Source organism: Brevibacillus dissolubilis (assembly GCF_006170445.1).
Classification (GTDB): domain Bacteria; phylum Bacillota; class Bacilli; order Brevibacillales; family Brevibacillaceae; genus Brevibacillus_B; species Brevibacillus_B dissolubilis.
The window spans coordinates 1-114,137 of the sequence record NZ_VCNA01000017.1; the positions used below are offsets into that span (position 1 = coordinate 1).

Genomic DNA, 114,137 nt, shown 5'->3' on the forward strand with positions numbered 1-114,137 from the left:
CTCATAGACGATGAGGTTGATAGGCTCGGTGTGGAAGCGCGGTAACGCGTGGAGCTGACGAGTACTAATCGGTCGAGGACTTATCCACAAACCATTGCCTAATGTATTGCATACCCAGTTTTGAAGGCGCAACGTCTTCAATAGAATGGAGCTGTGGTGAAGTTGGAGTTCACGCCGGTCTGTCACACCGGAGGTCGCGGGTTCGAGTCCCGTCAGCTCCGCCATTCTTTTCAATTACATAGATGATGGCTCGGTAGCTCAGTCGGTAGAGCAGAGGACTGAAAATCCTCGTGTCGGCGGTTCGATTCCGTCCCGAGCCACCTTATGGGAGCCATTAGCTCAGTTGGTAGAGCATCTGACTTTTAATCAGAGGGTCGAAGGTTCGAGTCCTTCATGGCTCACCATTTTGCGGACGTAGCTCAATTGGTAGAGCGTCGCCTTGCCAAGGCGAAGGTCGAGGGTTCGAGACCCTTCGTCCGCTCCATTCTTTCTATATCGAATGTATATCACACCATCTGCAAAAGCAGGTGGTGTTTCCTGCTTTATAGGGTGGAACGCTTTTTAACTGTGTATAACCTTGTGAGAATAGGGTCAATTTGATACGATACTTAGGGAATAGCTCCAAACGAGTGTGGAGGTAGTATGAAAAACAGTGAAGAACGAACTAGGAAGAATATCGTGAACTTTACACGCGATGCCAACTTCTTTGCGGATTGGGGAGTACGTCTGTTAAACCGATTCGACTACGAGAAGGCACTGAAATGTTTTCAACGCGCGGCTGAACTGGACCCGTCCAATGTGGGACATCTCTATCAAAAAGCCAGCATCTTGGCTGAGATGGGCAAGTATGAAGACTCTAACGATATCTTGTATAAGATTGTGGATGAGATGGACTCTAATTTGGTCGATGCTTACTTCTTTTTGGCGAATAACTTTGCAAACATGGAAGATTTCGAGATGGCTGAAGAAAATGCACTTCGTTATCTCCAGACGGAAGCAACCGGAATGTATGCGGAGGAAGCAGAGGATCTGCTGAATTATATTTATTTTGAGTTGGATATGCCACCGCGTCATCCGATTGGAATGCCGACTGACTCTGTTTACCTGAAGCATGAAAATGCGCGGAGAAGCTTGGAAGAGGGGCGTTTTTTGGAGGCCGTGGAGCATCTGCGTGAGATTGTAGAGACGCATCCTGATTTCATCCCGGCTTGGAATAACCTGGCCTTGGCTTATTATTATGTCGGTGATTTTGACAGAGCGGTTCAGACGATTGATGAGGCATTGGAAAAGGAGCCTGGCAATCTGCACGCACTTTGTAACATGGCCGTGCTGTTGTCTCATCATAATCGGCATACCGAACTGTTGCCGTTATTGAATCAATTGAAAAAAGTGGTGCCATACCACCAAGAGCATATGTACAAGCTGGCCACCACGATGGGCGTGCTGGGGCAGCATGAGGAAGCGTACCAGATGTATCAGCGGATTATGCGTTCGTCCCCACAGCAAGATCCAGCGGTCTATCACTATGCGGCGACAGCTGCTTATCTGACAGACCGGATGGAGCAAGCGGTTCGCTGGTGGCAAAAGACCAAGAAGCTCGATCCGACGGCAGGGATCGCGGAGTATTATCTGCAAAAGGTGGAGGACATCCAAAGCGGCAAGGAGCCCAAAGAAGTCATCCCTTACCATTATCACCATCCGATGCGGGACATTAAGCTGGAGAACATGAAGAACTTCAATAAAGAGGACTTCAAAAGCAATCCGATGGTGCGTGCTTCCCTGTTATGGGCGTTGCAGCACGGCAAGGAAGATGCAAAGCCGACCGTAATCAAAACGCTGCTGATGATCGGTGATGAAGAAGCAGAGTCTGCTCTGCGCCAGTTTTGCCTGACTACGACCGATCCTGACTTGCAGAAGCTGACGCTGTTGGCTCTTCATGAGCTGGGTTCTGAGTTGCCCGTACTCGTGCAGGGCGATGGAGGAAACGTGGGCACACTGATCTATCCAGACGCGGCAGAGACGGACGACTTGGCGGCTGAGGCGAGCGATTCCGTCACGAGCCTCATCCAGCACTATCTCTACAGCGAAGACGAAGCATGCGGGCGCTATGCCGAGAACATCTGGCAGCGCTATCTGGAACAGTCCGGTAAGCCGCTTCAGGTACGTAAGCCACAAGCCTGGGTGGCAGCACTGGAGTATCTGTATGCCAAGCAGAACAGCCGCAAGCTGGCCCAGAGCCACCTAGCCGACAAGTACGAAATCTCCCCATCCACCTTGGCAAAATGCATAAAGGCCCTCTCCCATATTGAAATAAATCAATTCTAAGATTATAATAAGTATAATCTAGAATACGGTTAACAATAGGAGGGGCTCCATATGACTGAACAAAAAGTGTATGACGTGATTATCGCCGGTGCCGGCCCTGCAGGTATGACGGCTGCTGTTTATACATCCCGTGCCAACATGTCCACCCTGATGCTCGAACGCGGCATCCCAGGCGGCCAGATGGCGAACACAGAAGAGATCGAGAACTACCCTGGCTTCGCAAGCATTCTTGGTCCGGACCTGTCTACCAAAATGTTCGAGCACGCGCAACAATTCGGTGCTGAATATGCATACGGAGAGATCAAGGAAATCCGCGATGCTGACCCGTATAAGGTCGTCGTCACTTCTGACAATAAAGAATACCTTGCCAAATCCGTCATCGTAGCGACAGGTGCTGAGCATCGTCTGCTCGGTGCAGCAGGTGAAAAAGAACTCTCCGGCCGCGGTGTATCTTACTGCGCGGTATGTGATGGTGCATTTTTCCGCAACAAAGAGCTCGTAGTAGTGGGCGGCGGTGACTCTGCGGTAGAAGAGGCTGTATTCCTCACCCGTTTTGCCACCAAGGTAACCATCATCCACCGTCGTGACGAGTTCCGCGCGCAAAAGATTTTGCAAAAACGCGCGTTTGAAAACGAAAAGATCAATGTGATCTGGAACACCGTGGTCAAAGAAATCCGTGGTGAAAACGTCGTACAAAGCGTATTGCTCGAAGATGTCAACACAGGCGAACAGCGCGAATTCCCAACCAATGGTGTCTTCATCTACGTTGGTATGGACCCGCTCTCCTCTGCTGTGTCCAACCTCGGCATCACCAACGAGTCCGGCTACGTGCTGACCGATGAAAAAATGCAGACCAGCGTACCAGGTATTTTTGCTGCAGGCGATATCCGCGACAAAATGCTTCGTCAAGTGGTAACCGCGACAGGTGACGGTTCCATCGCTGCTCAGGCTGCTCAGCATTATGTCGAGAATTTGAACGAACGGCTGAAAGAAGCCAATGTCACAATCTCTTAATCCAGTTGTAACATTCCTGAAACATACGCGGGGTATTATACATGTAACGATGAATTTATGAATTACCCCCTTTTTCTATACGATATATCTCATGCGTGGTCGTTAATCGGCCACGCCCTTTTTTTGGTGTAATCAAAAAGCTACGAAACACCGTAGTGATGTGATATTCTTATGATAGGATGGAGGCGAAGAACGATGATGGAAAAGGGTAAAGAGAGAGCTGTTAACCTGCTCATTATCACAGGGATGTCTGGTGCTGGGAAGACCACAGCCGTACAAAGCTTAGAGGACCTCGGGTTCTTTTGTGTAGACAATTTGCCGCCGATCCTGATCCCGAAATTTGCCGAGTTGATTATCCAATCCGGTGGTGGGATTGAACGAGTCGCGCTGGTGATTGACCTGCGTGGGCGTGAGTTTTTTGACAGTTTGTCAGAAGCGATTGACGATTTATCCAACCGGGAAGGAATTTCGTTCCACATCCTCTATTTAGATGCCAGTGATCAGACACTGGTGACCCGCTATAAGGAGACGCGCCGCCGTCATCCACTGTCACCGAATGGATCACCACTCGAGGGCATTCATGCCGAGCGCGAGCTGTTGAGCGAGCTGAAAGGCCATGCCAGCCAGATCATTGATACCAGTATGATGAAACCACTTCAACTGCGTGAAAAGCTGATCAGCCAGTTTTCGCAGAGAAGTTCAGAATTGACCGTCAATGTGCAATCCTTTGGCTTTAAATACGGGATCCCGATTGATGCTGACTTGGTATTTGACGTTCGATTTTTACCGAATCCACATTATATTGATGAATTGCGTCCGAAGACCGGTTGTGACAGCGAGGTGTCTGACTACGTGATGCAATGGCCAGAGACTCAGGAGTTCGTCTCGAAGCTGAAGGATTTCCTCAGCTATACGCTTCCGCATTATCAGCGTGAAGGCAAAAGCCAGCTGATTATCGGGATTGGCTGCACAGGGGGAAAACACCGCTCCGTAACGATTGCGAGACATTTGGGCGAATATTATGAAAAAGATTTTCAGGTTCGTGTAACCCACAGAGACATGGAAAAGAACAAATAGTCATACATTGATAAAGAACCAAATGTCGCTGGGACGAACAGGCACCTGAGACTCCACGAGGAGAAAACGAGGTGGCATATGGCAACAGGAAGAAGGAGAAAGCAGGAATCAGAGCAGATACCTAAGCTGGTCGTCATCGGCGGAGGGACTGGTCTTTCCGTGCTGTTGCGGGGACTAAAGCAGGAGCCTGTCCATATCACGGCGATTGTAACGGTCGCCGATGATGGTGGCAGCTCAGGTCGTTTGCGGGAAGAAATGGATATGCTTCCACCCGGCGACATCCGCAACGTACTGACAGCTTTAGCGGATACGGAACCGCTTATGGAAAAAATCATGCAGTATCGTTTTACCAATGGAAGGGGATTAGCCGGGCATAATTTGGGAAATCTACTCATTGCAGCCATGAATGACATTACAGGCGATTTTGTCACCGCGGTGAAGCAATTGAGTGAGGTTTTGGCGGTACGCGGGGATGTGTTGCCTGCGGCCAACGAGTCCATCCTGCTCAAGGCAGAGATGGTCGACGGCTCTATCGTCTCGGGCGAGTCCCAAATTCCGCGTGCCGGCAAGAAGATCAAGCGGGTCTTTCTTGAACCGGCAGATGTCGTACCGCTCGATGAAGCCGTACGAGCTATCAGAGAGGCGGATGCGATTCTGATTGGGCCGGGCAGCCTGTATACCAGCATTTTGCCGAATCTGCTGGTAGGAGGCTTGTTTGATGAGATCAAGGCATCTTCTGTACCGAAGATTTATATTTGCAACGTGATGACCCAGCCAGGCGAGACAGACAGTTTTACGGCATCCGATCACGTGATTGCGATGTATGACCACCTGGGCGGGCCGTTTTTGGATACGATCATCGTCAACACGGCCGAGATTGCGCCGTTTGTGTTGGAAAAATATGAGGAGCAAGGTGCCGCTCCCGTGCTATGCGACATGGACAACTTGGAACGGCTTAATTTGGAAGTGGTGGCAGAGCCTCTGATCATGTTCAACGGGGGCGTATTGCGCCATGATGCCAAAGCGGTCAGCAAAAAGGTAATCTCGATTATTAAGCAGTGAAGGAGTGAGGACGTATGTCGTTCGCCGCACATACCAAAAAGGAATTGACCATGCTGGAGAACTCCGTCTGTTGTGATCGGGCCGAACTGGCGGCTCTGATTCGAATGAACGGAAGCATTCAGTTTGGCTCAGGGAAATTCGTCCTTGATATCTCTACAGAAAATGCGGCGATCGCCAGACGGATCTACACGCTTATCAAGAAAATTTTCCAGGCTCACGCCGAACTGCTTGTCCGCAAAAAAATGCGGCTGAAGAAAAACAACGTATACATCGTTCGTGTACCGCATCAAGCGACCGAAATCCTGGAGAATCTGCGGATCATGGACAACACCCTGCAGTTCTATCCGGGGATCTCCAAGGATCTGGTCGGCAAATCCTGCTGTAAAAAAGCGTATCTGCGTGGAGCCTTCCTCGCAGGGGGATCGGTCAACCATCCGGAGGCATCCAGTTATCATCTGGAGATTTTTTCGGCGTATCAGGATTTCTGTGAGGCGCTCACAGAGCTTGCGAACTATTACCATCTCAACGCGAAGTGTATTGAGCGGAAAAAAGGCTATGTCATGTACATCAAAGAGGGCGAAAAAATCACCGACTTCCTCAGCCTGATCGGTGCTCACCAATCGCTTTTGTACTTCGAGGATGTGCGCATCGTCAAAGACATGCGCAACTCGGTGAACCGTCTGCACAACTGCGAGATCGCCAATATCAACAAAACCGTTAATGCCGCAACCCGTCAGATGGAGAACATCCAGCTGATCGAGCGTGAGATGGGACTGGAGAATTTGCCGCCCCGCCTGCGTGAAGTGGCAGAGATGCGCTTGCTGCACCCAGACATGAACCTGAAGGAATTAGGGGAACTGTTGCCTGGTGGAGTGGTCAGCAAATCAGGGATCAATCACCGCCTTCGTAAAATTAACGAAATTGCAGACAAATTACGAGAAAAACAAAATATATTGATTCCATAACATGGTATAATGGGTGTAGATTTTTACTCGTTGAGGAGGTTTCCACATGGTTCAACAGCGTGTACTCGTGAAATTAAAAACCGGCTTGCAAGCGCGTCCAGCGGCATTCTTCGTGCAAGAAGCAAACCGCTTTGTATCGGACGTATATGTAGAGAAGGACAACAAAAAAGTCAACGCCAAAAGCATTATGGGTATCATGAGCCTGGCGATCAGCTCCGGCACAGAGATCACGATCTCTGCTGAAGGTTCCGATGCTTCCCAAGCAGTGGCAAGCCTCGCAACACTGGTGGGTAAGGAAGATTAATCGTAACATCCGATAAGCCACACAAAAAAGCACACACGAGAGTTGGAACGTAGGTTCCAGACCGTGTGTGCTTTTTTCTATTCAGTTGATGCGGCCGATTAACGGCGGTTGCTGAGGATGGAGCCGCCGTATTGCTGGGCGCTGAGTGCTTGGGAAGTAGGAACACCTGCAACGAGGGAGACATCCTGCTGCATTTGTGCAGTAGCTTGGGCAACTTGTTGAAGCTGTTGCAGAGCGATGGAGTGGCCTTGGAGCGCTTGTTGGATGGTTTGTACGGCGATGCGCTCGCGTTGAGCCAATTGTTCGAGGATTTGAGCGTTTTGTTGCTCTTGTTGGAGCATTTGTTCATACAAAGCAGAAGCTTGTGTGGTTTGTTGAATCAATTGTTGGATTACTTGCTGGGTTTGGACGATTTGCTGTTGTACGTTTGTGTAAGGCATGCGGGAACTCCTCCTTGGTGGTGGGAATGATTTTTCACAGGGTTATTATGCTTGCGGTCGGTTTAAAGTATGTAAGACTTTTTTATTCCTGTGCATACATGGAAATGGCCTTCTTAGGGAATGGCTAAACTATCCACAATTTGAACAGGAGGTTGGTTATGAGTAAAGAACATGGTATGACCAATGGAATGGGCGATTCATTGAATGAAAGCCGTGATACCGCTTTTATGGATATCGACCGCATGACCAATGAGGGCTTGGCAGGTGGATATGTGAGTGACCAGAACGGCTTGATCGAGGAGACCACGGTCGATTCGATGGACGGGCTGGAAACCACCAATGAGCAAGCCCGCCAGCAAGAATTCACCCAAAACCAATAAGGAGGAGACAACTATGGATTTTTCCCGCGTACAGCAAATCATGAAATCCGAGCAAAAAATTGATGTTGAGTATCAAGGTACACCGGTGTGGATTGATGCGGTGGAAGAACAAAGCCAAAGCGTCCGCATCCATGAAGAAGGTCAGCCAGATGCAAGACATATCGTGAAGCCGCAGGATCTGGTGGAACGCGGTTAGGTGACCCGATCATTGTATCGGGTTTTTTTATGGCTGATTGGATGTACGGCTCGTGGATCCACCGCGTAATGCCTCGATGATACGCTGAATGTCATAGCCCATGTGGAAATCGACCAGCTTGGCTGGCTGCTGACCATGGAGGGCTGTTACCAGCTGGTCGATCAGTGTGAGAGCGGCTGGACGGGAGGTGACCTCACAGGCCGTGAGCGGCTGGCCGGCTGGTGCTGTCTTGAGGATCGACCAGTTTTCCAGCGAGATGGTTCCTGACGTGCCGTACGCCGTGACAGCGACCTTCTCCATAGCTGCCATATCGCTGAGTCCGTTGACGAGGACAGGCACACCGCTCTCAAGACGCATGGTGGCGATCACACTCGTCTCACAGCGGGTTGGCTCCGCAGGGTATTCCACATCACTATGAACCTTTGTAATCGGTCCGAAAAGTTGGAGGATGGCTTGGACGAGATGAGGGGCTACCTCGCGGATGTAGCCGCCTTGCTCGCGACCGCCGACCCAGTTGTTCTGTTGCCAGTGACGCGGCCATTGCGGGAAGTGCATGATCATCTCGACACGGCGAAGCTCGCCCAGAAAGCCAGCCTCCACCAGACGGGTGAATTCATCCAGTTGTCCTTGGTAAGGGAGAGGAAAGTTGATGGCGTGTACGACACCTGCGCTTTGAGCGGCTGTGAGCATGTCATGAGCCTCTTCGATGGAGTTAGCCAAGGGCTTTTCGCAAAAGACATGCTTTTGCCGTGAGAAAGCTGCCAGGGCGATCTCACGGTGGTAGGCTGGCGGGACAGCGATATATACGAGTTCGACGCCCCCGTCCGCCAACAAAGCATGATAGCCCGTATAATCGTTGCAGCCGTCGATCGTTGTTGCGGTTTCGTGAGCCAATTCGGGCGATACGTCACATACCGCTCTGACCTGTGTCATCGGGTGTTGCTTGAATGCTTCTAAGACTCGACGGCCGATGGCACCTAGACCGATAATTCCGACACCGATAGGTTGATTGCTTTTCATGAGGGACGACCACCTTTCCAATATGTTGGAGGAGTGATAATGACTGTTGCAAAATTATTATTGGCATCAGGATAACGCTCTGCATCAGGAACGGTCAAATGAATGTTGACCCTGATCCATACCGCCGCAAATAAAAAAACAAACGTGAGGAAACTCGTTTTCACGATTCCAACCGTTTGTTTTTTCACATTCATATGGAATTACTTCGCAGCCGTACCGCCGCCCATAGGAGTAGACGTGATTACTTCGTCGATCAGGCCGTACTCTTTTGCATCTTGTGCGGACAAGAAGTTGTCGCGGTCTGTATCTCGTGCGATTCGCTCGATTGGTTGACCGGTGCGCTCCGCGTAGATTTGGTTCAGGTGTTCACGCATACGGATGATGCGCTTCGCTGCGATTTCGATGTCGCTCGCCTGACCTTGTGCTCCGCCAAGCGGTTGGTGGATCATGACCTCACTGTTTGGCAGCGCGAAACGCTTGCCTTTTGCACCCGCACACAGTAAGAAGGAACCCATAGAAGCAGCCATACCGATACAGATGGTGGATACATCAGGCTTGATGAATTGCATCGTATCGTAAATCGCCATCCCCGACGTGATCGAACCACCTGGGCTGTTAATGTAGAGATGGATGTCCTTGTCAGGATCTTCTGCCGCCAAGAAGAGAAGCTGGGCCACGACGCTGTTGGCCACCACATCGTTGATTGGCGTTCCAAGGAAAATGATACGATCCTTTAAAAGACGGGAGTAGATATCGTACGCGCGCTCCCCGCGATTAGTCTGTTCAATGACAGTAGGGATTAAGTTCATATTTATCCTCATTCCTCCTCTCTAATAAGACTATCATACACAATTGGTCAACAAAGGTCAAACGATTCGAGAGCCTTCATTGATTATTCTGCCTAAAAAGGAAAAAAGATAAACCTGACGAGGTCTATCTTATCCAGTATGCGCTATATCGCAGGCATATGACGGTTGCTGTCACGGATCAGACCTGTGATGGCTCCGAGGAACAGCATGCCGACACCGATATGGAAGAAGATGCCGAGCAGGGGAATACTGAACAGCAGGAACAGTCCGATAATCCCTGCTAATTCAGCGAACAGCGGGTGCAGCCGCCAGCCGAACTGATCTGCGAGACGATGTCCCAGCCAGGTTCCTACGAAGATTTTGGCGGCGTACATAAGCAGGCACATCGCCACCACAAGCACAATCGCTATCGGAATCCCGATCACGGTAACGAGCAGCAGGATCGACAGAATCGGTACCGCCAAAAAGGTAAGGATTCCAATTCCAAGCGAGCTTCCCCAACCAGACTGAAGCTTGTGTCTGACCTGATAAATCGCCGACGGGAATAAATAACGGATCAACAGCCACAGAACCAGAGTGCTGAGGAATGACATGACCAGCAGAAGAGAGGGGAAGGTCAGGGGAGATTCCGATTCGGATGGTTTGATCGGGGGAGCGCTGTAGAGCTCTTTTCCCTTGATGACAGCTCCTTGCTGGATGGTGGCTCGTTCCGGGCTGGTATAGGTGAGATTACCACCGATCACGGCAGTGGAATCCAGGCGCAAATGATCCGTATGCAAAAGGGATATGCCTTCCCCGACCAACCCGGTGATCCGGTACGTATCGGCAAAACCGTTCGCTTCCCGTCCCACTTTGCCCAACAGATCAGTCGCAGTAGAGAAGGTGAACAGACTTCCATGAATCTGACCTTCTTTTGTCAGGGTAAACGTGGTGGAAGCAGACATGACGTTATGTCCGACATCACCAGTGATCCTGAGATGATGGGAAAAGGTACGGACGTCTCCTTCCACTTGACCGTCAATCACGGTCTCGTCGGTAAAGGAGTGAATATCGCCCTTCACCGTTCCCGTCACCTGTACATTCTCTGCAAACAGATACAGGTCACCGTCGACCGTACCTTCGATCACGGCTTGGCGCGCATTAATCATCAGGTCGCCATGATGCACTTCATTACGGGTCAGTACATAGGTTTCTTTATTCATGGTTCCAATCGCATGTACGGCAGCACCCAGTGGCAAGAGGGTGAACAGACAGGCAAACAACAGACACAGCCATGCTCTCATCGGTCAGACCTTCTCTCATACAGACGTGAGCCGGAGATGCGGCGGGCATTGAGCAGGATAAGCCCTCCCAGCAGACAGGTGAACAGAAACAGGAACCAATAAAAGTTGCCAAGCGATAAAGCCAAAAGATCCGATGCATTATGCTTGAGCCAGAAGGCAGAGGACCAGATAACATGATGCGTCCAGTAGGTAGAGAGGTTGGACAGCCAGGTGTTCGCCCCGTTTGCGTAGAGGGAGAAGAGAAGCAGGACAACCGTCAGGCTGAGTGCAAGCCAGAGAATCACACGGCGAAACACAGCCTTATGATGATGCTCGTGCAAGGCAGCGATCGCTTCAATCTGAGACACGGTCTGCTGCTTGAGCGAACAACTCAACTCTTCTGTTGCAGCTTGGACGAACGACTCCTGAAAGAATGCCTGATCAGCTTGCCAGAGAGCGTATATCTGCTGACAGGACGGGCACTCCCCGAGATGGGCTGTCACACGCTGATGCTCCTCGGGTAACAGTTCGTGGTCGACGTACATCATCATCGTAAGCTCATCAATATGTGGCATGTGTAGCCCTCCTTTCACGAAGTTGTTCGTCCCACAAGCTTTTCAGCTGCTTACGGGCCCGGAATAACCGGGTGCCGACAGTATTTTTGCTCATCCCGACAATCTCGCCGATCTGATCATAGCTCAGCTCTTCACTGAAGCGCAGGGTCATGATCAGGCGATCCACTTCGTCGAGATGGGACAGCATTTCCCTCAGATCATTCTGGGATTCTTTTTTCAAGAACAGCGTCTCAGGTGTATCCGAATGAGGGGGTGCTTTTTGCAATTGGTAGTGGAGCTGGTCATCTTCCATGGTGATTTCCCTCTTTTTCCTCAAGAAATCAATACAGGTGTTGGAAGTCAGCCGATACAGCCAGGCATGAAAGGGAAGGGATTGGTCAAACTTGTGCAAATTCTGTGCGACCTTAAGCCAGGCTTCGTTGACTACGTCCTCGGCATCGTGATGGGAGGGGATCATCTTATGCACCAGCCGGTCGATCCGTTGTGAGAACAAGTCGACAAGGGAGTGAAAGGCTTCTGAATCACCCCGTAAAAAGCCTTGGATATACCGTAAGGCTTCCCGGTTACATGCATATATCTCTTCGCGTGTCTGCTCTTCCATCGGTTCCCTCCTTCCCGCCTATCAATACGATGGAACCAATCGGGAAATTTCAGCAGGTGGGGCAGAATGAAAATAAACTTATTATAACGGTTATTCAATATAATTGAAAACGGGTTGAGGACAAATGATCCTCAACCCGTTTTTATGGATGTCGCTTATGTACCGATTAGCAGTTGCAGTTCAGTGCGATTGGACCGCGGCAGATGGAACCGTAGTAGTAGTCAACGTCTTTCACGTATTGACCTTTTGCGTTGGTACCACAAGCGGAGTTGTAGTCACAGTAGATAACTTGCTTGGTAAGAGTGCAACGAGTGTAATCAGCTGGTACTGGGCTAATAGAAGACATGATTTTGTCGAACATATTTATGCTCCCCTTATCGATTAATGAGTTATTTTTGGGGTGGCCACCACCATATACAAATACTATCATTTTTTAAATAAATTGTAAATCAATATTTTTAGTATTGTGGAAAAATTTACTCATTTCTTATCGAATGATGAATTGATAGCGGTTTCAAAAAGAGGATGGGGGAGCTAGTCCCACCATCCTCTTTTTGATAGGAAGCAATCAGATTAGCAGCTGCAGTTGAGAGCGATTGGGCCGCGGCAGATCTCAGCAGAATACTGGCAGTCAACATCCTTTACCCATTGGCCTTTTGCGTTGGTGCCACAGGCGGAGTTACTAGCGCAATAGATGACCTGGCGGGTACAGCTGCAGATAACATAATCAGGACTAGTAGTGCTCAAGAAAGACATCAATTTGTTCATGTAAAACTTCCCCTTCCGAATTGAATTTTTGTAATAGAGTTAAAATAACTCTTAGCACAATATTACTCATTTTACATATGTTTGTAAATAATGATAAAGTAATGTGAAAAAGTTCCTATTTTTTAAGTGATTTTGAATTGGTTTGCGTGTTTTTGGGGAAAGAAGCGGATTGAGGAACATTGCCTCAACCCGCTTGAATGTAGATTCATAGATGTAGGGGTTAGCAGTTGCAGTTCAGAGCAATCGGGCCACGACAGGTTACATTAATAAATTCGCAGTCTACATCTTTTACGTACTCGCCTCGTTGATCAATACCACAAGCTGTGTTGGTAGCGCAGTAGATCATCTGAACTTTACAGCTGCAATAAGCATATTCGGGAGAACCACTCAACATAGACATCAATTTGTTCATTGTAACCTTCCCCTTCCACAATGAAATATTTTGGTAGGTATGGCCATTACCTGTGTAATATTTTGCCATATAACTAAACATTTGTAAATAAATATTAAAAAATTAGGAAACTTTACCCAACTCCTGAACGAGAAGCGCCCACAGACCGTTGGCATCTTTGAGGGAAGCCTGATTTTCCAATTTACCTTCCTGATCGATCAGCATGGCATGCGGTACCTTAGTTACAAAGTAGGTTTCCATCACACTAGGGGAACGAAGATAGTGGACTCCTGACGGCAACAGGGCTGTTATGGCACTGTCATCGCCTGCATTATCACCGTTGATGATGACGACATGCAGGTTGTACTGGGCAATCACTTGACTAATCGACGGGAGTATCGATTTACAGGTCGGGCAGCTGCTGTTGACGAACATCAGCAGTACTTTTTTCGTTTGGAACAGTTCACGCAATGTCACTTTTTGTTTGTCAGGTGTCATTTCGCGGAACAGCGGGACTATTTCGCCAATTTCGAATCCACCTACCTGAATCCCTTTGATCCCTCTGATTTCGGCTGTAAACTGTGCTACATAACGGGCCAGCATGTAGATAAGCGCAAGCTGACCGATACAGATCAAGAGAGTAATAATCACAATGGTTTCCATCATAGTGAGTGACCTCCTTATACCATCCATTTGCGAAGTCTGGACATTCTTGCCTGGACCTCGTTAATTTTTTGATAGGCTGCATAGACCATGACGAGTGCGACAGATGTCAGACCGAGCATGACCTTTGAGAGCAGGGGAAGAGCTGTGACGGATTCGAGCTGGAGCAGATAGGTGCTGATTGCAGCCACGATCAAAAGGGTGTTACGCAGGACGAGGCCCCAGTGAAGGCGGTTGTTGCCCTCCATGATCCCACCGCAGCCACAGGAGATGTCCCTGTGACCTCGGATCAGGTTGATCGTGATCGCCATGGTATAGATGCCTAGCAATCCACAGACGGCAAGGGTGTGATAAGGCGTCATACCCAGCACGGGAAGAGAGAGACATACCCCGATCTCCCACACGGTAAAAAGGGCGAACAGGGGACGGATCAAGCCTTCGGGCGTTAATTGATAGGCTCTGATGCTCTGGATATGCTTATCGGCGTGAGACACCTTGTCCCAAGCGGTGCTCACGAACATCAGACTAAACAGCATCGATAACAAAAAAGCTAAACCGGCAAACATTCTTCCACCTCTTTCTCACGGGTATACCATTTGGCTTGTGCCTGATAAAGTCGGCTGTATTCGCCATTCACTGCAAGCAATTGATCATGGGTGCCTTGCTCGACGATTCTGCCTGCCTTCATGACGATGATGTGGTCAGCGAGGCAAGCCGCTCCCAATCGATGGGTGATAAACAGGATGGCTTTTTCATTGGAGTGCGTAAACAGGCTCTCGATAATCTCCACTTCTGACTTAGGGTCCAAAGCAGAGGTAGGCTCGTCGAGAATAATCACATCGCTGTCCCGGTATAGAGCACGGGAGAGGGCGATCTTTTGCCATTGACCGCCGGATAATTCGTTCCCACCATCAAATTGGCGGCCAAGCAGGGATTGATACTGATCCGGCAGAGACATGATATACGAGTCGATTCCGGTCTTGGCAGCGGCCTTTTGAACGCCTGTCAGGTTATCATATTCGTCGATTTTACCGAAGCCGATATTTTCCTGTACGGAGAATTCGTAACGGATAAAATCTTGGAACAAAACCGAAATCTTATCTTGATAGGATTGTGATTCGATCTGGTTCAAGGGGACCCCGTTAACCGTCAGCATGTCATCCTCTACTTGATACAGGTTGGTGATGCATTTGATCAGAGACGTCTTCCCTGAACCGTTCTCCCCGACGATGGCCACCTTCATCCCTTTTTGGATCTGGAAGGAGATGTCCTGGATCGCTGGTTCTGGCTGGTTCGGATAGCGGAATGAGAGTTGATTGATACTGATCGTGTTAATTTCAGAGATGTTGGTTTGGTTCGGCAGCATTTTGATTTCGTCTGTCTGCATGAACGAGTGCAGATCTTCTATGTACAGGCTGGATTCATAGAGGCGGGAGGTGGTGTAGGTGATATTTTTCAGCCCGGATTGCAGACTGCCGATGGATTGAAGGACGGCTACGAACTCACCGACCTTGACCTTGGCTGTCGACACGAGATACAGAATAAACAAGCCGGAGAAGCAATACGTCAACGTAAGAAACAGTTCGCCCAGTCCCTGCCACTTGGTCTGCTCCTTCAACAGCCGCAAGCGTTCTTCTGAGTTCAACAGGAAGAACTTCGACCATTGGGAGATGAGATGGTCACCAAGCCGGAACAGGCGGATTTCCTTCAAGGATTCACGGGTGTTTAACAGACCGGCGACATAGGATTCTTTGCGGTTATATGGAGTCAGGTACCGCATCAGGCTGTAACGCTTGTCCCCAAACCGGATCTCGATGTACATGATGGGGATGGAGCAGAGAGCGAAAATGACGATCAGCAGCCAGTGGATATAGAACAGGTAGCCGATGATGGAGACCATAGCAATGACAGAGCTGATCACGGCAGACAAGTCCCTGAGAATCGACAGCAGTTGAGCTTGGCTTAAAGAAATTCGCTGATACTGATCGTAAAACAGCGGATTCTCCAGGGTGACATAGGGGAGCCGGTTAACCTTTTGCAGGATTTGCTCTTTGAGTCTCATGGATACTGAATATTCCATCTTTTGAGTCAAGATTTGAAAAGCCATCTGCATAAGACTTCCGGCCAAAGCGATCGCCATCTGCATACAGATGAAGAGCCCAGCCATCTTGAAGCTTGCTGGATCAGTCAAGCCCGCGGCAACATAGTTCACCATCCGGCTCATCAGCCAGATATTGGTCAGCGGGAGCAAGCCCATGATGCCAGTGATCAAAGCAGAGAGAAAGAAATAGGATCTGTTTACATTCCAAATGAACTGAATGGAGTATTTTACCGAAAACAGCACCTTTTGCATGGGCATAATATTCTCCTGTTGGATGTTATGTTTTTATTGACATTAAATGTAACTTGATAATATCATAATTTTACAATGATAGTAAATAGTTTCTCAATGCTTAAAAAAAGAGGGAGGGACGACCTATGCTATTCATCCTAATGTGGTTGCTGATTGTTCTGGCGGTGGTCGGATCGATCTTGGTCTATCGCCAATTATCCGGTCTGATCAGAAAAAGGGCGGTGAGGGGAAAGGGAGGAGAATATGGCTATCCGCTGATGGGACAGAAGGCTCCTGATTTCATTTTGCCAAGCTATGATGGAAAGCGTTATGCTTTATCCGAGCTGAGCAGACAATATGGCCTGCTGCTGATTTTTGTGGATACAGGCTGCCGTCATTGCACACCTTCTTTGGAGACTTTTTTTCAGGAGCTGAAAAAGCTGCCCGGATTGCCCTACGCCATTCTGGTGAACAGTGAGGACCCGGAGAGCAATCCGGAACTATATCAGGAACTGTATGGTGATGACGGTTTGCTGCTCATTTCGAACCGTGAAGTTCATGAAGCTTTTCAGGCAGAGGGATTCCCGTTCTACCTATATATCCATCCAGATCAATCCATCATCTATGCCGGACATAGTTCGTTGGGACTGTTTAACAGCGGTATGTTTGTAGCTTCCTGATTTTTCGTACATAAAAAACCCGCCCATCCAAAGAGTCGGATCGGGCGGGTTTTTGCGATAAGAAACAAGTAGGTCTATGAGCCGGGTTCATCCTCAGCCTCAGTCAGATCAACAGCGACACGCAGGGCGGCCTGCATCTTTCGTCCCTTGATAATCGTATAGTCGGAGACTTGGTCGCGTTCTAGTCGGTTGAGCGCTTCGGCCAAATCCTGCTCCTCGTCATAGGGCTTGATCGTCAGCAGACACTCATCTTCACTGGCTTCCTGATAGATGAGATAATACCGTTCTTTTGATTCCTTCGCCATGCTTCCACAACCTTTATCCATATTATCCACAGAGTTATCAACAAGTTGTGCACAAAAACATTCGTTCGTAGTACAGTTTTTTTATTTTATTAAATTTTTGCCGATATCACTGGGTTTATGCCTGTGGATAAAGGATGTGAAGAGTGGGAATATCCACAACTTATTGTACGACAATCTCTCCGGTCTGCGGGTCGAGGATGACGTTGAACTCTTGGATTACTTCTGGTTTGGCATCTGGCTTGGAGAGGTCTTGGCTCAAGACTTGGAACGTCCCGTCTGCCGTCAGCTTGCCTGTCAATTCGACTTGAAGCAGATCGGATTTATAGAAGCTGAAGTTGGCCAGCTCGGTGTTTTTCAACTCTTGTGCGACCAGCTTCCCGTCTCCGGAAAACATCGCTTGGCGCAGGTCGGCAGAGGCTTCATATTTTTGCTGGAGGTAGGTCTGTAATTGCTGGGCCACTTCGGATTGGGCCAGCTGTTTGCCTGCTTCCACAACCTGTTTGCCCGCTTCCACTGCTTGCTGGGCATCTTGAACCGTCTGATTGACCTCGGAGCAGCCTGTCAAAAGAGCAGTAGCGAGAACTACAGGGATCATATATTTCATAGGAATGTTCCTCCTTTAGGGGTGTGGTACTTGCGATTGTATGCACACTTCTTTATACGGTCAAAAGGGGGGATGGGTTGCAGGTTTTTCACATGAAAAAAGGAGACTCACAAAGAGCCTCCTTTTTCATCATGGGATCAAGCTTATTTCAGGGCGTTCACAGCGTTGATCAGACCGTGGCCGTATTGACCATCGTAACCGTTTTTGCCCAGGTCAGTCGCGGACGTTTGGATGATGTGTTTTACTTGGGATGGGGAGAGTACGTCTTTACCATGGTTCGCGATGATGACACCTGCGAGTGCAGCTGTTTTTGGAGCTGCCATGGAAGTACCCATGTACCATGCATAACCACCTGGAACAGTGGAGAGGGCACGTTTGTTCAGGTCACGCAGGTTGCGGTCGCCAGTAGCGAGCCAAGCTGTACCATAGTCACCGCCTGGAGCAGCTACGTCGATTTTACCTACGCCATAGTTGGAGTAGTAAGTCAGGTTCAGCTCTTGACCGCTTGCAGAAGTACGGATCAGGAGTTGGCTGGATGGGCTGCGGTGGGTAGCACCGTTGGAATCGTCAAAACCACCAGGGCTTGTGATGTCAGCGCCTGCGTTACCAGAGGAACCAACTACGGTCACACCTTTTTTCACCGCATACGTGATCGCACGGTTGAAGAGGCGTACGTCAGCTACTACGTCTTTGGTCGCATAAGCTGGATCTTGGAACCAGTCATAGCCGCCAAGGGACATGTTCACTACGTCTACGTTGTCATCAGCAGCAGTCATGAGAGCCGCAGCGATGTCGGACGTGTAAGCGGAAGCGCCTGGAGCGAATACGCGGTAGGAAGCTACTTTCAGTTGTGGACCTACGCCGAGTACGCGGCCGTTACCTGCGATAGAACCGGCAACGTGTGTACCGTGACCGTCACCGTCGCCTGGATCGGTGATGCCTTGTACGAAGGATTTACCGTATGCGTAGTTTGCTTTGATGTCTGGGTGGTTGTAGTCGATACCAGTGTCAACTACAGCGACAACGATGTCTTTGCCGTCTACGGATTTACCAGTACCACCTGGCAGGTTCCAAGAAGCACCGTTATCAGTTACTTGTTTGATATCCCATTGGTATTTGTTATAGAGGTCGTTTTGTACGCCAGCAGCAAAATCACCGGTGAAAGCTTCTCTTTCTACTGGTGCTTCTGGCTCCACTACATGCTCAACACCTACGTCTTGTACGAGGCCGGATGCTTCGATTTCAGCGAGGAAGTTAGGGTTGCTGGAGGTTACGCTTACCGCACCGAGTTGTTTAAGGGAGCGTTTTACTTTACCGCCTGCTTTTTCGATTACGTTTTGGTAATCAACTGGAAGGTTGGTTTCTTGTTTGAAAACGAGAAGGTAGCCTTTCTCAGCGGATTCAGCATGACCTTGTCCGATATTAGCACCAAACACTGCAGTCAGACCAAGGGTTACTGCCAAGAGAGCGGAAGCTTGTTTTTTCATTCTCATACTCCTCCTTAACGAAACATTTATAAAAAAGTTATTACTAATATAATAATAAATATTTTTTTCTTGGCAAGTCCTAATTTTACGAACATTCGGGTATTTAGAATTGTTAACCTTTTGTTTTATATATAAAAAAACCGCCTCCAAGTGGAGACGGTTCTCGTCGAGTCCTTCACATGAGGTACTACCGATCGGCATTTTGGACGCATCTACCTCCATTATAGAGTGCAAGACGCTGCTTACGGTTATCACCATGTCGACGTTGTCAGGCGTCGTCAGGTGGTCTCTACATCATCCACGGCACATCGCCTCCATGATTCAGGTTGTATCCCTACAACGCTGATGGAATGCTTGCTGTTCGTGTTCGACTGATTGACCACTCGGACTCGACAAGAAGTATTATGTGCAGTTATCGAGCTTTTATGCAGAGACGGGGGTAATCAGTGAAATGATGGGGATTCGGGTGAAAGTATTGGTTTCTCACAAGCGGTCATGTACAATTAGACTGATAAGCAAATAGACTGGGGGAGACCAGAGATGTCTACATCTGTAATTGTCATTACTGTCATCATCTGCGGGATCATTATCGGCAGTTCCATCTGGGCGATCAATAAGGGATATTCCACCAAAGAAAAAATCGATGATATAGATGAATTGTAAGATTAGGCAGGCACGGAAGTCGGACATACTATGCCAGCGAAATCATCCAGTTACATGGAAAGGACGGTGGCATGCGCATGTCTAACAACCGCAATACCCAAAACAGCAACCAACAAGGCAAAGACAAGGAAGCACGCGAGTCCCGCCAGCAAAAAAGTGAGCGCGACCAAAACTTGAATAAGCAGGATCAGCAGTAGGTACAAGCGGTAAGTCCAAAAGCCCTTCCAACGAGTTGCGTCGCTGTGGAAGGGCTTTTTTGCGTGGTTGTTGTTACCTGATGCATTCATCGCTATTGCAATGCTCGCAATCATAGTCACCATACAACGTTCCGAATAATCGACATCTCTCACAGTGATAACAGCACCAAGTGCCAGACGGATTGTTCTGGTTCAGTTCTTCACATTCTCTTCTGATCCGTTGATCCAGATCGAGCAGATAATTCTGTTCCTGGTACGGATAATAATAACGGACCAAACGTGCGCTTACCTTCTTGGAGTGCTTGGATTTTCTCCTTTTCAAGGAAGACCCCCCTTTCCTGGCGAACTAATACAGGATATGGCGGGGAGTTTTGTATGGATTGGACAGATTTCTCCATAGATAAAAAGAGAAGGGTACATATTTGTTGGGGGGGAAAACATGAATTACACTGATTTGATGAATCTGAAACATGTATATTTTTTAGGAGTAACGGAGCCTGAGGAAAATTCACTAAGGCTCTTTTTCGGCAGAACCAAATCCATTCCAGAGCCATTGGTGATCGGAGACAAGCGTTATGAAGATGCCCATTCCATCATTATTGATGAAGATCTACCCGTGATCCAAATCGATTTTGAAACTTATATTGGTTATTCGGTATTAAACGAATCGTATACCACATGGGATGATGCAGAAGAATTTGAAGGCAAGGTATTTCGGATTTATAGTAAGTCAAAATACCTTGATTTTATTAAGGTGGGGACGTTTGCGTCTGAAGATTATCCGGGGCCGTTTAAGCATTATGGAATGTGCTGCCTTAATCATATCGTCGATGTAGTTTCAACGTCAGAGCCGGTTGTTAGAGAGGCCGATTGAGTTACTGACACGGTGAATGGCGTATCATTTTACGCTTTTTCTTTATGAAAATAAAAAACCTCCGTATCATCTACGGAGGTTCACGCTTACTATAATGGGTTGACGCACACGGTTCATACGCACGATTTCGGAAGTGTGTTCGCGGGGTCTTATCGGTCATCGACCGTTCTAGATCAAGGATAAATCCCCGTCAAATCAACATTTATTATAAAAAATGGTGCACCCGGTAGGAATCGAACCTACGCACATGGTTCCGGAGACCATTGCTCTATCCACTGAGCTACGGGTGCATACGAATTTGAAAACTGTATCATTTATACTATCATAAAAAGTCCAGATAGGCAATTCTTTTAGTGATAGCACAATTGAAATTCAGACAGGAGTGTCACATACATGAAATACATCGACATGGAAAATTGGCCGAGAAAAAATCACTTTCATTTTTTCTCGGAGTTAGATTATCCGCATTTTAATCTCTGCGCCAATGTGGACATTACCCACTTCTTACCTTATATAAAGGAGAGGAATATCCCGTTTTTCCGAGGATTTCTCTATGCAGCGGTGAAGACGGCCAATGACATCAAAGAATTCCGCTATCGCATCCGCGAGGGTAGAGTGGTGGAGCATGAGCTTGTCCATCCTTCATTTACGATCATGACGACGGAGGATGTGTTTAGTTTTTGCCATGTGAGCTACACGCCTGACATGGACCACTTCATTCGGGATGTGACTGAGAAGATCGAGAAGAGCAAGGATCAGGTCGTACTTGAGGATGAGCCGGGCCGTGACGATTATCTGTTCATCACCAGCATACCATGGGTGACCTTCACCAGCGTGACACATCCGATTCATATGAATCCAACGGACAGTGTTCCACGGATTGCGTGGGGCAAGTTTTTTGAGGAGAACGGCAAGTGGAAGATACCTGTGTCGATCCAAGCTCATCATGCGGTGGTGGATGGGGCCCATGTCGGGGAATATTTTATCAAGCTCCAGGAATTCTTGGATCATCCGCAAAACTAAGATATGCTCTCTTGCTTTCTGGATCAGAAGCGAGAGAGCATTTTTTTATGTGATGATATGGAAAAAGTGGATTGGCAGGAAATTTGCATGCCCTATATAATAATACATATATAAATAAATATGAAGAACCGGAAAACACGTACGTTGGCATAGATACGGAATAGAAGATAGAGCACCGTTAACTGGGCAAGGGGGGAATCTTACGGATGAATATGGGGTTTGGACTGTATCAAGAGCAGAGCCTAAAGCTGGTCATGACACCTGAGCTGCGGCAAGCGATCACGATTCTGCAATTTTCGGCTGTGGATCTGATGAATTACTTGCAGGAGCAGGCATTGGAGAATCCGGTGATCGATCTGCAGGAGATCAGCGCGGCGGCAGAGCCGATCAGCAAGAAGCCGGAGACATCAGGAGCCGAGCTGGACTGGAAGGAAATTGTTGGAAACCGAGCGACAGGTGAATATGGCGCAGGCCAGAGTGAAAACGCATACAATCCCGCAGATCATGCGCGTGATGTTTCCTACACATTATATGATCATCTGGGGGAACAACTGGGCTATGTGAAGGGGCTGTCTGCCTCACAGCGTAGAATCGCGATGTATCTGATCGGCAATCTGGATGAGCGCGGCTATCTGGAGATTCCGACAGAAGAGGTAAGTACCAGGCTTGGTGTCAGTCTGACAGAGGTGGAGGATGCGCTCTGCGTGATCCAGCATCTGGACCCGGCGGGAGTAGGTGCGCGCAATCTGGAGGAGTGTCTGCTGCTGCAATTGGAGCATGAGGGACTGGATGAGGAAAAAGTCGTTCGGGTCATCCGCGAGCATCTGCAGGATCTGGCCAACAACCGCTTCGCCCGGATTGCCGACCAGCTGGGGATCGAGATTCAAGAGGTGCAGGCGATTGCCGATCTGGTACGCTCGCTCAATCCACGTCCTGGGGCACGATATCATACAGGGGAGACGCGTTTTGTGACTCCTGATGTGACCGTGGAAAAGGTGCTGGATGAATACATCGTCTTAGTCAACGATTCTTCTACGCCGCGCCTGACCATCAACAGCTTCTATGAACGGATGCTCAAGGAAAAGCAAGGGCAGGAGGATGCCCAGCAGTTTATTCACGAGAAGCTGAACGCCGCTCTGTGGATCGCCAAAAGCTTGGAGCAGCGCCGATTGACTCTGATGAAGGTGACACAGGCGATTGTGGAGCTGCAACGCGACTTTTTCGAGCACGGTATTCATTATCTCAAGCCGATGACGCAAAAAGAGATCGCCGACCGTGTCAGCCTGCACGAATCCACCATCAGCCGCGCGACGAGCAATAAATACGTACAGACACCGCGCGGGGTGTTTGAGCTGAAGTACTTTTTCACCTCTGCACTGGCGACAGCCAATGGGGATATGACCTCATCTGAGAGCGTGAAAAAGCGGCTGAAGGCTCTCATCGACGGAGAAGATCGCAAACGCCCGTATTCTGATCAAAAGCTCGCGGAGTTACTTATGGAAGAGGGAATTGAAATCTCCCGCCGTACCGTCGCCAAATACCGTGAAGAAATGATGATCCCGTCCTCAGCCAAGCGAAAACGTTTTTGATCAGGTCCCGGTTCCAGACGATACGAAAGAGGTAGTAATAAATGAAGCAGATCAACCGCCCCCCTTTTCAAATAACCCTGTATTCCCGTCAAGGCTGCCATCTGTGTGATGATGTGGAGCAGGCGATTCGCAGCATTTCCCACGACATTCCGCTCGAGCTGACAGTCGTGCCGATCAACAGTGATCTGGCACTCGAAGAAAAATATATGTTTACCATTCCGGTCGTGCATATCGATGGCGAAGAAGTCTTTGTCTCCGTTACGTCTGTGGTGACTGAAGAAGAGCTGCGTGAAGAATTAGGCAGAAGAATTTAGCTTGTCTGTGCCTTGTCAGAGGATGGCAGACTATGCTAAAGTAAAAATAAGCAAAGTTGCTTTGCTTATTTTTTTAGTTAAAGTGGGACATAAAATGTATATACAGGGACATTTTTAGTCCCTCATTAACACGAAGAGGAAGAGAACCATGCGCAACATGATTGAAGTGCAACAAAAACTGTTGCCAGACCTCATCGATGTCCTGCGAAAACGCTATATGCTGTTGCAATCGATCTCGCATCTGCAGCCGATTGGACGGCGTGCACTGGCGCAGGCGCTTCAGACTACGGAGCGGATTCTGCGTGCAGAGGTAGATTTGCTCAAAGAGTCGGGATTGATACATGTCTCCCCGATTGGCATGAGCACTACTGAGGAAGGGGCACGCATCCTAGAGGAGATGGAGTCGATAGCAGGTGAGCTGTTTGGCCTGACAGATCTGGCCCGACAGCTGGAACAGGCATTACACATCCAAGAGGTAATCGTCGTTCCCGGTGATGCTGATGAGGCAGACTGGGTGAAGCAGGAGCTGGGTGCTGTAGGTGCAAGGCTTTTACGCCAGCACGTACAGGACAACGACGTGATCGCAGTAACAGGCGGCTCGACCGTAGCCAGTGTGGCGGATCATCTGACTCCATCCCCATTGTTTCGTACCGTGCAATTCGTACCTGCACGAGGCGGGCTGGGGGAAAAGGTGGAGCTGCAAGCCAACACGTTGGCTTCGTCGATGGCAGCACGCACAGGCGGGACGTACCGGCTGCTTCATGTGCCGGACCGTTTAAGCCCTGATGCATTCCAGTCATTGATCGCTGAACCCCAGATTGCTGAGGTACTGTCGATTGTCTCACGCGCGCGAATCGTCGTACACGGGATCGGTGACGCACTGACCATGGCTGCCCGGCGCAAGTACAGTGAGGGCGAACTGGCTCAGCTGAACGAGGACGGTGCCGTATCAGAGGCATTTGGCTACTACTTCGATGCCCAGGGTGAGATCGTCCACCGCATGCCGACGATCGGTTTACAGCTCGATGATGTGAAAAAAGCAGATGTTGTCTTCTCCATAGCCGGAGGTACAAGCAAAGCCAAAGCGATCATTTCCTTTGCCAAACAAACGTGCCAAAATGTACTTATCACTGATGAAGGAGCCGCTCGGGCGATCTTGTCAGAAATCCGGTAACAGGAAGGAAGTACGGCACGAATGACACTTCGGGGTTATGTACCAATAACGGCGTTGATGGTAGGCATTGCGGTCTGTCTGCTGATGGGATGGCAGATTTCCATAGGCTTGGCTTTTGCGTTGATCGTCACCTTGATCACGGTCAGCACGATGGGGATCCGTGTCCGCGAGCAGATAGAGTTTGGCTGGCAGGGTGTCAGGCAGACGAAGCCGGTATTGCTGATATTGTTTTTGGTGGGGCTGTTGATTCCTCTGTTGATGATGGGCGGGACGATCCCGGCGATCATATACTATGGTCTGTCGGTCGTGCACGTCGATTATCTGATGGTGATCGGGTTTTTGCTCACCTCGGCCGTGTCGTATTTGTTGGGAACCTCTGTGGGAACACTAAGCACGATAGGCTTGGCACTCATGGGAATCGCGCATGCCGCTCAAGTGCCGCTCGGCATGATGGCGGGAGCTCTCATATCGGGAGCGATGGTCGGCGAGAGATTTTCTCCGATCTCCAGTGCACGGCTGCTGGTACTCAGCAGTCTGGACGGAGATGAGCGGATTACCCGCTTTTCCTATCCGACAGGTCTGGTGGCACTCGGGATGTGTATCCTGATGTTTTTCGGACTGGATCTGTGGATGGAGAACGCAACGGCTGGTGAGACAATCGCCACGAATCAACAGCTTCTTTCTCAATATTTTTCGATATCATGGATTCAATTGATTCCGCTGATGGTCTTGATCGGATCATTTGCTCTGCGCATCAAAGCGATTCATGCGCTTGGATTGGGTGTAGGTATGGCCGGGGTGATGTTTTTCCTCACCCATCAGATGGAGTGGGGCGATTTTGTCCATTCGATGCTGTACGGCTATGACTTAGGCTCAGGGACCAAGCTGGATGAACTGGTGCATGGCGGCGGGATGATGTCGATTCTGAAAGTATTATTGCTGATCAGTTTAGCTGGTTTTATGAATGGCATACTAGATAAAGCTAATTTGCTCAAACCGATTGTGGACCGGTTGCTTGGACAGACGAAGAGCAACACGAGTCTGGTAATCAAGGCAGTATTTTTGTCCTTGTTCGTCGTCATCATCAGCTGCAACCAGACCATTCCGATTCTCGTGATTGCGGCTACCCTGCGGACACGGTTTGAAGAATGGACGGGTGGGCAGGAGCTGTTGGGACGGACGATGCTGGATGCTACGCTGATGATGCCGGTGCTCGTACCGTGGAACGGACTGGCGATGGTGATGAGCGTCACGCTTGGTGTACCGACACTAGAAATCCTTCCATACGTCTGGTATCCGCTGCTGCTCCCGTGCCTGACCGTGCTGTTCACGCTCAGGAGCCGTGGAGGCAAGAGCACGGTGCCGTCATCTAATCCACAACACAAGCAACATGCAGGGTGATGCTTTCCGCTTTTTATCCGTAAAGAGCGGTTGCGATATATAGATTCCATACTGAACAGAGAATGATTAGGAGGAAATTATTATGGTAAAAGTTGGTATTAACGGTTTTGGTCGTATCGGACGTAACGTATTCCGCGCAGCACTCAGCAATCCTAACGTAGAGATCGTCGCAGTGAATGACCTCACAGATGCACATACACTTGCACACCTGCTTCAATATGACTCCGTACATGGCGTACTGGATGCAAAAATCGAAGCGACTGAAAACAGCATCATCTTCAATGGCCGCGAAATCAAAGTTCTTGCTGAGCGCGACCCGGCTGCTCTGCCATGGGGCGAATACGGTGTAGAGATCGTAGTTGAATCCACCGGTCGTTTCACAAAACGTGACGATGCAGCAAAACACCTCGAAGGCGGCGCGAAAAAAGTAATCATCTCCGCTCCGGCTACTAACGAAGACATCACCGTGGTTATGGGTGTAAACGAAGATAAATACGATCCAGCAGCACACACGGTTATCTCCAACGCATCTTGCACAACCAACTGTCTCGCGCCATTCGCGAAAGTGTTGAACGATAAATTCGGTGTGGTAAAAGGTCTCATGACCACTGTTCACTCCTACACCAATGACCAGCAAATCCTCGACCTGCCGCACAAAGACCTCCGTCGTGCGCGTGCAGCAGCAGAAAACATCATCCCTACCTCTACTGGTGCGGCGAAAGCAGTTTCTCTCGTACTCCCAGAACTCAAAGGCAAGCTGAACGGTTTCGCTATGCGTGTACCTACTCCTAACGTATCCGTTGTTGACCTGACTGTTGAGCTCAAAGTATCCACCACTGCGGAAGAAATCAACGCAGCGCTGAAAGAAGCAGCAGAAGGCCCACTGAAAGGTATTCTCGAATACTCCGAAAAACCACTCGTATCCTCTGACTACAACGGAAACCCACACTCCTCTTCCATCGACGCTCTGTCCACGATGGTCATCGATGGCAACATGGCAAAAGTGGTTTCCTGGTACGATAATGAGTGGGGTTATTCCAATCGTGTCGTAGACTTGTGCCAATTTGTTGCAGAAAAAGGTCTGTAAAAGTTAAAATAAGATCGTTATAGAGATATAAAAGGGGGAGTTCACTCTCCCTTTTCACTATGAGAACGATTCATGAGGAGGACCTGTCCGTGAACAAAAAGTCAATTCGCGATGTTGAGTTGTCCGGCAAGCGCGTCTTTTGCCGTGTGGACTTCAACGTACCGATGCAAGACGGCGTCATCACCGACGACACCCGCATCCGTGCAGCACTGCCTACGATTCAGTATCTGACTGAGCAAAAGGCGAAAGTGATCTTAGCAAGCCACTTCGGCCGTCCAAAGGGTCAAGTGGTAGAGGATATGCGTCTGACTGCTATCGGTGAGCATCTTTCTGTCCTGCTCGGCAAGCCGGTGAAAAAGCTGGATGAAAGCATCGGGCAAGAGGTAGAAGCAGCCGTATCAGCGATGCAGGAAGGCGATGTGATCCTGCTTGAGAACGTCCGCTTCCACGCTGGCGAAGAAAAGAATGACCCGGCTCTGGCTGAGAGCTTTGCCAAGCTGGCTGACCTTTTTGTCAATGATGCCTTCGGGGCGGCTCACCGTGCCCATGCCTCAACAGCGGGAATTGCTTCCTACATACCAGCCGTTGCAGGTCTGCTCATGGAAAAAGAGATTCAATTCTTAGGCGGAGCCCTGTCCAAGCCAGAGCGTCCATTCACCGCAATCGTTGGTGGAGCGAAGGTAAAAGACAAGATCGCAGTCATCGAGAATCTGCTGACCAAAGTAGACACCCTGATCATCGGCGGAGGAATGGCGAATACCTTCATCAAGGCGCTCGGTCACAATGTCGGTGCTTCCCTGCATGAAGAAGACAAACTCGACCTGGCCCGTACCCTCATGGAACAAGCCAAAGAACGCAAAGTAAACATGCTGCTCCCAACCGATGTCGTCATCGCGGACAAATTCGCAGCAGATGCCAACACCCAAGTGGTAGAGATCAACGCGATTCCAGACGGCTGGATGGCGCTTGATATCGGTCCGAACTCGCTTGCCAACTTTACCGATGCCGTCATTCCATCCAAAACCGTGGTATGGAACGGACCGATGGGCGTATTTGAGATGGATGCTTTTGCAAAAGGCACAATCGGTGTCGCTGAAGCCCTCACCAAATGCGAAGGAACGACCATCATCGGCGGCGGTGACTCTGTTGCAGCTGTTGAAAAAGCAGGCACAGCCGAGCAAATGACACACATCTCCACAGGCGGCGGCGCTTCCCTCGAATTCATGGAAGGCAAAGACCTCCCAGGCGTCACCGTGCTTCAAGATAAATAATCTTTTTCATCTGAACGGATCGGAGGAGAGAAACATGAGAACCCCTATTATTGCTGGGAACTGGAAAATGTTCAAAACCATTGCGGAAGCAACCGCCTTCGCCAATGCACTCCCAAAAGACGGTATTGCATCGGTGGAGCAGGTGATTTGCGCTCCGTTCACCGCCCTTCCTGCACTCGCAGAAGCATTGCGCGGTACCGCCTACAAGCTGGGCGCACAAAACATGCACTTCGAAGAGCAAGGTGCCTTCACCGGCGAAATCAGCCCGCTGATGCTCAAAGAGCTGGGCGTAACCTATGTGATCCTCGGTCACTCTGAGCGCCGTCAGTATTTTGCTGAGACCGATGAGACAGTCAATAAAAAGACCAAAGCGGCTCTGGCGCATGGTCTGTTGCCAATCGTCTGCGTAGGGGAGTCCCTCGAAGAGCATGAAGCAGGCAAAACAGAAGAGGTTGTCCGTACACAAACCCAAGCCGCTCTGGAAGGTCTGACTGCTGAGCAGGCGAGCCAAGTAGTGGTTGCATATGAACCAATCTGGGCAATCGGTACAGGCAAGTCTTCCACTGCAGAGGATGCTAATGCTACGATTGCTTATATCCGCAGTGTGATCGCTGGACAATTTGACCAAGGCACAGCTGACCAAGTCCGCATCCAATACGGCGGCAGTGTGAAGCCGGAGACCGTAGCAGGCTATCTCGGCCAATCCGACATCGACGGCGCACTGGTTGGTGGCGCAAGCTTGACCACAGAGGGCTACCTCGGCCTGGTGAATGGCGCTGCTGCAGCACGATAGGGAGGGTACAACCACATGGTGAATCGACCAAAGCCAGTCGCCCTGATCATCTTAGACGGCTTCGCTCTGCGTGAAGAGACATACGGCAATGCCGTGGCGCAAGCGAGCAAGCCGAATTTTGACCGCTATTGGAACCAGTTCCCGCATGCTTCCTTGACGGCAAGCGGCCTCGCTGTAGGTCTGCCAGAGGGTCAGATGGGTAACTCCGAAGTGGGTCATCTCAATATCGGTGCAGGCCGTGTCGTCTACCAAGACCTGACCCGGATCACCAAAGAGATCAAAGAAGGCGCATTCTTCGAAAACGAGACGCTGATCAATGCGATCGAGCACGCAAAACAACACAACAAGAAGCTGCACCTGTTCGGACTTCTCTCCGACGGCGGCGTACATAGCCATATTCACCACCTGTTCGCTCTGCTTGATCTGGCGAAGCGTCAGGGGCTGACACAGGTCTTGATCCACTGCTTCCTAGACGGCCGCGATGTAGCGCCAGACAGTGCAGTCGGCTATATCGAAGACCTGCAGAACAAAATCAAAGAAGTCGGCGTCGGTCAGATTGCAACCGTCCAAGGCCGCTACTACGCGATGGACCGCGACAAGCGCTGGGAACGCGTCGAAAAAGCTTACCGCGCAATGGTCTACGGCGATGCCCCACACTACACCGATCCTCTGCAGGCGGTTAAAGAATCCTATGAAAAATCGATCATGGATGAATTCGTCATGCCAACCGTGATCGTCGATGCCAACGACAAGCCGGTAGGAACGATTGAAGATGAGGATGCCGTCATTTTCTTCAACTTCCGTCCAGACCGTGCGATCCAGACCTCACAGGCCTTTACCAATGAGGACTTCCGTGGCTTCGACCGTGGTGAGGCTTATCCGAAAAACCTGCATTTTGTCTGCCTGACTCATTTCTCTGAGACCGTCAACGGCTACGTGGCCTACAAGCCATCCAACCTCGACAACACACTCGGTGAAGTGGTCTCCCAGCAGGGGTTAAAGCAGCTCCGCATTGCCGAGACTGAAAAATATCCGCATGTGACGTTCTTCTTCAGCGGTGGCCGTGAGCAGGAGTTCCCGGGCGAGACCCGCATCCTGATCCCGTCACCAAAAGTAGCGACCTATGATCTCCAACCAGAGATGAGCGCCTACGAGCTGACCGAGACCCTTGTCAAAGAGATCGAGGCAGACAACTTCGACGTGATCATCCTCAACTTCGCCAACTGCGACATGGTGGGGCACTCCGGTCTGATGGAACCAACCATCAAAGCCGTAGAGACCACTGATGAATGCCTTGGCAAAGTGGTAGACGCGATCCTCGCTAAAGGCGGCTCTGCCATCATCACTGCCGACCACGGCAACGCAGACCTGATGCTCGACCCGAATGGCCGTCCGATCACTTCTCACAGCACGTTCCCAGTCCCTGTGATCGTCGTCAAGGAAGGTGTAGAGCTGCGTACAGACGGCATCCTCGCCGATCTGTCACCGACCGTGCTCGACCTCTTGGGTGTCACCCAACCTGCTGAAATGACAGGGAAATCCCTGATTCAGAAATAACTGTTTTTTACCATCCCAATACCTCATATGAAAAAAGGAGCTGGCTCTTCATGTCTACAATGATCACTGATATCTACGCTCGCGAAATTCTCGATTCCCGTGGTAACCCAACCCTGGAAGTAGAAGTATACCTCGAAAACGGCGGTTTTGGCCGTGCAGCAGTACCATCCGGTGCTTCTACCGGTGCTTACGAAGCAGTTGAGCTTCGTGATGGCGACAAAGACCGTTACCTCGGCAAAGGTGTACAAAAAGCGGTAGACAACGTAAACGAACACATCGCACCAGAGTTGATCGGCATGGATGCTCTTGACCAAGTAGGCATCGACATGAGCATGATCGCCCTTGACGGCACGGAGAACAAAGGCAAATTCGGTGCTAACGCGATCCTCGGCGTATCTATGGCAGTAGCTCGTGCAGCAGCAGACGCACTCGGTCTCTCCCTGTACAACTACCTCGGCGGCTTCAACTCCCGCACCTTGCCAGTTCCAATGATGAACATCCTCAACGGTGGTAAGCACGCAGACAACACCGTAGACATTCAAGAATTCATGGTTATGCCAGTCAACGCTCCATCTTTCAAAGAAGCGCTCCGCACCGGTGCTGAGATCTTCCACTCCCTGAAAAAAGTACTTGGCAGCAAAGGCCTCAACACCGCTGTAGGTGACGAGGGCGGCTTCGCTCCTAACCTCAAATCCAACGAGGAAGCACTCCAAGTGATCCTCGAAGCGATCAAAGCAGCAGGCTATGAGCCAGGCAAAGACGTATTCCTCGCGCTCGACGTAGCAGCTACCGAAATGTACAAAGACGGCAAATACGAATTCGAAGGCGAAGGCGTAACCAAAACCACTGAAGAAATGATCTCCTTCTACGAAGATCTGGTAAGCAAATACCCGATCATCTCCATCGAAGACGGTCTCTCCGAAGACGACTGGGATGGCTGGAAAGCTCTCACCGACCGCCTCGGCTCCAAAGTTCAGCTCGTGGGTGACGACCTGTTCGTAACCAACACCGAGCGTCTTGCACGCGGGATCGAGACCGGCACAGGTAACTCTATCCTCGTAAAAGTAAACCAAATCGGTACCCTCACCGAGACCTTCGAAGCGATCGAAATGGCAAAACGCGCAGGCTACACCGCTGTCATCTCCCACCGCTCCGGTGAAACCGAAGACTCCACGATCGCTGACATCGCAGTAGCGACCAACGCGGGTCAAATCAAGACAGGTGCACCATCCCGTACCGACCGCGTAGCGAAATACAACCAGCTTCTCCGTATCGAAGACGAACTGGGCGACACTGCAAAATACGGCGGCCGTGCAGCATTCTATAACTTGAAGAAGTAAAAAAGTAAGCGTTTGGATCACGGACTGATACTGCTCCTTTTATGAGGGGCAGTATTTTTTTGTATGTATCGTTCACAAATTATATATTTGAAATAAATATATTCATGCTGATATGATGAATTTGGAAACTATTTCTAACTTTAGGGGATGGAAACATGAAGAGAAAAACCTTATCGTATGCCACAAAAGCTTTGCTTGCCACTGCCATGTTTAGCAGCGGAAGCTTGTTTGCTATCCAAGAAGCGCAAGCGTGCGCCGTTCCTGTCGCAGCTGCCATCACAGCGGGAATCGATAGTTCCTACTACATGAAATCCGACGGCACCGTATATTCGTGGGGGGCCAATGCATACGGACAGTTGGGGAACACCACTTTTACAGAAAGCAGTGCGCCTGTCGGACCCGTATTAACCGATGTAATGGCTTTTGACTCTGGTGGGGTTAACGTCTCTGCGGTCAGACATGACGGTACAGCTTGGTTCTGGGGGATAGAGCCAGCCACTAATGCAAAAGTGAATGTTCCTAAACAACTCTCCATTGAGAATGTGAAGGATCTTACCATTCATAGCAGTGCAGGGGCTTTGCTCAAACAAGACGGAACCGTTTGGACATTTGGAATGAATTCCTTCGGACAATTGGGAGTGAGTGGTGCCCCGAATACAACCACACCGATTCAAGTTACCAGCTTAACCGATGTAAAAGGCATCGAAGCGGGTGACGGACATATCGTCGCGCTTAAGAATGACGGAACTGTCTGGTCATGGGGGAAAAACGATCTCGGTCAGCTTGGGATTGGTGGAAGAATCAATCAGAAAGTACCTGTCCAAGTACCGAGCCTCAGTGGTGTAGTCCAAGTCTCCGCAATTGAGTTTTTCTCGATGGCTCTCAAATCAGATGGAACGGTCTGGGCATGGGGGGAAAATTCATACGGTCAGCTTGGCGATGAAACCCAAGTAACCAAGGACGTTCCAACGCAAGTGAAAAACCTGACCAATGTTAAGATGATTGCAGCAGGCCGCTACAATGGGATGGCGTTAAAAGAAGACGGAACCGTCTGGGCTTGGGGTTACAACGGGTTCGGACAACTTGGAATCGGAACGACAGGAGGATGGAAGTTGGCGCCGATTCAAGTGCAAGGACTGACTGATGTTATCGCTATTGAAGCAGGTTACCATCATAACCTTGCTATTAAAAAAGATGGAACCGTCTGGGCTTGGGGTTACAACAATCATGGACAAGTAGGACAAGATCCGGTCAATACCCGCTATGCGCTCCCAACTCAAGTTATCATTCCGTAGAAAGGTAGCCTATTGCTAAAGAAAAAGAGTTACTTTCCCAATTTTACGGAAAGTAACTCTTTTTTCTATTTATCAGTCACTGTGTCTGCTTTGCATACAAAAAGCCGCAGACTCCCGATGAGCCTGCGGCATTCTTGTATGTAGCTTACTTTTTCTCAGAAAGCCACTTCGCTACAGCTGCGATTTCTTTTGGATCTTGGAGAAGACCCGGTGGCATGGAGCCTTTACCGTTCTTGATTGTTTCGGAGATTGCTTTCTCATCGAGTTTGCTACCGATGTTGGCGAGAGCCGGACCGACCATACCTTCGAGGTTTTGGCCATGGCAGGACGTACAGTTAGCTTTGACGATTTCTTCTGCGTTGATGTTAGCAGCTGCACCGCCGCCGCCACCTGCACCGCCTTCTGCCTCATGCTTCGGTGGGTAAACGATAGAAGCTACGAGGAAGAAAAGGAATACAAGGAACAGAACACCAAAGGAGACGAAAAACCCCTTAGCGGAGTCGATAACGTCATTTTGATTCATGTCTTTTTTGAAGTTCGAACCAGCCATGAGAAAGAGACCTCCTACAGGAATTAATAAAAACGTTCAATAGCAATTTTACGGCAAAAACGTGGCAGTTGCAAGGCACGCCACAAACCGACAAAGAAAGTACACATTTCTGTCTTACTAGAAGGATGCACCAAAACATGTTAAAATAGTAGGTATAAACCATTGGATGGTGAGTGAAGATGAAATACCATATTCTACAGACGGTTACGATCGTTGATATGAACAACGAAATCATTAGGGAAGCGGCTTTTGACCACGGTCAGTATGAGTTTCCTGCTTTGCCGGGAGATTGTGCCGTATTGACTCACAAGCTTGGACTTAAAGGCTTCGACGTCGTCTATGACAAGCGTGAAGAGCAGAGCGTCCGTTACAAGATTCAGGAGACAGAGATTGATCTGACCAATGCCAATCAGGTGATTCGTGTCTATCTCGAACCGATCACGCTGATTCTGGGACAGCACGACGTAGGAGAGATCTAATTTCTTGCTGTCCATCCTCTATTGTGTTACAATTGTAATAATGCTCATTCCATATTGTGACGGAAGATTCATTTGAGGTGGATAACATGGTACTAGCTACAAAAATTCTTTTGGTTATCGCTTGTATTGGCCTGATTGCTGTTGTTCTTCTCCAGTCCGGTAAGAGTGCAGGTTTGGGCTCCATCGGCGGTGGTGCTGAACAAATGATCGGCAAGACGAAGGCACGTGGAATTGATGCCGTCCTCGGTAAAATCACCGTTGTATTTGCGGTATTGTTCTTGGTTGCGACTATCTTGCTCGGCTTCTTTTTAAATGCGTAATCCTGTAAGACCCTGAGACAGCAAGTTTTTCTTGCTGTCTTTTTCTCTATTCCTGACTTTCCTTGAGCCGATACGCTCATACTAACACAAACATATAATTTAAAAACGCAGTAAAGGAGAAATTCGATGACTGAACAAGACATCCTTGCGTTTATGCGTGAGCAGGCTTATCATCCGATGACCGTCCAAGAGCTCGAAGAAGCATTTAAGCTGGAGGGCGGAGACGCCTTTAAGACATTAGTCATCACTCTGAACCAACTGGAAGAACGCGGTGAAATCATCCGCACCCGCACCAACCGCTACGGCGTTCCTGAAAAAATGAACCTCGTGCGCGGCCGACTCCAGACCCACCAAAAAGGCTTCGGCTTCGTCATCACGGAAACCGCTGGTGAGCCGGACATCTATATCCATGCCAATGATATGGATTCTGCGATGCACGGAGACACCGTACTGGCGCGTGTCGAAAAAGAAACAGACGGCAATCGCTTGGAAGGCCGCATCGTCCGCATTGTGGAACGCGGCACGACCACGATTGTAGGTACGTTCCAGGACGAAGTCAATTACGGCTTCGTGCTCCCGGATGAGAAGCGGATTGGCAAAGACATCTTCATTCCAAAAGGCGCCTACAACGGTGCGGTAGACGGCCACAAAGTCGTCGTAAAGATCACCCGTTATCCAGAAGGACGTGCCAATGCAGAAGGGGAAGTCATCGAGGTACTGGGTCACAAAAACGATCCAGGTGTCGACATCCTCTCCATCATCCGCAAATTCGGCCTGCCGGAATCCTTCCCACAAGAAGTACTGGCAGAAGCAGAAGCGGCTCCAGACGAGATCTCCGAAGAAGAGCTCAAAGGCCGCCGCGACCTGCGTGACCGCATGATGGTCACCATCGACGGCGCAGACGCCAAAGACCTCGATGACGCCGTATCCCTCGAGCAGCTGCCGAATGGCAACCTGCGCCTCGGCGTACACATCGCTGACGTCAGCTACTATGTAAAAGAAAACTCCGCCTTGGATCAAGAAGCATTCAAGCGCGGTACATCCGTCTATCTCGTTGACCGCGTAATCCCGATGCTGCCACATCGCCTCTCCAACGGGATCTGCTCGCTGAATCCGAAGGTCGACCGTCTGACCATCACCTGCGACATGGAATTCGACCCGAACGCAGATATCGTCCGGCATGAGATCTACCTCAGTGTGATTAAGACCAACGAGCGTATGACCTACGCTGACGTGCGCAGCATCCTCGAAGAACGCAACGAAGAACTAATCACCAAATACAAAGACCTCGTACCGATGTTTGAAAACATGGAGAAGCTCTGCCTCAAATTGCGCAAGAGACGCATGAAGCGCGGAGCGATTGACTTTGACTTCCGCGAAGCCAAAATCCATGTCAACGAAGAAGGTGTACCGGTCGATATCGGCTTCCGCACCCGCTCGATTGCGGAGCAGATCATCGAGGAATTCATGCTGGCTGCCAACGAAACGGTCGCTGAGCATTTCCACTGGATGAAGCGTCCGTTCATGTACCGTGTCCACGAAGACCCGAAGGAAGAGAAGCTCCAAGCCTTCATGGAGTTCGTCACCAACTTCGGCTACCAAGTGCGCGGTAAAGGCAACAGCGTCCATCCTCGCGCCCTCCAGCAGCTTTTGGAGGAGGCAAAAGGAACACCGGAAGAAATCGTCATCAGCACGGTTCTGCTCCGTTCGATGAAGCAGGCGCGCTATGATGCGGAGAGCCTCGGGCACTTCGGTCTGGCGACAGACTTCTATACACACTTCACCTCTCCAATCCGCCGCTACCCAGACCTGATCGTTCACCGTCTGATCCGCGAGTGGGTGGAAAAGGGCAATATGGCTCCAGAGCGCGAAGCATACCTCGCTGCTGAGATGCCAAATATCGCCGAGCATGCCTCCCAGCGTGAGCGTCTCGCGGTAGATGCCGAGCGTGAGACAGACGACCTGAAAAAAGCCGAGTACATGGCCCAGCACATCGGCGAAGAATTCGAAGGCGTCATCTCCAGCGTCACTTCCTTCGGTCTGTTCATCGAGCTGCCTAACACCATTGAAGGTCTTGTCCACGTCAGCTACCTGACCGACGACTACTACCACTACAATGAGAAAATGTTTGCCCTCAAAGGCGAACGCACCGGGAAAGAATTCCGCATCGGTGACGTGGTGCAGATCCGCGTCTCCAATGTCAATATCGACGAGCGTTCCATCGACTTCGAGATTGTCGGCATGAAAAAGACCAACCGCTTCAACAACGGCGGTGGCAACCGCAAGCCGAAGGTCATCAGCGGCAACGCACGCGCCGGCAAAAATCCAAAGCAACAGCGTGAACGCGACCGCAACAAGCCAAAAGAAAATGCACCGGCAGCCTTCAAGCGCCGCCGTAAAAAAGACCGCCCAACCCTAGGCCGTGAGCAGCAGCTGGCCAACGTGGAAGCAGGCATCATGGAAGACACGGACGGTGTAGGCGATAAACCGCGTCAAAAGCAGTTCTGGGAAGACTTCGTCGCAGGCAAGCCGAAAAAACGCGGTCCAGTAGCCGGAGCAGCCAAACGAAAAAAGAGATAACCTCTTGATTCTTTGACAATTCTTTGCTAAACTAACTTTTACCATTCTTGTGCAGCCAACTGAGGTGATCGAAGTGAGTAAGACGAAGACCGGAACAAAACCCGTGGCCTCCAACCGCAAGGCGAGACACGATTATCATATTGAAGAAGTATATGAGACGGGCATCGAGCTTACCGGCACGGAGATCAAATCAGTGCGCGCAGGAAAGGTGCAGCTGAAGGACTCATTCGCCCGCATCGAAAACGGCGAAATGATGCTCCACAACGTCCACATCAGTCCGTATGAGCAGGGCAACCGGTTTAATCATGAGCCAGAGCGCAAGCGACGCCTCCTGATGCGCCGATTGGAGATCCTCAAGCTCAACCAACAGGTACGCGAAAAAGGTCTTTCCCTGGTCCCTCTGAGCATGTATCTCAAAGGTGGCTGGTGCAAGGTTGAGCTCGCCCTCGTCCGTGGTAAGAAGAACTACGACAAGCGCGATGACCTTAAGAAGAAAGAAGCTGCACGCGAAGTGGAACGTGCACTTCGGGATCGTCAGAAGTATTGATTGGTTAGACGGAGCAGTTTCTATGGCCCAGCGGTTCGGATTGGCAGTTCTGCCAGTAACCTCACATTGTAGTGATGCGAATCGATGTGCTATATTATTGATGTAGCCGATGAGGTCAGCACGCGAGCATGACCCGCCATCGTTGCTACTGAAGCTAACCAAGAGCTTCACATTGACAATCTTTATGCATGATCTTAGTTCACAGATAACCATTGTGTCTTGGGCGGCGGAAGTCTTAGAACCGCTTCCGCTGTCCAGACATTTTAGCTTCTTTTAGAGCATATGCTCACTTTTATCCTGGGGGCGTTCTGGATTCGACGGGGATGGTAGAGCATGAGAAGCGAGCCGGGGGGTTGCGGACCTCGTCACCAACGCAAACGCCATTAACTGGCAACAAACAACTTTCTCTCGCTGCTTAATAACCAGTGAGGCGCTACCACTCCATCGCCCATGTGGCGTGACTAGCGCTCAACTTTAGTGGGATACGCCGGAGGCTTCCGTCTGGAGCCGAAGGAAGAAGATCAATCAGGCTAGGTGCTGGGTCAGCGCGTCACTCCGCGAATCCATCACCGAAATTTAAATGAGTGACTGCGCTCGGAGATGCTCATGTATCGCTGTTTTCGGACGGGGGTTCGAATCCCCCCGCCTCCACCAAATACATAAATGATAAGCCACCTGATGAGGGTGGCTTTTTTGTTGGTTTAGTTATATTCTTGAAAAATAAAGAGAGTTGTATGTGCTGAGAGGATTGATTTAAGATTGGCATTAGATTTAAGTATAGATAATAGTGAGCTTAACATCCTAACCCTGAAATTTGGTATATGGATTATTCTTATGATCATAGCTTTGGTTTTTGTTGAAACAAAAGTACCGAGAATTCTTACCGGGATTTGTAGAGCTGGTGTGACTTTAGGTGGAATTTATTTGTTTGCCATGTGGATTAGTTAGATTTGAAACGAGGGATCAGTTTGAAGCAATGCACGTTATACGTCTCTATCAAGCAACATCAAATAGTGACGGAAGCTATCCAAGAAGCATTTCGTGGCAAGACGATCAAAGCGTCACCAGACGGCCGCGGATTAACCGTCATAGAAGGTCTATTTGACCCAAGCACCGTAACATTCAACACCGTGCGAGAGGATACCGACTCCGAAGCCTTCAGCCAGATGAAGCGTGGCATGTACGTCTTCTTCTACCAGATCGAAACCCCTCACAACCAGGTAAAAGAAAAACTGCTCATGCAAATCTCAGCTCTCAATATGGCGGTAGGTATCGTGTCGAGTAAGGAATTTGATGAAGAGACATTCCTCAACATCCTGAAGATTGCCAATGATGTGCATGGTATCGTGTTTCTCCCTACCGGTGAGGTGATCGATCCACAAGGCCGGCTGATCATGAATCCGGCTGGGGAATCGGAGTTGGAGGATTTGCCTATAATCGTAAGTAGTGGTAGAGGTGTTGATAGAGATGGGCATGTGGAGAAACTTGAACATCAGACTCGATCTCAATCGGCTGAAGCGCGAAAAGAGAGAAGCATGGAGCTTTTGCGTGCGCAGGGCATCCCCGTGATTGATCATCTCCCTGTCATCGCAGGGGACGAAGAGGCTGTAATCCGCAGCAAAAATGAGATCGTGCAACGTGCCATTGCTTTGTGCCTGATCGCCGTCTATGCGGGGAATCTGGCGGAGGATGGGAAGATCCAAGAAGGTCGGAAGGTTATTCAAGCGATTATTCAACAATATTGGGCAGAAGGATTTTTCACTGAAAAAGAAGAAGAATTCTTTACTGACGATCATCTCGAACAGACGGGTATCATCCAGATGGCGTGGATGTACGAATGCTACTGGGTGCTGCTGTGGGCGCTCGGGTTTGTGGAGGAGCTTAATTTCCCGGGACAGATTTGTGATGTGCAGGCAGCGGTTAACACGTTGCGCCACGCGGGTAACTATGATGGCTTCTATCGAAAGGCGTCTGTCCGGAGCAAGGAAGACATTCTAAATCAGGCCGATCTGATCTACCGTTATCATTGGGCTTGTGTGAATGCGAGAGTCAATAACCAGCCGGTACCGGGAGATTTGGATGCGGGAGTGGTGATGGAGCGACACAGAGCGTTTAACTGGCTCATCCGCTACATGGATGCGGACTGGGATGACGTGAGGACGGATACATAGCCCAGAGGGAGATAGAATAGACAGTAATCAAAAAAGAGAGGGACGATGATTGATGACCATTCAGCTAAAACCTGTTACGCGGGATAATTTTTTGGCATGTATCCTGCTGAAATCATATGACTACAAAGGCTATCATCTTTTTGAGGAGCATGTGACCTCTAATGCATTTTCACTAGCACAGGCTTATGCCCAGCCGGAGTGGACGCCAAGGGCCATCTATGACGGTGAGACCTTGGTTGGGTTAACGATGTACGGGCTTGAGCAGAGGGAGCATTTTTACTTTATCACCCGACTGATGATCGATTACCGATATCAGGGTAAGGGATATGGTAGAGCGGCGATGCAGCAGGTGATTGAGGAGATTCGTGGGTTGGGAGCAAGTGAGGTGTATACGAGCATTGTAGCTGGCAACGAAGCAGCCAAGGGTTTGTATTCGAGCCTGGGCTTTGAGGAGACAGGGCGTTTTATCGAGTTCGGCGGTGAGCTTGAGCCGTTGTATTGCTTAAAGCTGGAGTAGGATTGGTACATCGAAGGGTAAGAGAAAAGAAAGATTGACAGTGAAATAACAGAAAAACAGACAAATAGATACGTGAAAGCAATCAAATCGGCTGCACTTCGGTGTGGCTTTTTTTATTGGTTGTTTTGACAGCAGTTTGAAAATCCTCCATTCATCCCATCCTATTCGTATTCATCACTCTTTTTCGGAGGGAAACCTACTATGGAAGCAAGCTGCCCGTCTATATGGCCAGAGGAGAAAACACCAGACGATGTCGCAAACTGTACAGACTGCGGTCTCTATACACATGGCTCCCGCATGATCTGGGGAGAAGGCAATCCACATGCGCCGATCATGATCGTCCTTGATAATCCGGGGGCAAGGGAGGATCGGGAGGGCAACCCGTTTGTCTGCGGGACCAGAGAGACCTTGCAAAAAGCGGCATATGAGGTGGGAGTAAGTGCGGAGGATTTATATGTGACCTATATTCTGAAGCGCCGACCGGTCAAGGCCTATGATAAGGAGCGTACCAGGGAGAAGACGACGGTGTCCTATCATCCGTTGGCGGTGAGGAGACGGCCTAATCTGTGGAAGTATTTTATGGAGGACTGGCGGTTTTTGGTAGAAGCGTATAGGATATGATAAAATGAATGGGAAATCTTACTTTTACACAAGAGGCGGTTCACTAAGGCTGTTCCCTATAAATGCCAGATAGATTCACAGGAGAGAGGGTCTTGTCAGTGGATGAATCAATTGAAATACTAAATGAAGAAGTATTTGAGAATCTGGAACAAATCCTCCAATTGTTAGACCCAAGGCTGGATCTAAAGCTATATGCCATTATCTCGTCAAAGAAACCAGACAAATTAGAAGCGATGAGAATCAAACGCAGTTTGTCCCCTGATCCCAACATCGAGACGATTATCCAAGAGCCACTTACCAATCCAGAGACCGTACTTGATAAGATTGGGGTTCCCAAATCAGCTTGGGAAGGGGATTTAACGCAGTTTATTGCTACACTTGATGGTTTTGACTTCAAGCCTTATGTCATGTCCGTCAGAGAACAGACTGATACGGGCGTAACCGTCCAAAATTCGCCAGATTCCGATACCAAGGACGATACCAAGGACGATTCTTCTCCAGTACCGTGGGAGCCAAATGAGTGGCGGATCGTTTATTCAAACGGATTTAAGTTAGCAAATAAAAACAAGATTGATATCCAATATTTCCTTGCCATCGAATATGTGGATGTTGAAACAAGATCCATTTACTATGATAAGCCACAGTTGTCTTTTCTGAGAATGATGCTCGATTACTACTTTTTAGACTTTTATGATTGCGAGGAAGATAAGAAATTAAAGGTAGACAATGAGCTGGGTATCAAGAAAAAGTACAGAGAAGATTGCGGTCAGTTCCTTCAGCGGATGGCAAGGCTGTTTTTAGGTAAAGTTCAGGATTTCATTGAACAGGGAAAGCATTTGAATGAGAGTTTTGCTGTTTCTTCAGATACGCAGCAGATTGTAAACAATCAATACTATATAAACAATCTCCTTGAGAAAATCGATGGAATCTCAAATCGAACGTATGAAGGAGACAGCCCTTTTGGTTGTATGCTGCTGTTGGACCGAGATACGCTTACTCAGGAAAACTTTGTGAGGTATGCTGTGAAGTTTCAGGATACCCGCCTGATTAAGATGGAGGACGCCCGTAAGATCAGAAAGTTGCTTGAACTGACGAATAAAGAGAACGACTTATACCTGATTGCAGATCATAATTCGATCTATGGGATCGGAGAGATTAATTGGAGTCAGATTAAAGAGAAGTTGATTTTTAAATTCGAGTTTAAAGGCTTATCCAGGTACAACGTCTTTCTTGTAACTATGGAAGAAAAAATAAGTGCAGAAGGTAAGCTCATCACAGAGGATGAAAAGAAAATATTAAAACTGACAACGGATATTGAGATCGTTTCACATAAACTGTTAGGTGTTTCATTCAAACGACCCGAATTAGGGGATGGTGGGTTCACTCCAGAATTGTTCAAACGGGTGATCAAGACCGAATTTAAAAATACGGATATCAGTGATAAGCAGATCGAAAAGCTACAGGTTGTGGTTAAAAAGGCAAAAGAACAACAGAGTGGTACGATGGTGGTGATTACCGACCATGACACGGCAGTAGACGAATTGAAAAAACTGCAAAAACAATCAACTCCGATCATACCTACCGAAATTAATCCGGCCTTCATCAAGCATCTGACCTCAATTGATGGAGCGATCTATTTTGATACATCAGGAGCTTGTCATGCCATTGGTGTCATATTGGATGGTCTGGCTCATGAACATATGGGTGACTCCAGCCGGGGAGCACGCTATCATTCGGCCTATCGTTATGCAGAAAAATTAAAAGGAGAAGATAAACGTTGCGTAATCGCGATCATTTCTGAAGATGGAATGGTGAATCTGATCCCGGAGCAGGTGAATGAAGCGGCTATACGTCGAGCTTTTAAGCAATTTATTGGATACGTCAATGATCATGAGGAGCTGACAGAAGGAAAAATAAAGGCCTACGATGATGAATTAAATAAAGTAATAGGGGATGTTGACTGTGATTATCAACATTACTTTATCTTGGCAGATGCCTTCTACAAGAAACCTTACTACTTAGAAGCAGCAAAATACTTTGAAAAGGGTTTGGATAAGTGTGAGCATTTCAGCACATCTTATCAACGAAAGCTTGCATATTCTCATTTGAAATACGCAATGTCTCCCCAAGATGTCTCGATCAAAAAAGAGCATTTCGAAAAATCAATAATTGAGTATAATAAACTAATCGACTCTGCAAATGATACTGAGATTGAACACAATGATTATAACTGTCGAGCTTTAGCATTTAATTTATTAGGTAGAAGACTTGGAAAGGAAGAATCCGCTAAGAGGGATGATTACTTCAGTAAGTCCTTGGTTGATTTTACCAAGTCAATTGGTATGAAGAAAAGTAAGTTTAATGTCCTATATAGTAATCGTGCAAGTTTATACTGCGATATGGGGAAATGGAAGGAAGCTATAGAGGACTATATGGCGGCTGAATTAGAACAATCGTCTGAGGATACAATCAAAAAAATAATGGATATTGTAAAAGAAGATGATTCATATTTCCTTCATGCCGTATCTGTTTATTCACAGATAAGAGGTAAGCAGGAAAGTGAGGAATTACGAAAACAATTGATTGAATATGGTAAGCAAATTGCCGCAGATAACCTGGAAATTGCTGCGACATTGAAGCAACAAGGTTTTTTGGAAGAGTAAGAGCAGAATCATAATCTGATTCAATTCCTCCTCCACCAAAAAAGACAAGAAAGCCACCCAAAGAGGTAGCCTTCTTGTCTTTTTTCCTATACCTACTTCAACGGAAACCTCACCACGACCCGTGTCCCCGTCCCCAGCTCACTCCCCACCTCTATCTCCCCGTCAAAACTCTCAATCAAATTCTTGACCATAAACAGCCCGATCCCCTGGCCGCTTTTGTCCTGATTCATCTTCTCATATTTGCGGAAAAGCATCTGCATCTGCTCCTCGCTCATCCCGACTCCGTTGTCTTCGACGACAAGCTCCAGATGGTCTTCCTTGGTATGGGCGGTCAGCGTAACCGTCTGGCCTTCCTCGCTGTATTTGATCGCATTGCTGAGCAGGTTGGAGATGATCAGCTTGAACCCGATCGAATTACAATTGAGCAGCAGATGCGGAGAGCTAGATACTGATGTGGTGAGGTGAATGTTCTGCGTGCGGGCTTTGATCTCCATGATCGAGATGACCTCTTCGATCAGAGGATAGATCTGCGTGAGCCGCTTTTTCCAGAGGGCATCGGTGGACAGCATTTGCTCGGTATTGATAATATGCGTGATCTCGTTGTCGATCAGGGTGACGTAGTCGACGATCCCTTTTAATTTTTCCTCTTTGTCGAGGGTGTTCTCCTGTGCGAGGAGCAGGGAAGCATAGGCCTTGATGACTGTCAGTGGATTGCGTACCTCATGCGAGACGACATGGACGAAATCCAGCTTCTGCTTGTACAAATCTACTTCGGATTCCAGCTTGGTTTGGGCGGATAGGGTGGGAAAGCAGACTTCTTTGGCCGATTTCTTATAGAGATTAGAGAGAACGAGCTCGTGGTCGGTCATGAGGTATTCGTGTGTCTTCATCATTTCAATCTGGATGATTGATGGGACGATATTGCCGTCATAGGCACAGACGGTCAGGTAGCCGAGTTCGCTTACGGACAGATCGGCTTGGCATTCATAGGTGTGGAGCTTGCTCAGCATGTCCTCCTGGCTCTTCCAGTCGACGTGTCCCCAGAGTCGGGCGGTCAGGTTGTTATGTAAGTAAGGCTGGATTGCTTGATCCAGATTAGCCAGCACACGGTCGAAGTGAAAATCCTCATACATGCGGTAGAACTCGTAGCTGTCGATATACTCAAGCTTATCCAGCTGATGGGGAGCGGCTTCTTTTACTTTTTCGTAGATGAGCTGGAATTTTTCCTGACTCTCGATCAACATCACATGCTGGTCCAATTGAAAGCCAGCGAGGATAAAAGAGACGGCATTTTCGATATAACGATCTTGTTCACCATAAAAGTAGAGAATGTGGGACCCGTTATTGACGTGTAGCTTGTTGGTTAACGGAATCGTCTGTAAGGGAACGGACATGGTAGCCATTGATCTGAACACGCCTCCTCCGAGTAAATGGGGAAAATAGAATCACCTTACGAAATTAAGTATTTCTATTATATATGAAAAATTCCAATAATGTATAAGTTAAAATAGCATATCCACGCGTATTCAACACATTTGGCTGCACTTCGGTGTGGCTTTTTCATTGAACTTTTCCATGTGGTTGGACAAAATATAGGTACGATAGGAGAGGTGACAGGATATGATTCGATTAAGTGCGTTAGACCAATCTCCCATCTCTGACGGTAGCACAGCGGTTGAGGCGTTGGCGCAGACTGGTCGGCTGGCTGTGGAGTTGGAGCGGCTGGGGTATCATCGGTTGTGGGTGTCGGAGCATCATCATACATATAGCTTGGCCGGGTCCAGCCCGGAAGTCTTGATCTCACATCTGGCTGCGATTACGAAGCAGATTCGTGTCGGTTCAGGCGGGGTGATGCTTCCCCATTACAGCCCGTATAAAGTAGCCGAAAACTTCCGGGTGCTGGAGGCGTTGTACCCGGGGCGGATAGATCTTGGACTTGGACGTGCGCCGGGTGGGATGCCGCTCGCTACCAGAGCGTTGCAAGGTGGGAGATTAACTGGTGTGGACAGCTATCCAGATCAGCTGGATGATCTCATCGGGTATCTGCATGACAGCTTGGACGAGCGCCATCCTTTTGCCCAGCTGAAGGCGACGCCGATCGTAGAGACCGCACCAGAGATGTGGCTGCTGGGTTCGAGTGGGGACAGTGCCAAGCTGGCTGCAGAGCGGGGAGTCGCATTTGCCTTTGCTGCGTTTATCAACGGGGATGGCGGGGACCGTGTGACGAGATGGTATCAGCAGAACTTCCAGCCGTCTATCCTGGGGGACAAGCCGAAGTCGATGGTAGCCGTCTTTGCCGTGTGCGCCGAGACAGAGGAAGAAGCCAACCGGCAAGCATCCAGCATCGATCTGTCTCTCTTGTTATTAGAAAAAGGAATCATGCGTGATAAAGGCACTCCTACCGTAGAAGAGGCCCTGGATTATCCGTACACCGAGTACGACTTGTACCGCATTAAGGAAAACCGCAAGCGGATCATCGTCGGGGACAAGGAGCAGGTGCGGGCCAAAATCTTGGAGCTTAGCGAAGCGTACCAGACAGACGAGGTCATGGTCGCGACGATCGTGCATGATTTTGAGGCGAAGCTGCGTTCCTATCAGCTGCTGGCAGAGGCTTTTCCACAGTAAAAAGATATTCGTTCCGTTAGAAGCATATGCCGTCATCTGCGACTGGCATATGCTTTTTTTATTGCAGGTAAACGGCGTTTCAGCATTTAACAATTGAATTACCTGTATTTTCTAACTATAATAATATTAACAATTTTGGTTAAATAAGGAGGTTTCTAAAAATGAACTGGAAACAGGTTGTGCTCAGCTCTCTTGCAGCGGTTACGGTTACGATGGGTGTTCCTGCTTTTAGCGGAGGGGCATCTGCGTTCACCTACGGCCCGTCGTCGATCTTCGAGCAGCTGGATTATGGCGTCTATTGGTTCGGCAAAGGCAATGTCAGCCAAAAAGCGGTGAAGGGACAAGCCAATCCTTACTATGACCCTGCTAAGCCGACAGTGATCTTCGTACATGGCTGGCAACCGCTCTCATCGGTCATGGAGAGACGTGAGGATTTTGATTATGAGCAGTATTTTGTCTACAACACTGGGGATGAGTGGGTGGATGCAGGCTGGAACGTGGGGATTTTCTTCTGGAACCAGTTCGCGGATGAAGAAGAGGTGACCGATGCGGAGGCGAAGATCTGGACAGCGGACGGCCCAAGAGGCATGAGATGGCTGAGAAATGACGAGGTCTACCAGACATTTGAGGATCTGAACCGCAGTGCGTCCGACCTTTTTGTAGAGGAATATATGAATGCGCTTTCAGATTACAAAGGAGACAACATCCGCATCGTCGGGCACTCACTCGGCAGCCAGATGGCCACGCTTCTGACCAAAAAAGTAAGCGACAAAGTACAGGCAGGCCAGCTCCCAGCCAACCTGCAGCCAGACCGTGTCGCACTGCTTGATCCGTTCTGGTCGAAGTGGGGCAAGGGTTATCTCGGTGGTAAATGGACAGGCGAAGTCAGCCGGGAATATGTCTCAGCACTGAAAGCTAAGGGGATTGTGTTCGAGCTTTACAAATCGTCTGCGATTAATGATATGTGGATCGGAGATGAGAATCTGGAGATGCGCCGCATGACTACTTTTGTCGAGTACCAGCCATGGTATATCCCGGCTGTTGACCAGATCGGCCAGCATAATATTGCGACGAAAATGTACTTCTCATCGTTTGGCTTCCAGGCTCCTGAGGTGACGGTCAACTGGCTCGGCCAACGCATCAAGACGGGCAACACCGCGCCAAGTGCTGCGATGTCTGATGCGGAGATTGGCAAGCGCATGGATTCGGGCAAAAAGTGGGTACAGGTGGAGGGACGCATGACCCAGAGCACGGATGATGACTGGTATGAAGTGAAGTCCAAATAAAGGCAGTAGGATAACAAGGCACGATAAAAACGTCGGCATGCTTGGGCTGGCTGATACCAATTAGACAGGAGGGGAAGAGCTGTCTAGCTGGATACGGTCGTCCGGGAAATCCGGCGTTTTTGCTATGGGGGCATATCCAAATGAGTGCGTATCCGAATCAGCGTAGACCCGCCCGCCTATACCCACCCGCCTATACAGAGGTCTTCACGCTCACTTCCCGCAACGCCTCGGCAAACCGTGACACACCCTCGTGGATCAGATGCTTTTCTGCCCGTCCGAATGTGAAGCGGACATACCCTTTCTGCGAGCCCAACACACTCCCCGGCACGAATACCACACCCCGCTTGATGGCCGCTTTGAGCAGCTGATTTTCATTAACCGGCTGCTTCAGTCGGCACCAGAGATGGATACCACCCTCTGGGATCAAGAAATCCGCCTGATCAGGCAAAAAGTGCTGTAGAGATCGGACGAGCAAGTCGCGCTTGGCCATCAGCTCACCGCGGAGCATATCGATATGGGCAGTGAAATCATCGGATTGGAGGAAGGTATGGGCCACCCACTGAGGAAAGATGCTGTGTCCAAAATCAATCTGCTGCTTGGCATCGGCCAGCCGCTCGATCACCATCTGCGGGCCGATCACCCAGCCGATCCGCAAGCCGGAAGCGGCGATTTTGGTCAGCGAGCTGATGTAGAGAACCGTCCCGTGACGATCCATTGACTTGAGAGTGGGGATGCGCTCACCGGTGAAGGATGTCAGACTATAAGGATCATCCTCAATCACAGGGATGCCGTACTCACTCGACAGCTCCAAAATCCGCAGCCTCCGCTCACAGCTGAGCAGGGTGCCGGTCGGGTTCTGATAATTAGGATTGAGAAACACCATCTTGATCCGGTGCTGTCGGTGCAGAGCGGCGAGGTCTTCAGGATTCACTCCGTCCTTGTCAACAGGCAGGAGGAAGGTCCGCAAGCCAGCCGACTGAAAAAGCGGAAGCGAGTAGCAATACGATGGATCTTCAATCGCGACAGCGTCCCCCGGTTGCAGCAGGCATTGGACGACCAGATGAATCGCCTGCTGGGCCCCGGATGTGATGAGGATGGAGCTTGGGCTTGCGTCGATGTCCTTGAGGGTTTTCACATGCGTAGCGATCGTCTCGCGCAACGGCAGATTTCCCTGTGGGTTCTCATAGCCCAAGTGCCACTCGAAATCCTGCTGTGCCATCGCCCGGCGAAAAAAGTCTTGGGGAAACAGATCAGCAGACAGCTCTCCGCTTGCCATGTCGATCAGATCATTATCCTGCGTCTCTTTGCGGATATGACGAAGCAGGGGCAGATTGGGCAAAAAAGAGCCGCGTTCTACCATCTGCCGCCAGTTGGGCACACGGGCGCGGGCGATTCCCCAGATATCTGCACTGACACGGGTGCCGCTGCCTTGCTTGCGCTCGACGATTCCTGCGGCACGCAGCTCTTCATAGGCGGCGATCACGGTACTGCGGTTCACTTGCATTTCTTTGGCGAGAATTCTCTCAGATGGCAGCAGACTCCCCGGTGGAAACTCTCCGTTGGAAATGCGCTGTTCGATCAATTCTGCCAGTTGTTTATAGACAGGCTTTTCACTCATGAGCAGATCACAGCCTTGTATCGGGATTAGAGGTTACCCATCCATTATAGAGAAGTGGATGAGCAAAAAAAAGCCGAATTGGATGGTGTGTTTTTGCCCAAAGCAGGTATGATAGAGGAGTAGGGATAACAGAAGGCCGCGAATCGGCTACAGGCTAAATATATAGAAGAAAGAGTGAGGCTGATATGATTTATGTAGCACTCATTGTGATATTGACTCTCATCGGGGGCATCGCCACGTTCATGATCGGGCTTAATCCCAAGGAAGAAAACTATGGCAAGCGTACTAAAAATAATATGGTTCGTCTGGTTGGTTTTTATGTAATAAGCGCAATCATCCTGCTCGTGATTTTTTCGTATTACGTTCTCTAACAGATTCATGCCAATGGAAACATGCCGTACCTGTTCGCGGGTACGGCTTTTTGCTGTCATAGCCAGAAGGGTTTTCCAGGTAAGAGCGGAATTTCTTCACATAACACAAAATATCTACTCCAAAAAACAGACAGAAAGAAGGTCACCCTATGAAAATCGTCTTAGCATCTGCCCGTTACCCACGTTCCTTACGGGAGGGGATCGACAACGCGGTCCGCCTCATCCGACAAGCAGGGGAGCAGCAGGGCGAGATCATCTGCTTTCCTGAAGGTTATCTCCCAGGTCTGAGAGGGCAGGGCTATGAGGTCGAGCCATACGATCATCAGGCTCAAACAGAGGCTCTCGAAGAAATCCGGTCAGCCGCCCAACAATGTGGGATCGCCGTGATTATGGGCATGGAATGGCAGACCAGCCTTGGTATCCATGTGGGTTCCTTTGTGATCTCGGAAAAGGGCGAGGTCTTAGGCTTTCAGGCGAAAAATCAAATTGCTCCCGAGGAAGAGGCCTACTATGTTCCAGACGGCGTACGCCGAGTCTTCACCGTAAAGGACCTCACTTTTGGGATCACGATTTGCCACGAAGGCTGGCGTTATCCGGAGACGGTTCGATGGGCGGCGGTGAGAGGGGCGCAGATCGTGTTCCATCCGCAGATGACCGGATCCGATACAAGTGGGCCGACGCTGACCGAGTGGGGACATCCCGCTTCCCCGTATTATGAAAAAGCGATGCTTTGCCGCAGTATTGAAAATCATATTTATTTTGCCAGTGTCAATTACGCGTTGAAATATCAGGATTCGGCAACCAGTCTGATTTCTCCTGAGGGGGAATGTATGGCCTATATGCCGTATGGGGAAGAAGGATTGCTGATATACGATATCGACCCGAGCCAAGCTACAGGGTTTTTGGCGAAGCGGTATAAGCCCGAGCTTTACCAAGAGGGTTAATCCCGACTGAAAATAAAAGAAGCCCGGCCAGCCTGATGATAATCACGAGGCAAAGGTAGGGCTTCTTCTGTTCATTATTTCGTCAGATGATAAACGACCGACTCATAAGGACGAAGCTTTAGTGCTTCTCCTGCTGTGCCATTCTGTTCATAGTTGCTGATCAAGACCTGCTTGTTATACCCGGCATAATCGGCAAGCGAGATCGACACTTGATCCTTCGTGAAGTTGTTGATCACAAGCAGCTTCTCATCGCCCAAGGTGCGGGTGTAGATGTAAGTCTTGTCATCAGCGATCCCTTCAACCAGATCATACGTGCCATAGACGGCCACCTCATGCTGCTTGCGGAGCTGGATTAGCTGCTGGTAGTAGCGGTAGATGGAGTTCGCGTCCTTACGCTGTGCTTCTGCGTTGATTTCGGTATAGTTCGGGTTGAGCTTGATCCACGGGATACCTGTGGTGAAGCCGGCGTTGGCGCTGTCGTCCCATTGCATGGGGGTACGGGCGTTGTCGCGGCCTTTGATGTAGATGCCCTTCATGATGTAATCCTCGTCCAAGTCGTCGATTTTTGCTTCGCGGTAGTAGTTGAGGATCTCGACATCACGGTAGTCATCGATGGAGGTGAACTGCACGTTGGTCATGCCAAGCTCTTGACCCTGATAGATGTAGGGCGTACCTTGCATCAGCATATAGAAGGTGGCAAGCATCTTGGCAGAGACCTCGTGGTATTCGGAGTCATCGGCGAAGCGGGAGACAGAGCGTGGCTGATCGTGGTTTTCCAGATAGAGCGCGTTCCAGCCATGACCCTCCAAGCCTTTTTGCCACTTGGAAAGCACGTCCTTGAGATCGGCCAGCTTCCATGGCTGTACGTCAAACTTTCCTTTTTCCGTATGATCGAGGTTCATATGCTCGAAGTGGAAGACCATGTTGAATTTCCCGATCTTTTCGTCAGCATAGGCAAAAGCATCTTTTGGCGAGACACCTGGAGTTTCGCCGACGGTCATGATGTCGTACTTGGAGAGAACTTCGTCTTTCATCTCTTGCAGGAAGTCTTGGATGCCCTCTACATTGAGATGGCCGTCCCATGCAGCTACATAGCGCTTGTTGTCAGGGTTTGGCATGTCAGGGAATCCTGGAACCTTTTTGATGTGGGTGATCGCATCGACACGGAAGCCGTCGATCCCTTTGTCCAGCCACCATTTCATCATGTCATAGATGGCTTCGCGGACGGTCGGGTTCTCCCAGTTGAGGTCTGGCTGTTTGGCGGAGAAGAGATGCAGGAAGTACTCATCTGTTGCATCATCGTACTTCCAGGCGGAACCGCTGAAGATTGATTCCCAGTTGCTTGGCTCCTTGCCGCCTTTGCCAGGGCGCCAGATGTACCAGTCGCGTTTTGGATTGTCTTTGGAGGAGCGGGATTCGAGGAACCACGGATGCTCATCCGATGTATGGTTGGCGACAAGGTCCATGATCAGCTTCATGCCACGCCCGTGAACCTCAGCGAGCAGCTCTTCCCAATCAGCCATGGTGCCGAATTCATCCATGATGTCGCAATAATCGCTGATATCGTAACCGTTGTCATCATTGGGGGATTTGTAGACCGGACAGATCCAGATGACGTCGATGCCCAGTTCTTTGATGTAATCCAGCTTCGAGATGAGACCGCGCAGATCGCCGATCCCGTCGCCGTTGCTATCCATAAAACTGCGTGGATAGACTTGATATACGACACTTTCTTTCCACCATTTCTTATCCATTAGACAGTTTCTCCTTATATGTACCTTAGTATGATCGTTCACTAATCCTTATTATAAAGGTTTTTTCTATAGAATGCCCGAGGCAAAAGAAGTTTAGCGGCTATCCGAGTGATGGTTATTTCCTTCCAATCCTGCACATGTTACTATGAGAAAATCCCCAAAAATCATCAAGGCAAGAAAGGAGGTTCTGACATCATGAGATTTAGCTTCACCCGCTTGCTGTTATGTTTGGTAATCGGTGCTGGTATCGGTACCCTGCTCGCACAGTTTCATGTTCAAATGGACTCGATCTATATGTTTATCGGGCTTTTTGCCGTGATTTTTCTGGCTTTCTATGGCTATACCTACTATAGGCTCTACAACACGAAGGATCTCAAGTGGGTAGACAAGTATATCCGGGACAACTTGAATAATCCTTACTATGCCTATCTGCATCATTATGTAGAGGGTGATTTGTCACGTGCAGAAGAGAGTATCCGCAAGCTCAAGCCAGGCCTCAAAAACGACCTGATCCGTGATCTGGGACTGATCGCGATCTATATGGAAACCAAAAGGTATGAAGAAGCAAGACGATTATCCGAACAATTGAGTGTACCGGATGCCCGCCATTATTCATTGGGCCTTATTGCTTTGGTCCATAAAGACTGGGACGAGTATGCCTTTCACCGTGAGCAGCTCAAGGACAAGCGCTTTCGGCAGATTTTTGAGACGGAAGAGGCTTTTCACCGCGGAGATCTGAAAAAAGCAAAAGAAACCGCTGACCGCCTTTTGGCCCAATCAGGCGGCATTACAAGGTATTTATTGGTAAAAGGAATCGAGCGGAGCGAGAATGATCCTGACCGAACCTTTTATTTTTAAACGATGCCAATGTTTGGAATGTATATTCCTTGCATTGGCATTTTGTTTTGTTTTTTAATATCAGAACCATCCTACTGAATTGAATGATCGTTCAACTAACCTCCAGAGGCAAAATGCGAGTGGAAATGTTACTGCAAACGGAAATCGTCCGTCAACTCCAATCAGCGCCGCGTCAGAATCTATTTACATGTATATCGATTTTGACAAATGATTTCCGGGGAAAACAAAAAGGGCGTTTATCTGCATCGAAATCTTTTTACAAACGAAATAATTCCTTTTCCTATCAATTGGTATAAAAAGCTCAACAATCAAATAATTTTGTTGTGTAAATATTTTTTAAAATTTATGAAGGAAGTCAGAAAAGTTTGTAGAATAGTATTAACAATAGGAATTATAATAGTATTTATTGGATTCATACTTTTTTAGAATGCCAGTCATTACTATTGTGTTTCCTCATATTCTCAGAGGGTAGTTTTCTATCCATATAAAAAGAAAGGGTGGTTTTCAGTGAAGATGAACAAATCGATCGCTGCTCTGCTTTCTACTTCTTTCCTTGTAGGGGCAATGGTAAGCGTTCCAGTTACCACATCTGCTAAAACCGATGAACACAAGCATCAGCACTCTGTTGATCTGGCAACAGTGAACACAGAGCGTCTCATCAAAGCGCTCAAAGCAAAAGGCGTGATCCCAGAAGGCGCAACTCAAGAAGAAATCGACGAGATGGTAGCTGAATTCCTCAGCGATCGCCAAGTTCCACACGGTCTTGACGAATCCACTGAATTCGGTAAAAAGCTTGCGAAAAACCAAGCAATCGTCCAATCCAAAGCAGTAAAAAACATCAACAACGCTAAAGAAGGTCAACTCGAAGCGAAATTCCGCAATGTTCACAAAGATAACATCGTAATCGCGCTCGTTGAGTACCAAGACCAAAAACACAACCAACTCCCAGTTGTGCGTGATTCCATCTGGCTTGAAGACTTCAATGCAGAACACTATGACAGCATGCTGTTCAGCCCATACGGCTACCGCACTCCAGACGGTGTAGCCATGACTACTATGGCTCAATACTACTTCGAGCAATCCGGTGGTACTTGGACTGTTGACGGTACAGTTGTTCCTTGGACACTTGCTAAAAACAACAAAGCTTACTACGGTAAGAACGATGAGAACGGCAATGACCCGGCTCCACGTGAACTCGTTGTTGAAACTCTTGAAGGCGTAGGTAAATCCATCGCTGGTAAAGAAGATCTCTACGACCAACGTGACCCATACGATATCGATGGCGACGGCAATGTAATGGAAGCAGACGGCATGCTCGACAACCTGATGCTCGTACACGCTGGCGTGGGTGAAGAGACAGGGGAAGACGATGATGCGATCTGGTCCCACCGTTGGACTCTCCGCCGTCCGACTGCAATCCCTGGCACTACCCTCAAAGCATACGACTACATGATCCAACCTGAAGACGGTGCACCAGGCGTATTCGCGCATGAGTACGGTCACAACCTGGGTCTCCCAGACCTCTACGATACTTCCCGTAACGGTCATGACTCCCCAGTAGGTGCTTGGTCCCTCATGTCCTCTGGTTCCCACACAGGTAAAGTGTTCCAAACTGCACCAACCGGCTTCGATCCTTGGTCCAAAATGTGGCTCCAAGAAACTTACGGTGGTAAATGGATCTCCCCAACTGTGATCAATCACGAAGACCTCGATAACAAGAAGAAAACGGTAAAAATCAACGAAGCAATCTCCAGCAAGCCAGATGGCAAATTGATCAAAATCGATATGCCAGAAGTAGAAAAACTGCCACCAACTAAACCTTTCGAAGGCAGCTTCTCTTACTTCTCTGACGAAGGTGACAACCTCGACACCCGTATGACTTCCCAAGAAATCGATCTGACTGGTGCAAAAACAGCGACCCTCGCATTTGACACCTACCGTCAAATCGAAACAGGTTATGACTACCTCTACATCAATGTCATCGACGCTTCTGGCAAAAAGCACGAAGTGAAAGTTTGGGATGACTCCACTGATGGCGATTGGGTAAATGAAGAAATCGATCTTTCCGCATATGTTGGCGGTAAAATCAAAGTTGAATTCAACTACGTAACAGACGGCGGTCTTGCTCTGCAAGCATTCTACGTAGACAACATCACCGTTACTGCTGATGGCAAAACCGTATTCTCTGACGATGCAGAAGGCGAGAAAAAATTTGAACTCGACGGTTTCATCCACTTCGATGGCAAAGGTAAATTCTTCCCTGCATACTACCTCGTTGAGCTCCGTTCCCAAAACGGCGTAGACGCTGGTCTCAAATACTTCCGCCGCAGCGACACTTGGTTCACTTACGATCCAGGCGTACTGGTATGGTACTACGATGGCCGTTTCGGTAAAACGCAAGACAACAACACCTCTAACCACCCAGGTTTCGGTATGCTTGGTGTAGTTGACTCCCACCAACGTGTACACTACTGGAACAATGAAGACGGCAATGCAGAGAAAATCGCTGACTCCCGTTACCAAGTTCTTGACGCAGCATTTGGCTTCAACAAAACTTCCGGTATCGAACTCGACTACATCTTCGGTACAATGAACTACCCAGCACTCCCTGGCGTAGACACCTTCTACGATGGCAACGACTACACCATGCCAGAAGTACCTGAGATCGGTAAAGTTCTCCCTGAAGTTGGTCTCCAAATCAAAGTAAAAGGTATCTCTAACGACTTCACCCGTGCAGTTGTTGAGCTGTCCAAAAAATAAGTCCCGCACCAACAAAAAGAAGCCCTGAGGAAATCCTTAGGGCTTCTTTTCCGTGTACGGCTATAGATAGTAGAAAGACTATGCCAGCGCTGCTTCGATCGCCTGAGTCAGTTCTTGGCTGGTCGGCTCTACACGGCTGTTGAAGCGGCCTGCGATGGAGCCGTCCTTGCTGATCAGGAATTTCTCGAAGTTCCATGCTACATCGCCTGCAGGCTCAGCGTGGGTAGTCAGGAATTGGTACAGAGGGTGCTTGCCGTCGCCCTTGATCTCCACCTTGTCGAACAGATCGAAGGTGACACCGAAGTTGCGGGAGCAGAAGGTCTGGATCTCTTCGATGCTGCCTGGCTCTTGACCGCCGAAGTCGTTGCACGGAAAGCCGAGGACACGCAGACCCTTGTCGCGGTATTTTTGGTTAAGCTCTTCAAGTCCTTTGTATTGCGGAGTGAAGCCGCACTCGGAAGCGAGGTTGACGATCAGGAGGACTTGTCCTTGGTAAGCGGCGAGGGTCTTCTGTTCTCCGCCGGCGGTAGTGACTGTGATGTCGTAAATGGATTGGCTCATGGATCAAAACAGCTCCTTTGTCATGATAAATACAGGTTTTACCTCCCCATAGGATACAATTGCACAACCGCGTGAGCAAGGCGGGGAAGTGAAAAAATTGGTTTTTTTTGTCGGATTTTTGTGGTAAACTAAGTAGTGCTTAAGGAAAGAAAAGGCCACAGGTGCGGTAACACCCGTGACCTTATACAATAGACGTTCCCATCGAGGACGGCTTGTACTTGCAGGAATGACCGCCAAATTACTCAGTTGAGTCCGGCGGTCATTTTCGTTTTGAAGAGGCGGTTAACAGGGCGATAATCAATGTGCCGAACGTCAGCATCAACGACAAGCTTTCGTATACTGACATGACCCCACCCCCTTCCCTTAGGGAATCCACAAAGCTGTAAACAGCCGGTTCTCGTGGGAAGCGAATACTGTATCTGGTAAATATTATATCACGGTCTTTGCCAATATTGAATCAAAATGTGTTTTTGTCACAATTGTTAAAGCAGTTTGATTCCGCTGATGAGGATGATGGTGGAGATAGCAATGCGCAGGAAGGTTGTGGGAACCTTGGTAGAGAGGATACTGCCGAGAAATACTCCCGGAATTGAGCCGGACAACAGCTGCAGGACGATGGGGTAATCAACAGTTCCGAAGCTCGCGTGTGCAAGCCCGGCTGCTGTCACCAGTACAAAGGCGTGGGCGATGTCGGTACCGACGACCTGTTTGCCGCTGAGGGAGTAGAAGTACATCAGAGCGAGAGCGAAAAGCGAGCCGCTGCCGACTGAGGTTAGACCAACGATAAAGCCCAGAATAACTCCGATCGCAATGGTGATTCCGCGCTTTTCAGCGGTCGTTTTGAGTTGCCACTTATTCGGTTTGGGATCGCGCTGGGATCTGAATGTTTTGATGATCATGACGATCGGAATGAGGATGAGCGCGACACCGAGGATTTTTTTAATGATAACATCCGTTCCACCGTACAAATGCTCCAGCCAATGAATGACGTTGACAGCTACGACTGCACTCGGAACACTACCGATGGCAAAGTAGAGGGCGATTTGAAAGTTGACTGTTTTTTGCCTCCAATGCTGGAAGGCTCCGAATACTTTGGTGATCGAGTTATACACCAGATCGGTGCCGACTGCAATTGTGGGCGATATGCCGAGCATGATGAGGATCGGGGTAAGCAGTGCGGCTCCACCGACGCCGGTCAGCCCGACGAGGAAGCCGACCATCAGGCCGATAACCGTTAAGGTAATGTCCATGTCGTAACCCTTCCTTGTTCCGTAATTCTGAAACTTGCCTTGCAAACTAATAACAAAGTATGGATATCCGCCTGTTGTGGTGCGAATTCCTCCAAAAATAGGCATGTGCCTTTTGGGGCAAAACCTCATAATATGCAGACCGAAAGCTGTAAAAAAGTTGTCAAGTACAATGCTTGCTTTTAAGACTATGTACGTTATAGTAAAATTAGCAATTCTCTTCTGTTGACGTCACACTTTTCTTTTCGATACAATGAAACTCGTATGACTATGGTGTGATTAGAACGGACCGTACCTCACATAAGAAAGGAGTACGAGGGAACCATGGAACACGAAGCGACGTTAAAGAATTCGGACAGCCCATTTCCATCGGCTACTGATACATTCATTCAAGAAAAAAGTGCAACGTGGAGAGATTATTGGCAATTGACCAAGCCTGGGATCATTCTCTCTAACCTGCTGACCACCTTTGCAGGGTTTTGGGTGGCCTCTGAGGCGTCACCTGATGTGGCAACTCTCATCTTTACAATGCTGGGTGCTGCTTTGATCATCGGCTCCGGTGGGGCGCTTAACAACTACTGGGATCGTGAACTCGATCAGAAAATGCAGCGTACCAAAAACCGGGCTACCGCCACTGGCAAGGTTCATCCGCGAAATGTACTGGTTCTCGGGCTCGTACTCTTGGTTGCGAGTCTGGTGGTTCTCACGTTACTCGTTAATCCGCTTGCAGCTGTATGTGCACTGATGGGACATATTTTTTACGTACTCATTTATACACCTATGAAGCGTGTGACCACTCTCAATACCGTAATTGGCGGAATTTCCGGTGCGATGCCACCGTTGATCGGCTGGGCCGCTGTGACGGAAAACCTCGATCCGGGCGCATGGATTCTGTTTTTGATCCTGTTCCTCTGGCAATCCCCGCATTTCCTCGCATTGGCGATGCTTAAAGTAGAAGACTACCGCAGCGGAGGTCTTCCGATGCTTCCGGTCGTAAGAGGCTTTGCTGAGACGAAGCGCCAGATGTTCTTCTGGGGGGCGGCACTCCTGCCGGTTTCTCTGATGCTTTTCCTCTATGCACCTGTCGGCTACGTCTATCTGGCGACCGCGACCATTCTCGGTGTGATTTACCTTGTTCTTTTATTCCAAGGATTTAAGACCAAGGATGACATCGCTTGGGCCAAAAAACTGTTTGGCTACTCTCTGATCTATCTGACTGGTATGTGTGCTGCGATGATCATTAGTGCCATCTAGTGCATGTTTGACACGTAAATTACAAATTTGCCATAGAAACATCTCTTGCAAAGCTTGAGATGTTTCTTTATTTTAAGATAGGGAACACATAGATCGTCATCCAAAACAAATGAGGGTTGAGAATGGATAAATATTTCAAGAGGTTGGCAGTGCTGTCTACCGTCGTGATGTTCATAGTCATGATTGCAGGCTCGCTCGTAACCAAGACCGGATCGGGTCTGGGCTGCGGAAATGACTGGCCGCTGTGTAACGGGAAGTGGGTCCCGGCTTATACCATTGAATCGTTAATTGAATATACGCATCGTCTGACAACAGGCCTTGCGGGGATTGTCGTAATTGTTTTCTCTGTGTGGGCGTGGCTCCGTTACAAAGGGAACAAGGAAGTGCGGGGACTGGCGATCTTCGGCATGTTTTTTATCGTGGTGGAGTCACTGCTGGGCGCTTCTGCGGTTATGTGGCCGCAGTCTTCTCCGGTGCTTGCCTTGCATTTCGGATTCTCGCTTTTGGCCTATACGGGCGTCTTTTTGCTTACATTGTTCGCGCTGAATCGGGAGCGTTCGGCACCGATGATTCAGACGGAAGTGCCTTTTGGCGTAAAAGTGTACACCTGGTTTACTGCATTGTTCGCTTATGGCGTCATCTATCTCGGCGCCTATGTCAGACATACGGGCTCCAATCTGGCTTGTCCAGACTGGCCGCTCTGTCAGGGTCAACTCATCCCTGATCTGTCTGCGATGGACGGGAATGTCGGCGTCCAGTACTTCCACCGTTTGGCGGCGGGTGTCCTGTATTTGATGCTGATGGGTCTCTTCATCTACATCGCACGCCATTACCGCAATACCCGTCAAGACCTGTACAAGACCTCGAAGTACGTATTTATCCTGATCACTGCACAGGTGCTGAGCGGCGGCTTGGTCGTCTTCACCAAGCTCAACCTGTCGGCGACCATGCTCCACTCCGCGATTATCACCGTGATGTTCAGCTTATTGTGTCATCTCTGCATGCAAGTGATGAAGAGACCAGAGCAGGAGTATGAGGTGGAGAAGGTAGCGGTTGAGCAGGGTGTTGTGAAGAATTCGGGTAAAAAGACAGTAAAGACTGCAACAGAGACTGTGTGACGTAATGTCGCACGGTCTTTTTTTTATTGTATATATCTTTTTTCTCTTAATTTTTTATTTTTACTTCACATTGAGAGGGGAGCGGTTGGCAGGCGGAGGAGCCTTCTTGAAACCCTACCCAGCGAAGAAAACAACAAGGGCGTCTAGCTTCTTCGAATACGCTCAGGGGGAACAGTCTCACTCCCTTGAGTTACCCAGATGTTTTCCCCCGGCCAAGCCCTTGTTGTTTTCGCAGCGGACAGTCTTCCCTTCCTACGAAGGGTTTCAAAAATGGGGACTCCGTCTGCCAACCGCTCCCCCTCTCAACCCCCTCACAATTTGTCGAAAAGTTCCTGAAAAAGGAATCGAAATTTTGACACTTTTTTTGAAATATAGCTAGTAATATATTAACTGAAGTGATAAAATCTTTTTTACAGAGAGTTTATTATTTTTGATTATCTTTTTTTAGCTTTTATTAACAGGAGGGGTTTCTGTGAAAAAATGGGGCAAAAAAGTAAGTACAGCTCTTCTTGCAACCACTATGTCTCTTGGCGTATTGGGTGCGGCGTCTGCTAATCCAGACTCTGAAAATTTTAACGTTCTCACACCACCTATGGACCTCAACATTGTGAATGAGGACTTGCTCATCCAAGCGCTGAAAGACCGTGGCGTAATCGCACCAAATGCGTCTGCTGAGCAAGCGAAAAAAGCCGTACAGGCATATATCAAACAAAAGAGCAAAGGCGGCTCTGTGAATGCACATGAAGGCGGCCACAATGAAGTCGACGCAAAAGCGAAAGATTTCTTGACCAAACAAAAAGACAAGCTGACCAAGCAACTCAACAAAGGTCACGCTAACTTCAAAAAAGGCAAGCCAAACGGTGCTGTGAAAGTGGACGAAGCAAAACAAGCTCCGTACAATGGCGGCGTGCGTACAGACAAAGTTCTCGTACTTCTCACTGAGTTCGAAGACTTCAAACACAACAACGTTGATCAGCGTGACGGCTACATGTATGCAGACGATTTCAGCCGTGAACACTACGAAAAACTGATGTTCGGCGATGAATCGTTTACTCTTTTCAACGGCGACAAAATCGAAACCTTCAAACAATACTATGAAGAGCAATCCGGCGGAAGCTACACCGTTGACGGTTATGTATCCGACTGGCTGACTGTGCCTGGCAACGCGTCTTACTATGGTGACGACAACCCGGCAGGTGGCCACGACAACCTCAACCCAGGCGGCCCTCGTGACCTCGTGAAGCGTTCCCTTGACGCAGCGGTTAAAGCAGGGATCAACCTCGCTGATTACGATGAATTCGACCTGTATGACATGGATGGCGACGGCAACCAAAACGAGCCAGACGGTCTGGTTGACCACCTGATGATCATCCACGCAGGTACTGGTCAAGAAGCAGGCGGCGGCCAACTCGGCGACGATGCAATCTGGTCCCACCGTTGGACTCTCAATGGTGTATACGCAGTACCTAACACCACTGCAAAAGTAGACTATTGGGGCGGCAAAATGGGTGCATACGACTACACCATCCAACCAGAAGACGGTGCAGTAGGCGTATTCGCGCATGAATACGGTCATGACCTCGGCCTTCCAGATGAGTACGACACTCAATACACTGGTAACGGTGAACCGGTTCAAGCTTGGTCCATCATGAGCGGCGGCTCTTGGGCAGGTAAAATCGCAGGTACAGCACCAACCAGCTTCTCCCCACAAAACAAAGAATTCTTCCAAAAGCTGATGGGCGGTAACTGGGCAAACATCGTGGAAGTGGATTACAAAGACATCGACCAAAACGGTATTGCTACCTTCATCGACCAATCTGTAACCAAGTCCAAAAACCCTGGTATCGTGAAAGTGAACCTGCCAGAAAAAGCGGTTATGGGCATCGAGCCAGCGTTTGGCGAAAACTACTACTACAGCACAAAAGGTGACGACCTCCACACTGTGGCGGCTACACCTGAATTTGATCTGACCAATGCAACCAACGCAACCTTCTCCTTCAAATCCCTGTACCAAATCGAGACAGACTACGACTATCTGTATGTAGATGCGATCACTGAAGATGGTCAAACTGTGAGCCTCGACGTACTCGGCGATGAAAACACCTCCGGCGACGGTGCAGATTCCACCAACGGCGAGTGGGTTGACAAGTCCTATGACCTGAGCCAATTCGCAGGCAAAAAAGTGAAGCTCCAGTTCAGCTATGTAACTGACGGCGGTCTCGCTATGGATGGTTTTGCACTCGACAACGCAACACTGACTGTAGACGGTCAAGTGGTATTCTCTGACGATGCAGAAGGCGATGCTACCTTCGCTCTCGACGGTTTCCAAGTATCTAACGGTCTTGATTACTACAAACAACACTACTACCTCGAGTGGAGAAACTACGCAGGTGCGGACAAAGCGCTTGAGTTTGGCCGTGGCGTAAAATACAATTCTGGTCTCGTGGTTTGGTATGCTGACAACAGCTACCTCGACAACTGGGTTGGCGTTCACCCAGGTGAAGGCTTCCTCGGTGTAGTTGACTCCCACCCAGAAGCAATGATCTTCAACCAAAACGGCGTACCTGGTATCTCCCAAACCGGTCGTTACCAAGTCGCTGACGCAGCGTTCTCTCTCGATGCTACTCCAGCTTGGTATGTTAACACCCCTGCACGTGGTGAGTACAACTACCTGAGCCTCCCAGGCGTAGTAGAGTTCAACGATGCAAACCGTTACCAAAACGATATCATTCCAGACTCTGGCCGTATCGTTCCTAACCTCGGTCTCAAATTCCAAGTCATCGGTGAAGCGAAAGACAACTCCGCTGGTGCTGTTTGGATTCACAAGTAAGTAGGATGAGCCTGTAAAAAGGCGGAAGAACCATAACCTCTTCATGGGGGTTGTGGTTCTTTTTTTTATGCTATGCATACGAACCTTCCACATCTTGGGTGAATACCCTGTAGGCAGATAAGGAGGGTTTTTGGGTATGTTGCATGTGGTAAAAGCCAACGAAACACTTTCTGGAATCGCCAGACAGTATAGGACAACGATTGAAGCGATCCGGGGAGCCAATGTGATCTGCAATCCTGATTTTTTATTCGTCGGACAGCCGTTGATCATTCCCGAACCGAATCTGATCTTGCCTAAGGCTGGCGGGACTCCCTACTATGTCGTGTTTTATGGGGATAGCCTGACCTGTCTGGCTCAACAATTTTCTAAAACGGCAGAATCTTTGGCTCAGGCTAACGAACTGAGTGATCCGAATGTATTGCAGCCTGGGTCAGAGTTGCTGGTACGGTATGATCAAACGATGACCCAAAGGCAATTGTTTGAACTATGGAACCGAACCGCTCCGGATTGTGGAGGCTTGACCGGGCGGGAGATTATGAACAATTTCTATCTAAATACATTTACATGGGAATCCTTGGGGAGCAATGCTTACTTTTCCTTGGTTCAATTGCTGAGTCACCGATGTGTGCTTGTGCGTTATTTTACGGTGATGAGCCTCGGTAGGATCGGACAGGGGGCCAAGGTGCAGGATGCATTGGGGATGGCGATGGAGGACCCGGACCCGTCGGTTGCTCAGCTGGCTCAGCACGCTATGAAAAGGCTTCGGCTGGCTGTACGTTATACCAAGCGGATTCATGTGATGATCAGAAATGATAGCCTGCTTGCCGCTCCAGATGAATCAGCGGCCTCCGTACCAATTGCGAGTGGGACACCGATCATGGTGCTGCGATGGTTTGTTCCAAGTCCTACAGGAAGTGGGCGGGTGCACACCAACCCGCAAATCTATGATTTGGTGCAGGTGGTGGAGACGGGTCAGACGGGGTATTTGGCGAGGACTGGGTTTAATTATGAGGAGATTGGGTTTTTGTAAAAAAAGGGATAGGGAGAAACCTCAATCACTGTGGGTGAGTTGAGGTTTTTTCTGGGTTACTCTTCTCTGGATTTTTGATTGCGCATTAGAAATTCGGCGAACTGTCCACCGAGAGCGGCGAAAATAGTAATCTCCATTAATTTGGAAGAGAGGGCATGGGACATTTGGACGACCATAAACTTAGGTTCTGTGCTTACGAATTCTTGGAATTTTGAGAGGTCTTCTGGTAAAGGCAGGGAATAGTGAATGCCGAAGGTGAAGAAGACATATTGGAAAAACGATAATTTGGGAGGAACGTCCGTGGAAGTGGGATGGTTAAAGATATCTAAAGTTGAAGTATGTTCAAGAGAATATAACATGCCGAACATGAAATCTCCCAATACCATCAACAAAGCGAGTATAGAAACAAGAACAATCAATTGTGCTTTATTTGAATGGGATCGGTCTTGGATATTCTCGCGGTTGGGTTCAAGGAATAACTCTTTGTTACTCTTTACAGTGAAAACGATACTAGTAATCAACATATGAACGATATAAAAAACCAGCAGGATTGTTAGAATCATATTCAGTATGGATGAATAGTGGTTTAAAGTATTCCACCCCATTTTAAAGAGCATTCCATAACCTAGCAAAAAGAAAAGGATGGAAAAGAACTGTAACATAAATTTTACTCCAAGTGTTTGAAGATCTACCTTAGTAAACTTTGTTGAAAGGATATAGAATCCAATGCTAGGGAGCCAAAATAGTGAAGTTTCGGTTGGGAAGATTAGAGTGATAAAAGTTGCCGCCAAGATAAATTTCTTCGTGCGAGTCAGATTTTCTGTCAGATAGTATCCTCTGGGTCTTACATCAATCATGAAATAGACTAGATAGAACATCAGCAAAAAGTACATCGGTAATCTCGATGAAGCAATTAAGGTCAGAATATAGCATATGACAAAGCCGATGTTCAAAGGGGTTATTGAGTTGTGTGCAAAAGATTGAAGCGTATGGCGTACTTGATTGAGCAAAGGGATCATCTAATCTTCTCCTAAAAATATAAATAGTTTCCACTCGAGATATCGGTATAAATAGGATTTTATTAAATGTTTTGTCCCTCACTTTACCTCTCAGTTCGCCCCTATCTTCTGGTACAATAGAGGACAGCAAACAAATGATCGTAGAGGTGAAATCATGCGGATTCTACACACGGCTGACTGGCATTTCGGGCGCCTTTTGGAGGGACGGGACCGAAGAGTGGAGCAGGAGGCTTTCATAGATGAGTTGTGCGAGATTGTCGAGGAACAGAGAGTAGAGTTGGTTGTGGTCGCGGGCGACGTGTACGATTCAGTCAACCCGCCGGCGTGGGCGGAGGAATTGTTTTATTGGGCGATAGAGCGGCTGTCTGATGAAGGCAGGCGCGGTGTTGTCGTGATCGCGGGGAACCATGACCAGCCGGAGCGGGTGCGTGCGGCGGCACCTCTGGCACATAAGCACGGGATTGTGCTGCTTGGCTTGCCAAAAGAAGTGCCTTTTGTCAGCCGTGCGGATGCGCCGGTAGATAAAGTGCGGATCGTGGACGCAGGCTCATCTTGGTTTGAGATTGCGGTACCGGGTGTGGAGCATCATGCGGTGGTGCTGGCTTTGCCTTACCCGTCTGAGGCTAGGCTGAAGGAGCTGTTGAGTGAGACCTTTGATGAAGAAGAGATGCAGCAGGCGTACCATGAGCGGATTGCCAAGCTGTTTGCCGATCAGGCGGACAAGTTCCGTGACGATACGGTCAACCTCGTGACCAGCCACCTGTTCGTGATGGGCGGGGAGGAGACGGAGTCGGAGCGTCCGATTCAGATCGGGGGAGCGCATACGGTGTATCCGTCTGCTTTTCCAAAGAATGCTCATTATGTGGCACTTGGGCACTTGCACCGATTGCAAAAGCTAAGTGATGCGCCGCTCGTCCGCTACAGCGGGTCACCGCTTGCGTACAGCTTTTCGGAGGCGGGCCAGAGCAAGGCGGTTGTGCTGGTGGACATCGTGCCAGGTGAAGAGGTCAAGGAAGAGATCGTCTATCTGCGCAGCGGGCGTCCATTGGTGCGGTGGAAGGCGACTGAGGGGATTGCTCAGGTGGAGCAGTGGCTGGCAGAGGAGCGGGACCGTGGCAGCTGGATTGACTTGGAGCTGCATGTGTCTGATGTGATCGATCCGGCTGAGTTTCAGCGTCTGCGCAAGATGAGCGAGGACTTCGTGAAGATCCAGCGTGTGCTGGTGGAAAAAGAGACAGATGAAGCGGCAGAGGAAGACGGCATGAAGCGCGACCAGATGAGTCCGGAGCAGCTGTTCCGCCGTTTTTATGAGCGGAAGCGCGGAATGGAGCCTGATCCGAAGGTGCTTGAGCTGTTTTCACGCCTGATGGTCGGCGCGGGTAATATCGGCGGGAAGGAAGGTGACGCGTAGATGAAACCGATTTTTTTGCAGCTGCAGGGGCTCAACAGCTACCGTGAGAAGCAGGAGATTGATTTCGAAACCTTATGTGAAGCGGGGCTGTTCGGGATTTTCGGACCGACGGGGAGCGGGAAATCGACGATTCTGGACGCGATTACCTTTGCCCTGTATGGACAGGTGGCGCGGACGAGTGGTTCGCACCCGCAGGAGGTATTAAACCAGCTGGAGGAGCGGATGGTGGTCTCTTTTACCTTTGAACTGGGGCGAGACGGCGACCGCAAGCGGTATACCATCGAGCGTGAGATGGGTCTGGATAAAAAGGGGAAGAAGAAACAGCCGGAGGTGCGTCTGATCGAGCGCCGCAAGCATCTCGGCGAGGAAGAAGATATCGTGCTGGAATCCAAGACGCGGGAAGCGACAGCGGCGATTGAGAACCTGATCGGGCTGACGATTGAAGACTTTACCCGTGCGGTTGTGCTGCCGCAGGGGCAGTTCTCTAAATTTTTGACCTTAAAAGGGAAAGACCGCAATGAGATGCTCCAGCGGATTTTTAACCTGTATGAATATGGCGAAGTGCTGATGAACCGGGTCAAAAGCTTGTACAGCAGCAATCGGGAAGAGGTGCACCGCTTAGAGATTGAACTGGCCGGACTGGGTGATGCGGGGCCGGAAGCATTGCAGGCGGCGACTGTACAGCTGGACGAAGCGCAGACAGCCGAGCAGAAGATGAGTCAGGAAAAAGACGTGCTGCTCACCCGTAAACGCGAATGGGAGCAGCTCCGCGAATGGCAGGCCGAGCGTGATGCACTGACGGAGCGCATCGCGAAGCTCAAGGAGGAGGAAGCCGAGATTCAAGCCGTGAGTCAGCAGATCGCTCGCGTGGAAGCGAGCCTGAAGCTCTGGCCGCTGGTGGAAAAGGTGCGTCAGATCGAGGCCGAGTGGACAAGCACGAGTGAGACACTGGGCCGACAGCGCATGGAGCGCGACGGAGCGAAGCAGGCAGCAGATGCAGCCGAGCAGGCGTATCTGGAAGTGACTGCACGTCAGCGCACCGAGGAGCCACAGTTGATCGAGAAGCGCAGTGCATTGACTCAGGCTGTCGAGTGGGAGTCTGAGCTGGAGAAGATGAAGGCAGAGCTGACGGCAGGAACCGCTGAGCTGACCGATATCTCCCAGCAGGTGAGTGCGCTCAATCAGGAGCTGGCTGCAGATGAGGCACAACTGACTGCGTGGAACGACGAGCTGACCGCAATCGATGAGCAACTCCAGTCGATGACGATCACTCCGGAAGAACGCAAGCGTATGCAGACCCTGCTCGATACGAAAAAGGTATGGGACAAAGAGCGTGACAATCTCCGTCTGGTCACAGCCGAGCATGAGGAAGCGCAGAAGCAGTATCAGGCCAACACCGCCCTTTTGACCGGATTAGAAAAGGCATGGCGCGAAGCGGAGCGGACCCGTGAGCTGGGACAAGCCGGCCTGCAGGAAGCCCAGCAAAAGCCGCTGGCAAGCGACGAGGAGATCGAGCAGCTGCGTGAGACCCTGAACCAAGTGAAGCAGCTGGGCAAAGAGTGGCGCGAGGCGAGTATTCTCGAAACCGAGTGGAAAAAGAAACAGGCAGAGTGGCAAGCAGCTTGGACGGCGAGTGAGCAACAGCTGGCACGGTATGCGGCAAGCGTGCAAGAAGCCGAGGAGCTTTGCGACACCCGCAAGCAACAAAAGGAACAGGCTGAGATCGCCCTGCGCCAATGGGAAAACGACAATATGGCACGCGTCCTGCGCAGTCAATTGGCTGACGGTGAGGCTTGTCCGGTATGTGGGTCGGAGCACCATCCGATGGCAGCGGGACACGAGGAGGATTCCGGAGCGGGAGACGAGCAGTTATACCGCGAGCGGATTCAAGCGAGCAAGCTGGCGTTAGAAGACGCTGAAAAACAGCTCAAAACCGCCCAAGAAGCCTTGCAGACTGCCAAGCTGGAACAGGCCCGCCTGAAACAGCAGGAAGCCTCGCTGACCGATGAAAAAGCCGTGGTCGACGTCCGCATCCAGGCGATTCAAGCGGAACTGGTCAAGCTGGGCGAATACTGGATGGTTCCTGATATCTCGCAGCTGGTGGCGCGTTTTCAGGAGCAGGATGCTCTACTCCGACAAAAGGGGGAGGAGCGTCAGCAGCATAAGCAGCTGCTTGAGCACCTTCAACAAGCGTTTAACCAGCTGCGCGAGCAAGAGCTGGGACACAAGGCCAGCTATGAGAAGCATCTGGCGGTCGAAGAACAGCTCCGGGCCAAGCTGGAGACGGCACAAGCCCGTCTGACACAGGCGCAGACTCTGTATACCCAAGCCGAGACGACGCTCGAACAGCTGCGCGGCGAATTGACAATAGACCGGATCGAAGCGGAGTATGCGCGACTGGAGCAACAAGAGCAACAATGGAATCACCTGCGGGAACAGCGCACCTCCCGTGAACAGCAGATCAAGACCAAGCAGACCGCGATCCAAGCCAGCGACAAACGCCGTACCGAGCTGGTCGTAGATGAAGCCAAGCTCCGCGAACGCCTGCAGGAGCGCTCTGAGGTGTTCAAGCAGAAGCGGGAGCAATGGCAAAAGGTGACGTCCGGGCGCTTGGCGCGTGAGCTTTTGCAAGAGACAGAGACACAGCTGACCAGTTTGCGTGAACGGATTACAAGCGCAGAACAGGCACGGACGCAAGCGGCAGAGAAGCGACAGGCGACACAGGAAGCAGTCCTTCGTACAGAAGAATCCTACCTCCAGCTCTCCCGTCAGCGTAATGATGCCGATCTTGAGCTGCAAAAAGAATTGCTCCAAAGCGGCTTGGGAGAAATCCCGCAGCTCGAAGCGCTGTACGGCGAAAAAGATACACTTCCTGCCTACCGTGAACGGGTCGAGGCATTCCGCACGCAACAGGCTCAGCTGGTCTATGACGAACAGCGTCTGACAGAAAAAATTGCCGACCGCACCGTCGATGAGCAGGAATGGCTGGCGCTTGTCCAAGCCTGTGAAGAACAGGAGCTGGTGCTCCAAACCCTCAAAGACGAGCTGGCTGTCGCCCGTCAGACTCTGTTGATCATTCAAGAAAACCATGACAAGTGGCAGGCGCTGGACACGCGTTACAAGGAACTCAGCGATGAGCAGAGCCGCTTGGACGAGCTTCGCAAGCTGTTCGAGGGCAAAGCCTTCGTCCAATTTATCGCAGAGGAAAAACTGACCGCTATCGCGAAGGATGCTTCCTATCATCTGGCCCGCATGACCAAGAATCGCTATTCGCTGGAGGTCGGTGATGAAGGTGAATTCGTTCTGCGCGACGAAGCAGCAGGTGGGATGCGCCGTCCGGTCAGCACGCTGTCGGGTGGGGAGACGTTCCTCACATCGCTGTCGCTGGCCCTTGCGTTATCGGTAGAGATTCAGATGCGCGGCGGACGCTTGGAATTCTTCTTCTTAGATGAAGGGTTCGGTACGCTTGACCCTGATCTGTTGGAAGTGGTGCTCGATGCGCTGGAGCGCCTGCGGATGGAGCATTTTACGATTGGCTTGATCAGTCACGTACCGGAGCTTCGCGTGCGGATGCCGCGCCGTCTGATCGTCACGCCGGCAGAGCCGATGGGGGCGGGCAGTTCGATCACGCTGGAAGTAGAGTAGTCTGGGCGATTAAATAAAGTAGAGGATATAGAGAGAAAGGAAGAGCGCACATGGCGTTGCAAGTTATCATCGGCAGAGCCGGGTCGGGCAAGACAACGGTCATTTTTGACCAGATCAAACGGCGTCTGACCGAGAATCCCTTGGGTACGCCACTCATCTATCTGGTTCCGGAGCAGGCGACCTTCCAAGCGGAGTACGCACTGGCTACCAAGACGGAGCAAAAAGGAATCGTGCGTGTTGATGTGTCCAGCTTTGAGCGCTTATCGACGCGGATTTTGGAAGAGTTGGGCGGCATGGCGAGACTGCCGGTGGATGAAATGGGGAAGCAGATGGTGCTTCGCCTGCTGCTGGAGCAGAATCGGGAGCAGCTGCAAGTCTTCCACCGCTCCGCCTCCCAGCCTGGATTTGCCGCACAGCTGGCGAGTATGATCAGCGAGTGCAAGCAGTACGGTGTGGACGCACAGATTCTGGAGCAGCAGGCGGTCGGGGAAGGGACATTGACGCAAAAGCTGCACGATATGAGCGTCCTGATGAACGCCTACCAGAACTACCTGACAGACCGCTCTTACTATGACGCAGATGATGTCTATCCGACGGTGGCTGGTAAAATCCCTGATTCCCGCTATATTCGCGAGTCAGAGATTTGGCTGGATGGCTTCAGCGGCTTTACCCAACAGGAATATATGATCATTGAACAGCTGCTGCGCCACGGCAAGCAGGTGACAGTGGCACTCTCGCTAGACCCAAATGAACGGGATGCAAGAGTAGACGATCTGGCTACCTTTTACCCGACGCTGGAGACGTATCAGAGCTTAATCAGGCTGGCACAGTCGGCAGGGGTCGAGGTGGAGGAGCCGATCATGCTGGAGGGGACGCGTCGTTTTCAATACAGCCCGTGGCTTTCGCGAATTGAAGAGAGCTTCGCTGTACGCAACCGTTTCACGAAAAAAGGCGGCTACGACTCCCGCCGCAAGCAGGCCAATCTTCCATCTGCGGCACGGGACAACGAGGTGACGCTCACCTCCGCGGTCAACCGCCGTGCCGAGGTGCAGGGCGTCGCATTGCGGATGCTGGCGCTGGCCCGCGAAGATGGCTACCGCTGGCGCGATATGGCGGTCATGCTCCGCGAGCTGGATACGTATGCGGACGAGATCGCCAGCGTGTTTGACGAATATGAGATTCCGTACTTCTTGGACCGAAAGCGTGCGGTGATGCATCATCCGGTGGTGGAATTGGTGCGCTCGTCGCTGGAGGCAGTTGCTTTTGCATGGAAATATGAGGCGGTATTCCGCTGTCTGAAGACGGATTTGATCACGCCAAGACGCGTGATTGAGGAGTCGGTTCTGTCCGAGAATGAGAACGGGAACGACGAGGCCGGGGATAGCATTGACGTTGAAGTTAACGTTGACGTTGGCGGGGTTCAGACATCAGTTGATTTTGAACTTTTTTATAACGAGCAGACATTCCGTGACGAGATCGATTTGCTGGAAAACTATGTGCTCGCCTATGGTATCGATGTAAGGCATTGGAACAGTGAGGAGCCGTGGAAGCTTCACTACCAGGCAACAGGGTATGAGCAGATTGACGAAATCCGCCGCCGCTACAGTGGGCCGTTGCGCCAGTTTGAAAAAGCATTGCGCAAGGCAGCCAAGGTGGATGTGCGGGCGATGACCACCGTTCTCTATGAATTCCTCTGCGATCTGGGAGTGCCACAGAAGCTGGAGGAGTGGAAGCGGGAAGCGGAGAGACCGGGGCGCAGTAAAGCAACGACTATCGATGCTGTTTCCGAGTTGTCCGATCAGCAATCCTTGGCTGAACACAATGCCCTTTTGCGAAAAATCGACCTCGAAGCCGCCCGCGAGCATGAGCAGGTCTGGAGTGGCTTGATGGATCTGCTCGATCAGATCGTCGAAGTGATGGGCGCAGAGAAGATCGATGTCCCGACCTATGCCCGCATCCTCGACAGCGGCTTGGAGAGCATCCGTCTCGGACTCGTCCCACCTGCACTTGATCAGGTGCTGATCGGTTCGATGGAGCGTTCCCGTCAGCCTGATGTGAGAGCGGTCTTCATCCTCGGCGTCAACGATGGGGTGATTCCATTGCGGCCCAAAGAGGACGGTCTGCTGGACGAAGCCGAGCGCGAACGTCTGGAGCAGTCTGGTATCTCACTTGCTCCCGGCGCCAAGCGTAAGCTGATGATGGAAAACTATCTGCTCTACCAAGCGTTGACGAGACCGTCCGAGCGGCTGTGGCTCAGCTGTGCGCTGGCAGATGGAGAAGGCAAAGCCCTGCTGCCGTCGAGCGTCTTGGAAGATGTGAAAAAGGCACTGCCGGGGCTTACCATCGGCTTTTTCCATAACGAACCTACCAATCTCGCAGAAAATGATTACAGCCTATTAGGTCGTCCGAAGCAGGTATTCGCCCATCTGCTCACCCTGATCCGCCAGATGAAAAAAGGCACACCACTCTCCCCGTTCTGGCAGGAGGTCTACAACTGGTACGTCGAGCAGTCGCCGAATGCCCGCATGGAAAAGTGGCTGCTCAAAGGGCTGACTTACTCCAATCAGGTGATGTACCTGCCACGACCGACCAGCCGTACGCTGTATGGCGATGATCTCAAGCTTAGCGTGTCGCGTCTGGAGCGTTTTCAGGCCTGTCCGTTCCAGCATTTTTCCTCGCATGGCTTGCGATTGAAGCAGCGTCAGACGCATAAGCTGGAGCGTTTTGATGTGGGTGAACTTTTCCACCAGTCGTTGAAGCTGGCGGTGGAACGGATGCGCCAGAATCATCTGGACTGGAGCGGCTTGACCGAGGAAGGCAGCATGCGTCTCGCTGATCTGGTCGTCAGTGAGCTGGTTCCGCAGACGAGAAGCAGTATTCTTGACAGCTCAGCACGCTACCGTTTTGTCCAGAGTAAGCTGAAGCGTGCGGTCGGGCGTGCGATCACGGTGCTGGGCGAACATGCGAAGCGGAGCAAATTCGCGCCGATTGGTCTGGAGATCGACTTCGGGCCGGGGCGTGAGATTCCAGGTCTGACACTGACGCTTGCCAACGGGGTGAATCTCACTCTGATTGGCCGGATTGACAGAATCGATCAGTCGTTGGAGGCGAACCAATGCTTCCTGCGCGTCATCGACTACAAATCCGGGCCGAAGACTCTCCAGCTCTCCGATGTGTACAACGGGCTGAATCTGCAGCTCTTGGTCTACCTCGATGTGGTTCTGTCCAACTCGGAAGAATGGCTGGGACGCCGGGCCGATGTCGGCGGTGTCTTCTACTATCAGGTGGCAGATCCATTCGTCACCGCGAAGCGTATCATCACGCCGGATGAGGTGGAGAAGCAGCGCCAAGCCAAGCTGAAGATGAAAGGCTTGATGCTCGCCGACCCGATGCTGGCACAGTTGATGGACGAAGCGACTACCTCTGGCAATTCGGACATCCTGCCGTTTGGCTTCAAGAAGGACGGCTCATTCACCGCGTACTCATCGGTGGCGACACGCGATCAGTTTGGGACGCTTCAGGAGTTCGTCCGTCATACGATCAAGAATCTGGGACAGCGCATGACCGAGGGTGAGATCGCGATTACGCCATACACCCAAGGGCCTTATGTTGCATGTCAGACCTGTGACTATAAATCGTTCTGCCAGTTTGATAAATTGATGAACAGTGAAAATACCCGCAATCTGACCAAGCTCAAAGACAACCAAGTCTGGCCGCTCTTGGAGATGGGAATGGGCTTTGAGACACTGGGGGCAACAGGCACAACCGAAGGGGAAGGAGGAGGAGCGAATGACTAATCCAATCGAAAAACCAAGCCATTGGACAGACGAGCAGTGGCAGGCGATTATCAAGCGGGGCAACAACCTGCTCGTCGCCGCCGCGGCTGGTTCGGGGAAAACCTCGGTGCTGGTAGAGCGCCTGATCCGCCGTATCACCGACACGCAGGACCCGGTGGGCGTGGATCAGCTGCTTGTCGTGACCTTTACCAATGCGGCCGCGGCTGAGATGCGTCACCGGATCGGCGATGCCCTGAAAAAAGCGTTGGAGACCGATCCCGACTCTGCCCATCTGCGCCGACAGCTTACCCTGCTGTCACGGGCGGCGATCACCACGCTTCACTCCTTCTGTCTCGGATTGTTACGCCAGTACTATTACATGGTGGAGCTTGACCCGGATTTCCGCATTGCTGATCAGATGGAGGCTGAGCTGTTGCGTCAGGATATTCTGGAGCAAAAGTTCGAAGAGTGGTATGAGCATGACGAAGCATTCGTCGCACTCGCCGACAGCTATATCGACGGACAGGATGATGCGGCACTGGCCCATCTGATCCTGCGACTCTATGATTTTTCCCGAAGCCATCCGACTCCGAATGAGTGGATGCAGGAAGCGGCAGAGATGTTCGCGCTAGACGATGACACCCCGCTAGAATCTCTCAAATGGGTGCAAAGCCTGCTGCACTCCATCAAGCTGGAGCTGACCGGTATCGAGTCCCAACTCGGAAAAGCAGCCCTGCTTGCAGGCTCACCAGAGGGTCCGAACGGCTATGTGCCATTACTCGAAAAAGAACGGGATGCCGTCACACAGGCAGCCCAAGCCTGTGACCGGGGCTTTGACGCATTGGCCGATGCGATGAAGGCGATCAGCTTTGGCCGTCTGCCAGCCGCCAAGGACGTAGACGTAGCGACCAAGGAACAATGCCAAGACCTGCGCAACGGAGCCAAAGACAAGATCAACAAGCTGATGGAAGACTACTTCGCCTCCGATTCAGACGCCTATCACCGCGATCTGCGCCAGACCGCTTTTTATATGAAGACACTGGTGCGCCTGGTGATCGAATTCGGCGATACGTTCCATAAGGAAAAAATGGAGCGGGCACTGGTAGACTTCAGTGACTTGGAGCATCTGGCCCTTCGGATTCTGGTTGTGACCAATGAAGACGGGACTCTCCAGCCATCCCCGATCGCCCAAGGGCTGCGGGAGCAGTTCGCCGAGGTGCTGGTCGACGAGTATCAGGATATTAACCTTGTGCAGGAGACGCTGTTGCAGATGGTCTCCCGCGATGGTTTGGGCGATGTGCCAGCCAACCGCTTTATGGTAGGGGACGTGAAGCAGAGTATCTACCGTTTCCGTCTGGCCGAGCCGAATCTTTTTATGGAAAAATACCGTACCTATCAGCGTGAGGAAGAGCTTGACCCATGGACAGCGGAGCAGATCGCAAGCGGAGAACTGCCGCAACCAGTCGGAGAGCGGATCGATCTCGCCGCCAACTTCCGAAGCCGCAAAGAAGTGGTGGACGCGGTCAACTTCCTGTTCCGTCAGATCATGTCTGAAGGCGTGGGCGAGATCAACTATGACCGCTCTGCCGAATTGATCTGCCGCGCCAGCTATCCAGAGATTGAGCCGGAGCAGCTGGACGTCGAGGTACATCTGATCAACCGCCGTGCACCAGAGCTAGAGGCAGGTGAGGGCGAGGATTCATACGACTCTGACTCGGAAATCACCTCCAGCGGGGGCACTTCGCTGACCGATGAGCGCCAGCTGGCAGAGGAGGCGACTGCTGCCCAGCTGGAGGCCCGCCTGATCGCAAGCCGTATCCGCAAATGGATGGAGCCTGGCGTTGGGGGCAAGCCACTGCTCGTCTACGATAAGCAAGAAGGCGGCATGCGTCCGCTCAAATACAAAGACATCGTCATCCTGCTCCGTGCCACTGCCGGTTGGGGCCCGACGATGGCAGATGAGTTCAAAAAAGCGGGGATTCCGATCTATGTCGAGCAGACAGACGGCTACTTTTCCGCTACGGAAGTAGATGTGATGCTCTCGCTCCTGCGTGTGATCGACAACCCGAAGCAGGACATCCCACTTGCTGCTGTGCTGCGCTCCCCACTCTATCGGCTGTCTGAGACGGAGCTGGCTGCGATTCGGATTCACAGTCCGGGCAGCCCGTTCTATCAGGCGGTACAGCTTTATCACGAAGCCCACCGTGAACAGACCAGGGAGCAGCTGGTACGCAAGCTCAACCACTTTTATCACAATCTCGCCGAGTGGCGTACCCGTGCCAGACGCGGCTCTCTCGCCGAACTGATCTCACAGATCTACCGCGAGACGAGCTATGTCGACTATGTTGCGACACTGGAAAACGGACAGCAGCGCCAAGCCAACCTGCGCGCGCTGTATGACAAAGCCCGCCAGTACGAAGCGACCACCTATCGCGGCCTGTTCCGCTTCCTGCGTTTTATCGACCGTCTGCAGGAGCAGCAGAGCGATTTTGGCGAGGCACGTACGATGGGTGAGAGTGAAGACGTCGTCCGCCTGATGACCATCCACAAAAGTAAGGGTCTGGAGTTCCCGGTCGTCTTCGTCGCCGGGATGGGCAAACAGTTCAACACGAGCGATACCAAAGCCCGTTTCCTGCTGCACAAAGACCTCGGGTTCGGCCCGCAGGTCGTGGATACTGACCTGAGGCTACGCTACCCGAGCTTGGCTTACCTCGGCATCCGCCAACAGCTGAAGCGTGAGATGCTGGCCGAAGAGATGCGCGTCCTCTATGTCGCCCTCACCCGTGCCCGCGAGAAGCTTCTGCTGGTCGGCTCTGCCAAAGACTTGGGCAAAAGCATCTCCCTGTGGAGCCAGCAGTCCGGTGATCAGGAGAATCTCTCAGATGAAGATCTGATCCAAGCGAAAAACTACCTTGATTGGGTAGGCCGCGCCCTTTTGCGCCACCCATCAGGCAAAGCGCTGCTCGCTTGGTCCGAGCTGGAAGGTGAACAGCTGCCATTGCGACGGATTATGGACGAGTCCCGTTTTCAATATCATTTCTATCAAGCAGGTGATCTGTCCGCAGATAGCGCTGACAGTGAGTGGGACGAGGAGCTGTGGAAGCAGATCATCTCGCGCCAGCCAATCGAGATCACCGAGCGCGACTATCGCTGGCAGCCGAAGATTGCCGAGGCACTTTCCTGGCAATACGGGCACGTCCATGCCACGAAGGCAGCCGCCAAGTGGAGCGTCACGGACTTGAAGAACATGAGAAGACGATCTCCCGATGATGCGGTTCACGTCGAAGAAATCATCAGGCTGGGCACAACCGGTCATTCCGAAGAGGGATTCTCCCTAGATAGATCGAATAACCAGATAACCCGCTCCATTTCCGAAGCAGATGCAGAAGTCATGGAACGTACGAACCGAATCGGACAGGCTTTGACAAGCGGGGGCAGTGGTATGGTTGCGGCACCACGCTCTGCGATCAGCAAAAAGCCCCGCTTTCTAAGCGTGGGTGGTGCTGACACCAGTGACGGACAGACCGCCGACAGCGTAACCACGTCTCCAACCGCTTCAGGCAAAAGCCCAGCGGCAAGCTTCACCAGCGCCGAGATCGGTACGCTCATGCACTTATTCATGCAGCATGTCGACCTGAGCGGCCCGCTGGATGAGGCAGACCTGAGGGAACAGCTCCTGCGTCTGTCTGACCGTGAGTTCATCAGCAGTGAACAAGCCAGACAGATCGATCTTCAGCCGATCATCCGGTTCTTCGCATCTGATCTCGGTCAACGAATGAGACAGGCGAAAAATCTGTACCGCGAGCTATCCTTCACCGTGGCTCTGCCTGCCGATCAGGTCAATCCTGATGAGATCGGCACCAGTCAGCTTCAGGGTGAGCAAATCCTGCTCCATGGCGTGATTGACTGCCTGATCGAAGACGCAGATGGCACGCTCTGCCTGATCGACTATAAAACCGACCGCCTGTATGGCAGTGACGAAGAAGCGGCCAAGGAACTAACCCGCCGCTACCGTCAGCAAATCAGCTGGTATGCAATAGCCATCGGACAGGCGGTGGGCAGACAGGTGCGTAACGCCTACCTGTATTCCTTCTCCAGACACATGGCTGTACCCATCCGTTTGTAACTAAAAGGAAGAGGGAAGCGTCAAACTAGGAGAGGAACCTCATCAGCCACAGGTGCTTTTTCCGAGGTTCCTTTTTTGCAGGGAAAATGAGAGGAGTATTTTTCCATGAAGAATCACCGATTACAACCGATTCTGCTTACTGTATGTACGGCGGCTCTTTTGTCGCTTCCGCTTTCAGGATGCTCTCTTTTTGAAGATCAGACGCCTGCGGTCAGCGCCTCCAAGCCGAATAAGGCAGAACCAACAATCGAACAGCAGCCCTCAGCCGATGAGGATACGGCAGACCTGACTGCCGCTTCTGTGATTGAGTGGGCGGCGTCAGAAGAACCAGCCCTCCAGCCGATTGATCCGGCAGCAGGGGCTCAGATAACGCTCGTAGATGATCCGCGCTTCTATGCATCATCACCATCGAAGACAGAGCCGACAGGCAAACAGCTCAACGCACTGGTCACGAAGGTCAATCCAGCGGCACAGACCTACCTGATCCGCTTCGCCGAGCCGATGCAGCGCAATACGGTCGAGCAAGCCGTACAGGCGAATCTGAATCATCCGTCCAAACTGTATAGCACCTTGGAAACTTCTAAATCAACGGCTGCTTTTGTCTGGCAGGATGATCAGACTGTCAAGGTGACAATCACGCCTACCGTGCTGCCGAATACTCCTTATGCGCGTCTCGGATATCTGGTAGACCCCAACGGTGCCAAGACCAAGACCAATCAACTCAAAGACAACATGCCGATTTTTTCAGCGATCCTGGATCTGCCTAAGCAACTCTGGCGTCTCTCGCTAGAGACTGGCCAGAGTGAAAAGCTGGGCTTGCCTGCCGCGTACTATCACACGCACAACTTCATTTCAGCAGACCAACGCTATCTATTGCTGGAACGTAACGCGACCTATTGTGAGTGTGACCGTGATCCGGGAAGCATCCATGATCTCTATGACTTCAAAACCAACAAACTCACCCGCTATAATCTGGAGCTGTACACCAGCTACCGTGGGCCGGGGAAATTTTATGTGGACCGCCGTGGATTCATGTTTGCGGCAGATTCCGAAGAGGCGGCTAAAGTAGCGGAAGCCTCTGGTTCTCATGTGATTACGGTCGAACTGCCGGGTTTCATCCACGGAGCGGCATTCAGCAAAGACTTCACCAAGCTGCTGATCGCACTGGGAGAAGAGGAGCAGAAGAAGGATTTTGACTTCGTCATCTATGATATCGGCAGCCGTCAGACCCGTACCTTTGCCAAGGCCCTGCCAGGCTATGCGGAGGCTTCGCAAGTCGACTCTCGTATTTACCCAATCCGTATGATCGATGACAGTCAGCACGTCGCTATCCTTCTCGGAGATGGGCAGGATCTGGCCCAACACTGGTTCCGCTATGATTGGACGACCGGCAAGATCGAGCCGTGGACACCACCTGCAACGCCTGGACAAGAAGGATATTTTGATTTTACCGCGTCGGCAGATGGGGAGTATCTCGTCTCGTTCGACAAGCAGCTCTATCAGCAGGATCAGAAAATCATGGACATCCCAGACCACAGCAAAGGAGTCTGGATGCCTGTGAGCGACCAGTACGTCGCCCTCCATGAAAAAATCATTCAGCCTGCAACCACCGCAACCCAACCTGCACCCGCCACAACTCCTGACAAACCTCAACCGGCGCAAAACGAATACTCGGTAAGCATCGTTGATCCAACCAGCAAATCAAGCAAGCCGCTGTTGTCTGGGATGAAGGTACCAGTAGATCTGGTAGGTGTCGATCCGACGGAAAAATGGCTGTATCTTATGGCTGATACGCGGATTACGAAGCTGCCGTAAGGTTGTATGGAAGCAGGTATTCTCCAATATGTTGTAAGGTAACGATTCCAAGCCTTGCCCCGACGCCGCCAGACGGAATCCGTCGGGGTATTCTTGTCAGCTTGTTTCACGGGAATGGATATGCTCTCCTGTAAGCCCATCCAGCAAGCCAACCCACACATCTACTCCAACAACAGACTCAATCGATTGGATAAATTTTATTGTAGACATGATCGGTCAACCCTTTCTTGTGAAAAAACGGACATGATATACTCATAAGATCAAAAATCAGTGTCAAAGAAGGAGTAGGAACAATGCAACGTTTATCAGAACGGGAATGGCAAGCTTATCAGGAGAAGCATAAGGATCGCGGGCGTCTGCTGATCTCTTGCCCGGACCAGCCGGGAATCGTGGCGGCAGTGTCCAAGTTTTTATCCGAACATGGGGCCAATATCACCCAATCGGATCAGTTCTCCACAGACCCGGAGGGCGGTAGATTTTTTATGAGGATCGAATTCGACGTGCCTGGCTTGGGCGAATGCTGCAGCCGTCTGCGTGAGTCATTCCGTCCGGTGGCAGAGGAATTCAACATGGAGTGGCAGATCGTTGAGGCTTCCAAGCGCAAGCGCATGGTGATTTTCGTCTCCAAAATGGAGCACTGTCTCTTGGAGCTGCTCTGGCAATATAATTCTGGGGCTTTGATCGCCGATATCCCGATGGTCATCAGTAACCACCCAGACCTGAAGGAGACCGTCGAGTCGTTCGGCATTCCATACCATCACATCCCTGTGACTAAAGAGACCAAAGCAGAAGCGGAGCAAAAGCAGATCGAGCTGGTCAAAGGCAATGCCGACGTGATCGTACTCGCCCGCTATATGCAGGTGCTTTCCTCGCAGTTTTTGATCGATTTCCCGAATCAGATCATCAATATCCACCACTCGTTCTTGCCGGCATTCGTCGGGGCGAAACCGTACGAGCGTGCCTATGAGCGCGGGGTTAAGCTGACAGGTGCGACCGCCCACTATGTCACGGAGGAGCTGGATGCAGGCCCGATCATCGAGCAGGATGTGGAGCGCGTCACCCACCGTCAGGACCTCGACCAACAAAAACAAACAGGGAAGCTCGTTGAGCGCAATGTCCTCGCCCGCGCTGTCAAATGGCATCTGGAAGACCGCGTGCTGGTACATGGCAACAAGACGATTGTGTTTCCATAACTCAATGAAAAAAAGCTAACTGCCTGATTCAAAAGCAGTTAGCTTTTTTTATCGATACCGCCCAGCGAGATGTGGTAGTTTGCGCTCCAGCGTCTGGTGTACGTAATGGATCACGTCATCGGCCTCTTCGCCAAGCAGGATCAGATGCCCGGACCGCTCAAAATACTCCACCTGCACATCATCACTGCCCACTTGCCTGCGCAAATGCTCGGCGCTCACAGACTGTACGGTATCATCCCGTCTGCCTTGGACAATCGTATAGGGACAGGTGATCTCTGGGAGCAGCCTCTTCGTCTCGGTCAAGAGCTTGCGGAACTCCAGCATCGAGCGGAGCGGAATGCGGAACATGCTGTTCAGATACCGGGCCGCCACCGTGCGGAAATCCTCGCGCAGATAGCTATAGGCTTGCCGCACATCCCAGTAATGATAGGGGGTGCAGAGGGTGAACAGCATCTCCACCGGATATTTGGCGGCCAGATTAAGCCCCAATAAGCCACCCATCGAAAAACCGATGACAATGATATGGTCGGAGCGCATCCGCAGCCGCTTGTAGCCTTCTTCGGCAGAGGTCAGCCACTGACGCCGATTCGACAGCTTCAATTGCCGGCGTGTCATCCCGTGGCCTTCCAGAGTGGGGCACTCCACCACATAGCCTTTTTCCTGTAAAAAGCGGGCGAGCGGCAGTACCTCCTTGATATCTCCGGCAAAGCCGTGCAGGATCAGGACTCCCGTTTTTTGCGTGGACATGGGGAAGGCTCCTTTCTTTTTTCATCAAAAGATGAGCGAAAGAGAAAGACCAACACGGCCTGTGAAACATACAGGTGTTGGTCTCATCTCTGCCATTATATCCAAGTATGGTACGCTTACCAGCGATTAAAACGTGACGGTTTTGAGGTTGTCAGAGATGATCAGCTTCGGCTGGGTCACCGCTTGGATGTCTTCTGCTGTAAAGCCTTCTGCTACTTCCACCAGAACCAGTCCTTGCTCGGTTACGTCGAGGACAGCACGGTCAGTGATGATGCGGTTGACGACGCGTTGGCCGGTCAGAGGGAGCGAGCACTCATTCAGAATCTTGGACTCGCCATGCTTGTTGACATGCTCCATGATGACGACGATGCGTTTGGCCCCGTGTACGAGGTCCATCGCGCCGCCCATACCTTTGACCATTTTGCCTGGGATCATCCAGTTAGCGAGGTCACCTGTGCCGGATACTTCCATCGCACCGAGGATGGCGAGGTCGATGTGACCGCCGCGGATCATTGCGAAGGATTCTGCACTGGAGAAGTAAGCAGCGCCTGGGATCGCGGTGACGGTTTCTTTGCCCGCGTTGACCAGGTCAGGGTCTACTTCGTCTTCGCCAGGGTATGGCCCGATGCCGAGAAGACCGTTTTCGGATTGCAGGACAACGGTTTTGCCCTCTGGGATGTAGTTGGCTACCAGTGTCGGCATACCGATTCCGAGGTTGACGTAATAGCCGTCTTCTATTTCTTGTGCCGCGCGCATGGCGACTTGTTCACGTGTGAGCGTCATGGAAATCCTCCTCGTCTAAAAGGGATAGGGTGTGACTACTTACGGGTGGTGCGGCGTTCGATGCGTTTTTCAAAAGAAGGCGCTTGGATCAGGCGCTGTACGTAGACGCTTGGCGTGTGGATCTGATCTGGCTCCAGCTCACCGATTTCGACGATTTCTTCTACTTCGACGATGGTGATTTTTCCGGCAGCGGCCATCATTGGGTTGAAGTTGCGGGCTGTCTTGCGGAATACGAGGTTGCCCATCTTGTCTGCTTTCCACGCCTTGATCAGCGCGAAGTCACCGACGATGCCGTGCTCCAGCAGATAATCTTTACCGTCAAAATTACGGATTTCGCGGCCTTCTGCGATTGGGGTACCTACGCCAGCCGGAGTATAGAAAGCGGGAATGCCTGCACCGCCTGCACGGACGCGCTCAGCCAGAGTACCTTGTGGGGTCAATTCTACCTCCAGCTCGCCGGAGAGGAATTGGCGTTCGAATTCTTTGTTTTCACCCACGTAGGAGGAAACCATTTTCTTGATTTGCCGTTCTTTGAGCAAAAGGCCAAGGCCCCAGTCGTCCACACCGCAGTTGTTGGAGACGACAGTCAGATCCTTCGTGCCTTTGTCACGCAGGGCGATGATCAGATTCTCAGGAATACCTACCAGACCAAAACCGCCCACCAAAAGCGTGGCACCGTCATGGATATCGGCAACGATTTCGGAATAAGAATCATAGATTTTTGCCATGAAGTTCACTCCCGCCAGAATTATTTGCGATTCGTTTACCTCTTTGTAAACGCTGTCATGTAAATTTTATCAAAGGATAGGCTATGGGGGAAGGTTTATCGGAAAAACTTTTCAGAAAATAAATGGGATTCGCTACAAGTTATTTGTATGAATCTCCCAAGAGCGGTATGAGCGGGCGGGGAGGTGTGGTATACTTTTGAGTAGAACAACGGTTATACTGTGTGGAATAAGGCCATACAGTAAAAAAGACCACTCTGGTGCGGCTAACACCAAAGCGGTCTTGGATAAACGATGCTGTAGGAGAGTGCCCTGCGGCGTGCTACTTTTAAGTGGTGAAACATCGGAGCTGTAAGCCCACCGAAGGCGGCAACCTCCTACTTGGTGGGCTTGCGCTTGCTCCACTGTCTACGAATCCAACGGTAGATGAATTGAAACAAAAGACGCTCCTCATTCGCGGGAAGCGTCTTTTTTGCATGGAATAAAGCGTCTACGTTCAAACAGCGAAAACCTCTTACTTAAACTCCGCATATCCATCATCAACCATCACGACACTGCCGTTAATCCCATCGGCCTCACCGCTCGCCAGAAAAGCCACCACATTGGCGATCTGCTCCGGTTGCATCAGCTTGTTGCGCATTTGCTGACGGGCGAGGTGTTCGCTGAGGCCTGCATCTTTGTAACCTTGAATGATTGGGGTATCGACACCGCCCGGTGCTACCGCTACGACGCGGATGTTGTGCGGAGCCAGTTCAAGTGCTGCGGATTGGGTCATCATCTTGACCGCACCTTTGGCCGCATGATAGCCGATGACGCCCCGTGATGCCATGTAGGCAAAGACAGAGGCAGTATTGATGATCGTACCGTGGATGCCAAGCTCGGCCATCTTTTTCCCGGCGGCAAGGATGCCGTAGAAGACACCGTACTGGTTGACCTTGACGACTCTATCGTAGTCTTCAGGCGTCTGCTCCAGAAGCGGACGGTTCACACCGATGCCCGCATTGTTAAACATAGTATCGATGCGCCCGTATTGCTCAACCGCGAAGTTGACGGCACGCTCGACTTCACTGTATTCCGCTACATTGGTTTGAATAAAACTTGCCTCACCACCGGCTGCACGGATCAGTTCGACCGTTTCAGTCCCGGTAGTTTCATTGAATTCCGCTACGACCACTTTTGCCCCTTCTTGCGCAAATTTGAGCGCTGTCGCCCGACCGATTCCGCTGCCCGCACCTGTGATGACGGCTGCTTTTCCTTGAAGCTTCATTCGTCCGAACCTCACCTTTCCAATCCATAAAGGAGTATTTATCAACCGTTAAAAACATTCCCTATATAGGTAAAAAAGTCCTCCAGTCTGAACACTTGCAGAAGAAGAGGCAAAGCAACCTGATATAATCAAAAATATTTTACTAAGTCCTAGTTTTTACCTTTTCAAACCCCCTGCGAATTAGGTAAACTAGTTGAGCAAATAGTATGACCCAATTAGGAGGGTATCTCAACATGGCGAAGGCACTCGCAAACATTCCTACACTCAACCTGCAAAAGTTTGTCAACGGCACTCCAGAAGAACGCGCACAATTCGTACAGGAGTTCGGTGAAGGTTTGAAAGCAATCGGCTTCATCAAGCTTGAAGGCCACGGAATTGACAGCGCTTTAATTCGTAATACGTATGATGCTTTTGAAAAATTCTTCGCACTGCCGACTGATGTAAAAGAAAAATATGTACACGCACAAGGCGGCGCACGCGGCTATACCGGATTTGGCAAGGAGCATGCGAAAAACCGTACCGCAGGCGACCTCAAGGAATTCTGGCACACAGGCCAAGATCTGCCGGAAAATCATCCGCTGTATAACACTCCGGCTTATCCGCCAAATATCTGGCCGGAAGCAGAAATCCAAGGCATCACAGAAAATACACTTGGTCTGTACCGTGCGCTGGAAAACTGTGCAGCCCAAATGCTGACTGCACTCGCGCTCTACTTCAACCTCGAAGAAGATTATTTCACCCGCATGATCAAAGACGGTAACAGCGTGCTTCGCTCCCTGCACTACCCACCGCTGGAGCCTGGCATGGACCCGAATGCGGTTCGTGCTGCTGAGCATGAGGATATCAACCTGATCACCCTGCTTTGCGAAGCGACCCAATCCGGTCTGGAGATCCTCACCCATGACGGCGAGTGGCTTGGTGTAGAAGCACTGGAAGGCCAAATCGTCGTAGACGCAGGGGACATGCTCTCCCGTATGGCGAACGGTGTGATCCCAGCGACCACCCACCGCGTAGTCAACCCAGAAGGCGAGGCAGCAAAAGTATCCCGTTACTCCGTGCCGTTCTTCACGCACCCGCGTCCAGAGTGCGTACTCGAGATCATTCCAGGCACCGTAACCGAAGAAAACCCGCTCCGCGCACCTGTCATCACTGCGGGTGAGTTCCTCAACCAACGCCTGCGTGAGATCGGTCTGTTGAAATAATTACGACCTGTATTTGCAAGAATCAAGAGAAGGAATCAGCACTCTGTTGCTGGTTTCTTTTTTTCATTTATGGTAAGGTAGTAAAAAAACTGTAGGATGCGTGAATACCCACGGTTTGGCATAGAACAGGCAGTTGGAACCTGCGATGGTTATTCCAGAGGTTTGTAAAGAGAAGTGTTTCCCACCGAAGGTTTCCCAGCCTTATGAACGGTGGGTTTTGTTGTTTCAAGCCATCTGTGAACCCCCAGGAAAGCCTTCACATGCCAAATGAAAAGGGGCGCCATTATACATACAGGAGGGAAACCATACATGATCCGCCTTATTGTTACTGATCTGGACGGAACCTTGCTGGATACAAACAGAGAGATCCCAGCACACAACCGAGAAGCCATCCGCAAAGCTGTGGAGGGTGGCATCCAGCTCGGACTGGCTTCCGGGCGCATGCATTCTGAATTGACCGCCGTGATGAACGAGCTGGGTGAAGAAGCTCATCGTATTTCGCAGAACGGTGCGTTCGTCTACACCAAAGAAGAGAAGCTGCTTGACTCCAAAGCCTTCGATCCAGAAGTGTCCGTACAGCTTCATCAGATTACCCGTGAGTATGACTTTGCGACGATGATCTGTGTCGACCAGACCGTCTACGTTGAAAAAAGAAGTGCAGCTGTCGATGCCTTGCAGGAGCGGATGTTCACCAAGTTCGTGCTGGAGCCAAATGTCGGCGAATTGATCAAGCGTCAGGAAATCGTCCCATGCAAATTCAGTCTGTTTGGCAACATGGACAGCCTGCTCCAGCTTCGTGACGAGGTGGAGAAGCAGCCTTACTCCACAGAAGTCGATCCAGTTGTTTCTGACCGCGACTGTCTTGATCTGATGCCAAAAGACGTCAGCAAAGGCAACGGTCTTAGAGTCCTGCTCCAAGAGTTGGGTCTGACAACAGATGAGGTAGCCTGTATCGGGGATTCGTTCAATGATGTCTCTATGTTCGAGGTGACCCCGCACAGCTTCGCGATGTCCCACAGTCTGCCTGAGCTGCGCGCCCATGCCAAGCATGAGGTAGAGGATGTAGCCAGCGCGATTGAATGGGTGCTGCAATACAATCAAGCAAGAGCAACGACGTAGTTTCGTTGCTCTTTATTTTTTCTTATTTATTTTTCATTGTTTATAAAGAATCATAACGTGTACAATATATTTTGAAAATTTGTTCAAATCATACAGAGAGAAATAAGGGGGACGGATTCATGAATCGGTGGTTGATTCTTTCCGTCGCGGCATTGGTATTCGCCAGTGGTTGTGAAAAACTGGAGACCGAGGTGCAAAAACAACGCGACTTGGAGCAACGTTTCAGTGAAGATGCCGAACAGGTACTGAAAGTGAAGACCGTGCAGGGTTATGTGGTGCAACAGGGTCAAGAAGCACTTACCCAAGAGACCTATGGCGTGCTATCCCCAGGCAAAGAGATTTCGCTCTCCTTCGGGTCGTCCGGCAAGATTTCCAGTCTTCGTGTGAAAAAAGGGGATTATGTCAAAAGCGGGGCGATCCTTGCCACTCTCGACACCGCAGCACTGGAGCAGGAGATCGCAGCCGCCCAGAGCGAAGTCCAGCGGGCCCATGCCAGCAAAAGCAAAACCCTGCAAGGCCCAGATCAATATGATGTCACCAACCAGCAGCTGCAGGTACAGAAAGCCCAGCAGAATCTGACCCACGCCCAGACCGAACGCGAAACAGCCCAGCGTCTCTATGACAGCGGGGTGATCAGCCGGGAAGAGCTGGACGCCAAGCTCCGTCAGGAAAAACAGATGACCATCGCTCTGCAGGAAGAGCGTACCGCCCTCTCCAAGCTGATGCAGAGCGTCGATCAGGCAGATGTGCAAGCCGTCGATGCCAGTGTCCGGCAGGCACAGGCCCAACTGCAACGAGCCAGACAGGGACTGCAAGGCGGTCAGCTCATCGCGCCTTTCGCGGGAGTCATCGCAGAGGTCAGCCAGCAGACAGCCGAGCAGACCGGCCCCGGACAATCCGTGCTCAAGCTGATCGATGCCAAGCAGTGGGTCGTCAAGCTGAGCGTCAACAGCGAGCAGATCAGCAACTGGCAGACAGGCAAAAAAGTATCGCTGACCGCGCCATCCGGCGGGCAAAAGGAAGGGATAGTCACGTTCGTCTCCGCTGTCATGGATGAGACGACAGGTACATATCCGGTTGAGATCACGCTCCAAGGCGAAGCAGGCGGCTGGAGGGCAGGACAGATGGTGACCTGCCGCTATGAGCTGCAGAGCACCCATTCTCTGTTCATCCCGGTCTCTGCGGTCGGGATCTCTGACGAGGAGCATTACGTGATGCTGATCGACAACCAGGTAGCCAAAAAGCATCCCGTCCAAGTAGGTGCGCTGTATGGTGACATGTACGAGATCACCGAGGGACTCAAGATCAATGACCAGATTGTCCGAACAGGTCTCTCCTACGTCTCCGACGGCGAAACGGTGCAGGTGGCAGGATATGAATAACCGTATGAGCCCCAACATCCGAAGCATGCTTGCATGGGTGCTTGCTTTCTTTTTCGTGGTGGCAGGCTATGCCGCTTATACACAGATCGGGATGATCGTCTATCCCCAAGAAAAGCAGCCCGTCTATCATGTCAGTGTCCAGACCCCGGGCCTTACACCAGAAGAGGTGGAGGAGACCATCGCACGCCCGCTGGAGGATCTGGTACGTGAGCTGTCCGGAATTGAGAATGTGACCACGACCTCGCGTATGAACGGTGCGGAGATGGAAATCGAGGTCAACACCTTGTTTGTCCAGCGCTTCCGGGAGAAGCTGGAAGCCAAAATAGACGAAGCCAAGTTTCTGCCAGAGGGTGACCAGATCGAGATCAGACAGGATGGATATGGCGAGCAGGAAGCCGCTTCCTTTTTCCTGCATGGAACAGATCTGCTCACGCTGAACAATCTGGCTGAGACTACGGTCAAAGACCGCCTGAGCGCCCTAGACGGCGTCACACGGGTGGAGGTAGAAGCCAACGGACTGAAAAATCAGGTGGAGATCGTATTCCGTCCGCAGATGCTCTACACCTACCAGCTGACACCGACTGATATCCTGGCGCAGCTCCGGCAAAAAGAGCAGGGGATCGTCGGCACCATTTGGCAGGGGCAAGAGACGGTAGAGCTGGGCTGGCAGACGACGCCCGCCAATATCGAACAGCTCGGGCAGACCCTGATCCAGACCAACAAAGGCTATGTGGTACTCAAGCGTCTCGCGGATATTCGTGACCTGCGCGGTAGCAAGGGGGATCAGGTGTCACTCTACCGTGGAGAGCCGTTCGTCACTGTGCGGGTTTTCCATGCCGAGATGGCACAACTCCTTGTCTTACAAGAACAGATCGATCAGGTTATCACCCAGCTCAATCAGGAGGGGCAAGACCGCTTTCATCTGACCGAATTTGAAGACAAAGCGGCTCCGATCAACTCCGCGATCCGAGATATCTCGATCTTCCTCGGTGTGCTCACGCTTCTCGCTGCTGTGGCGGCAGGCTGGTGGATGAGACAGGGGAAGGCGGGGATTCTGCTCGTCATCTCGACAGGCAGTGTGATGGGCCTTATGCTGAGTCTCCTGTGGCTCATAGGGGCGAAGCTGTCACTTAGCACGATCGGCGGTGTTGCCATCGTGGGACTTTTATCTGTCGGAGCAGGTCTGGCGAGCTTTTACCGTTATGCGGCGATCAATCCCGAAGCATGGGGGATCGAGTCTGTCCGGCAGATGAGTTCCCGCTTGATGGGGCCGTTTGCACTTTCCTTTTTCTTTATCCTCGTCTGCTTGATTCCGCTGTTGTTCGGCGATGTCATCAAGCTGGCTGACCGCCCGACCCTGTTTGGAACGGGAGTGGTCTTGGCAGCAGGCTTTCTCGCACACTTCCCTGTGTTTGGGTTCGTGTTACCAACCCTTGCCGCTGCTTGGCTGCAAGCCCCTGATCAGACCGTGCGTGAACCACGTGTATGGCAACAGAAGTGGCTGCTTAGATGGACGGACAACATGCTCAACAGCGCCCAGCGCACCGCCCGCCTTGGCATCATTCCGTATGCATTGGTGCTTGGCGCGACTGTGTTCGTATACACGATGTTTTCCTACTTCATCCAGACCGATTCTTATCTGAAGCTAGACAACAATCATCACAGTCTCACCCTCGACATGCCCAAAGGCTCGACACTGGATCAGACTATCGCCAAAGCACGCGAGGTTGAGAAGCAGTTCCGCACCGTCCCAGATGTTGCAGATATGTACGCACAAGCCGATAGGGAGAGTGTCACGTTCCATCTGCTTTTTAAGCAGCAGGGAGAGCGTGAACAGCTCCGCTACGAAACGGAAAAACAACTGGGCAAAATCCTCGAAAAAATCCCGGAGACCAACTATGAAGCCAAGCTCGATCAGGATATTGACGGCGAACAGGTGACTTTTACGATCAAAGGGCCAACGCTTGCCACGGTCAAAGTCATCACCCAGCGGTTCTACGAGTTCATGCGGGAGTATGGAGGCTACGGCAACGGCGGCACACCGCGCATGTCCAGTGAAAATGAAGAGGAGAGGGGCCACACGATCCGTCCGAAGACAGAGGCTCTCATCTACTACGGCATCAGTGAAGCACAGGTAAAAAGCCAGCTCGACAGCTATCTCGGCGAGCAGACCATCGGCAATCTCCGCTGGAACGACCAGTCCATCCCGCTGATCGCCCGCCTGCCCAAAGGCTACATGGAGCATACCGATCAGGTACAGAAAATCATGATCCAGACACCAAAAGGGGCCGTCGCACTCCAGGACCTCGTCGAATGGAGTGTCAGTCAGCCGTCTGTGGCGTACATCCGCGAAGACAAACAGTACGTCATGAAGGTGCAGGGACGCATCGTCAAAGATACCGAGAGCCAATTTCCACTCACAGCAGGCCGTGTCTACTTCAGCTTGCCCCAGCAGTTCGCCAATGAAATGAAGCTTCCAGACGGCTATGCACTGCTGACGCCGATTGATATCAAGTACGAGGATCAGAAAAAAGAAGACAGCAGAAGCGACTGGCCGCTGATCTTCTCGCTTGCTACGGCATTGGTCATCACCGCAGTGACCGGTGGCCTGCTCCAGCGGCGGATCAGCCACGCCGTTCCGGTCATGCTGGCGGTACCGCTGTTTATTTTGCCCGGGATGGTGGGGTTATTCCTCTTCAACCAACCGCTCAATCTCATGGCGATTCAGGGCGGATTGGCGGCGACCGCTGTCACCTTACAGCTGGGTCTAGTGATGCTGAACGCCGTTCAAGAGAGGAGAACAGGTGAACCGTTGTACGTGGCACAGGAGATCAAGGCTGGATCGCATGCCATGCTGCGTCTCACACTGACTTGGCTGACGGCTGTCGCTCTGGTTACACTGCCGCTGGTAGTTGGTTTGTGGTCGTCTGAGAGCGATTACCATCTTTCTTTTGCAGCTGTATTACTGCCGGGCACACTGCTTGGCGCATGGTGCATCCTGTTCTTATTCCCCGGACTGTACCAGTGGCTGGAGGTCTACGCTGCCAAAGACCGCTCCGAAGGCCAGATGTGGGCCACGACCTGGCGCCAGCTGCACAACTGGTGGGAGAACCGCCGCACTTCCGAGACAGTTCCTCACACCCATCTGTCAAAAGAAACAGACGATCTACCGACCCGAGATGGAAGTAAGCGGCAAGACCGGAGTAACCCGTCCGAGCAGGCCCGCAACCCCGATCAATTGTCACCGGATGACTTTCTTCCGCTCCGACGCTAGTGGCTTATGCCGCTGGCGTCTTCATTTTCTTAGCATCTCTTGCTAAGATAAACGGAAAAAGAACCCAACTCTTTGGCGATACTAGAGAGGGGAGAGGTGAAAGAATGCGCTATCAAAAGGTAATAATCGGACTACTCTTTTTTGCTTGTATATTGGGGGGACTCACCTATGCGTCCTCACTCCCGTATGAAAAACAAGATTTGCGGCAACTAATCAAACAATATGTTGATACAGAATATGTGGTAGAGCATTACAGCCACATCGATTTTGACTATGGCGGCAAGCCTGTCAGCATCGCTTATTCCGGTGTGGAAGGGTTTATCGAATTTTTCATTCGCAAGGCTGCCCATGCGGTTACGTTTGCGACGATTGCGGTCACCGTCTATTTTTTGCTGGCCCGTCTGTCCTCGGTGAGTGTCGCTCTGCCATGGAGCGGGTGTCTGACCGCTGTGATCGCCGTTTTGGATGAATGGCACCAATCCTTCACGATCAACCGGACGGCCCTGCTGTCTGATGTGATGCTGGATATGGCGGCAGGATATACGGCTTTGCTGATTGCCTTTCTTTTGCATATCACTCTGCGTACGGAGAAACCGGTCAGATGGAGTGACGTCTACCGGAGACGAAAAAAGTTGTGACAAAATGCTCACGGTTTGGTAACAGAACGATCACGGATGCCATGCACTTGCGGAATGCTCCGGTGATAAAATACAGGCAGATAACCCATCCTAAAGTATAAATAACTCACAGGGTTGAGAATGGAAGGGAAGCATCCGATGAAAGTACCTGTAGGAGTATCCAACCGACACATTCACTTATCCCAGCAGGACTTGGAGAAGCTATTTGGCCCCGGCTATCAGCTTCAAAAAATGAAGGACCTCAAGCAAGTTGGCCAGTACGCGGCACAGGAGACTGTCACATTGATCGGAACCAAAGGAAAAATCAACAATGTACGGATTCTCGGTCCGGTACGTAAACAGACTCAAGTGGAGATTTCCCGTACAGACAGCTACCTGTTGGGAGTAGACCCGCCGATCCGCGATTCTGGAGATCTGGCCAACAGTGCAGCTATCACCATCCAAGGTCCGAATGGGCAGATCACACTCGAGGAAGGCGTGATCATCGCCATCCGCCATATCCACTTTTCAACGGAGGATGCTGCGCGATTCGGTGTGAAGGATAAGCAGATGGTCTCCGTCGAAGTGGAAGGTACACGATCCCTTATCCTTGAAAACGTGCTCTGCCGGGTTCACAAAGACTACCGCCTCGAGTTCCACATCGATACCGACGAAGCCAATGCCTCCGGTCTGCGCAATGACATGGAAGTAGAAGTGCTTGTCCCCGAAACAGAGGAAGATACCTACAAAGAGCTGCGCCTCAAAGAAAAGACCCACGTCCTCGTCCTCAACTGCGGCAGTTCTTCCGTCAAATATAAGCTTTATGAGATGCCGACCCGTAAGCTGATCGCATCCGACTATCTGCAACAAATCAAGCGCGACCAATACGAATCGGCGATCAAATCAATCTTTGACAAGTTCACGGATTATAATATCACCCTCGTCTCACACCGGGTCGTCCACGGTGGCGAGCATTTCAAACAGTCTGTCATCATTAACGACGAGGTCAAAAAGCGAATCGACGAAATGTCCCGCTTCGCGCCTTTGCACAATCCAATCAACCTGCTCGGTATTGAGGTGGCCCAGAAATACCTCCCTGACTCGATCCAGGTAGCCAACTTTGATACCGCGTTCCACCAGACGATGCCGCCGTCGTCTTATCTCTACGCCCTTCCATATGAATACTATGAAAAATATGGAATCCGTAAATACGGCTTTCATGGTATCTCACATCGGTTCGTCATGAAGCGAGCCCAACTGCTGATGGAGATGCCGACCGATAAGCTTCGCCTGATTTCCTGCCATATCGGCAGCGGTGTGAGTATCACGGCGATTCGTTACGGTGAATCATTAGACACGTCGATGGGGATGACACCGCTCGCAGGTCTTAGCATGGGGACCCGAAGCGGCAACATCGACCCGGGGATTATCCCCTACATCGAAGAAATTGAGCAGACCGATACCTCTGGGGCGATTGATATCCTCAACACGAAAAGTGGTCTGTTGGGAGTATCAGGAGTCTCTAGTGATCTGCGCGACGTCATGGCGAAGGCCAAGGAGGGCGATCACCGTTCCCAACTCGCTCTTGAGATGTTTACCACACGGCTGCATACCTACATCGGATTGTACCTCGCCCGTCTTAACGGCGTAGACGGGATTATCTTTACGGCTGGTGTGGGTGAAAATAATCCGGAAGTGCGTCAGATGATCTGCACCGGTCTGGAATTCGCAGGTGTCATTCTTGACCCAGAAGCGAATAAGAATAATAAAGGGGAAGGATTCATCTCAAGCCCGTACTCTCCGGTCAAAGTCATGGTCATCCCGACCAACGAAGAGTTAATCATGGCTACCGATGCGTATCAATTGTATTTAAATACACCTGAGACCATGACGATTTAGCAAACTGGGCTTTTCATTGAATCGCTTTCTCTGCTATACTAGTAAAATGAGCCAGAGTAGCAAGGTTCTCGACATTTTGGTTAACCAATAAAAGGAGTGCAAATTTGATGGCAGTTGAAGTAGGCAGCATCATTGAGGGAAAAGTGACAGCGATCAAGCCGTTCGGTATGTTTGTGGCGGTGGACGAAAACCAACAGGGGTTGGTGCACATCTCCCAGGTTGCCAATGGTTTTGTCAAGGACATTAATGAACACTTTTCCGTGGGAGACACTGTAAAAGTAAAAGTTCTCACCATTGATGATGCAGGCAAAATCTCTCTCTCCGTACGTGCAGCGTTACCAGCACCTGAGCGCCCAGAAGGTGGACGTGGACCGCGCGGTGGTGACCGTGGTTTCAAACAACGCGGCGATAACAACTTCAGAGGCGAGACCTTTGAAGACAAGATGAAAAAATGGCTCAAAGCGAGCGAAGAAAACTTGGCTACAATCAACAAAAAGCAAAACAAACGTGGTTTCTAAGAAACACACGATAAAATAAGGGGAACCTTCCAAGTTCCTCTTATTTTTTTTGCCTGAAAGCCGGGAAACCTATATTCAGGTGCAAGTCTGGAGGTGCGTATGATGTACACAACCAATCAACCATTCCTGACCGAAGCCATCCTCGCTGCGGAACCACTGGCCAGTCCCACAGCGGGTGTCGAGTTGCATCAGATCACGTATGACAGCCAAGGCTACCGTGTCAAAGCCCTGTTGGCTATTCCAACTTCGGATGGCACGGCTGAGGCTGAATCCGGCGGGGTCAATGCCAGGCCGTTACCAGCGTTGCTCTACTGTCGCGGCGGCTACCGTGGTGTCGGCAAAGTAAGACCAGAACGCATCGCGCAGCTTGCTTCCTTCGGTTATGTGGTCATAGCACCGCATTACCGTGGCAATGAAGGAGGAGAGGGGCAGGACAAGTTTGGCGGGGACGACCGTCACGATGTCTACAGCGCCTACGAGCTGCTCCGCGCCATGCCCATGGTGCAGCCTGACCGGATCAGCCTGTTCGGCTTTTCCCGTGGCGGCATGATGGCCCTGCTCGCCGCCATCGAACGACCGGGCTTTCACTCAGCTGTCGTTTGGAGCGGTGTCACCGATATGTTCCTCACCTACGAAGAGCGCAACGACCTGCGCCGCATGCTCAAGCGCCTCGTCGGACACCCCGAAAAAGACCCCCAAGCCTACCTCGACCGCTCCCCGATCTTCCGCGTGTCTGAGGTCACTTGCCCGATCCTCATCATCCACGGCACCGAAGACGAAAACGTCGGCCCCGCCCATGCCAAACGCTTGGCGGCTGAATGTTCGAAACATGGTAAACCATACGACTTCTGGCTGGTGGACGGAGCAAGTCATCTGTTTGATTCCACTCAGATTGAGGAGTATACGAGGAAGATGTTTGCGTGGTTAGGTGGGGAAAAGGGTAAGTGATGTAGAAGGATATTCATAAGTTTATTAATACTCAGAGGCTAGTTTTAAGACCGCTTTGCTTTTTATAAAAGCATTGCTGGTCTTTTTTTCTTTGTTATTTTCTGTTTTCATTCTTTTTTCTTTTGTCATTTCCCTATTCCGCAGGGAGAGTGGGAGGTGGTCGGGGGATAAGCCTTTTTTGAATTCCCTACCCAGCTGAGAAGGAGTAACTGGGAAATCTTCGAAGCATTCCCCCCAGGGCAAACTTCAATCATCCCCGAATCACCCTTTTTTGCCCCTGCATGCCAGGTACTCCTTCTCAGCGGACACCCACCCCTTCTCCGAAGGGAATTCAAATCAGGCAAATCCCCCGACCACCTCCCACTCTCCCAACCCCACTCAGCCTTGAGACGGAGACAAAAACCACTCCACAGCCCGTGGGTATCCTTTCATTCTCTTGTTACTCTATACATAAGCACTCCCATAGACTGGCAATCATCGTTTTATCGATCACCGCCGTCACACGCAACCTAAAAAGCTGAAAGGACTCACACGCCCTATGAACAAAGAAACATACCTAACTGAACTGTCCACCCTTTTAATAGATTTGCCAGAAACAGAACGGAACAACATCCTGTCAGACTGCGACAGCCATTTTCAAAAAGCCCTGACCAACGGCAAAACCATGCAAGACATCATCTCTATCTTCGGTTCCCCAAAGCAGGCCGCAGCTGAGATCAAGGCAGAATGGCTGGGCGCGATTCCGCATCCAAGCGACCCCGTCACGACGAGAACCATGGCATCGGCGACCACAGCCGAACAACTACTGTACGGTGAAATCCCCCAATCAGCCTATAGTCAAGCAACGACCCTTGAGATCGGAACGGCAGGAGTCCACTCCTCATCAGCAGCAACCCCAACCGCAGGCGTGCAGCCTTCCGACAGCCAATCAACCAGCCCGCGCTCATCCATCAATTTGACCCGTTCCGTCCTGACCACCACTGGTCTCTTCTTGTTCAACACGATCTTCGTCATGGGCCCGTTTCTCGCGGTAGCAGGCACCTTGCTTGGCCTGTTTGTGACCGCTGTCGCTTTTGTCCTGTCGCCAATCGCGTTGTTTTATCCGGTTTTCCCGCTTGATCTGGTGCAGATTGCGATGCCTGATGCCATCTTTATCGCATTGATCCTCACCGGGGCAGGTCTTTTGCTTGGCGGAGGGCTGATGCATCTGGGCCGGTTTTTTTTCCGGATCACGGTCGGATATCTCCAACTGAACCTGAGAATGATCAAGGGGGACTAACCTATGAAGTGGATTACCAAAATCGGCCTCGGACTATTCACTGTCGGCTTGGCGGGCAGCCTCGTTCTCTACGGACAGGCAGCCGCGCAGATGAAGACATTTGACCTGACCAAAACCATCCCAGCCAAAGGGATTGAGCGGATCGAGATCGAGGGCAGTGTCTTCCCGGTGGAGCTGATCCCAAGCAACAGCGACGAGATCGAGATTCGTCTGCTGGGAGAGACAAGCGACACCTATATGGATAACATCGAGTTGGATATCGACCTCAAGCACGGTGATACGCTCCGCATCGAGCCGATCCTCACCCTCGACACCGAAATCATCTCGATGAAAAACCTCACGCTGTTCCAATCCCAAGGCAAAGCCGTGATCGCCATCCCAAGCCAAGCTTATAAACAGATTGCCGCATCCACCTCACTCGGGGATATCCATGTGAATGGTTTGACCGCAGATGAATTCGAGCTGAGCACCCATACAGGGGATATCACCGTCACCAATAGTACAGGCAGACTTGATCTGGAGACCGATCTGGGCGATACCACCATACAACTCCGAGAGCTGCAAGATGACATCATGGTAGAAACCAATACCGGAGATGTCTTACTCACCCTGAACACTCCGCCGGAAGCCGCCACCTTTGATCTCGCTACACACACCGGAACCAGCGAGGTCAATCTCCCTGACATCGACTACCAAAAACAGACTGGGCGCCATCTCAAAGTGACACTCGGAACACAAGGCCCGCTCGTCCATATCGATGCCGCATTGGGAGATATCACGGTTGGGGAGTGATTCTGGAAGTTTTTTACGTAACATCTTTCCAAGATTCACGTCATACATGTGTAACGTACCTGAAATTCTTTACACAAAGGACGTGAATTTTGATATGCGTAAACTCTGGGCATTCTGCCTTACTATGGCTTTATTTGTATCTGCAACGATACAGGGAGCAGGTACCGTAAGCGCCGATACAACCAACTCGGAAGCAACCAACATAGTATCATCCAGCTCCGAAATGACCAACAGCGAAGCAGTCAATGCCAATGCAGCACCTGCGATTAAGCTGACGGATATCGACGGCCACTGGGCTGAAGCGACCATCCGTGAGATGGTGGATAAAGGAATTATCAAAGGCTTCCCGGATAAAACCTACCGTCCAGAGGCGCCGATGACCGAGGAGCAGTTTTTTGCTCTCCTGCACCGCTCTGTCCCCAAATTCAAAGGGCACAAGCTGGACAATTACATCTACACCTCCTATCTCAAAAACATGCAAAAAGGCTGGTCAAAAGAAGTCTATGATCAGATGATGGTAGCGGGTATCGTACCGTACAACCCACCGGGAACCCTGATCGACCGCCTCTCAGCCACCCGTCTGATGCTGACCGCTCTGGGTGAAGGCGACAGCGGCCGTGCTTATCAAGGAACCAAAGAGCAATGGTTCAAGGACATCTCACTCAAGGATGAATACGAGATTTATTTTGCGTACCCAGCCTATAAGCTCGGACTTATTGAAGGTTATCCTGACGATACCTTCCGACCGAAAACCAATCTGACCCGCGCCCAAGCCGCTGTCGTCCTCAAGCGCTTCCAGCAAAAAATGACCGAACTCTATCCAGACAACGTAAATCAAGACACGAAGCAACAAGTGATCAAAGCACTGACCGATTTCTTCGTCAAGGTAGATCTGAGCAAGATCAAGAACTTCAGCGAACTTGAAGACGTGGTGAAGAAAAACAAACTGCCGGCAAGCAAAGCATTCCTCGATGAGCACTTCGGCTTCCTCAAGGTGACCGGTACCGATTTTGCCGCTTTCCCTGCTTTCGATGAACTGATCTACATCACCAAGGTAAAAGAAGGCAAATACCGTGTCGTCGTCCAATACTACTCCGGTGAGCTGGTGGGCAGCCTCGCCAGAACCTTCTACGTAACCTCCACGGATGGCAACACATTCGTACTGGTGGGCAAAAACGAATAACCTACAACTTTTTTAAGACTCTGGCTGAGATGCCGGAGTCTTTTTAATTTTAAGTGTAATTGACTTTTTCTGTATGGTTTACTATATTGATAAATCGGGTAACGCTATTATATACACAATAGTTTGGTTGTGATTAGTCATCGTGCACAGGCAAGAGGGGGGAACAACCGTGGCAAAAGTACTCATTGTCGATGATGCGGCTTTTATGCGGCAGATGCTTGCCCAGATGCTTTCTGGGGAACATGAAGTGTGTGGGGAAGCAACTACGGGTGTAGAAGCCATCGAAAAATATAAGGAAGTTCAACCTGATATAGTCACCATGGATATTACCATGCCAGATATGATGGGTACGGAGGCTGTCCGCGAAATCCTCAAGCTGGACCCAACAGCTAAAATCGTGATGTGTTCTGCCATGGGACAACGCCATATGGTGCTCGAAGCGATGAAGCTGGGAGCCAAAGACTTTATCGTAAAGCCTTTTCAAAAAGACAATATATTGCATGCGATCTCTAAATACGTCTAGGCGACAAATCGTTCGCCTGGATTTTCTTTTTTTTCACGGGGGTTTCGCTATAATGTAGAAGAGACTCAAAAAAGAAAGCGTTTTTATCTAAAAGGGTGTGAAAACATGTCCGATGCACGCGGACTTTTTGACCATATCAAGCACGGTGATATTGATGAGCTTGCTGATGCCATAGGGGAATTACTGCAAAATCCGATTACGATAGAAGATGCCGACCATCGCCTGATTGCGTACAGCTCACATGGTGACATTACAGACCAAGCCCGCTGGTCGACGATCATGGGACGGCGTGTGCCGGAGCGGGTATTGACGCGCTTGTGGAAAGATGGTGTCTTTCAACAACTGCTGACCCAGGCTGATCCTGTCCATATACCTGCCAAAGACGAGGTGGGACTTGGCAAACGCGTGGCGATCGCGATCCGCAGAGGGGACGAGGTACTGGGTTATATCTGGGCGCAGGAGCTGAACCGCCCGATTACCCGTCAGGATGACGAGACACTGCGTCAGGCTGCCCGTGCCGCTGTCACCCGCTTGCTGCAGCGCCAAGGAAAGCGTAAGGCAGAGGAGCAGCGGCGCAAGGAATTTTTCTGGGAGCTACTGCTTGGCAATCACCAGAGTGAGACCGCGATCCTGCAAAAAGCGGAGACTCTGCATCTGGAGCTTCAGGCCCCGTACCTCGTCTGCATCATCGACAGCGACAAGTCCCAGCTGGAGCAGGTGCTCTATCCCTTGCTGATGCGAGACCGGATCATCTGGGGCAAAGACGGCAACCAGCTGATCATGCTGCTCAGCAATGGCCCGCTGCAACCCAAGGACGCCAAAGACAAAAACGGCCTCCTGTCCTACGCAGAAAGCTTTTGGCAAGAAGTGTCAGACAAGCTGTATGAGCGTTTTCCCGACCAGCGCGAGACTTTCTCCTTCGGCTATGGACGGCCATGCCAAGCTTTTATGGAAAGCAGACGCAGTTATCAGGAAGCCATGCTCGTCCTGCAGGTGAAGCGCCTTTTTCCCAAAGAAGTGGAGAAAATCAACGGCTATCATGATCTGGGGATTTACCGCTTTTTGCTTACATTAAAAAAATGGAACAACAGCGAATCATACCAGAACGAACGTCTGCGTACCCTGGAATCCTATGACCGCGATAACCAGACCAACCTGCTGGAGACCCTGGAGACCTTCCTCGACACCACCGGCAAAGTCAATCAGACCGCCCAGAGCCTGCATATCCATATCAATACGCTCAGCTACCGCCTGCGCCGCATCGAGGAGATCATGGGGATCAGTCTGGATGACCCCAACCAGCGTACCGCGATTTATCTGGAGCTAAAATTGCGCAAGCTGATTTGATTTGTGGATTTTCACAAATGGGAGGTCGTGCAAATCAACGGAATCTCCAATAGGAATGTTCTGAAATCACTGTACAATGAGAGTAAGAAGACACCAGATTGTAACGTTCCTAAGGAGGTTATCACACCATGATCGTAGGTATTCCTAAAGAAATTAAAAATAACGAAAACCGTGTAGCAATTACCCCAGCAGGTGTAACTGCTTTTGTACAAAATGGACATGAAGTACTTGTTGAAACCAATGCAGGTCTGGGCAGCGGCTTCACAGACGCTGACTACATTGAAGTAGGCGCAAAAATCGTTCCAACCGCTGCAGATGCATGGGCAGCAGACATGGTCATCAAGGTAAAAGAACCGCTGGCATCCGAGTTCAACTACTTCCGTGAAGGCCAAATCCTCTTCACGTATCTCCACCTCGCTCCAGAACCAGAACTTACTCGCGCACTGGTTGAGAAAAAGGTAGTAGCAATCGCTTACGAAACCGTACAATTGGCAAACGGTGCACTCCCGCTCCTCACTCCAATGTCCGAAGTAGCAGGCCGCATGTCTGTTCAGATCGGTGCTCAATTCCTGGAGAAACCATACGGCGGTAAAGGGATCCTGCTCGGCGGCGTACCAGGTGTACAACGTGGCGAAGTCGTTATCATCGGTGGTGGTATCGTAGGTACCAACGCAGCGAAAATGGCTCTCGGCCTCGGCGCTAACGTAACCATGCTCGACATCTCCGCAGACCGTCTGCGCCAGCTCGACGACCTGTTCCAAGGCCGCGTACAGACTCTCATCTCCAACTCCTTCAACATCGCAAACGCGGTGAAAAAAGCAGACCTGCTCGTAGGTGCAGTTCTCATCCCAGGCGCACGCGCTCCACGCCTCGTAACCGAAGCAATGGTTCAAGCGATGCAACCAGGTTCCGTAATCGTTGACGTAGCGATCGACCAAGGTGGTTCTATCGAAACCATCGACCGTATCACTACCCACGACAACCCAACCTACGAAAAATTCGGCGTAATCCACTACTCCGTAGCAAACATGCCAGGTGCGGTAGCACGTACATCCACACTGGCGCTCACCAACGTAACCATTCCATACGCTGTGCAAATCGCTAACCAAGGCTACGAGCAAGCGATCCGTTCCAACGCTGCCCTCGCAAAAGGCGTGAACGTCATCGACGGCAAAGTAACCTACAAAGCGGTTGCAGATGCTCACAACCTGCCATACGAGTCCATCGACTCCGTACTGCTGGTAGCGAACTAATCGCGTATCACAACGAATGAAAACCACCGTTTCTCAACGAGACGGTGGTTTTTTTATGGATACAAAAGAGACTATGAGGTTTTGGAGGATTTGAACAGACAACGGACCATCGCTTCACGGTTGATCTTCTTGGTGCGATACAGGCATTTGATCATAGCAGGGTTGGAGTCAGCCTTGCGATACAGGCATTTGATCATAGCAGGGTTGGAGTCAGCCTTGCGATACAGGCATTTGATCATAGCAGGGTTGGAGTCAGCCTTGCGATACTGGCACTTGATCATAGCAGGGTTGGAGTCACTTTTCCGATACTGACACTTAATCATAGCCTGTGAGGTCGGCTCCATCTCCAATCTGTCCGCACGCTCCTGATAATACCCACTCTCCGGATTCGAATAATCCTCTCCAAACTCCTCGGCCCAGAGATTTGTGGTCTCATCAAAACAGTCGACTAATTCCTCGAACTGCTCCTCGGAATCTCCGCCAAACCCACCATCATGATCAAGGATATCACCGAAGAACTCCATACAATCCTGATAATAAGCACGGGGATGAAGCATGTGCAGATGCCACATCTCATCAATGTCTCTGGCAGGGGCGATCGCGCGCTGCGGGTACTTTTTGCACAAGGCGAGGAATTTGCGGTAACGCTCCTGCATGACGGACAACGTTTCATTATCGAGCGTAGAAAGCACACCTTCTCCACGGGTTGCTGCTTTGACAAGATCTACACGGAGAACAGGAAGTTCCAACCTTTGATTTGTCATTTTCACAAACGCTCCTCTCGCTTTAAACAGGATAAGGGCCTACATGTTTTAGATATTAAAGTGAAATCTAAATTATGTAAATGTTTAGAAAATATAAAGGTTTTATCCTACATGAATGTTTTTGTCCTATTTTCTTTATATGTAACATTCCTTTTCTTTCCAACGTCTTACACAATAACAGCAACCGACGATTGGACCATCATCAGAAAAGGGGTGTGAATGTTGTTTCGAAAAGGATGGCGATCCCTGTTATTCTGCTTTCTCCTCTCGGTACAGCTTATAAGTGCTGAGGCACCGGCTGCGGCGAATCTGAACCAGACTCCACTGCCAGTCAAGCAGGTGAGCAAAACAGCATTGTCACACGGTTCCATGCAGACCAGCCACGTGCAGTTCCCCAACGGTGATACCTACTGGTTCAAGCAGCTCTCCATTCAACGCACGTCGTCCAAACCTTACTCATGGACCCTGCAGATTCCGGGGGAGCAGGGGAGCTTCCGCTACATAGCGATTAACAACGGCGTCCGGCACTGGTATACCGTCCCGCTGCCCGCCAATGGCTATCTGCCGCGCACGGGAGGCTTTTTAGACACGACCCACCGCCATATGTACATCAGCTTCCCCAACGTCTACACACCCATCGGCAATGGTTCTCTGGTGGAGAAAGCCACCTCCCAACCGATCCATGTGAAAAAAACTGCGACGGGATATACCCTCACCATCCAGATTCCCCAGCAGGCCAAGGATATCGGCGAGGTCTGGGCATTGGAATCCGCACAGCCGCTCGTGGACTGGACACAGCCGAATATGGAAAGCATCTGGATGCTCTTGGATATGCAGTACAGCCAGAAATGGTCATGGGACGGCTTCTACGTCTTGTCCCCATCCAGCTATACCCCCACAGGCCCCCGCACATTCTGGCGCAATCCAAGCAACTATCTGGCCCGCTCCTTCGTCCTGACCGGAGGTAGCCGCGCCGCAGAAGACCTCGGCTGGGTGATGCTCGACACCGTCCTGCCCACCCAAAACCAACTCGGCTACTGGGAGACCTTGCCCCGCTCCAACTGGCTCTGGAAGGACTACCAAATCGGTTACGGCTTCTACGACACTCGCTTCAACACCGATCTTGCCCGCATCTTCCTCGTCGCCTATGAAAAATACCAAGATCCCCGTTTTCTCACCGCCACCCAAGCCTATGCCCGCTGGATGATGAAACACTCCGATACCCGTCACTTTACCATCCCAGGCAATCAGCTCGGCTGGCTCGTCGAAGACTACAACCACCCCAACGCCCACAAGAAGACACATGCTTCCCTCAACCACCAGCTTGCCATGGCCAACTACATGTACGAACTCTACATGGCCACCGGCACCACCTACTACCAGGCTTATGGCGACATCATCATCCAAGGCATCAAAAACACCCGCGACCGCTGGATCAAACCCGACGGCAACCTCCACTACGCCTACCTCAGCAACGGCCAAATGGGCTTGGAGGATTACCCCTACCTCACCTACAACGACCTCTACCAGACCCAACAGCTCCTCCAACAGATGGGCAACCTCCGCGACCCAGACCTCGACATCCTCATGCAAGCCAAACGCAGATGGATGGAGGAGAGGGGAGTGACAGGGTATTATCAGTAGGTGGAGGGAAAAGATAAAGAATGACAGATGCAAATCGATAAAGATAAATAGTTATTAGGGAGAAAAGAGGCTGTCGGGACATCGGCAGTCTTTTTGTATAGTCGCTCTTGTCTCTTGTCTTTATCTTTTTTCTTTTACCCCTCAAGAGGTTGGGATTCTGGTTTGAACCTTTTTTTAAAACCTACCCAGCTGGTGGAAAAGAAAGGGTGACCTGCTTCCCCGAGTCCGCCTAGGGCGAACAGTCTCACTTCCCTGTATCACCCAGATGTTTTTGCCCGCCCGCACCATTTCTTTTCCATCAGCGGCCAGTCATAACCCCCTACTGGTTTTAAAATTAAGGTTCAAAACAGAATCCCCAACCCTCCCATTACCGAACGTTTTATGGTATCCTCTTAAAAAGAGTTCGAAAACCTGTGTTAGGAGTGGCAAAATCAGCATGTACCAACTGATGAAAAAGTATCTTTTCACTCTCGACCCTGAAGTGGCACATGAACGGACGGTTCATGCACTGCAACTGGCCCAAAGCACACCAGGCGGCACCTCGATGCTCCGTATGATGTATGGCTTCCAGGATCAGCGCCTGAACAATACCCTGTGGGGGATTCCGTTCGCCAATCCAGTTGGTCTCGCGGCTGGTTTTGATAAAAACGCCGAAGTATATCATGGCCTGGGTGCAATCGGCTTTGGGTTCGTTGAGATCGGAACCTTGACCCCTTTGGCACAGCCGGGCAACGACAAACCGCGTCTGTTCCGCTCCGTACCAGATCAGGCTGTCATCAATCGGATGGGATTTAACAACCAAGGTGTCGAAAGCGCCGCCCGACGTCTGCAGAATTACCAGCAGGCAGGCATTCCAATCGGGGTCAATATCGGCAAAAACAAAGTGACACCCAATGAAGAGGCAGCAAGCGATTATGAAAAATGTCTGGATGCACTCTACCCGTACGGCCATTATTTCGTTATCAATGTAAGCTCACCAAATACGCCGAATCTGCGAGACCTGCAAGAGACAGAGAGCCTTCGCCAACTGCTCCGTGCGATCAGAGCCAAGGCAGATGCTCTAGAAAAGAACGGCGCGAAGGCCAAGCCGATCCTGCTGAAAGTAGCACCTGACATGGCAGACGAGCATATGCGCGATGTTGTACAGGTAGCAGTCGCAGAAGGCATGTCCGGAATCATCGCCACCAATACGACTCTCTCCCGTGAAGGACTGAGCAACCGTACCTTTGCCGAACAGACCGGAGGCTTGAGCGGACGTCAGCTCACCGCCCGCTCAACGGCATGGGTGCGTGAGATCTACCAGGAAGTAGGCCGGCAAGTACCGATCATCGGGGTCGGCGGGATTTTCAACGGAGATGATGCCTACGAAAAAATCCGGGCAGGAGCCAGCCTGATCCAAGTCTATACCGGCATGATCTATGAAGGGCCAGGCGTCGTCCAAGCGATCAACAGACGTCTGCTGGAGCGACTGAAGCAGGACGGTTTCACCACGATTCAAGAAGCAATCGGAGCCGATCATAGATAGTCTCCAGCATGCTTATCCAGCCATGTGTATAAAAAAGCGCCAGATGATCTGATTTGATCGTCTGACGCTTTTTTCAATTGTACAAGTCTGCACTTTGTTGTTTTCAGATAACCGACAAACCACTATGATGAGAAAGGAAGAACTCAGGAAAACAAGGAGGAGCGACGGAATGACCACGATTCAATGTAAATCTGGCGGATTTGCAGGCAGACAGACCAAGGCTCCTTTTCGTATGTGTATCAAGAAAATGTTGCAGGTTCAGCTATAAGGGAAGGCACGTCTTGTGTTGATGTGCCTTTTTTTGTATGTGCATCAATGTTGAGGGATAAAATGGATGATATTGTTAAAAAATTAATCTTTTTCGACAGTTTTTAACAAAATACCACAAAAAATAAACCCTTTTTTACTTGTGTATATTAATGAAAACAAAAATATAGTAAAAATGACTCCTGTTTGTTTGTTGGCACGTACCCTCCAGTCAAATGAAGGGGCTTTTTTATATCTATATCTTTGCAAATCAAATACTATTTCGAATAAATAAGAATCGGGAGGATTATAGATGCTCGATCATGATTTCCACGTAACCCGGATTGAATTGCGGCAGCTGTTCCAGAAATATATGGATGAAAGATGTTGGAAACGGAAAGATTTCGCGCAAGCGACGGGGATTGAGGCTGTTACGATCAGCAATATATTGAATAATAAACAATCGATCATGCTTCACCAATTAGATGCAATCGCCAGAGCGTTTCAACTGCCTCCAGGTTACTTTTATCCTTACTTTTTTGCGGAGTGCTGCAGTGACGAAGGTCGGATTCGCCCTTCCAAGCTGGGGGAGTTTGTCTCCACTTGCATTTTGATGAACCGGATGGATTTGGCCGATCAGGGTCTTGCTTTTTTAATTGAAGATAAAAATAAAAACCGCACATTTGATACCATGCTGGCGATTGGAGAGAAGCTTTTTCATGCGAATAAGGGAGAATACGCCCTGCCATTTTTCGACATGATCGTACAAGAGGAGGATCGCCGTACAGAGAGACTGGCGATTGCGTATTTTCGCAAGTTTTTAATTGTAAGAGAACGGGATCTGTACGGAGCGGGCTATGAAGCGCTCTATCGCCTGACCGAGTACCTGACGTACTTACCCGAGCAATATACCTCCAAAGACCAAAAGGGCATTGAGATCACCTGTAATCTCAAGCTGGAAGCATATTTCCGTATGCTTACCTTCTATAATGTAGTGGAAGACTGGGCCAAGCTCGCCAAGTATGCCAAGGAGCTTCATGAGCTGGCTCGTCTTCGCAATGACAGCAGATATCAGGCGGAGAGCCTATTGTACCAATCCTCAGCCTATATAGGGAAGGGTGAGTTTGAGAAGGCATTGGAAGTAACCAAGCAGTATGCTCCTTTTGGTGAATATTATTCACGTTTATCCGCCATGAATCAAGCCCTAATTCTTACGGAGATGGGGCAGATTGAAGAAATCGACCAGGTCCTGCAACAGATTGAGAGCAAGGAGGAGCTCTGGGTATACCTCCCCGCTGCGCTTGAAGCCTATATGAAAAAAAACAGACAAGATCAGGTAGCCGAACTGTTGACCCGCTACCAAACAGAAGTGGACGAGCTGTCGCGACGAAAGGACTGGCTCAGCGTAAAACGCTTCCTACGACTGTTGACCGTGCGGGCTGAATACTATTTTCAGATGGGTGAGATCGATATCGGGCTGTCAGATATTATAGAAGCACTTGAGAAAGCCTGTACGTTTAAGAATGTACAGCGAATCAAGCAGTGTGCCTATCTCTTCTATACCCATTCCCAGCATGCCGGTGTGGAATTAAAGGAACGTTTTCGTGATTTGATGATGAGTGCAATCACACCTGAGATATTTGAGTCATCGACGTAGGCACTTTCAATCAAAGTGTCTTTTTTTCACATAGATTACCATTTGCATTTTGAGTACGTTATCGTATATAATAAATTTCGAAGGCGACAGAGCCCGCGAATCTGGTCAGGTCCGGAAGGAAGCAGCCATAAGTGGTCAACTCTGTGTGCCTTCCTTTTTTATATACATATATATAGAAGCTTCTATATAAAATAAAAGCCCCCATCTGCAAACGGAGGAGAGAGTGCCGCCGCAGATGGGGGTTTCTTATTATCGATTAGGAGAGGTTTACAGATCGTAGTAAAGCTCGAATTCTTTTGGATTCACGGTGCGCTCTACTTGTTGGATTTCGCCGCGTTTGAGGGAGATCCAGTTTTCGATAACGTCTTTGGAGAAGACGCCGCCTTCGAGCAGGAACTCGTGATCGCTTTCCAGAGCGTCAAGGGCTTCAGCAAGAGAGCCAGGAGCACTGCGGATTTCGTGTTTTTCTACGTCGGAGAGCTCGTAGATGTTTTTGTCGATAGGGCCGTAGCCAAGTTCGCGTGGATCGATTTTGCGCTTGATCCCATCGAGACCAGCCATCAGCATAGCCGCGAAGGAGAGGTACGGGTTAGCTGTGGAGTCAGGCGTACGGAACTCGATACGGGATGCTTTTGGTGTCACAGCAGCTACTGGGATACGGACAGCAGCGGAACGGTTTCCTTTGGAGAACACGAGGTTAACCGGTGCTTCGTAGCCAGGAACAAGACGTTTGAAGGAGTTGGTGCTTGGGTTGCACAGAGCGATCAATGCTGGAGCGTGGTGGAGGATTCCGCCGATGTAGTGGAGAGCCATTTCGCTCAGGCTCGCGTAGCCGCCTTTTTCGAAGAAGAGCGGAACGTCACCGTTGAACAAGCTTTGGTGAACGTGCATACCGGAACCGTTGTCACCAACGATTGGTTTTGGCATGAAGGTAGCGGTTTTGCCGTGCTTTGCTGCTACGTTGCGCACGATGTATTTGAACAGGAGCAGGTTATCTGCGGTGCGGGTCAGGGTATCGAAGCGGAAGTTGATCTCCGCTTGACCAGCGGTAGCTACTTCGTGGTGATGACGCTCCACTTTGAGGCCTGCTTCGGTCATCAGAGTACACATCTCATTGCGGATATCCACTTGAGTGTCGGTTGGTTGTACCGGGAAGTAACCGCCTTTGTTGCGTACTTTGTAGCCGAGGTTTTTGCCTTCAGCGCCAGTGTTCCAGTAAGCTTCTTCGGAATCGATATGGAAGAAGGAGCCGGATGGACCGGATGCGTAGCGAACATTGTCAAAGATGAAGAACTCGGATTCAGGACCGAAGTAAGCAGCGGTAGCCAGACCGGATTCCTTGAGGTATTCTTCAGCGCGTTCCGCGATGTTGCGCGGGTCGCGGTCGTAGCGGTTGCCGTGTGGGTCATAGATGTTGCAGACGATATTGAGGGTTGGAGCTTCGACGAATGGGTCGACAAACGCCGTTGCCGTGTCTGGCATCATGACCATGTCGGATTCCTCGATGCCTTTATAACCAACCAAGCTGGAGCCGTCAAAAGCAACCCCTTGTACAAATGTATCTTCATCGACTGCATAGGCAGGGATGGTTACGTGATGCTGACGCCCTAATACGTCAACGATACGGAAATCTACATATTCGATGTTTTTTTCTTTGATAAGTTCGAGTACGGCCTTGATGTCCATGATATCCACTCCAATTTACGAATATTTTTTTTATCGTATTTGTTATTGTTCGTTTTTTCTTTGTTTTTTATAATTGGATTATAGTGTTGGTGGGAATAGTCTGTCAATAGGTTTCGTTACGTTTGGTGTCATGTTTTCTTACATAATAGTGTCGGATTTGTGAATGGGTGCTCGTCCTTTGAAAAAAAGCGGGACTTTTTTGGTGTTCACGCTTTTTTCACAGGAGAGTGTGAGAAACATCACAATGGGTCATACTGTCTCGGCGTAGGATAAAGATAAGAAAAACAAAGGACGTGAAGAAATGAGCCAAAACACCAAAATTGTATTGATCGGAACGGGAGCTGTCGGCTCCACTTTTGCTTACACCGTACTTATTAAGGGATTGGCCAACGAGTTGGTGCTCATCGACGCCAATGAAGATAAGGCGATGGGGGATGTGCTTGACCTTAACCACGGTCTGATGCTGGCTTCTCCGATGAAAATCACCTTGGGCGGCTACGAGGATTGTGCAGGGGCAGACATCATTGTGATCGCAGCAGGTGCGGCACAACGCCCGGGTGAGACCAGGATCGACCTCATGAACCGCAATGTTGCGATTTTTGACCAGATCATCAAGAATGTGACTGCTCATAATGACAGCGCGATTCTGCTCATCGCCACCAACCCGGTCGATATCCTCACACAGGTGGCGCTCAAGCTCTCCGGTTGGCCGAAGAATCGGGTGATCGGCTCTGGTACGCTTCTGGACAGCTCCCGTTTTCGCTATCTCGTGGCGGAGAAGCTGGGGGTTGACCCGCGCAGTGTCCACGGCATGATTATCGGTGAGCATGGAGATACCGAGGTGCCTGCCTGGAGTGCCCTGTCGGTCGCCGGAGTCAACATCGATGAGCTGCCGGCAGAGAACCCGTGGCATCTCAATGATGAGGCTAAGGCAGAGATCACCGAAGGAACCAAACGCGCGGCCTACCACATCATCGCCAAAAAAGGAGCCACCTACTACGCGATTGCTCTCTCGCTTGCCCGGATTTGTGAAGCGATTTTGAAGGATCAGCGCAGTATTCTCCCTGTCTCTTCTTATCTGGAAGACTATCAAGGGATCAGCGGGGTCTGCCTCGGTGTCCCAAGTATTGTAGGACGCAACGGTGTAGAACAGGTGGTCGAGTTGCCACTGACCCATACAGAAGGCGAGCAGCTGCGTCATTCCGCAACGACGCTTGCCAACTTCTTAAATGAAATCGGTTTTGCTTAAAACTGCTTATTTAACCTAAATTTCCTCCAAAGGCTGGTGTTTCTCATGGAAAAAATCATGCTTCCTGTTGATTCTTCTGAAATGAGCAAGAAGGCGGTACTTTTTGCGATGAATATGTTTGCGGATAGCGCGGAACTGACGCTTCTGCATGTAATCCATCCTATCCCTTCCGAACGTGTGACTCGTTATGTCGGGCCACATCAGATCGAGCTCCTGCAACGAGAAGAGGCGGATCACCAGCTGGTGGAAGTCAAGGATGTCGTCGAGCAAGGAAATACGCCATACGAGTTGCGCATCGAATTCGGTGAACCGGCAACTACGATCAGCACCATCGCTGATCAGCAGGCAGATCTCGTCGTAATGGGCACACACGGCTACGGGCGGGTATCTGGATATCTATTGGGCAGCATGAGCTATAAGACGCTGGCGAATGTGCACAAACCTGTTGTCCTCGTCCCAAAAGAAGCGGACGTCACCAATCCAGTCAAACAAATCCTCGTCGCGGTGGATGGCTCCGATCACGCCAGACGTGCGCTCGATGAGGCTATTCATCTGGCGAAACGTACAGGTGCCCATATCACTCTGGCTACTGTCGTGACACCACCGGTCGCCTATACAGGTATCAGTGTGGAAGTGGTAAGCATGGTGGACCAAGAGGAACTGCTCAATATCGGCAAGGAAATCCTGACCCGCTATGAAAATGTGCTGATTGATTATCAAGTGCCGTACAGCACCCGTGTGGAGGTCGGTTATCCGGCCTACATGCTTCGCCAGATCGCAGATGAGACCCAGGCCGACCTGATTGCGCTTGGTCACCATGGTCTCAACTGGATGGCGGAGGCGATCATGGGCAGCGTGACGTATAAGATGATCCATGGGACGAAGACGCCGCTGTTGATTGTGAAGTAGCAGTTATATAGAAAGGCAAAACTGAAACAAAGACCTTTACCCCTCTATCTGGTGGTAAAGGTCTTTGCTGTTAATAGCTCGTTACACCGAGTGAGTATTATAGAAAGGGATAAGAGTGAATTGTTAAAAAAATATTCAGTTTACATATATTTACCAAATAAAGAAAAGGGGTTATATTTCTTGTGTACTTCATTTGAGAAAATGGAGAAACGATGGCGGCTGAACATATGAAAATGGAACAAAAAGGCTACGTAACCCAAGAACGATTGAACGCAGGGAATAAAGCATTTGAAGAAGCGACCGAGAAAATGAACAAAAAGCTAAAAGATTCCAATGGGGCAGCGGGCAATTATGAGGTTAAAGAATATATCAATGATAAATATTATGTAGTTATCACAAGCATAGCCAATCAACCTACTCTTGCGTTAAATCCAGCGGGGATTGGTGTCGAAACTTACTATACAAGGGACGTTGAGCAAACCATTGGTATTACGATTCTCTCTAGTACGCTTAATGTGACATCAAAGGGAAGCTTCACATATGGTCTGAATACCAGCGGTCAAGCGGCTGTAAACGAAACAGCAATCAATTGTACATGGCGTGCGACTGATCCCTTTACATACACCGGACAAACATGCGCGGCCAGTCGTGTAGATGAGAGCTGGGTGAAGCATTCCAATATCGGGCTATTCAGTTATCCCTACCAAATGAGCGTTCCCTTTAAAGGTATTATTCAGCTCTCTATGTATGGGAACGGAACTTACAATATAGAAGTTGCCAGATTTGAGTTGTAGTTAAAATGGCAGAAAAAAGGGGGTATCTTTTTGATGCTCCCTTCGTTATAGTAGAAAAGGAAATGAGGGCAACGCAGTTGTTATCACGTAAATAGCAACTTCCAAAAATTATACTTGCATTTCTACCTCAATCCATGCTAGATTATAAATCCACCCACTAATTTGTGCTCAACAAATCGTGGACATGGGGCTGTAGCTCAGTTGGGAGAGCGCCTGCCTTGCAAGCAGGAGGTCATCGGTTCGATCCCGTTCAGCTCCACCATTTATACGGAGAGTTACCCAAGAGGCCGAAGGGGACGGTTTGCTAAACCGTTAGTATGCGCAAGTGTAGCGAGGGTTCGAATCCCTCACTCTCCGCCAGATTTTCTGGCAATGATGTTTACTAGTATGGCGGCGTAGCTTAGCTGGCTAGAGCGTTCGGTTCATACCCGAAAGGTCGGGGGTTCGAATCCCTCCGCCGCTACCATTTCTATTAGGAATAAATTTAATATGCGGTCGTGGCGGAATTGGCAGACGCACCATCTTGAGGGGGTGGCGGGGCGACCCGTGTGAGTTCGAGTCTCACCGACCGCACCAATTTTTTAATCAATCAATGCATGGCCCGTTGGTGAAGCGGTTTAACACAGCAGCCTTTCACGCTGTCATTCAGGGGTTCGAATCCCCTACGGGTCACCATCTATGGAGGCTTAGCTCAGCTGGGAGAGCATCTGCCTTACAAGCAGAGGGTCGGCGGTTCGATCCCGTCAGCCTCCACCATATGATGCGGACGTAGCTCAATTGGTAGAGCGTCGCCTTGCCAAGGCGAAGGTCGAGGGTTCGAGACCCTTCGTCCGCTCCATCTTCTTCTCTAAAATCGCATCTAGTATTGGTAAAAACTTCGTGTTGATTAAGAGATTTAAGATGTGATAAAGTAGAGTACGTTCCTAAGAGAACACTGTTAAGAAACAAACGAATGCTCCTGTAGCTCAGTCGGTAGAGCGTTTCCATGGTAAGGAAGAGGTCGCAGGTTCGATTCCTGTCGGGAGCACCATTTAACATATGGAGCTGTGGTGAAGTTGGAGTTCACGCCGGTCTGTCACACCGGAGGTCGCGGGTTCGAGTCCCGTCAGCTCCGCCATCTTTTTCAAAAGAGAAGGCGAAGACATAACAACATATGCCGGTGTAGCTCAATTGGTAGAGCACCTGACTTGTAATCAGGGGGTTGTGGGTTCAAGTCCTATCGCCGGCACCATTTTTACCAACATAGTGGGGAGATAGCGAAGTGGCTAAACGCGGCAG

94 protein-coding genes, 15 tRNA genes, 1 rRNA gene, 2 other RNA genes and 1 pseudogene are annotated in these 114,137 nt (G+C 50.5%); 84 read left to right on the forward strand and 29 right to left on the reverse strand.

Going from position 1 to position 114,137, the window contains the following annotated elements:
* The 11 genes from FGI41_RS22995 to FGI41_RS23045 all read left to right on the forward strand — a co-directional run.
* Window positions 1-88 (forward strand): 23S ribosomal RNA (locus tag FGI41_RS22995); the annotation flags it as partial.
* 59 nt (window positions 89-147) lie between these two features.
* Window positions 148-224, forward strand: a tRNA-Asp gene (locus FGI41_RS23000).
* Between the two features lie 23 nt (window positions 225-247).
* Window positions 248-320 (forward strand) — tRNA-Phe (locus FGI41_RS23005).
* Between the two features lie 8 nt (window positions 321-328).
* Window positions 329-404: transfer RNA gene (locus tag FGI41_RS23010), tRNA-Lys, on the forward strand.
* 4 nt (window positions 405-408) lie between these two features.
* Window positions 409-484 (forward strand) — tRNA-Gly (locus tag FGI41_RS23015).
* A 194-nt stretch (window positions 485-678) separates the two neighbouring features.
* Window positions 679-2,325 (forward strand): tetratricopeptide repeat protein, encoded by a 1,647-nt coding sequence (locus tag FGI41_RS23020; protein ID WP_255298612.1) that lies wholly within the window; start codon window positions 679-681, stop codon window positions 2,323-2,325.
* A 51-nt stretch (window positions 2,326-2,376) separates the two neighbouring features.
* Window positions 2,377-3,339: a thioredoxin-disulfide reductase gene (gene trxB / locus FGI41_RS23025; RefSeq protein WP_139492662.1), complete on the forward strand. Its 963-nt coding sequence runs from the start codon at window positions 2,377-2,379 to the stop codon at window positions 3,337-3,339.
* 198 nt (window positions 3,340-3,537) lie between these two features.
* Complete coding sequence (rapZ, locus tag FGI41_RS23030) at window positions 3,538-4,416, forward strand: RNase adapter RapZ (protein WP_438358055.1); 879 nt, start codon at window positions 3,538-3,540, stop codon at window positions 4,414-4,416.
* Between the two features lie 78 nt (window positions 4,417-4,494).
* Complete coding sequence (locus FGI41_RS23035; RefSeq protein WP_139492664.1) at window positions 4,495-5,478, forward strand: gluconeogenesis factor YvcK family protein; 984 nt, start codon at window positions 4,495-4,497, stop codon at window positions 5,476-5,478.
* A 14-nt stretch (window positions 5,479-5,492) separates the two neighbouring features.
* Entirely contained in the window at window positions 5,493-6,443 is a 951-nt protein-coding gene (gene whiA / locus FGI41_RS23040) for a DNA-binding protein WhiA (protein WP_139492665.1), read from the forward strand.
* 46 nt (window positions 6,444-6,489) lie between these two features.
* Entirely contained in the window at window positions 6,490-6,747 is a 258-nt protein-coding gene (locus FGI41_RS23045) for an HPr family phosphocarrier protein (RefSeq protein ID WP_139492666.1), read from the forward strand.
* Between the two features lie 98 nt (window positions 6,748-6,845).
* On the opposite strand, the gene FGI41_RS23050 is transcribed toward FGI41_RS23045, so the two are convergent.
* Window positions 6,846-7,187 carry a hypothetical protein gene (locus FGI41_RS23050; protein ID WP_176560409.1) on the reverse strand — a complete coding sequence of 114 codons (342 nt, stop codon included), beginning with the start codon at window positions 7,185-7,187 and terminating at the stop codon, window positions 6,846-6,848.
* Between the two features lie 158 nt (window positions 7,188-7,345).
* Here FGI41_RS23050 and FGI41_RS23055 point away from each other — a divergent pair, with 158 nt between their 5' ends.
* Both FGI41_RS23055 and FGI41_RS23060 read left to right on the forward strand, forming a co-directional pair.
* On the forward strand, window positions 7,346-7,567 hold the full coding sequence (locus FGI41_RS23055) for a hypothetical protein (protein ID WP_438358054.1): 222 nt from the start codon (window positions 7,346-7,348) through the stop codon (window positions 7,565-7,567).
* Between the two features lie 13 nt (window positions 7,568-7,580).
* Window positions 7,581-7,763 (forward strand): H-type small acid-soluble spore protein, encoded by a 183-nt coding sequence (locus FGI41_RS23060; protein WP_139492667.1) that lies wholly within the window; start codon window positions 7,581-7,583, stop codon window positions 7,761-7,763.
* 27 nt (window positions 7,764-7,790) lie between these two features.
* On the opposite strand, the gene FGI41_RS23065 is transcribed toward FGI41_RS23060, so the two are convergent.
* The 10 genes from FGI41_RS23065 to FGI41_RS23110 form a co-directional block, all read right to left on the reverse strand.
* A complete protein-coding gene (locus FGI41_RS23065) occupies window positions 7,791-8,783 on the reverse strand; it encodes a Gfo/Idh/MocA family protein (protein ID WP_139492668.1) in 993 nt (330 codons plus the stop codon).
* On the reverse strand, window positions 8,780-8,977 hold the full coding sequence (locus tag FGI41_RS23070; RefSeq protein WP_139492669.1) for a hypothetical protein: 198 nt from the start codon (window positions 8,975-8,977) through the stop codon (window positions 8,780-8,782). Before FGI41_RS23070 ends, FGI41_RS23065 begins: the two co-directional genes overlap by 4 nt.
* A 6-nt stretch (window positions 8,978-8,983) precedes the next feature.
* A complete protein-coding gene (gene clpP, locus FGI41_RS23075; RefSeq protein ID WP_139492670.1) occupies window positions 8,984-9,592 on the reverse strand; it encodes an ATP-dependent Clp endopeptidase proteolytic subunit ClpP in 609 nt (202 codons plus the stop codon).
* A gap of 143 nt (window positions 9,593-9,735) precedes the next feature.
* Window positions 9,736-10,875, reverse strand: coding sequence for a polymer-forming cytoskeletal protein (locus FGI41_RS23080; protein WP_139492671.1), 1,140 nt, complete (start codon window positions 10,873-10,875; stop codon window positions 9,736-9,738).
* Window positions 10,872-11,429: a zf-HC2 domain-containing protein gene (locus FGI41_RS23085; protein WP_139492672.1), complete on the reverse strand. Its 558-nt coding sequence runs from the start codon at window positions 11,427-11,429 to the stop codon at window positions 10,872-10,874. The genes FGI41_RS23080 and FGI41_RS23085 overlap by 4 nt, the downstream gene beginning before the upstream one ends.
* On the reverse strand, window positions 11,416-12,030 hold the full coding sequence (locus tag FGI41_RS23090) for an RNA polymerase sigma factor (RefSeq protein ID WP_139492673.1): 615 nt from the start codon (window positions 12,028-12,030) through the stop codon (window positions 11,416-11,418). Before FGI41_RS23090 ends, FGI41_RS23085 begins: the two co-directional genes overlap by 14 nt.
* A 166-nt stretch (window positions 12,031-12,196) precedes the next feature.
* On the reverse strand, window positions 12,197-12,391 hold the full coding sequence (locus FGI41_RS23095) for a hypothetical protein (protein WP_139492674.1): 195 nt from the start codon (window positions 12,389-12,391) through the stop codon (window positions 12,197-12,199).
* 921 nt (window positions 12,392-13,312) lie between these two features.
* Entirely contained in the window at window positions 13,313-13,855 is a 543-nt protein-coding gene (locus FGI41_RS23100; RefSeq protein WP_176560410.1) for a TlpA family protein disulfide reductase, read from the reverse strand.
* A gap of 14 nt (window positions 13,856-13,869) precedes the next feature.
* The gene (locus FGI41_RS23105; RefSeq protein WP_139492676.1) at window positions 13,870-14,418 is read right to left on the reverse strand and encodes a MauE/DoxX family redox-associated membrane protein; all 549 of its coding nucleotides are present in this window, start codon (window positions 14,416-14,418) and stop codon (window positions 13,870-13,872) included.
* Window positions 14,403-16,211, reverse strand: coding sequence for an ABC transporter ATP-binding protein (locus tag FGI41_RS23110; protein WP_139492677.1), 1,809 nt, complete (start codon window positions 16,209-16,211; stop codon window positions 14,403-14,405). The genes FGI41_RS23105 and FGI41_RS23110 overlap by 16 nt, the downstream gene beginning before the upstream one ends.
* A 119-nt stretch (window positions 16,212-16,330) precedes the next feature.
* On the opposite strand from FGI41_RS23110, the gene FGI41_RS23115 reads away from it, so the two are divergent.
* Complete coding sequence (locus tag FGI41_RS23115; RefSeq protein ID WP_139492678.1) at window positions 16,331-16,864, forward strand: peroxiredoxin family protein; 534 nt, start codon at window positions 16,331-16,333, stop codon at window positions 16,862-16,864.
* Window positions 16,865-16,938: 74 nt separating this feature from the next.
* On the opposite strand, the gene FGI41_RS23120 is transcribed toward FGI41_RS23115, so the two are convergent.
* The 3 genes from FGI41_RS23120 to FGI41_RS23130 form a co-directional block, all read right to left on the reverse strand.
* Window positions 16,939-17,169 (reverse strand): hypothetical protein, encoded by a 231-nt coding sequence (locus tag FGI41_RS23120; protein ID WP_139492679.1) that lies wholly within the window; start codon window positions 17,167-17,169, stop codon window positions 16,939-16,941.
* A gap of 160 nt (window positions 17,170-17,329) precedes the next feature.
* Entirely contained in the window at window positions 17,330-17,773 is a 444-nt protein-coding gene (locus FGI41_RS23125; RefSeq protein WP_139492680.1) for a hypothetical protein, read from the reverse strand.
* A 143-nt stretch (window positions 17,774-17,916) separates the two neighbouring features.
* Window positions 17,917-19,260, reverse strand: coding sequence for a S8 family peptidase (locus tag FGI41_RS23130; protein WP_255298613.1), 1,344 nt, complete (start codon window positions 19,258-19,260; stop codon window positions 17,917-17,919).
* A gap of 540 nt (window positions 19,261-19,800) precedes the next feature.
* Between FGI41_RS23130 and ytzI the strand changes: the two genes are divergently transcribed.
* Both ytzI and FGI41_RS23140 read left to right on the forward strand, forming a co-directional pair.
* A complete protein-coding gene (ytzI, locus tag FGI41_RS23135) occupies window positions 19,801-19,923 on the forward strand; it encodes a YtzI protein (RefSeq protein WP_139492682.1) in 123 nt (40 codons plus the stop codon).
* A gap of 636 nt (window positions 19,924-20,559) precedes the next feature.
* Window positions 20,560-20,994 carry a hypothetical protein gene (locus FGI41_RS23140; protein ID WP_139492683.1) on the forward strand — a complete coding sequence of 145 codons (435 nt, stop codon included), beginning with the start codon at window positions 20,560-20,562 and terminating at the stop codon, window positions 20,992-20,994.
* A 215-nt stretch (window positions 20,995-21,209) separates the two neighbouring features.
* Here the strand turns inward: FGI41_RS23140 and FGI41_RS23145 are convergent.
* Window positions 21,210-21,284: transfer RNA gene (locus tag FGI41_RS23145), tRNA-Arg, on the reverse strand.
* 103 nt (window positions 21,285-21,387) lie between these two features.
* Between FGI41_RS23145 and FGI41_RS23150 the strand changes: the two genes are divergently transcribed.
* The 11 genes from FGI41_RS23150 (at window position 21,388) to FGI41_RS23200 (ending at window position 33,838) form a co-directional block, all read left to right on the forward strand.
* Window positions 21,388-22,017, forward strand: a complete 630-nt coding sequence (locus tag FGI41_RS23150; protein WP_139492684.1) for a chloramphenicol acetyltransferase — start codon at window positions 21,388-21,390, stop codon at window positions 22,015-22,017.
* 206 nt (window positions 22,018-22,223) lie between these two features.
* Window positions 22,224-23,606, forward strand: coding sequence for an RNA polymerase factor sigma-54 (rpoN, locus tag FGI41_RS23155; protein WP_139492685.1), 1,383 nt, complete (start codon window positions 22,224-22,226; stop codon window positions 23,604-23,606).
* A gap of 41 nt (window positions 23,607-23,647) precedes the next feature.
* Window positions 23,648-23,920, forward strand: coding sequence for a glutaredoxin family protein (locus FGI41_RS23160; RefSeq protein ID WP_139492686.1), 273 nt, complete (start codon window positions 23,648-23,650; stop codon window positions 23,918-23,920).
* A gap of 148 nt (window positions 23,921-24,068) precedes the next feature.
* The gene (locus FGI41_RS23165) at window positions 24,069-25,094 is read left to right on the forward strand and encodes a sugar-binding transcriptional regulator (protein WP_139492687.1); all 1,026 of its coding nucleotides are present in this window, start codon (window positions 24,069-24,071) and stop codon (window positions 25,092-25,094) included.
* A 21-nt stretch (window positions 25,095-25,115) separates the two neighbouring features.
* On the forward strand, window positions 25,116-26,495 hold the full coding sequence (locus FGI41_RS23170) for a Na+/H+ antiporter NhaC family protein (protein ID WP_139492688.1): 1,380 nt from the start codon (window positions 25,116-25,118) through the stop codon (window positions 26,493-26,495).
* 82 nt (window positions 26,496-26,577) lie between these two features.
* Window positions 26,578-27,582 (forward strand): type I glyceraldehyde-3-phosphate dehydrogenase, encoded by a 1,005-nt coding sequence (gene gap / locus FGI41_RS23175; RefSeq protein ID WP_139492689.1) that lies wholly within the window; start codon window positions 26,578-26,580, stop codon window positions 27,580-27,582.
* 89 nt (window positions 27,583-27,671) lie between these two features.
* Window positions 27,672-28,853, forward strand: coding sequence for a phosphoglycerate kinase (locus tag FGI41_RS23180; RefSeq protein ID WP_139492690.1), 1,182 nt, complete (start codon window positions 27,672-27,674; stop codon window positions 28,851-28,853).
* Window positions 28,854-28,887: 34 nt separating this feature from the next.
* Complete coding sequence (gene tpiA, locus FGI41_RS23185) at window positions 28,888-29,646, forward strand: triose-phosphate isomerase (protein WP_139492691.1); 759 nt, start codon at window positions 28,888-28,890, stop codon at window positions 29,644-29,646.
* A gap of 15 nt (window positions 29,647-29,661) precedes the next feature.
* Window positions 29,662-31,203, forward strand: coding sequence for a 2,3-bisphosphoglycerate-independent phosphoglycerate mutase (gene gpmI / locus FGI41_RS23190; protein ID WP_139492692.1), 1,542 nt, complete (start codon window positions 29,662-29,664; stop codon window positions 31,201-31,203).
* Between the two features lie 50 nt (window positions 31,204-31,253).
* Entirely contained in the window at window positions 31,254-32,543 is a 1,290-nt protein-coding gene (gene eno / locus FGI41_RS23195) for a phosphopyruvate hydratase (RefSeq protein WP_139492693.1), read from the forward strand.
* Window positions 32,544-32,698: 155 nt separating this feature from the next.
* Window positions 32,699-33,838 carry an RCC1 domain-containing protein gene (locus FGI41_RS23200; RefSeq protein ID WP_139492694.1) on the forward strand — a complete coding sequence of 380 codons (1,140 nt, stop codon included), beginning with the start codon at window positions 32,699-32,701 and terminating at the stop codon, window positions 33,836-33,838.
* Between the two features lie 145 nt (window positions 33,839-33,983).
* Here the strand turns inward: FGI41_RS23200 and FGI41_RS23205 are convergent, their stop codons facing one another.
* Window positions 33,984-34,388 (reverse strand): YqzM family protein, encoded by a 405-nt coding sequence (locus FGI41_RS23205; RefSeq protein WP_139492695.1) that lies wholly within the window; start codon window positions 34,386-34,388, stop codon window positions 33,984-33,986.
* 179 nt (window positions 34,389-34,567) lie between these two features.
* On the opposite strand from FGI41_RS23205, the gene FGI41_RS23210 reads away from it, so the two are divergent.
* The 9 genes from FGI41_RS23210 to FGI41_RS23250 all read left to right on the forward strand — a co-directional run bounded on the left by FGI41_RS23210 (window position 34,568) and on the right by FGI41_RS23250 (window position 44,286).
* Window positions 34,568-34,867, forward strand: coding sequence for a hypothetical protein (locus tag FGI41_RS23210; protein ID WP_139492696.1), 300 nt, complete (start codon window positions 34,568-34,570; stop codon window positions 34,865-34,867).
* 86 nt (window positions 34,868-34,953) lie between these two features.
* Window positions 34,954-35,187 carry a preprotein translocase subunit SecG gene (secG, locus tag FGI41_RS23215; protein ID WP_139492697.1) on the forward strand — a complete coding sequence of 78 codons (234 nt, stop codon included), beginning with the start codon at window positions 34,954-34,956 and terminating at the stop codon, window positions 35,185-35,187.
* A gap of 126 nt (window positions 35,188-35,313) precedes the next feature.
* On the forward strand, window positions 35,314-37,767 hold the full coding sequence (gene rnr, locus FGI41_RS23220) for a ribonuclease R (protein ID WP_139492698.1): 2,454 nt from the start codon (window positions 35,314-35,316) through the stop codon (window positions 37,765-37,767).
* A gap of 73 nt (window positions 37,768-37,840) precedes the next feature.
* Window positions 37,841-38,314 (forward strand): SsrA-binding protein SmpB, encoded by a 474-nt coding sequence (gene smpB, locus FGI41_RS23225; protein ID WP_139492699.1) that lies wholly within the window; start codon window positions 37,841-37,843, stop codon window positions 38,312-38,314.
* Window positions 38,315-38,613: 299 nt separating this feature from the next.
* Window positions 38,614-38,968, forward strand: a transfer-messenger RNA (tmRNA) gene (ssrA, locus tag FGI41_RS23230).
* 314 nt (window positions 38,969-39,282) lie between these two features.
* On the forward strand, window positions 39,283-40,485 hold the full coding sequence (locus tag FGI41_RS23235) for a DUF4272 domain-containing protein (protein ID WP_139492700.1): 1,203 nt from the start codon (window positions 39,283-39,285) through the stop codon (window positions 40,483-40,485).
* Window positions 40,486-40,537: 52 nt separating this feature from the next.
* A complete protein-coding gene (locus tag FGI41_RS23240) occupies window positions 40,538-41,002 on the forward strand; it encodes a GNAT family N-acetyltransferase (RefSeq protein ID WP_139492701.1) in 465 nt (154 codons plus the stop codon).
* 201 nt (window positions 41,003-41,203) lie between these two features.
* Window positions 41,204-41,623, forward strand: a complete 420-nt coding sequence (locus FGI41_RS23245) for a uracil-DNA glycosylase family protein (protein WP_139492702.1) — start codon at window positions 41,204-41,206, stop codon at window positions 41,621-41,623.
* A gap of 98 nt (window positions 41,624-41,721) precedes the next feature.
* Window positions 41,722-44,286 (forward strand): tetratricopeptide repeat protein, encoded by a 2,565-nt coding sequence (locus FGI41_RS23250; protein WP_255298615.1) that lies wholly within the window; start codon window positions 41,722-41,724, stop codon window positions 44,284-44,286.
* A gap of 92 nt (window positions 44,287-44,378) precedes the next feature.
* Here the strand turns inward: FGI41_RS23250 and FGI41_RS23255 are convergent, their stop codons facing one another.
* Entirely contained in the window at window positions 44,379-45,689 is a 1,311-nt protein-coding gene (locus FGI41_RS23255) for an MEDS domain-containing protein (RefSeq protein ID WP_139492704.1), read from the reverse strand.
* A gap of 217 nt (window positions 45,690-45,906) precedes the next feature.
* Between FGI41_RS23255 and FGI41_RS23260 the strand changes: the two genes are divergently transcribed.
* Window positions 45,907-46,911: an LLM class flavin-dependent oxidoreductase gene (locus tag FGI41_RS23260; RefSeq protein ID WP_139492705.1), complete on the forward strand. Its 1,005-nt coding sequence runs from the start codon at window positions 45,907-45,909 to the stop codon at window positions 46,909-46,911.
* Between the two features lie 161 nt (window positions 46,912-47,072).
* Window positions 47,073-48,197, forward strand: a complete 1,125-nt coding sequence (locus FGI41_RS23265) for a lipase family protein (protein WP_139492706.1) — start codon at window positions 47,073-47,075, stop codon at window positions 48,195-48,197.
* A 190-nt stretch (window positions 48,198-48,387) separates the two neighbouring features.
* Here FGI41_RS23265 and pdxR read toward each other — a convergent pair whose 3' ends face one another.
* Complete coding sequence (gene pdxR, locus FGI41_RS23270; protein ID WP_139492707.1) at window positions 48,388-49,815, reverse strand: MocR-like pyridoxine biosynthesis transcription factor PdxR; 1,428 nt, start codon at window positions 49,813-49,815, stop codon at window positions 48,388-48,390.
* A gap of 185 nt (window positions 49,816-50,000) precedes the next feature.
* Between pdxR and FGI41_RS23275 the strand changes: the two genes are divergently transcribed.
* Both FGI41_RS23275 and FGI41_RS23280 read left to right on the forward strand, forming a co-directional pair.
* Entirely contained in the window at window positions 50,001-50,186 is a 186-nt protein-coding gene (locus FGI41_RS23275) for a hypothetical protein (RefSeq protein WP_139492708.1), read from the forward strand.
* Window positions 50,187-50,335: 149 nt separating this feature from the next.
* Window positions 50,336-51,130, forward strand: a complete 795-nt coding sequence (locus FGI41_RS23280; protein ID WP_139492709.1) for a carbon-nitrogen hydrolase family protein — start codon at window positions 50,336-50,338, stop codon at window positions 51,128-51,130.
* A gap of 74 nt (window positions 51,131-51,204) precedes the next feature.
* Here the strand turns inward: FGI41_RS23280 and FGI41_RS23285 are convergent, their stop codons facing one another.
* Window positions 51,205-52,884 carry a glycoside hydrolase family 13 protein gene (locus FGI41_RS23285; protein ID WP_139492710.1) on the reverse strand — a complete coding sequence of 560 codons (1,680 nt, stop codon included), beginning with the start codon at window positions 52,882-52,884 and terminating at the stop codon, window positions 51,205-51,207.
* A gap of 195 nt (window positions 52,885-53,079) precedes the next feature.
* Between FGI41_RS23285 and FGI41_RS23290 the strand changes: the two genes are divergently transcribed.
* Both FGI41_RS23290 and FGI41_RS23295 read left to right on the forward strand, forming a co-directional pair.
* Window positions 53,080-53,742, forward strand: coding sequence for a hypothetical protein (locus tag FGI41_RS23290; protein ID WP_139492711.1), 663 nt, complete (start codon window positions 53,080-53,082; stop codon window positions 53,740-53,742).
* A gap of 513 nt (window positions 53,743-54,255) precedes the next feature.
* Window positions 54,256-56,502, forward strand: a complete 2,247-nt coding sequence (locus tag FGI41_RS23295; RefSeq protein ID WP_139492712.1) for an immune inhibitor A domain-containing protein — start codon at window positions 54,256-54,258, stop codon at window positions 56,500-56,502.
* Between the two features lie 78 nt (window positions 56,503-56,580).
* Here FGI41_RS23295 and FGI41_RS23300 read toward each other — a convergent pair whose 3' ends face one another.
* The 3 genes from FGI41_RS23300 to FGI41_RS23310 form a co-directional block, all read right to left on the reverse strand.
* Window positions 56,581-57,063, reverse strand: a complete 483-nt coding sequence (locus FGI41_RS23300; RefSeq protein WP_139492713.1) for a glutathione peroxidase — start codon at window positions 57,061-57,063, stop codon at window positions 56,581-56,583.
* 259 nt (window positions 57,064-57,322) lie between these two features.
* On the reverse strand, window positions 57,323-57,409 hold the full coding sequence (locus tag FGI41_RS25725) for a putative holin-like toxin (protein ID WP_368656835.1): 87 nt from the start codon (window positions 57,407-57,409) through the stop codon (window positions 57,323-57,325).
* Window positions 57,410-57,545: 136 nt separating this feature from the next.
* Window positions 57,546-58,313: a sulfite exporter TauE/SafE family protein gene (locus FGI41_RS23310; RefSeq protein WP_139492715.1), complete on the reverse strand. Its 768-nt coding sequence runs from the start codon at window positions 58,311-58,313 to the stop codon at window positions 57,546-57,548.
* A gap of 321 nt (window positions 58,314-58,634) precedes the next feature.
* On the opposite strand from FGI41_RS23310, the gene cyoE reads away from it, so the two are divergent.
* The 4 genes from cyoE to FGI41_RS23330 all read left to right on the forward strand — a co-directional run bounded on the left by cyoE (window position 58,635) and on the right by FGI41_RS23330 (window position 64,542).
* The gene (gene cyoE / locus FGI41_RS23315; protein WP_139492716.1) at window positions 58,635-59,564 is read left to right on the forward strand and encodes a heme o synthase; all 930 of its coding nucleotides are present in this window, start codon (window positions 58,635-58,637) and stop codon (window positions 59,562-59,564) included.
* A 122-nt stretch (window positions 59,565-59,686) separates the two neighbouring features.
* Window positions 59,687-60,682 carry a COX15/CtaA family protein gene (locus tag FGI41_RS23320; RefSeq protein WP_139492717.1) on the forward strand — a complete coding sequence of 332 codons (996 nt, stop codon included), beginning with the start codon at window positions 59,687-59,689 and terminating at the stop codon, window positions 60,680-60,682.
* Between the two features lie 520 nt (window positions 60,683-61,202).
* Window positions 61,203-63,512, forward strand: coding sequence for an immune inhibitor A domain-containing protein (locus FGI41_RS23325; protein ID WP_139492752.1), 2,310 nt, complete (start codon window positions 61,203-61,205; stop codon window positions 63,510-63,512).
* A 136-nt stretch (window positions 63,513-63,648) separates the two neighbouring features.
* Window positions 63,649-64,542, forward strand: coding sequence for a LysM peptidoglycan-binding domain-containing protein (locus FGI41_RS23330; protein ID WP_139492718.1), 894 nt, complete (start codon window positions 63,649-63,651; stop codon window positions 64,540-64,542).
* 56 nt (window positions 64,543-64,598) lie between these two features.
* Here FGI41_RS23330 and FGI41_RS23335 read toward each other — a convergent pair whose 3' ends face one another.
* The gene (locus tag FGI41_RS23335; RefSeq protein ID WP_139492719.1) at window positions 64,599-65,561 is read right to left on the reverse strand and encodes a hypothetical protein; all 963 of its coding nucleotides are present in this window, start codon (window positions 65,559-65,561) and stop codon (window positions 64,599-64,601) included.
* A 154-nt stretch (window positions 65,562-65,715) separates the two neighbouring features.
* Here FGI41_RS23335 and FGI41_RS23340 point away from each other — a divergent pair, with 154 nt between their 5' ends.
* The 6 genes from FGI41_RS23340 (at window position 65,716) to purU (ending at window position 81,527) form a co-directional block, all read left to right on the forward strand.
* The gene (locus FGI41_RS23340; RefSeq protein ID WP_139492720.1) at window positions 65,716-66,972 is read left to right on the forward strand and encodes an exonuclease SbcCD subunit D; all 1,257 of its coding nucleotides are present in this window, start codon (window positions 65,716-65,718) and stop codon (window positions 66,970-66,972) included.
* Window positions 66,973-70,617, forward strand: a complete 3,645-nt coding sequence (locus FGI41_RS23345) for an AAA family ATPase (protein ID WP_139492721.1) — start codon at window positions 66,973-66,975, stop codon at window positions 70,615-70,617.
* 50 nt (window positions 70,618-70,667) lie between these two features.
* Complete coding sequence (locus tag FGI41_RS23350) at window positions 70,668-74,414, forward strand: helicase-exonuclease subunit AddB family protein (RefSeq protein ID WP_139492722.1); 3,747 nt, start codon at window positions 70,668-70,670, stop codon at window positions 74,412-74,414.
* Window positions 74,407-78,519, forward strand: coding sequence for a helicase-exonuclease AddAB subunit AddA (gene addA / locus FGI41_RS23355; protein ID WP_139492723.1), 4,113 nt, complete (start codon window positions 74,407-74,409; stop codon window positions 78,517-78,519). The genes FGI41_RS23350 and addA overlap by 8 nt, the downstream gene beginning before the upstream one ends.
* A 105-nt stretch (window positions 78,520-78,624) precedes the next feature.
* Window positions 78,625-80,334, forward strand: coding sequence for a hypothetical protein (locus tag FGI41_RS23360; RefSeq protein ID WP_139492724.1), 1,710 nt, complete (start codon window positions 78,625-78,627; stop codon window positions 80,332-80,334).
* A 293-nt stretch (window positions 80,335-80,627) separates the two neighbouring features.
* A complete protein-coding gene (gene purU, locus FGI41_RS23365) occupies window positions 80,628-81,527 on the forward strand; it encodes a formyltetrahydrofolate deformylase (protein ID WP_139492725.1) in 900 nt (299 codons plus the stop codon).
* 48 nt (window positions 81,528-81,575) lie between these two features.
* On the opposite strand, the gene FGI41_RS23370 is transcribed toward purU, so the two are convergent.
* The 4 genes from FGI41_RS23370 to FGI41_RS23385 form a co-directional block, all read right to left on the reverse strand.
* On the reverse strand, window positions 81,576-82,274 hold the full coding sequence (locus tag FGI41_RS23370; protein ID WP_139492726.1) for an alpha/beta hydrolase: 699 nt from the start codon (window positions 82,272-82,274) through the stop codon (window positions 81,576-81,578).
* Window positions 82,275-82,400: 126 nt separating this feature from the next.
* Window positions 82,401-83,057, reverse strand: coding sequence for a CoA transferase subunit B (locus FGI41_RS23375; protein ID WP_139492727.1), 657 nt, complete (start codon window positions 83,055-83,057; stop codon window positions 82,401-82,403).
* 35 nt (window positions 83,058-83,092) lie between these two features.
* A complete protein-coding gene (locus FGI41_RS23380) occupies window positions 83,093-83,785 on the reverse strand; it encodes a CoA transferase subunit A (protein ID WP_139492728.1) in 693 nt (230 codons plus the stop codon).
* Between the two features lie 511 nt (window positions 83,786-84,296).
* On the reverse strand, window positions 84,297-85,049 hold the full coding sequence (locus tag FGI41_RS23385; protein ID WP_139492729.1) for an SDR family NAD(P)-dependent oxidoreductase: 753 nt from the start codon (window positions 85,047-85,049) through the stop codon (window positions 84,297-84,299).
* Window positions 85,050-85,282: 233 nt separating this feature from the next.
* Here FGI41_RS23385 and FGI41_RS23390 point away from each other — a divergent pair, with 233 nt between their 5' ends.
* The 15 genes and pseudogenes from FGI41_RS23390 to ald all read left to right on the forward strand — a co-directional run bounded on the left by FGI41_RS23390 (window position 85,283) and on the right by ald (window position 102,385).
* Window positions 85,283-86,251 (forward strand): isopenicillin N synthase family dioxygenase, encoded by a 969-nt coding sequence (locus FGI41_RS23390; RefSeq protein WP_139492730.1) that lies wholly within the window; start codon window positions 85,283-85,285, stop codon window positions 86,249-86,251.
* A 309-nt stretch (window positions 86,252-86,560) separates the two neighbouring features.
* Window positions 86,561-87,370: an HAD family hydrolase gene (locus tag FGI41_RS23395; protein ID WP_176560412.1), complete on the forward strand. Its 810-nt coding sequence runs from the start codon at window positions 86,561-86,563 to the stop codon at window positions 87,368-87,370.
* Window positions 87,371-87,489: 119 nt separating this feature from the next.
* Complete coding sequence (locus tag FGI41_RS23400) at window positions 87,490-88,752, forward strand: efflux RND transporter periplasmic adaptor subunit (RefSeq protein ID WP_139492732.1); 1,263 nt, start codon at window positions 87,490-87,492, stop codon at window positions 88,750-88,752.
* Complete coding sequence (locus FGI41_RS23405; RefSeq protein ID WP_176560413.1) at window positions 88,745-92,026, forward strand: efflux RND transporter permease subunit; 3,282 nt, start codon at window positions 88,745-88,747, stop codon at window positions 92,024-92,026. Before FGI41_RS23400 ends, FGI41_RS23405 begins: the two co-directional genes overlap by 8 nt.
* A gap of 104 nt (window positions 92,027-92,130) precedes the next feature.
* Entirely contained in the window at window positions 92,131-92,664 is a 534-nt protein-coding gene (locus FGI41_RS23410; RefSeq protein ID WP_139492734.1) for a VanZ family protein, read from the forward strand.
* Window positions 92,665-92,802: 138 nt separating this feature from the next.
* A pseudogene (pduL, locus tag FGI41_RS25585) lies at window positions 92,803-93,348 on the forward strand (phosphate propanoyltransferase); the annotation flags it as partial.
* A gap of 123 nt (window positions 93,349-93,471) precedes the next feature.
* Window positions 93,472-94,542 carry an acetate/propionate family kinase gene (locus tag FGI41_RS25590; protein WP_255298616.1) on the forward strand — a complete coding sequence of 357 codons (1,071 nt, stop codon included), beginning with the start codon at window positions 93,472-93,474 and terminating at the stop codon, window positions 94,540-94,542.
* Between the two features lie 107 nt (window positions 94,543-94,649).
* On the forward strand, window positions 94,650-95,060 hold the full coding sequence (locus tag FGI41_RS23420; RefSeq protein ID WP_139492736.1) for a S1 RNA-binding domain-containing protein: 411 nt from the start codon (window positions 94,650-94,652) through the stop codon (window positions 95,058-95,060).
* Between the two features lie 102 nt (window positions 95,061-95,162).
* A complete protein-coding gene (locus FGI41_RS23425) occupies window positions 95,163-96,008 on the forward strand; it encodes an alpha/beta hydrolase family protein (RefSeq protein WP_139492753.1) in 846 nt (281 codons plus the stop codon).
* 538 nt (window positions 96,009-96,546) lie between these two features.
* A complete protein-coding gene (locus tag FGI41_RS23430; RefSeq protein ID WP_139492737.1) occupies window positions 96,547-97,287 on the forward strand; it encodes an HAAS signaling domain-containing protein in 741 nt (246 codons plus the stop codon).
* 3 nt (window positions 97,288-97,290) lie between these two features.
* Window positions 97,291-98,079, forward strand: a complete 789-nt coding sequence (locus FGI41_RS23435) for a DUF4097 family beta strand repeat-containing protein (protein ID WP_139492738.1) — start codon at window positions 97,291-97,293, stop codon at window positions 98,077-98,079.
* Window positions 98,080-98,173: 94 nt separating this feature from the next.
* The gene (locus FGI41_RS23440; RefSeq protein WP_176560414.1) at window positions 98,174-99,262 is read left to right on the forward strand and encodes an S-layer homology domain-containing protein; all 1,089 of its coding nucleotides are present in this window, start codon (window positions 98,174-98,176) and stop codon (window positions 99,260-99,262) included.
* A gap of 169 nt (window positions 99,263-99,431) precedes the next feature.
* On the forward strand, window positions 99,432-99,785 hold the full coding sequence (locus FGI41_RS23445) for a response regulator (RefSeq protein WP_139492740.1): 354 nt from the start codon (window positions 99,432-99,434) through the stop codon (window positions 99,783-99,785).
* Window positions 99,786-99,890: 105 nt separating this feature from the next.
* On the forward strand, window positions 99,891-101,132 hold the full coding sequence (locus tag FGI41_RS23450; protein ID WP_139492741.1) for a PucR family transcriptional regulator: 1,242 nt from the start codon (window positions 99,891-99,893) through the stop codon (window positions 101,130-101,132).
* A 128-nt stretch (window positions 101,133-101,260) separates the two neighbouring features.
* Window positions 101,261-102,385 carry an alanine dehydrogenase gene (gene ald, locus FGI41_RS23455; protein ID WP_139492742.1) on the forward strand — a complete coding sequence of 375 codons (1,125 nt, stop codon included), beginning with the start codon at window positions 101,261-101,263 and terminating at the stop codon, window positions 102,383-102,385.
* 71 nt (window positions 102,386-102,456) lie between these two features.
* Here the strand turns inward: ald and FGI41_RS23460 are convergent, their stop codons facing one another.
* Window positions 102,457-103,149, reverse strand: coding sequence for a glycine-rich domain-containing protein (locus FGI41_RS23460; RefSeq protein WP_139492743.1), 693 nt, complete (start codon window positions 103,147-103,149; stop codon window positions 102,457-102,459).
* 219 nt (window positions 103,150-103,368) lie between these two features.
* On the opposite strand from FGI41_RS23460, the gene FGI41_RS23465 reads away from it, so the two are divergent.
* The 4 genes from FGI41_RS23465 (at window position 103,369) to ffs (ending at window position 108,381) form a co-directional block, all read left to right on the forward strand.
* On the forward strand, window positions 103,369-104,793 hold the full coding sequence (locus tag FGI41_RS23465; protein ID WP_176560415.1) for a hypothetical protein: 1,425 nt from the start codon (window positions 103,369-103,371) through the stop codon (window positions 104,791-104,793).
* 436 nt (window positions 104,794-105,229) lie between these two features.
* On the forward strand, window positions 105,230-106,318 hold the full coding sequence (locus FGI41_RS23470) for a quinone-dependent dihydroorotate dehydrogenase (RefSeq protein ID WP_139492745.1): 1,089 nt from the start codon (window positions 105,230-105,232) through the stop codon (window positions 106,316-106,318).
* 559 nt (window positions 106,319-106,877) lie between these two features.
* Window positions 106,878-108,221 (forward strand): helix-turn-helix domain-containing protein, encoded by a 1,344-nt coding sequence (locus tag FGI41_RS23475; RefSeq protein ID WP_139492746.1) that lies wholly within the window; start codon window positions 106,878-106,880, stop codon window positions 108,219-108,221.
* Window positions 108,222-108,296: 75 nt separating this feature from the next.
* Window positions 108,297-108,381, forward strand: an RNA gene (ffs, locus tag FGI41_RS23480) — signal recognition particle sRNA small type.
* A 107-nt stretch (window positions 108,382-108,488) separates the two neighbouring features.
* Here the strand turns inward: ffs and glnA are convergent.
* Window positions 108,489-109,907, reverse strand: a complete 1,419-nt coding sequence (gene glnA, locus FGI41_RS23485; RefSeq protein WP_139492747.1) for a type I glutamate--ammonia ligase — start codon at window positions 109,905-109,907, stop codon at window positions 108,489-108,491.
* A gap of 301 nt (window positions 109,908-110,208) precedes the next feature.
* On the opposite strand from glnA, the gene FGI41_RS23490 reads away from it, so the two are divergent.
* The 13 genes from FGI41_RS23490 to FGI41_RS23550 all read left to right on the forward strand — a co-directional run bounded on the left by FGI41_RS23490 (window position 110,209) and on the right by FGI41_RS23550 (window position 114,090).
* Window positions 110,209-111,156, forward strand: coding sequence for an L-lactate dehydrogenase (locus FGI41_RS23490; RefSeq protein WP_139492748.1), 948 nt, complete (start codon window positions 110,209-110,211; stop codon window positions 111,154-111,156).
* Between the two features lie 57 nt (window positions 111,157-111,213).
* Window positions 111,214-112,065, forward strand: a complete 852-nt coding sequence (locus FGI41_RS23495) for a universal stress protein (protein WP_255298617.1) — start codon at window positions 111,214-111,216, stop codon at window positions 112,063-112,065.
* A gap of 212 nt (window positions 112,066-112,277) precedes the next feature.
* Window positions 112,278-112,859, forward strand: coding sequence for a hypothetical protein (locus FGI41_RS23500; protein ID WP_139492750.1), 582 nt, complete (start codon window positions 112,278-112,280; stop codon window positions 112,857-112,859).
* Window positions 112,860-113,045: 186 nt separating this feature from the next.
* Window positions 113,046-113,121, forward strand: a tRNA-Ala gene (locus FGI41_RS23505).
* Window positions 113,122-113,128: 7 nt separating this feature from the next.
* A tRNA-Ser gene (locus tag FGI41_RS23510) sits at window positions 113,129-113,219 on the forward strand.
* Between the two features lie 29 nt (window positions 113,220-113,248).
* Window positions 113,249-113,325, forward strand: a tRNA-Met gene (locus tag FGI41_RS23515).
* A 25-nt stretch (window positions 113,326-113,350) separates the two neighbouring features.
* A tRNA-Leu gene (locus FGI41_RS23520) sits at window positions 113,351-113,435 on the forward strand.
* 22 nt (window positions 113,436-113,457) lie between these two features.
* Window positions 113,458-113,534 (forward strand) — tRNA-Glu (locus tag FGI41_RS23525).
* A gap of 5 nt (window positions 113,535-113,539) precedes the next feature.
* Window positions 113,540-113,615 (forward strand) — tRNA-Val (locus FGI41_RS23530).
* Window positions 113,616-113,621: 6 nt separating this feature from the next.
* Window positions 113,622-113,697, forward strand: a tRNA-Gly gene (locus FGI41_RS23535).
* A 116-nt stretch (window positions 113,698-113,813) separates the two neighbouring features.
* Window positions 113,814-113,889, forward strand: a tRNA-Thr gene (locus FGI41_RS23540).
* A gap of 10 nt (window positions 113,890-113,899) precedes the next feature.
* Window positions 113,900-113,976, forward strand: a tRNA-Asp gene (locus FGI41_RS23545).
* A gap of 38 nt (window positions 113,977-114,014) precedes the next feature.
* Window positions 114,015-114,090, forward strand: a tRNA-Thr gene (locus FGI41_RS23550).
* Window positions 114,091-114,137 lie beyond the last annotated feature (47 nt).

Bases quoted from the DNA above. Each gene is read 5' to 3' on its own strand.
- trxB (WP_139492662.1), top strand. From the start codon at position 2,377: ATGACTGAACAAAAAGTGTATGACGTGATTATCGCCGGTGCCGGCCCT.
- rapZ (WP_438358055.1), top strand. From the start codon at position 3,538: ATGGAAAAGGGTAAAGAGAGAGCTGTTAACCTGCTCATTATCACAGGG.
- FGI41_RS23035 (WP_139492664.1), top strand. From the start codon at position 4,495: ATGGCAACAGGAAGAAGGAGAAAGCAGGAATCAGAGCAGATACCTAAG.
- whiA (WP_139492665.1), top strand. From the start codon at position 5,493: ATGTCGTTCGCCGCACATACCAAAAAGGAATTGACCATGCTGGAGAAC.
- FGI41_RS23045 (WP_139492666.1), top strand. From the start codon at position 6,490: ATGGTTCAACAGCGTGTACTCGTGAAATTAAAAACCGGCTTGCAAGCG.
- FGI41_RS23050 (WP_176560409.1), bottom strand. From the start codon at position 7,187: ATGCCTTACACAAACGTACAACAGCAAATCGTCCAAACCCAGCAAGTA.
- FGI41_RS23055 (WP_438358054.1), top strand. From the start codon at position 7,346: ATGAGTAAAGAACATGGTATGACCAATGGAATGGGCGATTCATTGAAT.
- FGI41_RS23060 (WP_139492667.1), top strand. From the start codon at position 7,581: ATGGATTTTTCCCGCGTACAGCAAATCATGAAATCCGAGCAAAAAATT.
- FGI41_RS23065 (WP_139492668.1), bottom strand. From the start codon at position 8,783: ATGAAAAGCAATCAACCTATCGGTGTCGGAATTATCGGTCTAGGTGCC.
- FGI41_RS23070 (WP_139492669.1), bottom strand. From the start codon at position 8,977: ATGAATGTGAAAAAACAAACGGTTGGAATCGTGAAAACGAGTTTCCTC.
- clpP (WP_139492670.1), bottom strand. From the start codon at position 9,592: ATGAACTTAATCCCTACTGTCATTGAACAGACTAATCGCGGGGAGCGC.
- FGI41_RS23080 (WP_139492671.1), bottom strand. From the start codon at position 10,875: ATGAGAGCATGGCTGTGTCTGTTGTTTGCCTGTCTGTTCACCCTCTTG.
- FGI41_RS23085 (WP_139492672.1), bottom strand. From the start codon at position 11,429: ATGCCACATATTGATGAGCTTACGATGATGATGTACGTCGACCACGAA.
- FGI41_RS23090 (WP_139492673.1), bottom strand. From the start codon at position 12,030: ATGGAAGAGCAGACACGCGAAGAGATATATGCATGTAACCGGGAAGCC.
- FGI41_RS23095 (WP_139492674.1), bottom strand. From the start codon at position 12,391: ATGTTCGACAAAATCATGTCTTCTATTAGCCCAGTACCAGCTGATTAC.
- FGI41_RS23100 (WP_176560410.1), bottom strand. From the start codon at position 13,855: ATGATGGAAACCATTGTGATTATTACTCTCTTGATCTGTATCGGTCAG.
- FGI41_RS23105 (WP_139492676.1), bottom strand. From the start codon at position 14,418: ATGTTTGCCGGTTTAGCTTTTTTGTTATCGATGCTGTTTAGTCTGATG.
- FGI41_RS23110 (WP_139492677.1), bottom strand. From the start codon at position 16,211: ATGCCCATGCAAAAGGTGCTGTTTTCGGTAAAATACTCCATTCAGTTC.
- FGI41_RS23115 (WP_139492678.1), top strand. From the start codon at position 16,331: ATGCTATTCATCCTAATGTGGTTGCTGATTGTTCTGGCGGTGGTCGGA.
- FGI41_RS23120 (WP_139492679.1), bottom strand. From the start codon at position 17,169: ATGGCGAAGGAATCAAAAGAACGGTATTATCTCATCTATCAGGAAGCC.
- FGI41_RS23125 (WP_139492680.1), bottom strand. From the start codon at position 17,773: ATGAAATATATGATCCCTGTAGTTCTCGCTACTGCTCTTTTGACAGGC.
- FGI41_RS23130 (WP_255298613.1), bottom strand. From the start codon at position 19,260: ATGAAAAAACAAGCTTCCGCTCTCTTGGCAGTAACCCTTGGTCTGACT.
- ytzI (WP_139492682.1), top strand. From the start codon at position 19,801: ATGTCTACATCTGTAATTGTCATTACTGTCATCATCTGCGGGATCATT.
- FGI41_RS23140 (WP_139492683.1), top strand. From the start codon at position 20,560: ATGAATTACACTGATTTGATGAATCTGAAACATGTATATTTTTTAGGA.
- FGI41_RS23150 (WP_139492684.1), top strand. From the start codon at position 21,388: ATGAAATACATCGACATGGAAAATTGGCCGAGAAAAAATCACTTTCAT.
- rpoN (WP_139492685.1), top strand. From the start codon at position 22,224: ATGAATATGGGGTTTGGACTGTATCAAGAGCAGAGCCTAAAGCTGGTC.
- FGI41_RS23160 (WP_139492686.1), top strand. From the start codon at position 23,648: ATGAAGCAGATCAACCGCCCCCCTTTTCAAATAACCCTGTATTCCCGT.
- FGI41_RS23165 (WP_139492687.1), top strand. From the start codon at position 24,069: ATGCGCAACATGATTGAAGTGCAACAAAAACTGTTGCCAGACCTCATC.
- FGI41_RS23170 (WP_139492688.1), top strand. From the start codon at position 25,116: ATGACACTTCGGGGTTATGTACCAATAACGGCGTTGATGGTAGGCATT.
- gap (WP_139492689.1), top strand. From the start codon at position 26,578: ATGGTAAAAGTTGGTATTAACGGTTTTGGTCGTATCGGACGTAACGTA.
- tpiA (WP_139492691.1), top strand. From the start codon at position 28,888: ATGAGAACCCCTATTATTGCTGGGAACTGGAAAATGTTCAAAACCATT.
- gpmI (WP_139492692.1), top strand. From the start codon at position 29,662: ATGGTGAATCGACCAAAGCCAGTCGCCCTGATCATCTTAGACGGCTTC.
- eno (WP_139492693.1), top strand. From the start codon at position 31,254: ATGTCTACAATGATCACTGATATCTACGCTCGCGAAATTCTCGATTCC.
- FGI41_RS23200 (WP_139492694.1), top strand. From the start codon at position 32,699: ATGAAGAGAAAAACCTTATCGTATGCCACAAAAGCTTTGCTTGCCACT.
- FGI41_RS23205 (WP_139492695.1), bottom strand. From the start codon at position 34,388: ATGGCTGGTTCGAACTTCAAAAAAGACATGAATCAAAATGACGTTATC.
- FGI41_RS23210 (WP_139492696.1), top strand. From the start codon at position 34,568: ATGAAATACCATATTCTACAGACGGTTACGATCGTTGATATGAACAAC.
- secG (WP_139492697.1), top strand. From the start codon at position 34,954: ATGGTACTAGCTACAAAAATTCTTTTGGTTATCGCTTGTATTGGCCTG.
- rnr (WP_139492698.1), top strand. From the start codon at position 35,314: ATGACTGAACAAGACATCCTTGCGTTTATGCGTGAGCAGGCTTATCAT.
- FGI41_RS23240 (WP_139492701.1), top strand. From the start codon at position 40,538: ATGACCATTCAGCTAAAACCTGTTACGCGGGATAATTTTTTGGCATGT.
- FGI41_RS23245 (WP_139492702.1), top strand. From the start codon at position 41,204: ATGGAAGCAAGCTGCCCGTCTATATGGCCAGAGGAGAAAACACCAGAC.
- FGI41_RS23255 (WP_139492704.1), bottom strand. From the start codon at position 45,689: ATGGCTACCATGTCCGTTCCCTTACAGACGATTCCGTTAACCAACAAG.
- FGI41_RS23260 (WP_139492705.1), top strand. From the start codon at position 45,907: ATGATTCGATTAAGTGCGTTAGACCAATCTCCCATCTCTGACGGTAGC.
- FGI41_RS23265 (WP_139492706.1), top strand. From the start codon at position 47,073: ATGAACTGGAAACAGGTTGTGCTCAGCTCTCTTGCAGCGGTTACGGTT.
- pdxR (WP_139492707.1), bottom strand. From the start codon at position 49,815: ATGAGTGAAAAGCCTGTCTATAAACAACTGGCAGAATTGATCGAACAG.
- FGI41_RS23275 (WP_139492708.1), top strand. From the start codon at position 50,001: ATGATTTATGTAGCACTCATTGTGATATTGACTCTCATCGGGGGCATC.
- FGI41_RS23280 (WP_139492709.1), top strand. From the start codon at position 50,336: ATGAAAATCGTCTTAGCATCTGCCCGTTACCCACGTTCCTTACGGGAG.
- FGI41_RS23285 (WP_139492710.1), bottom strand. From the start codon at position 52,884: ATGGATAAGAAATGGTGGAAAGAAAGTGTCGTATATCAAGTCTATCCA.
- FGI41_RS23290 (WP_139492711.1), top strand. From the start codon at position 53,080: ATGAGATTTAGCTTCACCCGCTTGCTGTTATGTTTGGTAATCGGTGCT.
- FGI41_RS23295 (WP_139492712.1), top strand. From the start codon at position 54,256: ATGAACAAATCGATCGCTGCTCTGCTTTCTACTTCTTTCCTTGTAGGG.
- FGI41_RS23300 (WP_139492713.1), bottom strand. From the start codon at position 57,063: ATGAGCCAATCCATTTACGACATCACAGTCACTACCGCCGGCGGAGAA.
- FGI41_RS25725 (WP_368656835.1), bottom strand. From the start codon at position 57,409: ATGTCAGTATACGAAAGCTTGTCGTTGATGCTGACGTTCGGCACATTG.
- FGI41_RS23310 (WP_139492715.1), bottom strand. From the start codon at position 58,313: ATGGACATTACCTTAACGGTTATCGGCCTGATGGTCGGCTTCCTCGTC.
- cyoE (WP_139492716.1), top strand. From the start codon at position 58,635: ATGGAACACGAAGCGACGTTAAAGAATTCGGACAGCCCATTTCCATCG.
- FGI41_RS23320 (WP_139492717.1), top strand. From the start codon at position 59,687: ATGGATAAATATTTCAAGAGGTTGGCAGTGCTGTCTACCGTCGTGATG.
- FGI41_RS23325 (WP_139492752.1), top strand. From the start codon at position 61,203: ATGTCTCTTGGCGTATTGGGTGCGGCGTCTGCTAATCCAGACTCTGAA.
- FGI41_RS23330 (WP_139492718.1), top strand. From the start codon at position 63,649: ATGTTGCATGTGGTAAAAGCCAACGAAACACTTTCTGGAATCGCCAGA.
- FGI41_RS23335 (WP_139492719.1), bottom strand. From the start codon at position 65,561: ATGATCCCTTTGCTCAATCAAGTACGCCATACGCTTCAATCTTTTGCA.
- FGI41_RS23340 (WP_139492720.1), top strand. From the start codon at position 65,716: ATGCGGATTCTACACACGGCTGACTGGCATTTCGGGCGCCTTTTGGAG.
- FGI41_RS23345 (WP_139492721.1), top strand. From the start codon at position 66,973: ATGAAACCGATTTTTTTGCAGCTGCAGGGGCTCAACAGCTACCGTGAG.
- FGI41_RS23350 (WP_139492722.1), top strand. From the start codon at position 70,668: ATGGCGTTGCAAGTTATCATCGGCAGAGCCGGGTCGGGCAAGACAACG.
- addA (WP_139492723.1), top strand. From the start codon at position 74,407: ATGACTAATCCAATCGAAAAACCAAGCCATTGGACAGACGAGCAGTGG.
- FGI41_RS23360 (WP_139492724.1), top strand. From the start codon at position 78,625: ATGAAGAATCACCGATTACAACCGATTCTGCTTACTGTATGTACGGCG.
- purU (WP_139492725.1), top strand. From the start codon at position 80,628: ATGCAACGTTTATCAGAACGGGAATGGCAAGCTTATCAGGAGAAGCAT.
- FGI41_RS23370 (WP_139492726.1), bottom strand. From the start codon at position 82,274: ATGTCCACGCAAAAAACGGGAGTCCTGATCCTGCACGGCTTTGCCGGA.
- FGI41_RS23375 (WP_139492727.1), bottom strand. From the start codon at position 83,057: ATGACGCTCACACGTGAACAAGTCGCCATGCGCGCGGCACAAGAAATA.
- FGI41_RS23380 (WP_139492728.1), bottom strand. From the start codon at position 83,785: ATGGCAAAAATCTATGATTCTTATTCCGAAATCGTTGCCGATATCCAT.
- FGI41_RS23385 (WP_139492729.1), bottom strand. From the start codon at position 85,049: ATGAAGCTTCAAGGAAAAGCAGCCGTCATCACAGGTGCGGGCAGCGGA.
- FGI41_RS23390 (WP_139492730.1), top strand. From the start codon at position 85,283: ATGGCGAAGGCACTCGCAAACATTCCTACACTCAACCTGCAAAAGTTT.
- FGI41_RS23395 (WP_176560412.1), top strand. From the start codon at position 86,561: ATGATCCGCCTTATTGTTACTGATCTGGACGGAACCTTGCTGGATACA.
- FGI41_RS23400 (WP_139492732.1), top strand. From the start codon at position 87,490: ATGAATCGGTGGTTGATTCTTTCCGTCGCGGCATTGGTATTCGCCAGT.
- FGI41_RS23405 (WP_176560413.1), top strand. From the start codon at position 88,745: ATGAATAACCGTATGAGCCCCAACATCCGAAGCATGCTTGCATGGGTG.
- FGI41_RS23410 (WP_139492734.1), top strand. From the start codon at position 92,131: ATGCGCTATCAAAAGGTAATAATCGGACTACTCTTTTTTGCTTGTATA.
- FGI41_RS25590 (WP_255298616.1), top strand. From the start codon at position 93,472: ATGCCGACCCGTAAGCTGATCGCATCCGACTATCTGCAACAAATCAAG.
- FGI41_RS23420 (WP_139492736.1), top strand. From the start codon at position 94,650: ATGGCAGTTGAAGTAGGCAGCATCATTGAGGGAAAAGTGACAGCGATC.
- FGI41_RS23425 (WP_139492753.1), top strand. From the start codon at position 95,163: ATGTACACAACCAATCAACCATTCCTGACCGAAGCCATCCTCGCTGCG.
- FGI41_RS23430 (WP_139492737.1), top strand. From the start codon at position 96,547: ATGAACAAAGAAACATACCTAACTGAACTGTCCACCCTTTTAATAGAT.
- FGI41_RS23435 (WP_139492738.1), top strand. From the start codon at position 97,291: ATGAAGTGGATTACCAAAATCGGCCTCGGACTATTCACTGTCGGCTTG.
- FGI41_RS23440 (WP_176560414.1), top strand. From the start codon at position 98,174: ATGCGTAAACTCTGGGCATTCTGCCTTACTATGGCTTTATTTGTATCT.
- FGI41_RS23450 (WP_139492741.1), top strand. From the start codon at position 99,891: ATGTCCGATGCACGCGGACTTTTTGACCATATCAAGCACGGTGATATT.
- ald (WP_139492742.1), top strand. From the start codon at position 101,261: ATGATCGTAGGTATTCCTAAAGAAATTAAAAATAACGAAAACCGTGTA.
- FGI41_RS23460 (WP_139492743.1), bottom strand. From the start codon at position 103,149: ATGACAAATCAAAGGTTGGAACTTCCTGTTCTCCGTGTAGATCTTGTC.
- FGI41_RS23465 (WP_176560415.1), top strand. From the start codon at position 103,369: ATGTTGTTTCGAAAAGGATGGCGATCCCTGTTATTCTGCTTTCTCCTC.
- FGI41_RS23470 (WP_139492745.1), top strand. From the start codon at position 105,230: ATGTACCAACTGATGAAAAAGTATCTTTTCACTCTCGACCCTGAAGTG.
- FGI41_RS23475 (WP_139492746.1), top strand. From the start codon at position 106,878: ATGCTCGATCATGATTTCCACGTAACCCGGATTGAATTGCGGCAGCTG.
- glnA (WP_139492747.1), bottom strand. From the start codon at position 109,907: ATGGACATCAAGGCCGTACTCGAACTTATCAAAGAAAAAAACATCGAA.
- FGI41_RS23490 (WP_139492748.1), top strand. From the start codon at position 110,209: ATGAGCCAAAACACCAAAATTGTATTGATCGGAACGGGAGCTGTCGGC.
- FGI41_RS23495 (WP_255298617.1), top strand. From the start codon at position 111,214: ATGCTTCCTGTTGATTCTTCTGAAATGAGCAAGAAGGCGGTACTTTTT.
- FGI41_RS23500 (WP_139492750.1), top strand. From the start codon at position 112,278: ATGGCGGCTGAACATATGAAAATGGAACAAAAAGGCTACGTAACCCAA.